Origin of the sequence: Marinobacter bohaiensis, assembly GCF_003258515.1 — a bacterium.
Lineage (GTDB): Bacteria > Pseudomonadota > Gammaproteobacteria > Pseudomonadales > Oleiphilaceae > Marinobacter_A > Marinobacter_A bohaiensis.
Map to the genome: position 1 here is coordinate 2,167,201 of NZ_QGEH01000001.1, position 115,343 is coordinate 2,282,543.

The 115,343-nt window shown below is 60.8% G+C and carries 95 protein-coding genes and 1 tRNA gene (1 of these 96 running past the window's edge); 39 read left to right on the top strand and 57 right to left on the bottom strand.

The window, feature by feature from the left end; all coding sequences use genetic code 11:
• The 5 genes in view from DKK67_RS09755 to DKK67_RS09775 are tightly spaced (at most 6 nt apart) and all read left to right on the top strand, a layout consistent with a single transcriptional unit that may run on beyond the window.
• A protein-coding gene (locus DKK67_RS09755; protein ID WP_111496163.1) for a type I restriction-modification system subunit M crosses the window boundary here: on the top strand, window positions 1–97 show its end. Its footprint begins 2,327 nt before the window's first position; the window shows 97 of its 2,424 coding nt (coding positions 2,328–2,424); the start codon falls outside the window, past its left edge; the stop codon is at window positions 95–97.
• A gap of 6 nt (window positions 98–103) precedes the next feature.
• On the top strand, window positions 104–1,414 hold the full coding sequence (locus DKK67_RS09760; RefSeq protein ID WP_204355761.1) for a restriction endonuclease subunit S: 1,311 nt from the start codon (window positions 104–106) through the stop codon (window positions 1,412–1,414).
• A 6-nt stretch (window positions 1,415–1,420) separates the two neighbouring features.
• Window positions 1,421–2,824 (top strand): DUF262 domain-containing protein, encoded by a 1,404-nt coding sequence (locus DKK67_RS09765; RefSeq protein WP_111496165.1) that lies wholly within the window; start codon window positions 1,421–1,423, stop codon window positions 2,822–2,824.
• Window positions 2,821–4,827 (top strand): DUF262 domain-containing protein, encoded by a 2,007-nt coding sequence (locus DKK67_RS09770; protein WP_111496166.1) that lies wholly within the window; start codon window positions 2,821–2,823, stop codon window positions 4,825–4,827. Before DKK67_RS09765 ends, DKK67_RS09770 begins: the two co-directional genes overlap by 4 nt.
• Window positions 4,808–7,831: a type I restriction endonuclease subunit R gene (locus DKK67_RS09775; RefSeq protein WP_111496167.1), complete on the top strand. Its 3,024-nt coding sequence runs from the start codon at window positions 4,808–4,810 to the stop codon at window positions 7,829–7,831. Before DKK67_RS09770 ends, DKK67_RS09775 begins: the two co-directional genes overlap by 20 nt.
• Window positions 7,832–8,050: 219 nt before the next feature.
• Here the strand turns inward: DKK67_RS09775 and DKK67_RS09780 are convergent, their stop codons facing one another.
• The gene (locus DKK67_RS09780) at window positions 8,051–8,227 is read right to left on the bottom strand and encodes a DUF1328 domain-containing protein (protein WP_111496168.1); all 177 of its coding nucleotides are present in this window, start codon (window positions 8,225–8,227) and stop codon (window positions 8,051–8,053) included.
• A 267-nt stretch (window positions 8,228–8,494) separates the two neighbouring features.
• On the opposite strand from DKK67_RS09780, the gene recC reads away from it, so the two are divergent.
• From recC to recD, 3 genes are read left to right on the top strand one after another with little or no spacing between them, the layout of a single operon-like run.
• Window positions 8,495–12,007 (top strand): exodeoxyribonuclease V subunit gamma, encoded by a 3,513-nt coding sequence (recC, locus tag DKK67_RS09785; protein WP_204355762.1) that lies wholly within the window; start codon window positions 8,495–8,497, stop codon window positions 12,005–12,007.
• Window positions 12,004–15,720: an exodeoxyribonuclease V subunit beta gene (gene recB / locus DKK67_RS09790; protein WP_111496170.1), complete on the top strand. Its 3,717-nt coding sequence runs from the start codon at window positions 12,004–12,006 to the stop codon at window positions 15,718–15,720. Before recC ends, recB begins: the two co-directional genes overlap by 4 nt.
• Complete coding sequence (gene recD, locus DKK67_RS09795; protein ID WP_111496171.1) at window positions 15,717–17,879, top strand: exodeoxyribonuclease V subunit alpha; 2,163 nt, start codon at window positions 15,717–15,719, stop codon at window positions 17,877–17,879. The genes recB and recD overlap by 4 nt, the downstream gene beginning before the upstream one ends.
• Before the next feature lie 8 nt (window positions 17,880–17,887).
• On the opposite strand, the gene DKK67_RS09800 is transcribed toward recD, so the two are convergent.
• From DKK67_RS09800 to DKK67_RS09820, 5 genes are all read right to left on the bottom strand, one after another.
• Window positions 17,888–18,361, bottom strand: a complete 474-nt coding sequence (locus tag DKK67_RS09800) for an RES family NAD+ phosphorylase (protein WP_111496172.1) — start codon at window positions 18,359–18,361, stop codon at window positions 17,888–17,890.
• Entirely contained in the window at window positions 18,358–18,882 is a 525-nt protein-coding gene (gene parS / locus DKK67_RS09805) for a type II RES/Xre toxin-antitoxin system antitoxin (RefSeq protein ID WP_162628805.1), read from the bottom strand. The genes DKK67_RS09800 and parS overlap by 4 nt, the downstream gene beginning before the upstream one ends.
• 98 nt (window positions 18,883–18,980) lie before the next feature.
• Window positions 18,981–19,838 carry an ion transporter gene (locus tag DKK67_RS09810; protein ID WP_111496174.1) on the bottom strand — a complete coding sequence of 286 codons (858 nt, stop codon included), beginning with the start codon at window positions 19,836–19,838 and terminating at the stop codon, window positions 18,981–18,983.
• Window positions 19,839–19,908: 70 nt separating this feature from the next.
• Window positions 19,909–20,355 (bottom strand): hypothetical protein, encoded by a 447-nt coding sequence (locus DKK67_RS09815; protein WP_111496175.1) that lies wholly within the window; start codon window positions 20,353–20,355, stop codon window positions 19,909–19,911.
• A 16-nt stretch (window positions 20,356–20,371) separates the two neighbouring features.
• On the bottom strand, window positions 20,372–20,716 hold the full coding sequence (locus DKK67_RS09820; RefSeq protein WP_162628806.1) for a hypothetical protein: 345 nt from the start codon (window positions 20,714–20,716) through the stop codon (window positions 20,372–20,374).
• 183 nt (window positions 20,717–20,899) lie between these two features.
• Between DKK67_RS09820 and DKK67_RS09825 the strand changes: the two genes are divergently transcribed.
• The 3 genes from DKK67_RS09825 to DKK67_RS09835 all read left to right on the top strand — a co-directional run bounded on the left by DKK67_RS09825 (window position 20,900) and on the right by DKK67_RS09835 (window position 23,511).
• Window positions 20,900–21,679 carry an SDR family NAD(P)-dependent oxidoreductase gene (locus DKK67_RS09825; protein WP_111496177.1) on the top strand — a complete coding sequence of 260 codons (780 nt, stop codon included), beginning with the start codon at window positions 20,900–20,902 and terminating at the stop codon, window positions 21,677–21,679.
• 104 nt (window positions 21,680–21,783) lie between these two features.
• A complete protein-coding gene (locus DKK67_RS09830; protein WP_111496178.1) occupies window positions 21,784–22,191 on the top strand; it encodes a hypothetical protein in 408 nt (135 codons plus the stop codon).
• A 78-nt stretch (window positions 22,192–22,269) separates the two neighbouring features.
• Window positions 22,270–23,511 (top strand): saccharopine dehydrogenase family protein, encoded by a 1,242-nt coding sequence (locus tag DKK67_RS09835; RefSeq protein WP_111496179.1) that lies wholly within the window; start codon window positions 22,270–22,272, stop codon window positions 23,509–23,511.
• A gap of 15 nt (window positions 23,512–23,526) precedes the next feature.
• On the opposite strand, the gene cydC is transcribed toward DKK67_RS09835, so the two are convergent.
• The 4 genes from cydC to DKK67_RS09855 are packed head-to-tail and all read right to left on the bottom strand — an operon-like array spanning window position 23,527 to window position 29,398.
• Entirely contained in the window at window positions 23,527–25,188 is a 1,662-nt protein-coding gene (gene cydC / locus DKK67_RS09840; protein ID WP_111496180.1) for a thiol reductant ABC exporter subunit CydC, read from the bottom strand.
• The gene (gene cydD / locus DKK67_RS09845; protein WP_228160562.1) at window positions 25,181–26,935 is read right to left on the bottom strand and encodes a thiol reductant ABC exporter subunit CydD; all 1,755 of its coding nucleotides are present in this window, start codon (window positions 26,933–26,935) and stop codon (window positions 25,181–25,183) included. The genes cydC and cydD overlap by 8 nt, the downstream gene beginning before the upstream one ends.
• Window positions 26,919–27,920 (bottom strand): cytochrome d ubiquinol oxidase subunit II, encoded by a 1,002-nt coding sequence (cydB, locus tag DKK67_RS09850; protein WP_111496181.1) that lies wholly within the window; start codon window positions 27,918–27,920, stop codon window positions 26,919–26,921. Before cydB ends, cydD begins: the two co-directional genes overlap by 17 nt.
• 2 nt (window positions 27,921–27,922) lie before the next feature.
• Window positions 27,923–29,398 carry a cytochrome ubiquinol oxidase subunit I gene (locus DKK67_RS09855; RefSeq protein ID WP_111496182.1) on the bottom strand — a complete coding sequence of 492 codons (1,476 nt, stop codon included), beginning with the start codon at window positions 29,396–29,398 and terminating at the stop codon, window positions 27,923–27,925.
• Between the two features lie 258 nt (window positions 29,399–29,656).
• Between DKK67_RS09855 and DKK67_RS09860 the strand changes: the two genes are divergently transcribed.
• Window positions 29,657–30,277, top strand: coding sequence for a class I SAM-dependent methyltransferase (locus tag DKK67_RS09860; RefSeq protein ID WP_111496183.1), 621 nt, complete (start codon window positions 29,657–29,659; stop codon window positions 30,275–30,277).
• A 131-nt stretch (window positions 30,278–30,408) separates the two neighbouring features.
• Window positions 30,409–30,495: transfer RNA gene (locus DKK67_RS09865), tRNA-Leu, on the top strand.
• 90 nt (window positions 30,496–30,585) lie between these two features.
• Here DKK67_RS09865 and DKK67_RS09870 read toward each other — a convergent pair.
• From DKK67_RS09870 to DKK67_RS09880, 3 genes are read right to left on the bottom strand one after another with little or no spacing between them, the layout of a single operon-like run.
• Window positions 30,586–31,107 (bottom strand): DUF192 domain-containing protein, encoded by a 522-nt coding sequence (locus tag DKK67_RS09870; protein WP_111496184.1) that lies wholly within the window; start codon window positions 31,105–31,107, stop codon window positions 30,586–30,588.
• Window positions 31,108–31,109: 2 nt separating this feature from the next.
• A complete protein-coding gene (locus DKK67_RS09875) occupies window positions 31,110–31,871 on the bottom strand; it encodes an ABC transporter permease (protein WP_111496185.1) in 762 nt (253 codons plus the stop codon).
• Complete coding sequence (locus DKK67_RS09880) at window positions 31,868–32,794, bottom strand: ABC transporter ATP-binding protein (protein WP_111496186.1); 927 nt, start codon at window positions 32,792–32,794, stop codon at window positions 31,868–31,870. Before DKK67_RS09880 ends, DKK67_RS09875 begins: the two co-directional genes overlap by 4 nt.
• 403 nt (window positions 32,795–33,197) lie before the next feature.
• Here DKK67_RS09880 and DKK67_RS09885 point away from each other — a divergent pair, with 403 nt between their 5' ends.
• Together DKK67_RS09885 and DKK67_RS09890 are read left to right on the top strand one after the other, a co-directional pair.
• A complete protein-coding gene (locus DKK67_RS09885; protein WP_162628807.1) occupies window positions 33,198–33,575 on the top strand; it encodes a PilZ domain-containing protein in 378 nt (125 codons plus the stop codon).
• A gap of 131 nt (window positions 33,576–33,706) precedes the next feature.
• Window positions 33,707–34,177 carry a hypothetical protein gene (locus tag DKK67_RS09890; protein ID WP_162628808.1) on the top strand — a complete coding sequence of 157 codons (471 nt, stop codon included), beginning with the start codon at window positions 33,707–33,709 and terminating at the stop codon, window positions 34,175–34,177.
• Between the two features lie 21 nt (window positions 34,178–34,198).
• On the opposite strand, the gene DKK67_RS09895 is transcribed toward DKK67_RS09890, so the two are convergent.
• From DKK67_RS09895 to DKK67_RS09925, 7 genes are all read right to left on the bottom strand, one after another.
• Window positions 34,199–35,674 (bottom strand): PhnE/PtxC family ABC transporter permease, encoded by a 1,476-nt coding sequence (locus DKK67_RS09895; RefSeq protein WP_111496189.1) that lies wholly within the window; start codon window positions 35,672–35,674, stop codon window positions 34,199–34,201.
• Between the two features lie 13 nt (window positions 35,675–35,687).
• Window positions 35,688–36,338: a phosphonate ABC transporter ATP-binding protein gene (locus DKK67_RS09900; RefSeq protein WP_111496190.1), complete on the bottom strand. Its 651-nt coding sequence runs from the start codon at window positions 36,336–36,338 to the stop codon at window positions 35,688–35,690.
• On the bottom strand, window positions 36,338–37,195 hold the full coding sequence (locus tag DKK67_RS09905; RefSeq protein WP_111496840.1) for a putative selenate ABC transporter substrate-binding protein: 858 nt from the start codon (window positions 37,193–37,195) through the stop codon (window positions 36,338–36,340). Before DKK67_RS09905 ends, DKK67_RS09900 begins: the two co-directional genes overlap by 1 nt.
• A 135-nt stretch (window positions 37,196–37,330) precedes the next feature.
• Window positions 37,331–39,607, bottom strand: a complete 2,277-nt coding sequence (gene selD, locus DKK67_RS09910; protein ID WP_111496191.1) for a selenide, water dikinase SelD — start codon at window positions 39,605–39,607, stop codon at window positions 37,331–37,333.
• Window positions 39,608–39,765: 158 nt separating this feature from the next.
• Entirely contained in the window at window positions 39,766–40,476 is a 711-nt protein-coding gene (locus DKK67_RS09915) for a helix-hairpin-helix domain-containing protein (RefSeq protein WP_111496192.1), read from the bottom strand.
• Window positions 40,477–40,690: 214 nt separating this feature from the next.
• On the bottom strand, window positions 40,691–41,200 hold the full coding sequence (locus DKK67_RS09920; protein WP_322873907.1) for a hypothetical protein: 510 nt from the start codon (window positions 41,198–41,200) through the stop codon (window positions 40,691–40,693).
• A 221-nt stretch (window positions 41,201–41,421) separates the two neighbouring features.
• Window positions 41,422–42,948 (bottom strand): bifunctional GNAT family N-acetyltransferase/carbon-nitrogen hydrolase family protein, encoded by a 1,527-nt coding sequence (locus DKK67_RS09925; protein ID WP_111496194.1) that lies wholly within the window; start codon window positions 42,946–42,948, stop codon window positions 41,422–41,424.
• A 235-nt stretch (window positions 42,949–43,183) separates the two neighbouring features.
• On the opposite strand from DKK67_RS09925, the gene DKK67_RS09930 reads away from it, so the two are divergent.
• On the top strand, window positions 43,184–45,073 hold the full coding sequence (locus DKK67_RS09930; RefSeq protein ID WP_204355763.1) for a methyl-accepting chemotaxis protein: 1,890 nt from the start codon (window positions 43,184–43,186) through the stop codon (window positions 45,071–45,073).
• A 99-nt stretch (window positions 45,074–45,172) separates the two neighbouring features.
• Here the strand turns inward: DKK67_RS09930 and DKK67_RS09935 are convergent, their stop codons facing one another.
• The 3 genes from DKK67_RS09935 to DKK67_RS09945 form a co-directional block, all read right to left on the bottom strand.
• Entirely contained in the window at window positions 45,173–46,060 is an 888-nt protein-coding gene (locus DKK67_RS09935) for an arginase family protein (protein WP_111496195.1), read from the bottom strand.
• Window positions 46,061–46,071: 11 nt separating this feature from the next.
• Window positions 46,072–47,043, bottom strand: coding sequence for a quinone oxidoreductase family protein (locus tag DKK67_RS09940; RefSeq protein ID WP_111496196.1), 972 nt, complete (start codon window positions 47,041–47,043; stop codon window positions 46,072–46,074).
• A gap of 125 nt (window positions 47,044–47,168) precedes the next feature.
• The gene (locus DKK67_RS09945) at window positions 47,169–48,083 is read right to left on the bottom strand and encodes a helix-turn-helix domain-containing protein (RefSeq protein ID WP_162628809.1); all 915 of its coding nucleotides are present in this window, start codon (window positions 48,081–48,083) and stop codon (window positions 47,169–47,171) included.
• A gap of 281 nt (window positions 48,084–48,364) precedes the next feature.
• Here DKK67_RS09945 and DKK67_RS09950 point away from each other — a divergent pair, with 281 nt between their 5' ends.
• The gene (locus DKK67_RS09950) at window positions 48,365–50,257 is read left to right on the top strand and encodes a methyl-accepting chemotaxis protein (protein WP_204355764.1); all 1,893 of its coding nucleotides are present in this window, start codon (window positions 48,365–48,367) and stop codon (window positions 50,255–50,257) included.
• A 229-nt stretch (window positions 50,258–50,486) separates the two neighbouring features.
• Window positions 50,487–52,376: a methyl-accepting chemotaxis protein gene (locus DKK67_RS09955; RefSeq protein ID WP_204355765.1), complete on the top strand. Its 1,890-nt coding sequence runs from the start codon at window positions 50,487–50,489 to the stop codon at window positions 52,374–52,376.
• A gap of 37 nt (window positions 52,377–52,413) precedes the next feature.
• Here the strand turns inward: DKK67_RS09955 and DKK67_RS09960 are convergent, their stop codons facing one another.
• Window positions 52,414–53,181, bottom strand: coding sequence for a hypothetical protein (locus DKK67_RS09960; protein WP_228160563.1), 768 nt, complete (start codon window positions 53,179–53,181; stop codon window positions 52,414–52,416).
• 355 nt (window positions 53,182–53,536) lie between these two features.
• On the opposite strand from DKK67_RS09960, the gene DKK67_RS09965 reads away from it, so the two are divergent.
• Window positions 53,537–54,094, top strand: coding sequence for a DUF4442 domain-containing protein (locus DKK67_RS09965; RefSeq protein ID WP_111496198.1), 558 nt, complete (start codon window positions 53,537–53,539; stop codon window positions 54,092–54,094).
• Window positions 54,095–54,225: 131 nt separating this feature from the next.
• On the opposite strand, the gene recQ is transcribed toward DKK67_RS09965, so the two are convergent.
• Window positions 54,226–56,067 carry a DNA helicase RecQ gene (recQ, locus tag DKK67_RS09970; RefSeq protein ID WP_111496199.1) on the bottom strand — a complete coding sequence of 614 codons (1,842 nt, stop codon included), beginning with the start codon at window positions 56,065–56,067 and terminating at the stop codon, window positions 54,226–54,228.
• A 181-nt stretch (window positions 56,068–56,248) separates the two neighbouring features.
• Between recQ and DKK67_RS09975 the strand changes: the two genes are divergently transcribed.
• From DKK67_RS09975 to DKK67_RS09985, 3 genes are read left to right on the top strand one after another with little or no spacing between them, the layout of a single operon-like run.
• Window positions 56,249–57,439, top strand: coding sequence for a 1-acyl-sn-glycerol-3-phosphate acyltransferase (locus DKK67_RS09975; RefSeq protein ID WP_111496200.1), 1,191 nt, complete (start codon window positions 56,249–56,251; stop codon window positions 57,437–57,439).
• A gap of 6 nt (window positions 57,440–57,445) precedes the next feature.
• The gene (locus DKK67_RS09980; protein WP_111496201.1) at window positions 57,446–58,087 is read left to right on the top strand and encodes an acyl carrier protein phosphodiesterase; all 642 of its coding nucleotides are present in this window, start codon (window positions 57,446–57,448) and stop codon (window positions 58,085–58,087) included.
• Between the two features lie 60 nt (window positions 58,088–58,147).
• Complete coding sequence (locus DKK67_RS09985; RefSeq protein ID WP_407657816.1) at window positions 58,148–58,819, top strand: alpha/beta hydrolase; 672 nt, start codon at window positions 58,148–58,150, stop codon at window positions 58,817–58,819.
• 173 nt (window positions 58,820–58,992) lie between these two features.
• On the opposite strand, the gene DKK67_RS09995 is transcribed toward DKK67_RS09985, so the two are convergent.
• A complete protein-coding gene (locus tag DKK67_RS09995; RefSeq protein ID WP_228160564.1) occupies window positions 58,993–60,441 on the bottom strand; it encodes a TrkH family potassium uptake protein in 1,449 nt (482 codons plus the stop codon).
• A gap of 199 nt (window positions 60,442–60,640) precedes the next feature.
• On the opposite strand from DKK67_RS09995, the gene DKK67_RS10000 reads away from it, so the two are divergent.
• Window positions 60,641–61,366, top strand: coding sequence for a DUF1223 domain-containing protein (locus DKK67_RS10000; RefSeq protein WP_111496204.1), 726 nt, complete (start codon window positions 60,641–60,643; stop codon window positions 61,364–61,366).
• A 2-nt stretch (window positions 61,367–61,368) separates the two neighbouring features.
• On the opposite strand, the gene DKK67_RS10005 is transcribed toward DKK67_RS10000, so the two are convergent.
• The 3 genes from DKK67_RS10005 to DKK67_RS10015 form a co-directional block, all read right to left on the bottom strand.
• Entirely contained in the window at window positions 61,369–61,902 is a 534-nt protein-coding gene (locus tag DKK67_RS10005; RefSeq protein WP_162628810.1) for a hypothetical protein, read from the bottom strand.
• 165 nt (window positions 61,903–62,067) lie between these two features.
• The gene (locus DKK67_RS10010) at window positions 62,068–62,940 is read right to left on the bottom strand and encodes a diacylglycerol/lipid kinase family protein (RefSeq protein ID WP_111496206.1); all 873 of its coding nucleotides are present in this window, start codon (window positions 62,938–62,940) and stop codon (window positions 62,068–62,070) included.
• Window positions 62,941–62,993: 53 nt separating this feature from the next.
• Window positions 62,994–64,007, bottom strand: coding sequence for an adenosine deaminase (locus DKK67_RS10015; protein WP_111496207.1), 1,014 nt, complete (start codon window positions 64,005–64,007; stop codon window positions 62,994–62,996).
• Between the two features lie 237 nt (window positions 64,008–64,244).
• Here DKK67_RS10015 and DKK67_RS10020 point away from each other — a divergent pair, with 237 nt between their 5' ends.
• Together DKK67_RS10020 and DKK67_RS10025 are read left to right on the top strand one after the other, a co-directional pair.
• Entirely contained in the window at window positions 64,245–65,870 is a 1,626-nt protein-coding gene (locus DKK67_RS10020) for a M28 family metallopeptidase (protein ID WP_111496208.1), read from the top strand.
• A gap of 196 nt (window positions 65,871–66,066) precedes the next feature.
• On the top strand, window positions 66,067–66,942 hold the full coding sequence (locus DKK67_RS10025; RefSeq protein ID WP_162628811.1) for a hypothetical protein: 876 nt from the start codon (window positions 66,067–66,069) through the stop codon (window positions 66,940–66,942).
• A 303-nt stretch (window positions 66,943–67,245) separates the two neighbouring features.
• Here DKK67_RS10025 and DKK67_RS10030 read toward each other — a convergent pair whose 3' ends face one another.
• From DKK67_RS10030 to DKK67_RS10055, 8 genes are all read right to left on the bottom strand, one after another.
• Window positions 67,246–68,292, bottom strand: a complete 1,047-nt coding sequence (locus DKK67_RS10030) for an RHS repeat protein (protein ID WP_111496210.1) — start codon at window positions 68,290–68,292, stop codon at window positions 67,246–67,248.
• A 511-nt stretch (window positions 68,293–68,803) separates the two neighbouring features.
• Window positions 68,804–70,003, bottom strand: a complete 1,200-nt coding sequence (locus DKK67_RS10035) for an RHS repeat domain-containing protein (RefSeq protein ID WP_111496211.1) — start codon at window positions 70,001–70,003, stop codon at window positions 68,804–68,806.
• Between the two features lie 420 nt (window positions 70,004–70,423).
• The gene (locus tag DKK67_RS21595; RefSeq protein WP_162628812.1) at window positions 70,424–70,867 is read right to left on the bottom strand and encodes a hypothetical protein; all 444 of its coding nucleotides are present in this window, start codon (window positions 70,865–70,867) and stop codon (window positions 70,424–70,426) included.
• A 9-nt stretch (window positions 70,868–70,876) separates the two neighbouring features.
• A complete protein-coding gene (locus DKK67_RS21910) occupies window positions 70,877–71,731 on the bottom strand; it encodes an RHS repeat domain-containing protein (protein WP_322873908.1) in 855 nt (284 codons plus the stop codon).
• A 594-nt stretch (window positions 71,732–72,325) separates the two neighbouring features.
• Window positions 72,326–72,673 (bottom strand): hypothetical protein, encoded by a 348-nt coding sequence (locus DKK67_RS21600; RefSeq protein ID WP_162628813.1) that lies wholly within the window; start codon window positions 72,671–72,673, stop codon window positions 72,326–72,328.
• A gap of 5 nt (window positions 72,674–72,678) precedes the next feature.
• Entirely contained in the window at window positions 72,679–73,494 is an 816-nt protein-coding gene (locus tag DKK67_RS22025) for an RHS repeat domain-containing protein (protein ID WP_204355766.1), read from the bottom strand.
• A gap of 25 nt (window positions 73,495–73,519) precedes the next feature.
• A complete protein-coding gene (locus DKK67_RS10050) occupies window positions 73,520–75,985 on the bottom strand; it encodes a golvesin C-terminal-like domain-containing protein (RefSeq protein ID WP_111496214.1) in 2,466 nt (821 codons plus the stop codon).
• Window positions 75,986–76,034: 49 nt separating this feature from the next.
• Window positions 76,035–77,234, bottom strand: coding sequence for an RHS repeat domain-containing protein (locus DKK67_RS10055; protein ID WP_111496215.1), 1,200 nt, complete (start codon window positions 77,232–77,234; stop codon window positions 76,035–76,037).
• 1,051 nt (window positions 77,235–78,285) lie between these two features.
• Between DKK67_RS10055 and DKK67_RS10060 the strand changes: the two genes are divergently transcribed.
• Window positions 78,286–79,863 (top strand): DUF6531 domain-containing protein, encoded by a 1,578-nt coding sequence (locus DKK67_RS10060; RefSeq protein ID WP_162628814.1) that lies wholly within the window; start codon window positions 78,286–78,288, stop codon window positions 79,861–79,863.
• An 848-nt stretch (window positions 79,864–80,711) separates the two neighbouring features.
• Here DKK67_RS10060 and DKK67_RS10070 read toward each other — a convergent pair.
• Window positions 80,712–81,098: a potassium channel family protein gene (locus DKK67_RS10070; RefSeq protein WP_162628815.1), complete on the bottom strand. Its 387-nt coding sequence runs from the start codon at window positions 81,096–81,098 to the stop codon at window positions 80,712–80,714.
• Window positions 81,099–82,031: 933 nt separating this feature from the next.
• Window positions 82,032–83,492, bottom strand: a complete 1,461-nt coding sequence (locus DKK67_RS10075) for a malate:quinone oxidoreductase (protein ID WP_111496219.1) — start codon at window positions 83,490–83,492, stop codon at window positions 82,032–82,034.
• 256 nt (window positions 83,493–83,748) lie between these two features.
• Between DKK67_RS10075 and DKK67_RS10080 the strand changes: the two genes are divergently transcribed.
• On the top strand, window positions 83,749–85,131 hold the full coding sequence (locus tag DKK67_RS10080) for an L-serine ammonia-lyase (protein WP_111496220.1): 1,383 nt from the start codon (window positions 83,749–83,751) through the stop codon (window positions 85,129–85,131).
• A gap of 36 nt (window positions 85,132–85,167) precedes the next feature.
• Here DKK67_RS10080 and DKK67_RS10085 read toward each other — a convergent pair whose 3' ends face one another.
• The 6 genes from DKK67_RS10085 to DKK67_RS10110 form a co-directional block, all read right to left on the bottom strand.
• Window positions 85,168–85,608: an ion channel gene (locus tag DKK67_RS10085; RefSeq protein ID WP_111496221.1), complete on the bottom strand. Its 441-nt coding sequence runs from the start codon at window positions 85,606–85,608 to the stop codon at window positions 85,168–85,170.
• On the bottom strand, window positions 85,602–86,645 hold the full coding sequence (locus tag DKK67_RS10090; protein WP_111496222.1) for a DUF2955 domain-containing protein: 1,044 nt from the start codon (window positions 86,643–86,645) through the stop codon (window positions 85,602–85,604). The genes DKK67_RS10085 and DKK67_RS10090 overlap by 7 nt, the downstream gene beginning before the upstream one ends.
• A gap of 35 nt (window positions 86,646–86,680) precedes the next feature.
• Window positions 86,681–87,877 carry an HlyD family secretion protein gene (locus DKK67_RS10095; protein WP_111496223.1) on the bottom strand — a complete coding sequence of 399 codons (1,197 nt, stop codon included), beginning with the start codon at window positions 87,875–87,877 and terminating at the stop codon, window positions 86,681–86,683.
• A gap of 17 nt (window positions 87,878–87,894) precedes the next feature.
• Window positions 87,895–89,463, bottom strand: coding sequence for an efflux transporter outer membrane subunit (locus DKK67_RS10100; RefSeq protein WP_111496224.1), 1,569 nt, complete (start codon window positions 89,461–89,463; stop codon window positions 87,895–87,897).
• Window positions 89,464–89,517: 54 nt separating this feature from the next.
• Window positions 89,518–90,627, bottom strand: a complete 1,110-nt coding sequence (locus DKK67_RS10105; protein WP_111496225.1) for an AI-2E family transporter — start codon at window positions 90,625–90,627, stop codon at window positions 89,518–89,520.
• A gap of 523 nt (window positions 90,628–91,150) precedes the next feature.
• Window positions 91,151–92,041, bottom strand: a complete 891-nt coding sequence (locus tag DKK67_RS10110; protein WP_111496226.1) for a LysR family transcriptional regulator — start codon at window positions 92,039–92,041, stop codon at window positions 91,151–91,153.
• A gap of 121 nt (window positions 92,042–92,162) precedes the next feature.
• On the opposite strand from DKK67_RS10110, the gene DKK67_RS10115 reads away from it, so the two are divergent.
• Entirely contained in the window at window positions 92,163–92,606 is a 444-nt protein-coding gene (locus DKK67_RS10115) for a (R)-mandelonitrile lyase (protein ID WP_111496227.1), read from the top strand.
• Between the two features lie 148 nt (window positions 92,607–92,754).
• On the opposite strand, the gene DKK67_RS10120 is transcribed toward DKK67_RS10115, so the two are convergent.
• From DKK67_RS10120 to DKK67_RS10145, 6 genes are all read right to left on the bottom strand, one after another.
• Complete coding sequence (locus DKK67_RS10120; RefSeq protein WP_111496846.1) at window positions 92,755–93,105, bottom strand: cyclophilin-like fold protein; 351 nt, start codon at window positions 93,103–93,105, stop codon at window positions 92,755–92,757.
• A 98-nt stretch (window positions 93,106–93,203) separates the two neighbouring features.
• Window positions 93,204–94,247: an XdhC family protein gene (locus tag DKK67_RS10125; protein ID WP_111496228.1), complete on the bottom strand. Its 1,044-nt coding sequence runs from the start codon at window positions 94,245–94,247 to the stop codon at window positions 93,204–93,206.
• 2 nt (window positions 94,248–94,249) lie between these two features.
• On the bottom strand, window positions 94,250–96,571 hold the full coding sequence (locus tag DKK67_RS10130; RefSeq protein ID WP_111496229.1) for a xanthine dehydrogenase family protein molybdopterin-binding subunit: 2,322 nt from the start codon (window positions 96,569–96,571) through the stop codon (window positions 94,250–94,252).
• The gene (locus DKK67_RS10135) at window positions 96,568–97,035 is read right to left on the bottom strand and encodes a (2Fe-2S)-binding protein (RefSeq protein WP_111496230.1); all 468 of its coding nucleotides are present in this window, start codon (window positions 97,033–97,035) and stop codon (window positions 96,568–96,570) included. The genes DKK67_RS10130 and DKK67_RS10135 overlap by 4 nt, the downstream gene beginning before the upstream one ends.
• A 63-nt stretch (window positions 97,036–97,098) precedes the next feature.
• Window positions 97,099–97,890: a carboxymuconolactone decarboxylase family protein gene (locus DKK67_RS10140; RefSeq protein WP_111496231.1), complete on the bottom strand. Its 792-nt coding sequence runs from the start codon at window positions 97,888–97,890 to the stop codon at window positions 97,099–97,101.
• 109 nt (window positions 97,891–97,999) lie between these two features.
• Window positions 98,000–98,476: a (R)-mandelonitrile lyase gene (locus DKK67_RS10145; RefSeq protein WP_111496232.1), complete on the bottom strand. Its 477-nt coding sequence runs from the start codon at window positions 98,474–98,476 to the stop codon at window positions 98,000–98,002.
• Between the two features lie 235 nt (window positions 98,477–98,711).
• On the opposite strand from DKK67_RS10145, the gene DKK67_RS10150 reads away from it, so the two are divergent.
• Entirely contained in the window at window positions 98,712–99,605 is an 894-nt protein-coding gene (locus DKK67_RS10150) for a LysR family transcriptional regulator (protein WP_111496233.1), read from the top strand.
• 90 nt (window positions 99,606–99,695) lie between these two features.
• On the opposite strand, the gene DKK67_RS10155 is transcribed toward DKK67_RS10150, so the two are convergent.
• Both DKK67_RS10155 and DKK67_RS10160 read right to left on the bottom strand, forming a co-directional pair.
• The gene (locus DKK67_RS10155) at window positions 99,696–100,442 is read right to left on the bottom strand and encodes an SDR family oxidoreductase (RefSeq protein ID WP_111496234.1); all 747 of its coding nucleotides are present in this window, start codon (window positions 100,440–100,442) and stop codon (window positions 99,696–99,698) included.
• A gap of 131 nt (window positions 100,443–100,573) precedes the next feature.
• Window positions 100,574–101,464, bottom strand: a complete 891-nt coding sequence (locus tag DKK67_RS10160; protein WP_204355768.1) for a LysR family transcriptional regulator — start codon at window positions 101,462–101,464, stop codon at window positions 100,574–100,576.
• A 173-nt stretch (window positions 101,465–101,637) separates the two neighbouring features.
• On the opposite strand from DKK67_RS10160, the gene DKK67_RS10165 reads away from it, so the two are divergent.
• Window positions 101,638–102,825 carry an MFS transporter gene (locus tag DKK67_RS10165; protein ID WP_111496235.1) on the top strand — a complete coding sequence of 396 codons (1,188 nt, stop codon included), beginning with the start codon at window positions 101,638–101,640 and terminating at the stop codon, window positions 102,823–102,825.
• 40 nt (window positions 102,826–102,865) lie between these two features.
• Here DKK67_RS10165 and DKK67_RS10170 read toward each other — a convergent pair whose 3' ends face one another.
• The gene (locus DKK67_RS10170) at window positions 102,866–104,008 is read right to left on the bottom strand and encodes a zinc-binding dehydrogenase (protein WP_111496848.1); all 1,143 of its coding nucleotides are present in this window, start codon (window positions 104,006–104,008) and stop codon (window positions 102,866–102,868) included.
• 285 nt (window positions 104,009–104,293) lie between these two features.
• Here DKK67_RS10170 and DKK67_RS10175 point away from each other — a divergent pair, with 285 nt between their 5' ends.
• Complete coding sequence (locus tag DKK67_RS10175; protein ID WP_111496236.1) at window positions 104,294–105,205, top strand: LysR family transcriptional regulator; 912 nt, start codon at window positions 104,294–104,296, stop codon at window positions 105,203–105,205.
• Here the strand turns inward: DKK67_RS10175 and DKK67_RS10180 are convergent.
• Together DKK67_RS10180 and DKK67_RS10185 are read right to left on the bottom strand one after the other, a co-directional pair.
• Window positions 105,202–105,717 (bottom strand): SRPBCC family protein, encoded by a 516-nt coding sequence (locus tag DKK67_RS10180; protein WP_111496237.1) that lies wholly within the window; start codon window positions 105,715–105,717, stop codon window positions 105,202–105,204. The two genes, DKK67_RS10175 and DKK67_RS10180, sit on opposite strands and share 4 nt — an antisense overlap.
• Before the next feature lie 168 nt (window positions 105,718–105,885).
• Window positions 105,886–106,773 carry a LysR family transcriptional regulator gene (locus tag DKK67_RS10185; protein ID WP_111496238.1) on the bottom strand — a complete coding sequence of 296 codons (888 nt, stop codon included), beginning with the start codon at window positions 106,771–106,773 and terminating at the stop codon, window positions 105,886–105,888.
• A gap of 94 nt (window positions 106,774–106,867) precedes the next feature.
• Here DKK67_RS10185 and DKK67_RS10190 point away from each other — a divergent pair, with 94 nt between their 5' ends.
• Window positions 106,868–107,368, top strand: coding sequence for a lactoylglutathione lyase family protein (locus DKK67_RS10190; RefSeq protein WP_111496239.1), 501 nt, complete (start codon window positions 106,868–106,870; stop codon window positions 107,366–107,368).
• Window positions 107,369–107,428: 60 nt separating this feature from the next.
• Complete coding sequence (locus DKK67_RS10195; protein ID WP_204355769.1) at window positions 107,429–108,427, top strand: zinc-binding dehydrogenase; 999 nt, start codon at window positions 107,429–107,431, stop codon at window positions 108,425–108,427.
• Window positions 108,428–108,518: 91 nt separating this feature from the next.
• Here the strand turns inward: DKK67_RS10195 and DKK67_RS10200 are convergent, their stop codons facing one another.
• Window positions 108,519–109,208 carry a GntR family transcriptional regulator gene (locus tag DKK67_RS10200; RefSeq protein WP_111496241.1) on the bottom strand — a complete coding sequence of 230 codons (690 nt, stop codon included), beginning with the start codon at window positions 109,206–109,208 and terminating at the stop codon, window positions 108,519–108,521.
• Between the two features lie 212 nt (window positions 109,209–109,420).
• Between DKK67_RS10200 and DKK67_RS10205 the strand changes: the two genes are divergently transcribed.
• The 6 genes from DKK67_RS10205 (at window position 109,421) to DKK67_RS10230 (ending at window position 115,295) form a co-directional block, all read left to right on the top strand.
• Window positions 109,421–109,951, top strand: a complete 531-nt coding sequence (locus DKK67_RS10205) for a TRAP transporter small permease (protein ID WP_162628816.1) — start codon at window positions 109,421–109,423, stop codon at window positions 109,949–109,951.
• A gap of 6 nt (window positions 109,952–109,957) precedes the next feature.
• Window positions 109,958–111,244 (top strand): TRAP transporter large permease, encoded by a 1,287-nt coding sequence (locus tag DKK67_RS10210; RefSeq protein ID WP_111496243.1) that lies wholly within the window; start codon window positions 109,958–109,960, stop codon window positions 111,242–111,244.
• Between the two features lie 35 nt (window positions 111,245–111,279).
• Window positions 111,280–112,305, top strand: a complete 1,026-nt coding sequence (gene dctP, locus DKK67_RS10215; RefSeq protein ID WP_111496244.1) for a TRAP transporter substrate-binding protein DctP — start codon at window positions 111,280–111,282, stop codon at window positions 112,303–112,305.
• Between the two features lie 53 nt (window positions 112,306–112,358).
• Window positions 112,359–113,309, top strand: coding sequence for a C-terminal binding protein (locus DKK67_RS10220; RefSeq protein WP_111496849.1), 951 nt, complete (start codon window positions 112,359–112,361; stop codon window positions 113,307–113,309).
• Between the two features lie 88 nt (window positions 113,310–113,397).
• Entirely contained in the window at window positions 113,398–114,048 is a 651-nt protein-coding gene (locus DKK67_RS10225) for an RraA family protein (RefSeq protein ID WP_111496245.1), read from the top strand.
• 29 nt (window positions 114,049–114,077) lie between these two features.
• The gene (locus DKK67_RS10230) at window positions 114,078–115,295 is read left to right on the top strand and encodes an L-dopachrome tautomerase-related protein (protein WP_204355770.1); all 1,218 of its coding nucleotides are present in this window, start codon (window positions 114,078–114,080) and stop codon (window positions 115,293–115,295) included.
• The last annotated feature ends 48 nt before the right edge of the window (window positions 115,296–115,343 follow it).

The following is a 115,343-nucleotide window of genomic DNA, read 5'->3' on the forward strand; positions in this document are numbered from 1 at the left end:
GGAAGAGGTCGCCCAGGACATTATCAGTCTGGAGCAGAAATCGGAGGGACTGATTGCACAGATTTTGGGTGTGGATGTTCAGCAGGTGCAGGGGTAAGTGGTGATGTTGAGTATTGCTGAATTTCCAAAGTATGAGGCGTACAAAGACTCCAAGATGACATGGGTGTCAGAATTTCCAGAGTCTTGGAGGATCGAAAAAGGGAAGTGGCTATTCAGTCGAGCTGAGCGACCTGTTCGAAGTGAGGATGAAATTGTCACATGCTTTCGCGACGGAGTGGTAACGCTGAGGAAGAATCGCCGTACTGAAGGTTTCACCAACGCGATGAAAGAACATGGCTACCAGGGAATCAGGAAAGGTGATCTCGTCATACATGCCATGGACGCCTTTGCGGGTGCTATTGGAGTATCTGATTCCGATGGAAAATCAACTCCGGTCTATGCTGCTTGTGTTCCAAGAAATAAAGGAGAGGTGCTCCCCGAGTTTTATGCCTACTTTTTGCGGGATATGGCTCTTTCAGGGTTTGTGGCTTCTTTGGCCAAAGGAATAAGAGAAAGGTCTACTGACTTCAGATTTAATGACTTCGCCAATCTTGATCTTCCAGTTCCGTTGTTTGAAGAGCAAAGGATAATCGCTAAATTCCTCGACAAAAAAACCACCCAAATCGACGAAGCCATTGCCATCAAAGAGCAGCAGATCGCCCTGCTGAAAGAGCGCAAGCAAATCATTATCCAAAAAACCGTCACCCAGGGCCTTGATCCCAATGTGCCCATGAAAGATTCCGGCGTCGACTGGGTTGGGGAGATTCCGGCTCATTGGGAGGTTCGTAGAGGGAAATATATATTCAAGAAGGAGTCTAGGCCGGTGAGAGGGTGCGATGAAGTGGTTACATGTTTCAGGGATGGCCAAGTTACATTGCGATCGAATAGGAGGTCAGATGGCTTCACTTTTGCTATCAAGGAGCACGGCTATCAGGGGGTGAGAAAGGGGGACTTGGTTATCCATGCGATGGATGCGTTCGCGGGCGCTATCGGTGTTTCTGACTCTGATGGGAAGTCGAGTCCAGTTTATGCCGTATGTAGGCCCTTCGATAGGGCCCAAGTTAATTCAAAATATTATGCTTTATATCTAAGAAATTTAGCGTTGAATGGGTTTATAGAATCTTTAGCGAAAGGGATTAGAGAGCGATCTACAGATTTTAGGTTCAAGGACTTTTCAGAGTTGTTTCTTCCTGTTCCAGATTTATTAACTCAGGACCAGGTGGTCGAGGAAATCGAAAAAAACCATGCAGTTATTGATGCTGCGATTAGTGAACTTCTGAAGCAAATAATCAAAGTTGTGGAGTATAGAAGTACTTTAATCAACAGCGCCGTCACCGGAAAAATCCGAATCACACCCGATATGGTGGAGGCCTGATCCAGCATGACTGTACAGGTCGCCACGTGCAGCGCTGCCCAGCTCTTCTCTGAACGTTTGCATCCAGAGTCATCGTCCAGCGCCAATACCATTATCACCAGCGATAACGAGACGGTGGCAGGAGCGCTGACCATCCCTGAATACCAGCGCCCCTATTGCTGGCGGGACAAGCAACTGGCGGGTTTGCTTCAGGATATCTCGTCGCACACCCAGCGAAAGGCCGAACTGCCTTATTATTTGGGCAGCCTGATCCTGCATCAGGAAGGCGATAAGCTGAATATCATCGATGGCCAGCAGCGCATTACCACCCTGGCGCTGATGGGCTGCCTACTGGATTCCGACCCGTTGAGCATCGGCGGCCTGGTCTACGAACACCCCATCAGCCAACAGCAGATCAAGCATAACCTCCAGTGGCTCCGCGACCGTCTGGATCGGGTGCGGAACTGGATCGACTTCAACAAGCTGCAATTCACCCTGGTAATTACCCAGTCCGAAGACGATGCCTACCGCTTCTTTGAAACCCAGAACACCGGCGGCGTGCGGCTGGGCGGGCCGGATATCATCAAGGCGCATCACCTGCGGGCGATTGATAACAAATCGCTCCAGCCACAGTTTGCCCGGCAGTGGGAGGCCATGGGCAAACTGGACAGCACCGTCAGCGCCTTGTTGAAAGGCCGCTTCTGGCAAAGTGTGAAGCCTCGAGAGCTGCCGTCCCACAACCAGAAGAAGCTGATCCGTGACTGTATTGTGGACGAATTGGCGCAGGCTACCGGTGATGGCGACGACGTCGCCTATGGCCGCATCCGTCGTCAGGTCGGCCTGGCGGGCGAGATCAGCCAGCAGACGGACCAGCAGGGCTACGAGGTGCGCCAGCCGCTGAATGCCGGCATCAACAGCATCCGCTACCTGGCCTATTTTAAGGAGTTGCACCAACGCTACTGGCAGCAGCCAGACCTGCCGCATCTGCCTGGCTATCAGCAGTTTGTGCAATGGCTGAAAGATCTGGGTGGGTGTGGTTACCTGGAAAAACTCTACGAAGCCTGCCTGCTGCTCTATATTAGCCAGTTCGGCGAAAACCAACTGGAGCAGGCCGCCAAAAAGCTGTTCCGGGTGGTGTATTCCCGCCGGGTCAGTAATCAGAAATCCGTGCGGGAAAATTCCATCCCTTCCTTCATTGGCAAGTATCCCGTACTGGACTGGATTGCCGCCAGTTATACCCCGGCACAGTGCTTTGCCTTTCTCGACGCTTTTGAGTTGAAGGTGGACCCCAGCAATCTGGACAAGAACAGCGTGAAGCAGCGGTTTGTGAAAGCTGTCTGCGAGCAATTCGAGCTTGGGCTGGAGGTCAGTGAGTATGCAAAGGGATTTGCCCCAGCCTTGAACCAGAAAGTAGCCGGAGTGCAGCGATGACGGCAGCAGTTGAGCATCAGGTAAGGACAGAAGTGCTGACGCTGGAAAAAGTCAGCAACGCTGCCATGGGCTTTGTGATACCGAGCTACCAGCGTCCCTATGTGTGGAGTGATGAGGATGTGATCAAGCTCTTTGGTGACATTCGGGATGCCTTTGGCGCCAAAGAGCCGCATTACTTTATCGGCAGCGTACTGTCAGCGCAGCATGATGTGAATGGCTCGAAGGTGTACGAGCTTATTGATGGTCAGCAGCGCACCACCACCCTGATGTTGCTGTCACTGGCCTTCAAAGCGGCCGATGTGCAATCGCAACTGGCCGACGCCTCCGTACTGGGTGACCAGCCGAGGCTCCGCTTCGAGATCCGTAATGCGGTGGGCAATCTGCTGGGCAGCTACGCGGGCCTGGAGCGCATGGCCCGCCCCGGCCCGGATGCCATCAAGAATGATCCTTACCTTACCCATCTGGATGCGAACCTGCGCGTGCTCAAACAGCAGGTAGAGAAGTTGTCCGAAAGCGATAAGTTCAGCCGTGAAGGGTTTGCCGATTACATCTTTAGGAAGGTGAGCTGGATCAACAATATTGTCCCGGAGAGCATGGACCTCAATCGCCTGTTCGCGAGCATGAACACGGCAGGTATTCAGCTGGAGCCGGTGGACCTGTTGAAAGCCAAGCTGTTCCGCAAGATCACTACTGAGACGCCCCTGTACAGCGCCATCTGGCAGGCCTGCGAGCACATGGAGAACTACTTCGAACGCAATCTCCGCCAGTTGTTCCCCAATGCGAACTGGAATGCGATTGAGTACAAAGACTTGAGTGCCTATGAGCGCAGGTTCTTTGAGTCCAATGTAGGTGGAAGCGTTGAAGGTGAGAGTAAAGCGTCTGGAATGACACTGCTACACCTGCTCGATGAGGTCAAGGCGGGCAGGACAGCCGACAACGTTAAACCGAAAGAAGAAAACGACACCGAGGAAAGCATTGAAGACGAAACCGTCTACTGTCGTTCAATCGTGGGTTTTGATCTGCTGTTGATTCATGCATTTCGAGTGTTCTGCGTCAGAAAAGGTTGGCCGGATATTGAAGCCCGTATCAAGGCCACCAACCTGATGGCGTGTTTTGAGCGCCTCCTCAGCAAAGACGAAGCGGATATCAAGGCGTTTATCCAGACGCTGTGGCAGGTGCGTTATCAATTCGATACCCAGGTGGTGAAGTGGGTAGAGCACGATGACAGCGAAGACCCGCAGTTGCGACTGACCAACATCAGCCGCTCGCCCTCCAGTGGGAAGTATTACATCAACCGCAGTGCTCGGGAGCTGGGAGCGCAGGCCCAGTTGCAGGCAGTGCGTAACTTCACCGGCGACCGTTCCGCCCATTACTGGCTAACGGCGCTGCTCGCTCGGCTGGTGGAACAACCCGGCATGAGCGATGAAGACGTATTGTATGTAATGGAAAAGCTGGATAACCAGCTCTCGCTGACCACCGAAACCCAGAAAGAAGCCAGCTTCAGAATTGCCAAAGGCGAAGTGCCCGCAACAGAGAGTTGGGCTTCCATCCAAACTTATCTCAACAGTGCCCAGGGCACCGGCTTTGAGCATTACTGGTTCCAGAAACTGGAGTATTTGCTCTGGAAGCAGGGCGACAAGAGCGATGAAAAGCTCAGGCGATACCGAATTACCTCCAAGAACTCCGTGGAGCATGTGCATCCTCAGCATGAGGAATACAGAAAAGCCATATCCGAAACGGCGCTGGATGCTTTTGGCAACCTGGTACTGTTAAGTCCGGGCGAAAACTCCTCTTACAGTAACCAGACGGTTGGCAAGAAACGGGAAGATTTCCGAGGCAAGCTCCGCTATGACTCTTTGAAGCTCAAAGCCATCTTTGAGTTTTACGATCAGGCTGACGGGGTATGGGGTGAGGAGCAGATCGCCGAACATCAGGAACGCATGATTGCACTGCTGGAAAAACATTACAGGCAAGGAGGGGAGTATGGTCAGCCAAACCAATGAGCGGGCGTTGGAAGCTGCCATCGAGCAGGGATTAACGGGCATGACCACAGAGGCCATCATGCAGGCTGGCAAGGTAAAAGAGACCCCGGCGGATGATCTGGTAGCCAGTAATGGTTTTCGGCTTGGGCTGCCGATGGACTTCAATGCCCACTACGCCATCGATGAAAAGCAGTTCTGGCAGTTTCTCGAGCAGACTCAGCAAAAAGAGCTGGGCAAACTCAAAAAACACAATCCCACCGACTGGGATCGCAAGCTTCTTGAGCGTTATGACCGACTCATCAAGAAACATGGCATTCTGCATCTGCTCAAAAAGGGGCTGGCGGTGGATGATGCCCATTTCCATCTAATGTACCCCGCTCCGCTCGCTAGCAGCAGTGAGAAGGTGAAACAGAACTTTTTGAGCAATATCTTCAGTTGTACCCGGCAGGTCCGCTATTCCTTAGCCAATCCGCTGCACGAAATTGACATGGTGCTGTTCGTGAATGGTATACCACTGGTGACGATGGAGCTGAAGAACGCCTGGACCGGGCAGACCGCCCGTTACCATGGCCAGAAGCAGTATCGTGAAAGCCGGGATATCCATCAGCCGCTGCTGCATTTCGCACGCTGTCTGGTCCACATGGCCGTGGATACGGACGAGGTCTACATGACCACCAAGCTGGACGGGAAAGCGACCTATTTCCTGCCGTTCAACAAGGGCCATAACCACGGAAAGGGCAACCCGCCCAACCCCAACGGGCACAAAAGTGCGTACCTGTGGCAGGAAGTATTTACCAAAGACAGCCTGGCCAACATTATCCAGCATTTCGTGCGTCTGGATGGCAGCAGCAAGGACCCACTGCGAAAGCGGACGCTGTTCTTCCCGCGCTATCACCAGATGGATGTAGTGCGCAGGCTGGTTGCCCATGCAGAAGCGCATGGTGTGGGCCACACCTATCTGATTCAACATTCTGCCGGTTCGGGGAAATCCAACTCGATTACCTGGGCCGCCTATCAGCTGATCGAGACTTACCCGGACACTGCTGAGGCTGCTGGCGGCAAAGCGATGGATCAGCCGCTGTTCGATTCCGTGATTGTAGTGACCGATCGGCGACTTCTGGACAGGCAGATACGGGACAACATCAAGGAGTTTTCCGAGGTAAAGAACATTGTCGCGCCGGCTTTTAAATCGTCAGAGCTGAAAAGCGCGCTTGAAAGCGGTAAGAAAATCATCATTACCACCATCCAGAAATTCCCGTTCATTGTGGACGGAATCGAGGATCTGGGTGACAAGCGCTTTGCCGTGATCATTGATGAGGCACATAGCTCCCAGTCAGGTACCGCGCACGACAACATGAACCGGGCTATGGGACAGGACGATGACGAGGACGATCAGGACAAGATCCTGAAAGCCATGCGCTCGCGCAAAATGCGAGGGAATGCCTCCTATTTGGCGTTCACCGCGACGCCCAAGAACACCACCCTGGAAAAGTTCGGCGAGAAGCAGGCGGATGGTAGCTACAAAGAGTTCCACCTGTATTCCATGAAACAGGCCATTGAGGAAGGCTTTATTCTTGATGTGTTGGCCAATTACACCACCTATAAGGGCTACTATGAGATTGAAAAATCCATAGCCGAAAACCCCTTATTCGATACCAAGAAGGCCCAGAAGAAGCTGCGTGCCTATGTGGAACGTAGCCAGCAGACCATTGATACCAAAGCGGAGATTATGCTTGAGCACTTCATTCCACAGGTGGTGAATGCAAAGAAGCTCAAGGCCAAGGGCATGGTGGTGACTCAGAATATCGAGACCGCGATTCGCTATCACAAGGCCATCAGTCGGCTGTTAGAAAAGAATGGCAACCCGTTCAAGGCTCTTGTGGCTTTCTCGGGCACGAAGGAAGTGGATGGTATCGAGTATACCGAAGCCGAGATCAACGGCTTCTCAGATAACGATACTAAAGACAAGTTTGATACGGACGAATATCGCCTGCTGGTGGTAGCCAACAAGTACCTCACCGGTTTTGATCAGCCAAAGCTCTGTGCCATGTATGTGGACAAGAAGCTGGCCTCAGTGATGTGTGTGCAGACCCTGTCACGCCTTAATCGTTCCGCGCCCAAGTTGGGTAAGAAAACGGAAGATCTGTTCATTCTTGATTTCTTCAATTCCACGGACGATATCAAAACCGCTTTTGATCCGTTTTATACCGCCACATCCCTGTCTGGCGCCACGGATGTGAATGTACTCCATGAGCTCAAGGATGCGATGGATGAGGCGGGCGTCTATGAATGGTACGAAGTCGAGGATTTCGTAAAGCGCTATTTCAATGGTGAGGACGCCCAGACCCTGAGCCCAATTATTGATGTGGCGGCATCGCGGTTCGAGCATGAGCTGGATCTGGACGATGATGAGAAAGTTGATTTCAAGATCAAGGCTAAGCAGTACGTGAAGATATACGGGCAGATGGCATCAATCCTGCCGTACGAGATTGTGGCTTGGGAAAAGCTATTCTGGTTTCTGAAATTCCTCGTACCTAAGCTGAAGGTGAAAGACCCGGATTCCGATTCAATTGATGAGCTTCTGGAGTCAGTAGACCTTAGTTCCTACGGTCTGCAGAGGGTCAAACTGAATCAGGCGATTAACTTGGATCAGGAAGATACAGAGTTGGATCCTCAGAATCCCAATCCGCGAGGCGCGTATGACGGGGAGAAACAGCTGGACCCTCTGGACGATATTGTCCGCTCGTTTAATGAGCGCTGGTTTCAAGGTTGGAGCGCCACACCTGAAGAGCAGAAGGTCAAATTCATAAACATTGCCGAAAGTATCAAACAACATCCTGATTTTGAGAGCAAATATCAAAACAATCCTGACCCCCATAATAGGGAGTTGGCATTCGAGAAAATTCTAAAAGAAGTCATGCTACGTAGAAGGAAGGACGAGCTGGAATTGTATAAATTGTTTGCCGGGGATGGGGCTTTCAAAGCTGCGTGGATGCAGAGTATGCAGCGAATGATAGATAAGTAGATTGGTATGCGATTCCGAATTTAAGAAGTGCACGGAGTCGGTCTGTTTCGTCAAAAATGCGAACCAAACTGCAACTCCGTGTACGCCGGTTCGATTCCGACCCGCGCCTCCAATTTTTCCTGAAGATCCCGAAGACATCGCTCCCGACTGTTGATCCTTGTCGATCTCCCGGTTGCTGCCGTCATTGAGGCGAGGCGCAGGCCGTTCGCTTCTCGCAATTTATGGCCTTGGCCCGCGACCCCGAAACAGGTTCGCCAACACCGAAATCACCAGCAGCACCAGGAAAATAAAGAACAGGATCTTGGCGAAGCCAGCCGCGGTTCCGGCAATCCCGCCAAATCCCAGCACGCCGGCGATGATCGCGATCACCAAACAAACCAGTGCCCAATACAACATAACGGTTCCTCCTTGCTGTCCGATGCGATATCCGGACGGCGCTGAACGTCATTAACGTTCTTTCAACGTTGCACAGGAATTCAGTAACCACAAACCGTGAGTGCCGTTGCCACGTGAACTATGATGGCCAAGCAGTTGATTTGCAGGCGCATGACGGCTTTATTATGGTTTCTTCAGTTTGTGCTGGCGCGACAGATTTCCGACAATGGGCGACGCTTTCAGAAACCACTCCGCCCGGCTGATTCGGTAGCGCGCGGATTCCAGGGAATGACGATGCAGGCAGTTAACCGTTCAGCGTTGCCCACCGGCTTTCAGGTGATTCACGCCAATAAGCTCGAAGACTTGCGGGCGGTCACCGTGGAGCTGATTCGGAAGTTCCCCCTGGCGCCCCTGGAAAACGAAGTGTTCCTGGTTCACTCCAACGGCATCGCCCAGTGGCTCAAGCTGGCCCTGGCGCGGGATGCGGACGACCCGGAACTGCCGGGCAACGGCATCGCCGCCGCCATGGAGTTTTCCCTGCCGTCGCGCTTCCTCTGGAACGTCTACCGGACGGTGCTGGGCGAAGACCAGGTGCCCGAGCAGTCGCCGTTCGACAAGGATCGGATGACCTGGCGCCTGCTGCGCCTGATCCCCGAGCTGGCCGACGAGCCGGTGTTCGAGCCCCTGCAGCGATTCCTGCAGGGCAGTGAGGCGGAGCGGCGCCAGTACCAGCTCGCCGAGCGAGTGGCCGACCTGCTCGACCAGTACCAGGTGTATCGGGCCGACTGGCTGGACGACTGGGCGAGCGGCGAGGACCTGATTCGCGTGCCCGGTAACGACACCAAGCCGGTGCCCGACGAACAGCGCTGGCAACCGGCGCTCTGGCGGCATCTGATCGACGACATCGAGGCCAGCGTCGCCAACACCAGTCGCGCCGAAGTCCACACCCGGTTCCTGGAAACCGCTCGCACCCTGAATGACAGCAACCGGCCCCGGGGCCTGCCGCGCCGGGTGATCGTGTTCGGGCTGTCCTCGCTGCCGCAACAGACCCTGGACGTGCTCAGCGCCCTGGGGCAGTGCTGTCAGGTGATCCTCTGTGTCCATAACCCGTGCCAGTACCACTGGGCGGACATCATCGAGGACAAGGACCTGCTGCGCGCCGAGCGCCGCCGTCGGGACCGCAAACCCGGGACGCCGTCCACCCTCGACGACCACAACCTGCACCTCCACGCCCAGCCGCTGTTGGCCGCCTGGGGCAAGCAGGGGCGCGACTACATCCGCCTGCTGGACGGCTACGACGCGCCCGAGCATTACGCCCACTGGCTGGACCGGGTGGACCTGTTCCGCCCCAGCGACGGCGATAGCCTGCTCAACCAGCTGCAGAACGACATTCTCGACCTGAACCCGGTTCACGAGGCAACGCGCAGCGCTGAGAGCAACAGCAACGACACCTCCATCGTGTTCCACAGCACCCACAGCCCGTTGCGCGAAGTGGAAGTGCTGCACGATCAGCTGCTCGCCGCGTTCAGCGCCGACGACAGCCTCAAGCCCCAGGACATCATCGTCATGGTGCCGGACATCAACGCCTACGCGCCGCACATCGAGGCGGTGTTCGGCCAGTTGGATCCGGACGACGACCGCTACATCCCATACACGATTTCCGACCAGGGCCAGCGTCACCAGAGCCCGGTCCTGGTGGCGCTGGAGGCGCTCATGTCGCTGCCGGAGTCCCGGCTGGGTGTCAGCGACGTGCTGGACCTGCTCGACGTCGCGCCCCTGCGCCACCGCTTCGGCCTGACCGAGGACGACCTGCCGCAGTTGCACGACTGGATCCGCGGCGCCAACATTCGCTGGGGTCTGGACGATGCGCACCGGGCGTCGCTGGATCTCCCCGAGGGCCTGTTCCGCAACAGCTGGCTGTTCGGCCTGCAGCGCATGTTGCTGGGATACGCCACCGGTGACGGCGGCGCCTGGCAGGGCATTGAACCGTTCAGCGAAGTGGGCGGTCTGGAAAGCCGCCTGGCCGGCCAGCTCAACCTGTTCCTCGAGCAGTTGCAGCAATACTGGGCGCGCCTGCGGGAAGCGCGCACGCCGGACGAGTGGGCGGGCATCCTCAACCAGCTGCTGCGGGATTTCTTCGAGGAGCCGGAAGGCGACGACGTACTGCTGTTCACCCAACTGGAAACCGCCGTCGAACAATGGCTCGACGCCTGCCACGAGGCGCAACTGGATACGCCGCTGCCGCTGCACGTGGTGCGCGACGTGCTGCTGGAACAGCTCGACCAGGGCGGCCTGAGCCAGCGCTTCCTGGCGGGCAAGGTCAATTTCGCCACGCTGCTGCCGATGCGGGCCATCCCGTTTCGGCGCGTGTGCCTGCTGGGCATGAACGACGGCGACTACCCGCGCACCCAGCCGCCCATGGATTTCGACCTGATGGCCCGGGATTACCGCCCCGGCGACCGGTCCCGGCGCGAGGACGACCGCTTCCTGTTCCTGGAGGCATTCCTGTCGGCGCGGGACCAGTTCTACATCAGTTGGATCGGCCGCAGCATCCACGATAATTCCGAACGCCCGCCATCCGTGCTGGTCGCGCAGCTCCGCGACCACATCGACACGATCCGGCCGGTGCCTGAAGGCGGGCCGGCTCTGACCCACGCCCTGACCACCGAGCACCCGCTGCAACCGTTCAGCACTCATTACTTCCGGGACGACGCATCGTTGTTCACCTTCGCCCGGGAATGGCGCGCGGCGCTGGACCGGGACGCACCGATCGAACAGGCCTCGCTGCCCAGTCTCGACAGTCTGCCGGCCAGCGTGTTCGAGCAGCCTTTAAGCCTGGTGCAGCTGAGCCAGTGTCTGCGCCAGCCCGTCGCGGTGTTCTTCCAGCAGCGCCTGGGGGTCTATTTCGAGCGCAGTGAACTGGAGAGCGAGGACGAGGAGCCCATCGTGCTGGACGGCCTGGCCCGCTGGAAACTGACCGATACCCTGATCCAGGGCGTGCTGCGCCAGACCGACGACCGCGAGAACCTGCCGGCCCGGTTGCTGGAGACGGCCCAGCGGGCCATCGGTCGCGGCGAGCTGGCGCTGTCGGAGAGTCTGGCGGATCTGCAGGTGCGCCAGGCCATCGCGCCGCTGCCGGAACTGTTCGACCGCTACCAGGCGAAGCTCGCAGCCTTCCCGGAGGTCGAAGCGCTGACGCCGCTGCGCCTGTCCCTCGAGGTGAGCGACGACACGCTCTGGCTGGAAGACTGGGTCCGTGACCTGCGGGTGGACGGGCAGGGCGAGCGCATCCAGGTGCACCTGAGCAGCAGCAACCTGACCAGCCCGGATCGACGCTACCGCTGGCACCAGCTGTTGCGCCCCTGGGTGACCCATCTGGCAGCCAACGCGGTGCGCGGACCGGTGACGACCCACGTACTGAGCCAGGCCGGCGACGTGGCCTTTACCGGTTTGGATGCCTCGGCCGCCGAGGCCCGCCTGCAGAGTCTGATGCAGCTGTGGCTCGACGCCCATCGCACGCCGCTGCCGGTCGCGCCGAAGACGGCCTTTGCCTGGCTGGGCGCGGAAAACAAGGGCGAGGACGCCATGCAGCGGGCCGCGCGGGGCGCCTACGAATCCCAGTTCAAGTCCACCGGCGAGGCGGACGAAAGCGCCTACCTGCAACGCCTGTATCCCGATTTTGACGGCCTCTCGCAGAGCGGCGAATTCGCACGACTGGTAGACCGCCTGTATCGCCCCATCCGCGACAACGTCCACGGCGCCTCCAGTGCGAGTGCGCGCGCGGCCAAGGACACGCCATGACCGACAACCGCCTGGACCCGTTAACCTTTCCGCTGCACGGCAGCCGCCTGATCGAGGCCAGCGCCGGCACCGGCAAGACCTTCACCATCGCGCTGCTGTACGTGCGCGCGGTGCTCGGCCATGGGCCCATCGCCGAGGTGGGGCACAGCCTGACGCCCCGCGACATCCTGGTGGTGACTTTCACCGAAGCCGCCACCAAGGAACTGCGGGACCGGATCCGCGCCCGGCTGGCCGAAGCGGCGCAGTTGTTCCGCGTGGACCCGGTTGGCATCGATGCGACGACGCGGGCCAATGAGACCGACCCACTCAAGCGCCTGCGTAACGCCTGCGACGACGCCCTGTGGGCCTCTAACGCGCGCTTGTTGGAACTCGCTGCGGAATCCATGGACGAAGCCGCCGTGCACACCATCCACAGCTGGTGCTACCGGATGCTGCGCGAACACGCCTTCGACAGCGGCGGCCTGTTCCACCAGAGCCTGGAGACCGACCACTCGGAGCTCCAGGCCGATGTAGTTCGCGACTACTGGCGCACCTTCGTCAATCCGCTGTCTGTGGCGGGCGTGGAGACCTATCTGCAACAGCTGCGCACGCCGGACGACCTGCACGACGCCGTGCGCCCGTTGCTGTCGGCGCCGGACGACGGGGAGGCCATCTACGCCTCGCCGGAAGCCCTGATCGAGCCGGCCATGGCGGAACGGGCGAGCCTGTTCCAGCGGCTGCGCGGCGAGCTGAGCGAGGCGATCGAGGATTTTCGCGAGCGATTCCAGCAGGCCAAGACCGCCGGGCATATCAACGGTCGCCAGCTGCGTGCCGACTGGCTGGAAGGCTGGCTGGCCGGGCTCGCGGAATGGGCCCAGGCCGACGGCATGGCGTTGCCCAGCGTCAGCGACAAGGTCTGGGAAAAGCTGACCCCGGCCGGCGTCGAAGCCTGCTGGAAGAAAGGCGCGCCGCCGGTGGAGGCGCCGCTGGTGGCCATCGTTGAGGCCCTGGCGGCCGAACGCGAAAAGGAGATCCCCCGGGAAGCGCTGATCCGCCACGCTGCCCAGTGGAGCCGTCAGCGCCTGGAGCGTGAGAAACAGCGCCGCGCCGAGATGGGCTTCGACGATCTGCTCAGCCGCCTGGACGCGGCATTGCAGGGGCAGGGCGGTGAGCGCCTGGCGCGGGCGATCCGGCAGCAGTTCCCGCTGGCGCTGATCGACGAATTCCAGGACACCGACCCGGTGCAGTACCGCATCTTCGACGCCGTCTACACCGTAGCCGACAACGTCGCGGAAACCGGTTTCTTCATGATCGGCGACCCCAAGCAGGCCATCTACGCGTTCCGGGGCGCCGACATCCACACCTACCTGAAGGCGCGCCTGGCCACCGCCGGCCGCCACTACACGTTAGCGCGCAACTTCCGTTCGGCCCGGGCGATGGTCGAGGCGAGCAACCGCGTGTTCGAGCACGCCGACGCCACGTCCCCGCGCGGCGCCTTCCTGTTCCGCTCGGCGGACGGCAACAACCCGCTGCCGTTCAACCCGGTGGAGGCCCAGGGGCGCAAGGAGGATTTCGTGGTCGACGGTGAGGCGCCGCCGGCCCTGACGGTCTGGCACAGCGATCCCGAAGGCAACAAGGCCGATGCCACCGCCCGATCCGCCCAGGCCTGCGCCAGCGAGATCGTGCGCCTGCTCAATCTGGGTCGCGACGGCCTGGCGGGGTTCCGCGACGCCTCGGGCGACATCCAGCCGCTCGCGGCCGGTGATATCGCGGTGCTGGTCAACACCGGTCGCGAGGCGGATGCGGTGCGAACGGCGCTGGGCGAGCGTCAGGTGAAGAGCGTTTACCTGTCGGATCGTGCCTCAGTGCTGGACACCGTCCAGGCTCAGGACGTATTGCTCTGGCTGGAGGCTTGCGCCGAGCCCGAACGAGAGCGCCCGGTGCGGGCGGCGCTGGCCAGCTCAACCCTGGATCTGGACTGGGCCGAGCTGGATCGCCTGCGTCAGGACGAACTGGCCTGGGAGGCCGAGATCGAACGTTTCCGCACGTTTGGCCGCATCTGGCAGCAGAAGGGCGTGCTGGCCATGATCCGGCGCATGCTGAGCGCGTTCGAGGTGCCGGCCCGGCTGCTCCGCGAACCCAACGGCGAGCGCGCGCTGACCGACGTGCTGCACATCGCCGAGCTGCTGCAGCAGGCCAGCCAGCAGGTGGACGGCGAACAGGCGCTGATCCGGCATTTTGCCGAAATGATCGCTGACCCGTCCGCCGATGCCGACACCCGCCAGGTGCGGCTGGAGAGCGACGCCGACCTGGTGCAGGTGGTCACCGTCCATAAATCCAAGGGCCTGGAATACCCGCTGGTGTTCCTGCCGTTCGCCTCCGCCGCCCGGCCGGTCAATCCGTCGCGGCTGCCGATCCGCTGGCACGACGAGCATGGCCACATCCGGCTCACCTTCAAGCCTGACGCGGAGGTCATTGCCGCCGCCGACGAGGAGCGCCTGGGCGAGGACATCCGTAAGCTCTACGTGGCCCTGACCCGCGCGCGCTACGCCACCTGGATGGGCGCGCCGCTGCTGGGCAAGGAAACGCCCCAGAGCGCGCTGGCCGTGCTGAGCGGCTACGATGGCGACGCCGGCGACTGGGGCAGTGCCCTGCAGGTCCTGGCCGGCGACCACGCGGCCATCCGTGTGGAAGCAGAACCCGAGCCGGTTGATACCCGCTATACGCCACCGACCGCGCCCATACCGGGCCCGGCGCGGGTGCCGGCACGCCAGCCGGGCGAGCACTGGTGGATCGCCAGTTACTCCGCCATCCGCTACCAGCAGCCCAGCACGGTTGAGCCGGAGGCAGACATCAGCGCGCCCGGCCCCGAACCGGAAACCGCCGACGCCGAGCGTCTGGCCGAGGAGCGCGACCTGGCCCTGGCAGGGTGGCGCCCGCTGCGTCAGCCCAGTGCCAGCGAGCGGCGGCTGCATCGCTTCTACCGCGGGGCGGGGCCCGGTACTTTCCTGCACGGCCTGCTGGAGTGGGCGGCCGACAGTGGTTTCAGTAGCGTAGTGAACGCGCCCGAAGCGCTGCAGGAGATGCTGGTACGGCGCTGCGACATCCGCGGCTGGGGCCCCTGGGCGCAACCGCTGGGCCATTGGCTGACCGACCTGGTCCAGGCGGATCTGCCGCTGCCGGCGCAGCCCGATGGCAGCCAGGGCACGCTGACGCTGACCGACGAGCCCCTGATGGTGCCGGAGATGGAGTTCTGGATGGCCAGCCGCGATCTGGATATCCCGCGACTGGACGCGCTGGTGCGCCAGCACACCCTGGACGGACGCTCGCGTCCGCAAGCCTCGCCCATGACCGTCAACGGCATGCTCAAGGGCTTTATCGACCTGGTGTTCGAGCACGACGGTCGCTACTACGTGGCCGACTACAAGTCCAACTTCATCGGCACCCGGGACGAGGACTACCACGAGGCGGCCCTGGCGGAGGTGATCGCCGAGCACCGCTACGACCTGCAGTTCTGCCTCTACCTGCTGGCCCTGCATCGTCTGTTGCGCTCCCGGCTGCCGGATTACGACTACGACGCCCACATCGGCGGTGCTGTCTACCTGTTCCTGCGTGGTAATGGCGCCGAGTCCCGGGGCGTCTACAGCGAGCGCCCACCCAAAGCATTGATTGAGGCGCTGGATCGACTGTTCCGGGGCGAGACCCTCAACACGGAGACGGCGGACAGCCTATGACCGACGAACGCCCGCAACAGACCTTCGCCTTCGACGCGTCGCCGCTGGCCGATGCTGACACGGTGCTGGGGATTCTGCAGCAATGGGTCGACATGGAGTGGCTGCGACCGCTCGATCTGTCGCTGGTCCAGCTGCTGGCCCGCGAGGCGCAACAGGCCGGGCAACCGGCGGATCCGCTGCTGCTGATGGCGGTGGCGCTGGCCTCGCACCAGCTGGGCCGGGGGCATGTGTGCCTGGATCTGGCGACGCTGAACCGCCAGGGCTACGACGCCTTGCTGTCGCTGCCACCGGAAAACGAAGAGGCGCCGGAGAACCGGCTGCTGCCATCGGAAGTCCTGCTGGGCGTGGCCGAGGCGGAATGGGATCGGGCACTTGAACACCCGCTGCTCGTGGCCAAAGGGGAAGCGGCGGACGAGGACGACAGCCGACCGCTGGTGCGGGACGGCCTGCGCCTGTACCTGCGGCGCTACTGGCAGTACGAACGGACCATCGCTCGCCATATCGCGGCCCGCCTGCAGCGGCAAACGGCCCTGCAAGCGGCGGATTCCCCGCAAGCCGGCCACCTGAGCGACGCGCTGACGCGGCTGTTCGGCCCGGCCAACTCGGGGGAGACGACCGACTGGCAGCGCGTGGCCTGCGCCAACGCCGCCCGGCGCGGCTTCAGCGTGATTACCGGTGGGCCCGGGACCGGCAAGACCACCACCGTGGTGCGCATGCTGGCCGCGTTGCAACACGTGGCGCTGCGCCAGGGCGAGGGTGCCCGGGAGCGGATCATCCGCCTGGCGGCACCCACCGGCAAGGCCGCGGCCCGGCTCAACGAATCCATCGCCGGCGCGGTGGACAGCCTCGACCTGGAGGCCTTCGGCGACGCCGAACGCCTGCGCCGCGCGATCCTCACCGAAGTCACCACCTTGCACCGGCTGATGGGCAGCACTCCCGGCTCGCGGCATTTCCGGCACAACCGCCAGAACCCACTGCTGTTGGATGTACTGGTGATCGACGAGGCGTCCATGGTGGACGTGGAGATGATGGCCCAGGTGCTGGATGCGCTGCCCGAGGACGCCCAGTTGATCCTGCTGGGGGATAAAGACCAGCTCGCTTCGGTGGATGCCGGCGCGGTGCTGGGCGATCTGTGCCAGCGCGCGGGCGAGGGCGGCTACTGGCCGCAAACCGCGGACTGGCTCAACCGTGTGGCCGGCGAGCGCATCGACGCACAATATGTGGATGCCGCCGGCGGCGATCTGGAGCAGGGCATTACGCTGCTGCGCCACAGCTACCGCTTCGATGCCCACAGTGGTATTGGCCAACTGGCGACGGCGGTCAACCGGGCCGGGCAGAGCACCGCGCCGGCGGACGTGTCGCGGCTGTTCGACGCGGGCTACCCGGACATCGCGCGGGTACCGGTACCCCGGGACCCGGCCGCGACCATTCGCCGCCAGGGCGTGACCGGCAGCCCCGAGGCGTTTCCCAACGCCGGCGAAGGTCGACAGGACCGTGGCCAGGACATGCCACCACCGGTCGGGTACGCCCATTACCTGACGCGGATGCGGGAAACGCGCCCGGCGTTCGGGGCCGAGCAGGCCGCGCTCGACGCCTGGGCCCGCGAGGTGCTGCGAGCCCACAATCAATTCCAGATGCTGTGCGCCCTCCGGCGCGGTACCTATGGCGTGGAAGGGTTGAACGAACAGGTGGCCGGCGCCCTGCACGAGGCGGGACTGATTCCCGCGACGGAGGGCTGGTATGCCGGCCGACCGGTGCTGGTCACGCGCAACGACTACAGCGTGGGCCTGATGAATGGCGATATCGGCATTACCCTGGCACTGCCCACCGCGCCCGGTGAACGGCCGCTGCTACGGGTGGCTTTCCCCGCCAACGACGGCAGCGGTCGCATCAAGTGGGTGCTGCCCAGCCGCCTGCACGCCTTGGAGACGGTCTACGCCATGACCGTGCACAAATCCCAGGGCTCCGAGTTCGTGCACACCTGCCTGGTCCTGCCCGAGCGCAGCAACCCGGTACTGACCCGCGAGCTGGTCTATACCGGCATCACCCGGGCGCGGCACTGGTTCAGCCTGCTGGTGCCGGACGACGGTGTCTTCCGGGAAGCGATCGGTCGGGGCGTGACGCGGACATCGGGATTGCGGGCGGCACTGGAGAAATAGCCGGCGGATCAGTCGCTGTCGCGTGGGACCAGGCGCGGATCAAAATCCATCGGTATGGCCCGGGCGGCGGCGCTGACGGCTTTTGCCTCAGGGTGCTCGGGATTGAACAGGGCGTTGAACTGCTGCGGCACGACGCTGGAGCGAATGACCAGGGCTACAGCCGACTGCTGCTCAAGAAACGCGGTGCCGATGTCCTTCGTCGACGCCTGGGGTTCCAGGTCATTCCAGTCCTGCGGGTAGTCCTCGTCGTCGAGGTACGCGATGAGCGTGTCCGGCACATCCACTTCGAGCAGGACGTAGTCCTTGAGCGAATCCTCGGACTTGAGGTGGACCAGGATTTCAAGCTGGGCGAGGGCGATGCTGTCCGCCAGATAGACGGCGGGATGCCCCTTGTCGTTCCACCGGCCCCCATAGAGCCGCGCACCTTCGCCGGAAAAGGCGGTGTCCCGGTGCCGGCTCTTGGTGATCCGGACGAACTTCATGAAAAGATGCCGTGCTCCAGGCGGCCGATCAGGTCCTTGACGACGTTGCGGCCGGCCTCCAGTTCGATCAGCTCCATCGGCATTTTATTACCCAGCGCCCGCTCCGGGGACTTGAGCCAGCGCCGGGCGGCGGCCTCGTTGCCTTCAAACAGCTTTAACGTGGCCGAGAAGATGTCCAGCAGCGCCACCGTGTGATCGGACAGGTCGGTGTCGAGCTTGCGCTCCTGCCGGCGGCGGTCCAGGGTCCGCTCGGACACCCGCAGCAGCCGCGCCAGCTCCCGGTCGGAAATCGCCAGTTTGGCTTTCAGGCGCTCCAGGGTGGCGACGCCGACGCCCTTGCGAACCCGCGCGATGGAAGCCACGCCGCCCTTGGCCGCACTCTTGCCGGAGCACGTCGACGGCTTGATCACGAACTTGCCGGCGTTGGGGGCAAATTCCTCGGGCGAGACCCCGGCGGTCCCGCTTGCCTGTTTGCCGCCCGATGCGACGTTGCTTTCTTCCAGTTGCGCTTTACCCGTCATGTCAGCCTCCGCCATATGGCGAACTTGATATCGTCATTTGTCATTGTACGCCGCTGCCGAGCGGTTAACAATTGAGCGGCTGCGCAAAAGCGCAGGCGTCAGCCCCGATGGCGTTGTTCGCCGCCAGGATCGGCGGGCAGTCGGTTGTTCAGCATCTCCGTGAGACCATTCAACTGCTGCTGCACGTCGTCCAGCTTGCGGGCCATGTCGTCCCGTTCGCGGTGCGCCTGCTCGGCCTCGCGGCTGTTGTGCTCGGCGCTCATCACTTCCAGGATCACGCCGATCATCATGTTCAGGAACACGAACGCGGTCAGGAAGATGAACGTCAGGTAGAACAGCCAGCTCAGCGGGTAGGCCGACATGGTTTCGTACATGACGTCGGTCCAGTCCTCGAACGTCGCTACCCGGAACAGCGTCAGCATGGCTACCGCCACATCGCCCCAGAGTTCCTCGTTGATCCTGGCGAAGAACAGCGAACCCATCGCGGCGTAGATGTAGAAGATGATGAACATCAGCAGGGCGATGTAGCCCATGCGCGGGATGGCCTTGAGCAGGGAATTGATCAGGAAACGCAGCTCCGGCACTACCGACACCAAACGCAACACGCGGAACACCCGCAGCAGCCGGCCCAGCAATACGGCGTCGGAATTGTCCAGCGGCACCAGGCTGCCGACGACGACGATGGTGTCGAACAGGTTCCAGCCGTCCAGCAGGAAGCGCTTCTTGTCCGGGTAGACGATGAACCGAAACACGATCTCCAGCAGGAAGAACACGGTGATCGCGCTGTCCAGGAACAGCAGCGACTGTTCGACCAGTTCCGGCAGATCATAGGTCTTGGCGCCGATGGTCAGTGCCGAGAGGATGATGATGGCAATGACCGACGTCTGGAACACTTTACTGGATTCGATGCGGCGCAGGCTTCCCAGCACCGATCGCAACTCCGTCGGGTACGGCATGGCGGACTGTCTCCGAAAAAACACGATGGTGCGGAATTCTAGGCAGTTCGTCGCCGAAGGAGAAGCCCGATCAGCGTTTGTCGCGGGGACGGCGCGGGCGGCCGCGGTTCATGCCGATGATGACGTTGGCCAGGGCGTGGACGTGGCGGTTGGCCACGCGGATGGAGCGGTAGACGGTGCGGGAGGTGCCGTCGTGGATTTCCCGGGCGCGCTGGCTGCGCTGGCGGACCACGTCGTTGGGGGCAAGCCGGTCGATGGCTTCGAACGTGGTGGTGGTGACCAGACGGTGCACGACCTCCACGGCGCTGGCGCCTTCTTCCACCGACTGTCGCAGCAGCCGGCGGCGGTTATCGGCCTCGATCCAGTCGAAGCGCCGGCGTTTGACGGGGGATTCGGCGGCCACCAGCGAGCGGCTGAGTCTGCCCAGCGCGCGTTCCTGCCGGTGCGCCTCACGCACGGCCAGGGCCAGTATCAGGGCCGTGGTCAGAACCAGGATCATCGTCGCCAGAGTCATCATCGATCGCGGGCTCCTGTCACCGGTATTCCACGTTCATTTCCGCCTCGATGCCCCGGGAGGTCAGCTCGGCACCCACTTCGCGCATGACTTCCTGATAGACCCGGCGGCTGATCATGTTGGGCATGTGGTCGGCCATGATGCGCGCCGAACGGGATTCCCGCCGGGCCACACCCAGCGGGTCCAGCACCCGTACGGTCAGCACCAGGTAGGGCTCTTCCAGGCTCTCGTCCAGCGGCTGCCCCAGGGCGGCGATGCGCTCCCGGGCGTCTTCGAGCAGGCGCGCCTGTTGGCGCAGCCGGAAAAACAGCAGGGCTGCGACGACTGTGAGCGCCAGGACACACAGGAAGAGAAAGACCGTCAAACCGTGATCCTCCATGCTGTTATTCCCCCCACATTCATGGCTTGCTGTGTTCACTCCGCCCCCGTTACATGACAGGGTACGCAGGCACAGTGTGAGTTACCGGGGCGGCCTTGCGATTGGCCGAACTGCCGTTTCACCCCTGCATTCCCGGAAATCCAACAGGCCGTTGAGAAGGAACCCGACATGGCCCGAACCGCTCTCGTCACCGGCGCCTCCGCCGGAATCGGCGAACGCTTTGCCCACCGCCTCGCGGAGGCCGGATACGACCTGATTCTCACCGCCCGCCGGGAAGACCGGCTCAACGCGCTGGCGCAAACGCTCAGCGAGCGGTTTGCGGCCCGGTGCACGGTCATTCCGACAGACCTGGCCGAGCCCGCCCAGGTGCAGTCGCTGCTGGACAGGCTGGATCGGGACGACTTGCAGGTCGATTTCCTAGTCAACAACGCTGGCTTCGCCGCCCGCACCAGTCTGGTGGCCAGTGATTGGGCGACGCTGCAGCGGGAAATCCAGGTCATGGTGTCCGCGCCGACAGAGCTTATGATACGCCTGGGCCAACGCATGGTGGAACGTGGTTATGGAAACATTGTCAATGTAGCGTCACTGGCCGCGTTTGCACCGCCACCGTCGGGCATGCTTTATACCGGGATCAAACGCTACCTGCTGGACGTCTCGCAAAGCGCCGACATGGAATTCCGGCGTTCGGGCGTCCGCGTCACGGCGTTGTGCCCGGGCTTCACATACACTGAGTTCCACGATGTCCAGGGAACCCGGGAGCAGGTGAGCCGCCTGCCGGGTATTTTCTGGCAGGATGCGGACGCCGTGGCCCGGATCGGATTGCAGGCCGCGCTGGCGGGTAAGGCCGTGTGTGTGCCGGGGCGCTTCAATCGTGTGCTGGCCGCCGTATGCGATGCGTTGCCGGCCTTTGCCCGGTATCAGTTGGGCCGGCGCGGCCGGATATACTGAGCCACTTGTGCTGCTCAAGCGTACGTGCAGCCGTGAGTGCTCTGAGAACACACTGAATGGATAACGCACCGAAAACCGGGAACCATCAACAGAGGAAAGCAGGCATGGAATGGATCAAGGCCTTTATCGCGGGCGTACTGGCAACGCTGATCTTTCACCAGGGGTTGTTCAGCGTCTTTTACCTCGCGGGTGTGGTGCCGGCAGAACCCTATAACCTGGCGCCGGTGCCGCCGCTGGGCGTGCCGTCGGTCCTGTCGCTGGCCTTCTTCGGCGGGCTGTGGGCGATTCCGATCTGGGCGCTGATCCGTCACCTCAAGCCCTGGCCGCACTGGAGCCTCGCCGTGCTGCTTGGCGCCATCGGCCCGACGGCGGTCGCCATGCTGGTCGTCTTCCCCCTCAAAGGCATTCCCGTGACGCCCCAGACCTGGGTCGGCGGCCTCATCCTGAACGGTTTCTGGGGGCTGGGCGTGGCGCTGTTCATGAAGATCATGGTGGTCCGCAAGATTTGGTGAGGAAGGTCTGAAAAAATGGTTAAAACAGCAAGATAAAAGAATAACTTCAAGTCATAGATGACAGGAGATGAACGCATTATGAGCGAGAAAGCTTTCGACATCGTGGTCTTCGGGGCCACCAGTTTCGTCGGCCAGATCCTGAGCCGTTACCTGATGCAGCAGTACGGCGTGGACGGCGAACTGAAATGGGCCATTGCCGGTCGTTCCGAACCCAAGCTGGTGACGCTGAAATCGAGCCTGGGCGACGCCGCCAAGGAGCTGCCGGTGGTCGTGGCCGACGCCTCGGACGAAGCCTCCCTGGCCAACATGTGCGCCCGCACCCGGGTGGTGATTTCCACCGTCGGTCCGTACGCGCTATACGGCGAGCCCCTGGTACGGGCGTGCGTCGAGGCCGGCGTGGACTATTGCGACCTGACCGGCGAAGTGCAGTGGATCCGCCGTATGGTGCAGACGTACGAAGCCCGGGCCAAGGAAACCGGTGCCCGCATCGTGCATTGCTGCGGTTTTGATTCGATTCCCTCGGACCTGGGCGTGTATTTCCTGCAGCAACAGGCGCAGCAGCGGTTCGGTACGCCGTGCAACACCGTGAAGATGCGGGTCAAGGTGGCCAAGGGCGGGATGTCCGGCGGCACCGTGGCCAGCCTGGTCAACGTCACCAAGGAAGCGCTGGCCGATCCAGCACTGCGCAAGGAACTGGCCAACCCGTATTCGATCTGCCCGCCCGAGTTTCGCCCGAAGCGTCGTCAGCACAACGTCAAGGCCGCGGAATACGACGAGGATTACGGCGCCTGGACCGCGCCGTTCATCATGAGCGCCATCAATACACGGGTGGTGCATCGCAGCAACGCGCTGACCGGCGCCGCCTACGGTCGCGAATTCGGCTACGACGAAGCCATGCTGACCGGGCGCGGCCTGAAAGGGCGGGCAACGGCGCTGGGCATCGCCGCCGGCCTGGGCGGCTTCATGGCGGCCACGGCGATCAAGCCGGCCCGCTGGGCCCTGGAGAAGTTCGTGTTGCCCAAACCGGGCGAAGGACCCAGCCCCAAGGCCCAGGAAGAAGGGTTCTACGATCTGCGCTTCGTTGGTATTTCCGAGAAAGGCGAGCTGATCCGCACCAAGGTGACTGGCGATCGCGACCCCGGCTACGGCTCCACCGGTAAGATGCTGGGTGAGGCGGCCATGTGCCTGGCTTTCGACATTGACGCCAGCGAGCGCCAGGCGGGCGGTTTCTGGACACCGGCATCGCTGCTCGGCCAACCGCTGCTCGATCGCCTGACCGCCAAGGCCGGGCTGACGTTCGAGGTCATCGACGGCAAATAGTCCACGGCCGGGCGTTCACGCGCCCGGCGGATTCACCGGGATCGTCCGGTGCATGGGCGGCAGGGCGTTGGCATCGTGGGCGAGTCCGACCACGGTCCTGCCGCTCAGCTCAATGGCCAGGGCGGCGGAGACTTTCTCCGCGGTGCCGCGATCCAGCCCGGTGAAGGGCTCATCCAGAATCACGATTGGCGCCTCCAACAGCAAGGTGCGCGCCAGGGCCACTCGGCGGGCCTCGCCGCCGGAGAGTTGCCGCCCGGCTTCACCCACCCAGGTCATCAGCCCCAACGGCCAGCTGTCCACCGCTTCAGCCAGATGCACCACTTCCAGCACATGCCAGATCTCGCCCGCGGTAACGTCCGGGCGAGCCATCTTCAGGTTATCCAGTAAGGTCCCGTTGAACAGGTGGGTTTTCTGGGTCAGGTAGGCCACGCCACGCCGGGATCCCAGTCCGTCCATAGGCCAGCAGACCTGGCCGTTCACCAGGATCTCGCCGTCGTCCGGCGTCAGCAGGCCCGCCGCCAGATCCGCCAGGGTGGACTTGCCGCTGCCAGAGGTGCCGATCAGCCCCACGTGATCGCCGGGTTCGAGCGCCAGATCGAACTGGCGGAAAAGCGGCCGGCTTTCGCCGTGGGCGTAGGACACCTGGCGCCAGGCCAGCTCGCCGGGGTGCTCGAACAGCAGCGAACGCGACGTTTCCGGTGTTTCATTCTTCACTTCATTGTTGAGGCGCCGGGCCGACGCCACCGTGCCCCCAAAGTCCGCGTACGCCGGCGGCAGGGCGGTGAAGACTTCTCCCAGCCCGAGCACGGCCAGCGCCATCAGAACCGCCACGGGCCCGGTGACCGTTTGCGCCTCGAAGGCAATCAAACCCATCACCAGTGCGAGCAATGAGGCACCCTGCAGCACCCAGGTCACCAGGCCCTGGGCGCGCGCCACTGAGCGCTCGGACGCGTACTGCGGCCCCATCATGCGATCGTCGTCGGCCATCAGTCGACTGTGCTGCACGCCCAGCAGGCCGGCGGCCCGCAGCTCGGCCTGGCCTTCGACGGTGTCGATCAGGTGGCCGCGCAGGGCTTCCAGGTCGTCGACACGTCGCGCGCTGCGCCGTCGGTTGGACAGCGCCAGGAAGGCCGTCACGGTCACGCCCAGCGCGAGCAGGATCAGCGCCAGATACAGCGCCAGGGCCTGGCTGACCAGCAATGCCAGCGCCGCGACGCCGGCTATCGCCACGACGCCCACGCCCACCGGTGCCAGCAGCCGGAGGTAGAGGTTGTCGAGGGCGTCGATGTCCTGAACCATCCGGCTGAGCCGGTCCGAGGCGCGGCTGAACCGGTGTTCGTGGGGCAACTGCCGGGACAGGGTGGCGAACAGTCGCACGCGCAGATCGGCCAGCAGCCGCAGCACCGTATCGTGGTTGAACACCCGCTCCACGTAGCGGGCGACCGTGCGGGTGATCGCGAAGGCGCGAATACCGCCGCCGGGCGCGTAAATGTCCAGCGTTGCCTTGATACCCAGCGCCAGCAGGCCGCCGGTAATGGCCGACGCCGTCAGGAACCAGCCCGACAGGGCCAGCAGGCCGATGGCGGACAGCACCGTCAGCAGGATCAGCAGACCGCCCACCAACAGTCGCCCGCGCCGTTTCAGGACCAGCTTGAGCCAGGGCCAGAGATCACGCATCGGCCACGCCTCCCTTCTCGACGCGGATCACCCGATCCGCCATCGCCAGCAGGGCCGGGTGGTGGCTGGCCATGACCAGGGTGCGGCCATCCTGCGCCAGTGTTTTGAGGGCATCGATCACTTCGGCTTCACTCTCCTCGTCGAGGCCGGCGGTGGGTTCGTCCAGGATCACCAGCGGGTAATCCGCCAGGAAAATACGCGCCAATGCCAGACGCCGCCGCTGACCGCCGGACAGACCCGCGCCGCCTTCGGAGACCGGGGCGTTCAGTCCCTGCGGGTGGTCGTCCACCAGGGGCCGCAGGCCGGCCCGGTTCAGGGCGTCCAACAGCGCGCTGTCGTCGGCCTTGGGGGCCACGATGCGCAGGTTGTCTGCCCAGCTCCCGGTCATCAGGAAGGGCGACTGCCCAAGCCAGCCGAACGGCCGGGCCCCGGGCGCTTCGTCAAAAACCCGCACATCGCCCGCGTCCGGTTCGACGAAACCGGCGATCAGGTGGAGCAGGGTGGACTTGCCGCTGCCGGAAGGGCCTTCCAGCCCGATCACCGAACCGGCGTCCAGCGTCAGCGACAGGTTGCGGAACAGCGGCGGGCGATCCGGGAAGGCCAGGGACACGTGGTCCAGCCTGATGCCCGCCGCCGCGACCGGCTGGCTCTGGCTGGGCCGCACGGGCTTCGGAGCGACGCCTTCCTGCGCGTTCAGGCGTTGCAGCAGGCTGTCCGCCGCGCCCAGGGCCGAGGCGCGATCGTGATAATGCTGGGACAGCTGGCGCAACGGCTGAAAGAACTCGGGCGCCAGCAGCAGAATGAACAGTCCGGTGAACAGGGTCAGCTCGGCGGCGCCGCCGAAGTCGATGTAACCCAGCAGGCCGAAGCCGATGTACATGGCGATCACCGCGATGGCGACCGAGGAAAAGAACTCGAGCACTGCGGAGGACAGGAAGGCGATCCGCAGGGTCTTCATGTTCACGCGGCGATACCGGTCGCTGACCTCGGCCACCTCGTGGGTGGCGTTCTCGGTCTGGCCGAACAGCTGCAGCGTGGTGAGCCCGCGCAGGCGATCCAGGAAATGCGCAGACAGCCGGCCCAGTGTCTCGAAATGCTGGCGGTTCAGGTGTTCCGCGCCCATGCCCACGAGTGCCATGAACAGCGGAATCAGCGGTGCGGACAGCAACAGGAAGCTGGCGGCAATGCCATCCATCGACACCACCACCAGCAGGATCAGCAGTGGCACCAGCACCGAAAGCACCATCTGCGGCAGGAACCGGGCGAAATAGCCGTGCAGCGCTTCCACTTGCTCCAGCCACTCGCTGGCCAGGGTGGCGGCGCTGGTCCGGGACAGGCTGACCGGCCCCAGCGACTGCCAGCGGCGTAGCAGATCCTGCCGCACGCGCTGACGGATGATGCGGCTGGAGGCCGCCGCGGCGTTGTCCCGCAGAATCTGGAAGCCGCCGCGCAGGGCTATGGCCAGCAGGATGCCGCCGACAATGGGGAAAGCGGTTTCCAGGGGAACGTGGTCGGTGATGACCTGGGCCGCGAGCCAGGCGGTCAGGCCCAACTGCACGACCATGGAGATGGCCGAGGCCATCCCGCCAATCACTGCCAAACGTACCTGGGGTCGGGCGTCGGCGGCCAGCTCGTTCAACCAGCGCCGGGCCGCACGCTGCCGTTCCCGAGGTATCGAAGCATCACCCCCGGCGCGGGCGCCGGAGGTGGTCTGAGTGTCCGCCGTTGCCTCAGTGGTAGCCGACACCGGCCTTCACCTTGCCGCGGAATACCCAGTAGGACCATGCCGTGTACATCAGCACGATGGGAATGACGAACAGCACACCCAGTAGCAGGAAGAGCTGGGATTCCGGCGCGGAGGCGGCGTCCCACAGGGTGTACTCGGGCGGCACCACGTAGGGCCAGCGGCTGGCCAGCAGGCCCAGGTAGGTGAAGCCGAACATTCCCATGGTGGCGACGAACGGCATGCCTTCGCTGCGTTTGCCCACGTGGCGGAAGATCTGGAAAGCGCAGAACAGGGCCAGCGCCGGGAAGATCCAGATCACCTCGATGGTGGAGAACCAGCGATCACGCACCAGCTCGTCGACGAACGGAGTCCACACGCTGACGATCGCGAACACCACCAGCACCGCCAACAGCAGCGGGCGGGTGATCTTGTAGGCCCATTCCTGGATATAGCCCTCGGACTTGAGGATCAGCCAGGTGCTGCCCAGCAGCGCGTAGCCGGCCATCAGCCCCAGGCCGGTGAGCACGGTGAACGGCGTGAGCCAGTCCAGCGCGCCGCCCACGTAGACGCCGTTCTGGGTCTCAAACCCCTGGATGTAGGCGCCCACGACGCAGCCCTGGGCGAACGACGCGACCATGGAACCGCCGGCGAACGCCCAGTTCCAAAGGTAGCGGGACGTGCGCGCCTTGAATCGGAACTCGAACGCCACACCCCGGAAGATCAGCCCCGCCAACAGCAGGAACACGCCGATGTAGAGCGCCGGCAGGAAGATCGAGTAGACCAGCGGGAAGGCGGCCAGTAGGCCGGCACCGCCGAGCACCAGCCAGGTCTCGTTGCCGTCCCACACCGGGGCAACCGAGTTCATCATCACGTCCCGTGCCTGCTCGTCCGGCGCGAACGGGAAGAGGATGCCGAGGCCCAGGTCGAAGCCGTCCATGAGCACGTACATGATCACACCAAAGCCGATAATCACGGCCCAGATCAGGGGCAGGTCCAACATTGCCATGATTAGTGGCCTCCTTTGTTCAGGGGAGTGGCGTCAAAATCGCTGTCTTTGCCGGGGTTATCCTTGCCCGGCCCGTCTTTGCCAGGATAGTCACCGGACTCGAAGGTAACGTGCGCGGCGGACAACGGACGCATGGGCCGGTCGTGTTCCTCGTCGACCTGATCCTCGTCCTCCAGCCCCATCTGCAGCACCCGGAACAGGTAATAGACGCCCGCAGTGAACACCATCGCGTAGACCACGATGTAGCCGATCAGCGTGAACAGGGCCATGCCGCCGGTCAGCGACGGGGTGACCGCTTCGGCCTGGGTCATCATGCCGTAGACCAGCCAGGGCGCGCGGCCCACTTCGGTTACGAACCAGCCGGATAGCACCGCCAGAAAGGGCGCCACACTCATGAACCGCAGCCCCTGCAGGTACCAGCGGGTGCTGTAGAGCTTGCCGGTGATCCGCAGCGCCAGACCGCCGAGACCGAACAGGATCATCAGCATGCCCATGGCCACCATGACCCGGAAGCTCCAGAACACGATCCACACCGGCGGCTGCTCGTCAGGGGGCGATTCCTTGAGGCCGGGCACCACGCCGTTCCAGTCGTGGGTCAGGATCAGGCTCGCCATATGGGGGATGCCGATTTCCACCAGGTTGCTCTGGGTGTCGTTATCCGGCCAGGCGAACAGCAGCAGGGGCACGTCGGCTTGGGTTTCCCAGTTGGCTTCCATGGCCGCCACCTTGGTGGGCTGGTGCTCCAGCGTGTTGAGGCCGTGGAAGTCGCCCACGACGGCCTGAGCCGGCGCCAGGAACAGGATCAGCCACAGACACATGGACAGCGCCTTGCGGTTGGCTTCCACCTCGCGCTTGAGCAGCAGGTACCAGGCGCTGACGCCGGCGACCACGAAGCTGCCGGTGAGGAACGACGCCATCACCATGTGAGTAAAGCGGTACGGGAAAGACGGATTAAAGATTGCCTCGGACCAGGACAGCACGTGGAACATGCCATCGCGGAACTCCACGCCCTGCGGCGTCTGCATCCAGCTGTTGGCCACCAGGATCCAGAAGGCCGAGATGAAGGTCCCCAGCGCCACCATCAGGGCCGAAAACAGGTGCACGCCGGGCGGCACCTTGTCGCGCCCGAACAGCAGCACCCCAAGGAAGCCCGCCTCCAGGAAGAAGGCCGTGACCACCTCATAACTCAGCAGCGGCCCGATGAAGTTGGCCGACGCCTGGGAGAAGTTGCTCCAGTTGGTACCGAACTGGAACGACATCACGATGCCGGAGACCACCCCCATGCCGAACACCACGGCGAAGACTTTCGTCCAGAACGCGGAAAGCTTTTCCCAGGCGGGATTCTGGGTGCGGTAGAACAGTCCTTCCAGGACCGCTATGTACGACGCCAGACCGATCGTGAAAACCGGGAATATGGCGTGAAACGAGACGACGAATGCAAACTGGATTCTCGACAGGAGTATCGGATCAAGATCCACGGGGACCTCCGGCACAATGGGTAGTTATGGCAAACCAGGACGGGCTGGAACTGCCGCTCAAACGAATACAAAATGCCATCTGAGGAGTTGTTGTAACCGGCATTGGATAGGATCGAAGCAGGGCACATTCCCCCGGCTTCTGAAGAGCTCGTTCAGCCTACCTGTCGTGTTGTCTTACGCATTGATACAAATCAAGAACATGAACTTCAATGAGGTCAAAGACATCCTCAATATTAGTGTGCAATTTGGAGGCGTCCAATGTCGCTCTACGAATCTCATGTCCTGCCTCATCTGATCAACTGTGCCTGCAGCATCGGGCCCATCATGAAACTGCGTCAGCAGGTGGTGCCCCAGTGCCGCGGCACGGTGCTCGAAGTGGGCATGGGATCGGGGGTAAATCTCCCGTACTACCATCCCGACAGGGTGGACCGAGTATGGGGCCTGGAGCCGTCCGAAGGGATGCGACGGATTGCCGCAGAGAACGTCGCGCGGGCGCCGGTCGACGTGCAATGGCTGGATCTGCCGGGCGAACGGATTCCGTTGGCGGACAACAGCGTCGACACCGTGCTGCTGACCTTCACCCTGTGCACCATTCCCGACTGGCACCGTGCGCTGCACCAGATGGCCCGCGTCCTCAAACCTGACGGCCAGCTCCTGTTCTGCGAACACGGCCGCGCCCCGGACCCCGGCGTACGCCGCTGGCAGGACCGCATCAACCCAATCTGGATGCCCGTCGCCGGCGGCTGCCACCTGAACCGGCCCATTAACCGCCTGATCGAGCAGGCCGGCTTCCGGATCGAGCGTATGAACACCCAATACCTCAAGAAGGCGCCGCGCATTGCGGGCTATGTCTATGACGGCGTGGCAGTGACGCGCTAGGGTAGGGAATAAGGCAGAAGAAGAGGCGAAAACCGAGGGGGAAGCGTGCAGAAAATGCTCAATTTTGACGGTAAGATTGCGATCCCAGACAGCTACTTATACAATCCCCGCCTCCTTCCAGCACTCCCTCTGCCCGGGTGGTGAAATTGGTAGACACTGGAGACTTAAAATCTCTTGACCGCTAGGTCGTGCCGGTTCGAGTCCGGCCCCGGGCACCACTTTTAAATCAAGTCTTTACGCACAACTAAGGCAAGCCCGTTGTTGGGACGTGGTCGCAAAATGGTCGCAGTGTATCCGTGACGCGTCGATCATGCAGCCTCAGGCAACTGAACCGGGCAAATCTCATCACTGGCGATCTGGATCACTCGATCCCCAACCAAAACCTGCTTCTCCCGGAAGAATCCCTGGTTCATTTCCAGCGCCCAGACGTGTTCCGCGCCGGCCGGGTAGGTTGGGCAGCGGCTGGGGTTGTCGGCGGTGCAGGGGAGCATTTTGCGGATGGCTTTGATTTCGCCGGTCTGGTCGATGTAGGCGATGTCCAGCGGGATGAAGGTGCGGTACATCCAGAAGGTGGCGTCGGCGGCGCGCGGCTGTTTGTAGACGAACAGCATGCCGTGGTCGGCGGGGAGGGACTCGCGGCCCATCAGGCCGCGTTCGCGTTGGGACGGGGTAACCGCCAATTCCACCGTAATGGGCACCACGCCCTTGCGGGATTCGAGGCACAGGCGTGCGGTTTCCAACGCCTGCTCGGTTTCGGCGGTGGCGCGGCAGCCGACGAGGGCGATTTGGGTGGCCACCAGAAAACCCGTCCAGACAAACAGTCGCTTCATCGTCAGCTTCTCAGGCGGTAGCCGGTCTTGAAGATGTAGGCGATGATGCCGATGCAGATGATCAGGAACAGGAAGGTCATGCCCGCGCTGACCACCACGTTCACGTCGGATATGCCATAGAACGCCCAGCGGAATCCGCTGATCAGGTACACCACCGGGTTGAACAGGGTGATGGTCTGCCAGATCGACGGCAGCATGCTGATGGAGTAGAAGGTGCCGCCCAGGAACACCAGCGGCGTGACGATCATCAGCGGGACGATCTGCAGCTTCTCGAAGCTGTCCGCCCAGATGCCGATGATGAACCCGAGCAGGCTGAAGGTGATGGCCGTCAAAACCAGGAACAGGAACATCCAGACCGGGTGGTCGATGTTGTAATCCACGAACAGGCGGGCGGTGGCGAGGATGATCAGCCCCAGTATCACGGACTTGGTGGCCGCCGCGCCCACGTAGCCGACTACCACCTCCACGTACGACACCGGTGCTGACAGCACCTCGTAGATGGTGCCGGAGAATTTGGGCATGTAGATGCCGAAGGAAGCGTTGGAGATGCTCTGCATCAGCAGCGACAGCATGATCAGGCCGGGGATGATGAAGGCGCCGTAACTGACGCCGTCGATGTCGCCCATGCGGGAGCCGATGGCGGAGCCGAACACCACAAAGTAGAGCGAGGTGGAGATGACCGGCGACAGCACGCTCTGCATGAGGGTGCGCCACATGCGGGCCATTTCGAATTTGTAGATTGCGCGTATGCCGTGGGTGTTCATGAGTTCGCCTTCACCAGGTTGACGAAAATATCTTCCAGGGAGCTTTCCCGGGTGCGCAGGTCCTTGAAGTCCATGCCCTGTTCGGCGAGCCGGCGGAGCAGGGTGGCGATGCCGGTGCGTTCTTCGGCGGTATCGAAGGTGTAGACCAGCTCGCTGCCGTCGTCGGACAGTTCCAGGTCCAGATCCGACAGCCCCTCGGGCACGGCCTCCAGCGGTGCCTGCAGATGCAGCCGCAGCTCCTTCTTGCCGAGCTGGCGCATCAGGGCGTTCTTTTCTTCCACCAGGATCAGCTGGCCCTGGCTGATGACGCCGATGCGATCGGCCATTTCCTCGGCTTCTTCGATGTAGTGCGTGGTCAGGATGATGGTCACGCCGTTCTCACGCAGGCCGCGCACCATTTCCCACATTTCCCGGCGCAGTTCCACGTCGACCCCGGCGGTGGGCTCGTCCAGGAACAGTATCTGCGGCTCGTGGGACAGGGCCTTGGCGATCATCACCCGGCGTTTCATGCCGCCGGACAGCGCCATGATGCGGGAGTCGCGCTTGTCCCACAGGGACAGGTCCTTGAGCACCTTCTCGATGTGCGCGTCGTTGGGCGCCTTGCCGAACAGGCCGCGGCTGAAGCAGACGGTGTCCCACACGGTCTCGAAGGCGTCTGTGTTGAGTTCCTGGGGCACCAGGCCGATTTTGGAACGGGCCGCGCGGTAGTCGCGCACGATGTCGTGGCCGTCGGCCAGCACGGTGCCGCTGGTGTGGTTGACCAGGCCGCAGATGATGCTGATCAGCGTGGTTTTGCCCGCGCCATTGGGGCCCAGCAGGGCAAAGATCTCACCCCGGTTGATGTCCAGGTTGATGTCCTTCAGGGCCTGATGGCCCGAGGCGTAGGTCTTGTAGACGTTCCTGACGGAAATATCCGGATGCACGCGCGCTCCTGTCTCGGCTGGGGCAACCGTCAACGCTCGTTGCCTGACTGGAATGGAAAGGGTGACCGGCCCTTGGCGGGCAGTCGGCCATTCTAAACGATTCGTAAGCCATCGCGCACGGTTCCTGATCCCAACAGAGTACAGCGACAAGGCGTGCCGGGATGATACAAATCATGGATCTACGGGAAACCACGTACCCGGAGAGCGTAGTTCAGGACGCCGGTTCCAGTTATTGGCGATTTTTGAGGAGCTTTGGCGTCGAACGTTTGGCGTTTTTGTGCAAAGAATTGTGAAAAATACGCTTTTTCGGAAAAATTCCACGTTCGTGCAAGGATTGGCTTGATAAGGTCCGCTAAAAATGACGATGTCCGGGAAACGGAACGGCACAACCAGGCAGGACGGCATGACCGAACGACGACGGCGAGAACGGCTTCCTTTTATCCGGATGGGTGCGCGCATCCGGGTGCGTCGACACCTGTTTACCAACCGTTGGCTGGACGTCGCCGTGCGTGATTTCAGTCGCATGGGGATGGCCATCATTGCGGAACAGGAATTCGAGGAAGGAGACATCATCCAGTTCAGCCTGCGGCTGGATACGGAAGTGGGCGACATCACCGTGAAGCAGGCGTTGGGTGTGGTGCGCAACGCCCGGGTGGACGACGAAGGCACGATCTACGGCATCGAGTTTGCCGGCGACCAGCGCCCCTCGGTCACGGAGTCCCTGTCCCGCATCGAAAGCGTGTTGTCTCGGTTCCGCGCCGTCTCCGAACGCATGCGCTGATCCGCGCTGCCGCAGCGGAAGCTTTGACCGCCGTAGCCAGGCCCCGTTTTTTCGGCGAAAATGCCCGCCCAATGGGTCGATGCCGATCATCGCGTCGCCGTGAATCTGTCGAGATGGGGAGTCTCATTGCCGTGCTGCGGGCTTTACTGGTTATTATCATTATTGTTGGGGCGGTGAGCCTGATGGTGTTCGGGCCGCAGTATCTGCGGACGCTGCAATCCGAGCCCGCCGCATCGGCACAAGACACGGCGGCCGATGTCTGCGACCTGTCGGGCGGGCCGTGCCAGTGGTCCGGCTCCGGTGACGGCTGGCAGGTCAGCCTCGAACGCCGCAATCCGGATGCCCCCGAACAGCTGGCGCTGCGCGTGAAGGCTCCGGCTGACGCCTTGCCCGAGGGAGCGCTGGTCGCGGTGTTGTCCGGTCACAGCATGTACATGGGGGAATACCCGGTGCCGCTGCAAGCCAATGGCGGTGCCTACGTCGCTGAGTTCGAAGCGCCCCTGTGCAGCCAGGACCCGGACATGGCCTGGACGCTCGCGCTCCAGTCCGGCCAGCAAGCTCTGCCCCTGCCAATGAATCCCGTCTTCCGGACCCGCCACTGACACCGTCGCGATTCGGCTCCCTCAATGGCCTTCGCAGGTGAGTGACACCCTCAGCTTGAGATAACGCCGCACCCGGCGGGAAATGCCGTCGATGCCGATGTTGAGGGCCGCCGTCACCAGAATCAGGAGCAGGGCCTTGTCGAACTGGATGTTCTGGATGGCGCTGTCCACATAGAATCCGAGGGTGTAGATCCCCAGGATGCCGAGAATGGCGGTCTCGCGCATGATGATTTCCCAGCGATAGAACAGGAACGCCAGAAACGGGCTGTACAGCCGCGGCAGCAATTCGTAGCCGTAACGCTCGAGGCCTTGGGGCGCGTCCGGGCGCAGGGTCAGTTCATTGCTGCGCCGGCCGATCAGGTGGCCGATGATGCCGCCGTTGTGGATCGCCAGCGCCACGATCGCCGGTAGCATGGACGGTCCCCACAGCTGCAGCAGGATGTACGCCAGCATGTATTCCGGCGTGGAACGGGCGATCACCAGCAACACGTGGCCGAAGCCGCGCCGGATGGGCCCGCCGAAGTGATTCGAGATCAGCGGGAAGGCGAGCAGCGTGACAATCCCGGTCAGCGCCAGCGCCACCTGGGTCAGTATCAGCGTGTGCCAGATCCCGGGCAGCGCCTGGTCGATGGCCAGATCCGATAGCCACTGGCCGAATGCGGCCATTCCGTCACCGTCACGCAACGGGGACGGCACGATGTCCTGGGTGAAGAAGCGCACCACGTTGCCCCAGACGATGGGCAGTCCGTCGCCCAGGAAGAACGGGGCGGCGATCACGTAGAGCGGAATCAGTCGCGGCCGCGCCCAGAGCCGCAGCGAGGCAATCAGCACGTAGAACAGCAGGAGCAGGGCGCCAACTTCGGAGTAGTACCCCTGGGAGAACGAGGATTCCAGGTAGTAGCCCAGCGTGGGCAGCCCGACGAAGCCCAGCACCGCACTGGAACGCAGGCCGCACTCCAGCCGGTAGGAGGTGTAGCTGATCAGGTGCGGCAGGGCGTCGGGAATCCGTGCATAGACAAAGGCGGACAGGGCGTTCACGCCGCGTGGCAGAACCTTGTGCGGGGTTGGGTCCGTCTCGTCCAGGATCTCTGAGTAGACCTTGGCGAAGATGCCGGCGTAGGGAATGGCGATGGCCAGCACGCCGGTGAGCGGGTGGAACCCGAAGAACTGCAGAAAAATCAGTGCCCAGAAAAGTTCGTGAATCGCGCGGATGAAGGCGCAGAAGACGCGCACGGTGCGAAAGCGGAAGGCCAGCGCCAGCGCGAAACCCGCCACACTGCCCAGGGCTACGCCGGTAAAGGCAAAGGCCAGGGTGCGCAGCAAGGCGGTGCCAATGGCCTCAAGGGAGAAGAAATCCGGCGTGACGATGCCGAAGAACAAGTGCGCCAGATCTTCCCATGGATTGACCGTGGTGATTGCCAGGTCGGCAGCAAACAGGCACAGGATCGCGACGGCGAGGAACGCGAGGGTGATTCTGACGGAAGGCGCCCGCAACATATCCGTTGAACGATCAGTAAAGCGGGAGGATGTCGCCGGCGCTGAGCCGGTCGCTGGCGTCGTCCAGCACGATCTGGCCGCCTTGCAGGCCGACGATGCGATTACAGTAGCGCAGCGCCAGGTCGATGTCGTGCAGGGCGATGACGCTGGTGGGGTAATGCTCGGTCATGCAGCCCATGACCACGTGCGCCAGCGGGCCATCGAGGGCGGATACCGGCTCGTCGGCCAACAGGATGTCCGACTGCTGGTACAGCGCCCGGGCCACCGCGGTGCGCTGCTTCTGGCCACCGGAGAGGGCTTCGACCGGTGATTTGAGCTTGTCGGCCATACCCAGCTTGTCCAGCAGCGGCTCGATCTGCGCCACTTCGGCCGAGCGCGGCCAGACCAGGTTCATCAGGTTGTACCAGCGCGAGTGGCGGTTCAGCCGCCCCATGTAGACGTTATGGAAAACGGACAGGGACTGCACCAGCCCCTGTTCCTGCGGCACCAGCGCGGCGCGGTCGCGGACCTGCTCGTACAGCAGATTGAGCAGGGTCGACTTGCCCACCCCGCTGCCACCGACCAGGGCGACGTGTTCGCCCGGCCGGAGGTCCAGCGAGATGGGGCCGAGAACCTGGCGTCCGCCATAGGCGGCGCTCAGGTTGCGCAGGTGCACGGCATCCATTAGTCGATGATGCCGATCTTCTCGGCGGTGGCGCGGATGGAGTCGTAATCCGCGTTGCTGGCCGGGATGAACGCCGAGCGCGGGAACTTGTTGAGCAGCTCCGGATCGTCCATGTTGACCAGCGCTTCCTGAACCCGCGCCTGGAAGCCATCACCGAAGCGCTCGTTGACGTCGCCGCGGATGGTCCACTGGTAATCCTGGTAGTGCGGGGTTTCCCAGATCACGTGGACGGCGTCGGTATCGATCTTGCCCGCTTCCAGCTCGCTTTCCCACACGGAGTAGTTCACCGCGCCCACCTGGTAGGTCCCGGACTCGACCAGGCGAATGGTGCGTGAATGATTGCCGCTGAAGCCGACGCGGCTGAACACATCTTCCGGCGCTTCGCCGAAGGCCTCACGAATGTAGTATTCCGGCATCAGGCGGCCGGACGTGGAGCCCTTGGAACCGAAGGTGAAGGTCTTGTCCTCGATGGCGGACGGGAAGTCATCGGACTTCTCCAGGCCGGTGCTCTCGTGGGCAATGAAGTAGGTGACGAACTGGGTGTCTTCCTGACCCTGGGCGATGGCTTCGGAGCCGGGCACCAGCGCGCGTGCCTGGACGCCGGACAGACCGCCGAACCACGCCAGCTGCACCTGGTTGTTGCGGAACGCGGATACCGCCGCGGCGTAGCTCTTGACCGGCACGTAGCGCACGTCCACGTCCAGCTGCTCCGACAGGTAGTCCGCCACGCTCTGGAAGCGTTCGCGCAGCTTGGTTTCGTCGTTGTCCGGAATCGCCGTAAAGACAAACGTGTCGGCCATCACCGGCGCCACCAGGGCCGCCGACAGCAGCAGGGCGCGTCGAATCTGTTTCAGCATCAGCAAGTCTCCGTTGTTTTCATTGAGCCGTTCCACGGCGCTGGAATCGTCGGGCGGTTCCCCGGCCAGAGATTGGCGCAAGAATACCGCCTATAGGTTGCTAAATGAAGCCGGGCGGGCAGGCGACTCCGCGCCTCAAGCGCTGGCCACGAGCCCCACCGGCGCCAGGTCGTCGCCGGATTCGGTCACCGTGCCGATGATCGCGGCCTGCGGGTAGCCCCGTTCGCGCAGGGCTTCGACGCAGGCCTCCGCCTGGTCAGCCGGTACGCCAGCCAGCAGCCCGCCGGCTGTCTGGGGGTCGAACAGGATCGGGTAGCGCGGGTGTGCGGCCATTGCCTGCTGGTTCCGGAGCGCGCGCCGCAGTCGCACGTTGGCCGGTTGCAGGGAGCTGAGGATGCCCTCGGCGAGCGTCTCTTCCGCACCGTCCAGTAGCGGCAGGGCGGACAGGTCCAGTGTGACGTCCACGCCCGACGGCCGGGTCATCTCCACCAGGTGGCCCAGCAGGCCGAAACCGGTCACGTCGGTGCAGGCGTGGGCGCCGTGTTCGATGAGGCATCGCGCGCCGCGCTGGTTGGACAGCTGCATCTGCTCAAGGGCGTTATCGATCCACCGGCCCCGGGTCTTCAGGCGCGGGTAAGCCGCAAACAGCGTTCCGGTACCGAGCGGTTTGGTGAGGATCAGCGCGTCGCCCGGGCGCAGCCCGTCCTTGCGCAGCGCCTGTGCCGGATCCACCAGGCCGTTCACGGCAAAACCCAGCGCCAGCTCACGCCCTTCGCCGGTGTGGCCGCCGACCAGGGCGCAGCCCGCCGCGTTCAGCACATCCACCGCACCGCTCATCATCTGGTAAACCAGCTCTTCCACCTTGGACTCCACGCCGCTGGGCACGGTGGCGACGGCCGTGGCGGTCTGCGCATCGGCGCCCATGGCGAAAATATCGCCGAGGCTGTGGTTGGCGGCGATGCGGCCAAACACATAGGGGTCGTCGACGAACGCCCGGAAGAAATCGATGGTCTGGACGCTGGCCTTGCCGGGCGGTACCGCGACGATGGCGGCGTCGTCCGGCGAGTGTAGGCCGACCAGGACATCGTCGCGATCCACCGGCCGAATCCTGTCCAGCGCGCGGGACAGGACGGTGCTGCCCACCTTGGCGCCGCAGCCGCCGCAGCGCATGGCCACCGCCGAGATGGCCTGGGCCGCGTCTTCCTCGCTGGCCGCCGCCCGGGTGTCCGCCGCACCGGATTCTTCCGCCATCGCCGGCAGGTCGTTGAATCGGGCCATGAACGTGCGGTCGATACGATCCTTCCAACGCCAGACCCAGCGCCCCGCCAGGCTGACGTTGCCGCGGGAGGCGATCGCGTACTGATCGCCGGTGCTGATCAACGCCAGCCAGCGTGCCTGCGGCCGGAAGGGTCGCAACGGCTCGCCGAGGGCGGCGCGGGCCAGGTTGCGCGCCAACGGCATGCCCTGGCGCACCGCGAAGACGCCGGCTTTTTCCCGGGGGTAGTGGGTCATGTCGGCGATGTCGCCGGCGGCGAAGATGCGATCGTCGGATTCGGTCTGGAGCGTGTCGCGGGTCCGAATGAAGCCGTCATTGTTCAAAGCCAGCCCGGTGCTAGCCAGCCATGCGGGACCGCCGGCCTGGGTGACCCAGAGGGTTTCGTCCACCGCCTGGGACGAACCGCCGGCGGTGTGCAACTGACTGGCGGAGACGCGCACAACCGGGTCGCCGAAGTGGCACTGGATCTGGCGATCGTCCAGCACGTCAGCCATGCGCTGGCGCACTCGACGGTTGTGGGTCGGCAGCAGGGTGGATTCGGCGTCGAACAGATGGAACTGGAGCTGCCGCGGGTCCTTGCCCTGGGCCCGTAACTCGTTGCGCAGCCGGTACTGCAGCGCCAGCATCAGCTCGACGCCGCCGGCGCCCGCTCCGACGACGGCGATACTCATCGGCCCGCGGTGCTGCCGGACGCGTTCAAGCAGAGCCAGCCAGCGAGCGTTGAAATCCCGGATCGGCTTGACCGGCAGCGCGTGCTGGTCGGCGCCCTCCACATCCGCCAGACGGGGCGCGGAACCGATGTTGATTGACAGTAGGTCGTAGGCCACCGGTGGGCGGTTGCGGCACAGGACCCGCTGTGAATCCCGATCGATGCCGACGGCTTCGTCGTGGAAAAAGCGCGCCCCGGCAAACTCGGCCAGACGCCGCAGGTCGATGTGGACCTCATCGTAGCTGTAGTGGCCCGCCACATAGCCGGGCAGCATGCCGGAATAGGGCGTGTGGGTGTCGCGCGCAATCAGCGTGAGGCGCACGCCCGGCACCGGTTTCATCGCGAAGCGTTTGAGCACGCCAACATGGCTGTGGCCGCCGCCGACCAGGACGATATCGCGCAGGACGGGTTGTTCGGGCGTTTGCATCCGTGTTCCTTAACAGCTCGGGAGGCGACGTATGATACGCGTTGCAGCGCCGGACGGCAGCCGCCTGGCATGCCGGGCATAACACCGCACGTTCATGGACGCTGGAATAACCGGATCGAACAGGGGCGGCCCGGGCGGGCCGCCACCAGGGAAGGGGATCAGGCGAGCAGTTTCTTGGCCTCGGCCGACCAGCTGTCGTAGCCGCGCATGCTGGAGAACTGCTTCATCTTCTCCTTCTCGTCGGCGGAGGGCTCCGCGATCTGACGGATCGTGGTGATCCCCATCGCCTGCATCTTCTTTGCCGTGGCCGGCCCGATGCCCTTGACCTTGGTGAGGTCGGTTTGACTCACCGCGTTGGTCTTGGCTGCCGCTGGCTTCTTCGCAGCCGGCGCTTTGGCTGAGGATTTGGCGGGGGCCTTGGAGGAAGGCTTGGCTGAAGACTTGGCGGGCGCCTTCTTGCTCGCGCTCTTCGCGGTCTTCCCGGAGCCGTTACTGGCCTTCTTGGCGGTCTTGGCCTTGGCCGGAGTCGCTTGCTCGACCTTCTCGGATGCGGACTCGATGGCCTTGGTGGCACTCTTCTCGACTTCCTTGCTGGCCAGCCCGACCCGCTCAAGCAGGTGGTGCTGCAGATCGTGGAAGTCCTGCAGGCGACGGTCGAGTTCGTCGTTGAAGCGCTTCATCTCGCGCTCACGCAGTTTCTCGATTTCATCGAGTAGTTTCTTGATGGGTTCCTGGACCTGATTCTGCAGGGCGTCGAACTGCTTGAAAGCGTCGTTGATCAGTTTCTCGATCTGGTTGGAGGTCTTGTCGAATTCCTTGTTGACCTTCTTGACCAGCTTGTCCACACCGGCCTTTTCTTTCTTTGCCATGGCTTGGTTCCCCGTTTGCTATGGTTTTCAGACTGCGGCATTACACGGTTCTGGACGGCCGCCGACGCGTGGGTCGGTGCCTGCACAATCGATAGCGTCATTACCGACGGTCAACGAATCACCCGCGGTAACAACATCTGGGGAAGGGGATTCCGGCCCCGTCCCTGTGACCATTCAACAACCGGCCGAGCCTGGCTCGACGGGCGCAGGCGACTCAGGCGGTCTGGGTGGCGCCTGTCGTGCCCGGCTGCTCCCGGCGGGACTTCAGGGTCTGCTTGCGCGCCAGTACTTCCTGGATACGCTCGAGCTTCCCCCGCACGTCCGCGTCGGTTTTTTCGGCTGTATTAAGAAAATCAAGCGAGTAGAAGAAGTTGCTACAGTGTTTTCGCACTTCTACAACGAGCCCTTCGAGGCCTTCGGCGCGGATGTTTTCGAACGGCATCTTCATCACCAGATCGAACTGGATGGTGTCTCCAGGCTCGAAAACCTTGTCCGTCTTGAGAATGCATCCGTACTGGTCCAGCCCGAACAGGCGGGTCTCGACCATTTCTTTTCTGAACAGGCTCTTCTTGTAGCGGAAGCGCGCTGTCAGGTCGGGCAGGGGCTGTCTATCTGTAAGATCCATTGGATTAAGACCGTCGTCACGGCTCGCTTGGTTCTTGGTTCGGGACAGGGTGCTTCCGCTAAAGTCAGGTGGCGAAGTCGTTCGCCGGGCGGTCAGCACGTCTTCAGTCCGAAAGGCGTTGATCTGTCAATATTGCTCAAACTCTAGTCAGGCTTGCCCAATACCGCAATCCAGTCCCTTCGGAACAATAAGCGTTTTGAATCACCGTTCAAGTCTAACGGGTGTCGATCCAGGCCAAAAGTAGACCCAGAGTAACCATTTGTGACGTTTTGTGCCACGCCAGGCGAATGATCCTTCGCCCTAGCGTGGCAACGGTGCTGCTAATCGTCGTTCATACCCACGCTGTACATGTCGGTACGGCGGTCTTTCAGGTTGGTGACGGAGCCTTCGTTGCGGACCAGTTTGAGCTTCTCCAGGTCCATGTCCGAGAACATGATCATCTCGGTGTTGGGCGTGGTCTCCGCCATCACCGCATCGTGCGGGAAGGCAAAGTCCGACGGCGAGAACACGGACGACTGGGCGTACTGGACGTCCAGGTTCTCGACCTTGGGCAGGTTGCCGACGCTGCCGGTGATCACCACGTAGCACTCGTTCTCGATCGCACGGGCCTGGCCACAGTGGCGGACGCGCAGGTAGCCGTTCTTGGTGTCGGTCCAGAAGGGCACGCAGATGATGTCCACGTCCTGACTGGCGGCGATCCGCCCCAGCTCCGGGAACTCGATGTCGTAGCAGATCATGATGGCCACGCGCCCAGCGTCGGTATCGAACACCTGGAACTGGTTGCCGCCTTCGATGACCCAGTCGCGACGCTCGTGGGGCGTGATGTGGATCTTGCGCTGCTCGTCGACGCGCCCGTCCCGGTGACACAGGTAGGACACGTTATAGAGACGGTCGTTATCGAGCAGCGGCATGGAGCCGGTGATGATGTTGATGTTGTAGCTGACCGCCATCTCCGACATCTGGTCACGGAACTGTTCGGTGAATCCGGCCAGGAAACGAATCGCGCGGGTCTGGTCCAACTGGTCTGTCAGGCCCATCAGCGGCGCGTTGAAGAATTCCGGGAACAGGGCGAAGTCACTCTTGTAGTCGGACAGCGCGTCGACAAAGTACTCCACCTGCTTGAGCACTTCCTCCACGGAGGTGAACTCCCGCATCTGCCATTGCACGGCACCCATCCGCACCTGGGTCTTGCGCGTCTGCAGCACCGGCTGCGGCGGCGTGAACAGGATGTTGTTCCACTCGAGGAGCGTTGCGTAACCCATTGATTTTTCGTCCTCCGGCAGATACTTGTGCATCAACCGGGTGACCTGGAAATCGTTTGACAGCTGGAAGGTGAGGATCGGATCGTAGATCTCCTTGCGGTCCACGCGCTCGATGTATTCGGCCGGCGTGAACTGGTCGGAGAACTTGTGGTAATTGGGGATGCGCCCGCCAGCGAGGATCGCGCGGAAGTTGCGCGACCGGCACAGTTCCTTGCGCGCTTCGTAGAGCCGGCGACCGAGCCGGTAGCCGCGATAGTCCGGGTGGATAAACACGTCGAGACCGTAGAGCGCATCGCCCTTGGCGTTATGGCGGATGCGTTCGTTCTTGAGGATCAGGTCGTCGTAGGTATGCGGGTTACTGAAGCGCTCGTAGTTGACGCACACGGTCAGGGCCACGGCGATCAACTCGCCACTGTCCTCGATGCAGATCTGGCCGTCCGGGAACTGTTCCACCAGCCCCTGGATCGTGTCCTCCGGCCAGGCCCCGCCGATGTCGTCGTAGATCAGATCCATCAGCCCCTTGAGCTGCGGATAGTCGTCTGGAGTCAGATTGCGAAGATTGAGGTGCAGTTCTTCGTGGGCCATTCAGGCGTCTCCCGGGCAGGTTGGAGGCTGTTGCAGAGCGTTACAAAAAAGGCTGTTCAATAAGGGTTTAGCATAACAGATCCCAAGATGACCTTGCGGTAACATTCGCGCATCCATCACAGGGATGCTCGTCGTTCCCGGCTTGTCGCCGGAGTTGCCGCGGTCACCGCCGGCGGTTTCACGCCAGCATCCAACCCCCTTGATGCCAACCCCTGATGCTTGAGGAACGCTCCCCATGAGCAGTATGTCATTCGGCCAGAAGTTGCTGACCGCCGTGGCCATTCTTCTGATTATCGTTGTCAGCCTGTACGCGTTGACCGGCGACCGTCGTCTGGTCACCACAACCGAAACCTACGTAGAAGCCATGGTTGAGGATTCCGTCAACCAGAGCACCGCCAGCATTGCCGAATGGCTCAATGCCAAGATGGATATGACCGAGTCCACCGCCGCGGCCCTGGCGAAAGTGGACTCCAGGGCCCAGGCCCGCGTGCTGCTGCAGGCGGCCACGCGCGGTGGCGGCTTCAACGATGTCTACATCGGCCGCGCCGACGGCTTCATGATGATGCCCACCGAAGCCCGGGACGCCACACTGCCGGCTGACTTCGACCCACGCACGCGCCCCTGGTACAAGCTGGCCCGCCAGAAGGGCAGCGGCACCTTCACCGAGCCGTTCGTCAACGTCACCGACGGCGGCATCATCCTGTCCGCCGCGGCGCCGGTGAAATCCGGCACCTTCGAAGGCGTGGTCGGGGCCGACATCACCCTGAAGACGATCGACCAACTGCTGTCGTCCGTGACTCTGGCGGACACCGGCTACACCACGCTGATCAACCGTCAGGGCACCATTCTCTACCACCCGGACGCTGAGCTGGTGGGCAAGAACATCAAGAGCCTGCTGGGCAAAGCGCCGGAGCTGGATGGTGAGTCCCGGAGCTACACCATCGACGGAGAAGACTGGCGGGTAAGCTTCAACCACATCGACGATGCGCGCGCGGTCGACTGGTACCTGGGTACTGTCGCCAACGAAAACCTGATCATGGCACCGGTTCACGATGCGCGGGTCACCGGTTCGATCATTGCCGTTGTGGGCATTCTGCTGACCCTGGTGGTGCTGCACTTCATGCTGCGCAGCCTGATGGCGCCGGTACGCAACCTGCAGGGTGCCATGCAGGATATCGCCAGCGGCGAAGCGGACCTGACCAAGCGCCTGGAAATCAGTAGTCGCGACGAGTTCGGCCAGACCGCCGAGAACTTCAACGCGTTTGTCAGCAACGTACAGGCGGTCGTGCGGGACGTGCAGCGTGGCGCTATCGAACTGCGCGACGCCGTCGGCTCCCTGAAGCAGACCGCCAGCGCCAGCCGTGGCAGCGTCGAGAATCAGCAGGGCGAAATCGACATGGTGGCCACGGCCATCAACGAGATGTCCGCCGCCGCCAACGAGATCGCCCAGTCGGCCCAGCAGACGGCGGATGCCGCCAACACCGCCGACACCGATGCCCAGGAAACCCGCCAGACAGTGACCGCGTCCCGCGATGCCGTCGAGCGCCTGGCGTCCGAGATCGGTTCCGCGTCTGAAGTCATCGAGCGCCTGGGCCAGGACGTCACCCAGATCAACACCATCCTGGAGGTCATCCAGGATGTGGCGGAACAGACCAACCTGCTGGCCCTGAATGCCGCCATCGAGGCGGCCCGGGCGGGCGAAGCCGGTCGTGGCTTCGCGGTGGTGGCCGATGAAGTCCGCAGCCTGGCCCGTCGCACCCACGACAGCACCGAAGAGATCAACAGCATGATCGAACGGCTGCAAAAGGGCGCCGACGATGCCGTCAAGGTGATGCAGGATTCCCGCGCCATCTCCAATGTGTCCATGGAAAAAGCCCAGGACGCCATGGACGCCCTGAACCGTATTGCCGAGGCGATCACCTCGATCAGCAACATGACCACCCAGATCGCCACGGCGTCGGAAGAGCAGACGTCCGTCACCGAGGAACTCAACGCGTCCATCACGCGCATTTCCGAGCAAGGTCAGGAGGCCGCCCGCGCCGCCAGCGACAACGACCACTACAGCGGCAAGATCGACGAAATCGGCAGCCACCTGCACGACAACGTCGACCGCTTTATCGTCTGAGGTTTCCCTTCCAACTCCCTGTCCGGCCGATATTTTCTTTCGGCCGGACAGGGAATGGGCGAAGGCCGGAGTGTTCCCGCCAACGCTTCTTGCACGGCACTAGCTTTCGCGCTGTCCAATCAAGGGCAGTGCGTCCAGCATCGTCTTGAGCGCCTGCGCGTCCCATGGCAGGTGTTCGGCGATTCCAAGTCCGACGACATCCGCTTCCTTCGCCACATCGCATAGCACCTTGACGGTTTCAGCCATGCCAAGCTTGCCCTGGGCAATGCCCTCAAAGGTCTCAGCCGTGGCGTCCGGTTTGGCAAAGAGCAGGGCGCGGAACAAGGTCGGATCCAGGGCATCCAGATCGAAGTGAATCGCCAGATGTTTCGCGCCGGTCGAGCGGAACCATTCCAGGACCGGCTCGGCACCCCGCTCGGCGACGGTTTCGGGGGCAACGTTGTTCAGCCCGTGACGCGCCATTTCCTGCTGTTCCCACGGCGAGGCGTCATTGACGCCGAGATAGCAGACGTTTGCAGGCCTGACGGGCTTGCGAACGTGATCGCGAAATTCATCGTCGCCGTGCCCCAGCAGGTTGCCGAGTACCATCGCATGCCCGTTCTCGAACTGCTCCGGCGTCATGATGTCCGGGTGCGCATCTACCCAGAGTACCGCCAGGTCATCCTCGTAGCGCTCGTTCAGGTAGGCAAAGGGGGCGAGGTCCACCAGACAATCGCCGCCGATCACCACGACGCGGTCCGGGCTGTGTTTGTCGATCTTCCGGCGCGCGTCCCGCAGCTGTTCCAGCAGCGTGGTTCGCGCGAGGATACCTTGCTCATTCCGCAGCTCACGGCCATCCGGCAACCCCACGTCCACCTCTTCGGTCGGCCCGTCGTGAACGGGAGCCAGCCAGTTCAGAAGCCGGGCACCGAGGTGGTAGAGGCCGTTGTTGCCGCCCTGCCATTGCGGGAAGATCAAGCGCAAGGTGTTGTCAGTGTGCTGAGTCATTGGGTCACTCCTCAAAGATGCAAAAGAATGGTGCCGGTTGCCTGGCGCGATTCGAGCCATTGATAAGCGTCGTTCGCCCGTTCCAGCGAAAAGCAGCGATCGACGGACGGATTCACCAGGCCCTCGGCCACAAGTTGCGAAAGAGCGCTCATGGCGGCATCGACGTCGGCGTTAGTTTCCAGGTGGGCGTCGTAGCCCAGCAGGCGTTTCTCGTAGACAACTAGGTCAACCACATCGACGCTGGCCAGCTCGCCCCCGGCGAAGCCGATCGACACAACGGCTCCGCGGGTTCGTAGGGTTGACAGCAATGGGCCGAGGAGGTCGCCGCCGATCGTGTCGAAGGCGATGTCCGCACCCTGGCCATAGGTCAGTTCGCGGACGCGCTGAGGCAGATCGTCTTTTGAAAGGTCGATGACGGTCTCGGCCCCGGCATTTCGCGCCGTTTCCACCTTTTGCGTTGACGACACAATCGCGATGGGTCGGATGCCTTTAGTGATCATCAATTGGATAAGCGCCTGCCCCACAGCGCCCGAAGCACCGGATACCAGCGCAACCTGACCGCTCTCTGCCTCTCCCACGCGATCGAGGGCCTGCCAGGCGGTCACGAAATTGATCGGCAAGGCAGCGGCCGCATCCAGCGAAAAATCATCGGGAACTGGCATGAGCCGATTGTCCTTCACGGCCACCCATTGCTGTTGCAGGCCATCCTCGGTGATACCAAGGCTGGCGCCTCCGTAGATGGCGACGCGGGTTCCCGGCTTGAAACGCGCACTCTGTTCGACAATGCCAGAGCCGTCGTTGCTCAGCACGAGGGGAGCGGGGCCCGCTGGTACCTTGCCGCTGCGAATGTAGTTGGACAACGGGTTCACCGTCGCCGCATGCATCCGTACCAGTGAATAACCTTCGCGGGGTTCGGGTATGGGACGTTCTTCGACCGCCAAAGGCGCCGCTTCGCCAAATTCTGCAACGACAATTGCTTTCATGAGTTCTCCTTCGCGTTCCCGTGGAAACAGGACTTTGGTCGGCCCTGTTGAATTCACGCGAAGATGATGCGACGGATGGGTGCCGGCTGCTGTGCTGACGGCGCCAACCGCTTTGCTCGGACCGCCTAGTTGCGGGAAATAAGGGTTTGCGGAGAGAAACCGTAGGCTTTTTTGAACGCCCGGCTGAAATGGGAAAGATTGATAAAGCCACAGCTCATGGCGGCTTCGCTGACACTGGAGAACTGATTCCGTTGCAGACCACGGTAGCTGGCTTCAAGTCGTCGTTCCAGTAGCCAGCGCATCACGGTCGTGCCCTGACGGGCAAAGAGCCGGTTCAGGGAGCGGGGCGATAGGTGGGTTTCCCTGGCGATTGTGGCGATCGTCAGCGTGCTATCTTCGAGGCTACCTTGCAGGAAGTGCTGAACGCGCTCAAGCGGGACCCTGTCCCGGCGCAGCGTATCACCGCTACTGGCGCCATCAAGCGCGGTAGAAAGCACGTCCAGAACCGAGGGCAGGAGGCGTCCGCCGGACCGCTGCAAGGCGTCCTCAAGGTTCCAGGCCTCAGCCAGCATGCTTCCGGACAGGCGCCCCAGCGGCGTCTGTCCACTGAGTGGCTGCCCCAGCAGATCCTCGATATGCGGAATGTGGTGCCTCATCACGCCCCGGGGAACCGTGAGCACCACCTGATCATCACCGGCTGGAAACTGATAGTGGTAGGGCTGGGCGCTGTCCAGAACCACGAGATCGCCGGCGTTCTGGATGGCGTCGAGGCCGCGCTGGCTGACCAGAGCCTTATCGCAGAACGACAGGGAAACGAAGTACTGTCCATCACCGGCATCATCCAGGTGATTGGAGTAGTCAACGGGCCGGGACTGGATTCGTGTGATTGAGCCCGGGCCGAAATCTCGCGCCTCGAGATAGCCATCAAACGGACCGTGACTTAACTGCTGATTGATGGTTTGCCGATACGTGCGACCAACCGCATCCTGCCAGTAGTCGAAGCGTTCATGCTCTCGAACGGCCTGTGTGGAATAACGCATTCTATGTCCCATGCCGGATGGCTTGCCTGGACTCTATTTTAGGGGCTGGGACGCTGCCTCTCCAGTCTCCCGACTCTCTGGCTGGGAGGCATCCGACAGCCTGCGGTCTGCAGCCCGTTACATTCTGTCACTACTGTGATCGCTAAAGTTCTCATCCATTCGGCCGATCTTAACGGGTAACACCTATAACACCTGTTGCAGGCTGGGCCGTCCTATAACTCCCGATAAAGAACAAACGACGGCGTGCGACCCACTCGATAGTCCATGGGAGAACCCCGTTCATGCGCAGTATGTCATTCGGGCAAAAGCTGTTAGCCGCCGTCGCGGTCCTTTTCATCCTGGTGATCAGTGTTTACGCCGTCATGGGCGACCGGCGTCTGATCGGTACCACGGAAACCTACGTTGATGCCCTGGTCGACGACTCGGTGGCCCAGAGCACGGCCAGTATCGCGGAATGGCTGAACAGCCGTCTGGATATCACCGAGGGTGCGGCCCGCGGCCTGGCTCCCATGAGTCAGGAAAACCAGGCGCGTGCGGTCTTGCAGGCGGCCACGCAGGGCGGCGGGTTCGAGAACGTCTACGTGGGCCGGGCCGACGGTTACATGCTGATGCCCACCGCCAAGGCGCAGGCGACGCTGCCCGACGACTACGATCCCCGTGTCCGCCCCTGGTACAAGCTGGCCAATTCCACCGGCGGGCGGGCCACGTTCACCGAGCCGTACCAGGACGCCAGCAGCGGTAACCTCATCATTTCCACTGTGGCGCCGGTGACATCGGGCACCTATCAGGGCGTGGTCGGCGGTGACATCACCCTGGCCACCATCGACCGCCTGCTGTCCACGCTAACCCTGGCCGATACCGGCTATGCCACCCTGATCACGCGGGAAGGCAAGATTCTCTACCATCCGGATCGCGAGCTGGTCGGCAAGAACATCGAGGAACTGATCGGCGATCGGCCCCAACTCGACGGGTCCACCCATCACTACGAATTCAATGACGCGGAATGGCGCACCAGTTTCCACGCCATCGACGACGCCCGCGGCGTGGAGTGGTACCTGGGCACCCTGGCCAACGAAGACAAGATCATGGCGCCGGTGCAGGAAGCGCGCATCGCCGGCTCCATCGTCGCGGTGATCGGCATCATCGTGACGCTGATCCTGCTTAATGTGGCGGTGCGCCTGCTGATGAAGCCGGTGCGCAACCTGCGCGATGCCATGCAGGACATCGCCAGCGGCGACGCGGACCTGACCCGTCGGCTGGAGGTGAGCAGCCAGGACGAGTTCGGCCAGACCGCCGAGAACTTCAACGCCTTTATCAGCAACGTGCAGGACGTTGTCCGGGACGTGCAACGTGGCGCGATCGAACTGCGCGATGCCGTGGGGTCGCTGAAGCAGACCGCCGGCGCCAGTCGCTCGAGCGTGGAAGGTCAGCAGACGGAAATCGACATGGTGGCCACGGCCATCAACGAGATGTCCGCCGCCGCCAACGAAATCGCTCAGAACGCGCAACAGACCGCCGACGCCTCGACCACCGCCGACCAGGACGCCCAGGCGACCCAGGAAACCGTCAAGGCCTCCCGCGATGCGGTGGAACGCCTGGCCACGGAGATCGCCTCGGCAGCCGAAGCCGTGGAAACCCTCGGTAAGGACGTCACCCAGATCAACACCATTCTGGAGGTAATCCAGGACGTCGCCGAGCAAACCAACCTGCTGGCGCTCAACGCGGCCATCGAAGCGGCCCGGGCGGGCGACGCCGGCCGCGGTTTCGCGGTGGTGGCCGACGAAGTGCGCAACCTGGCGCGCCGGACCCACGACAGCACCGAAGAGATCAACAGCATGATCGAGCGGCTGCAGAAGGGCGCGGATAACGCCGTCAACGTGATGCAGGAATCCCGCGCGGTGTCCAACGTGTCCATGGAGAAGGCCCAGGACGCCATGGATTCCCTCAACCGCATCGCCGAGGCCATCACCGCGATCAGCAACATGACCACCCAGATCGCCACCGCTTCGGAAGAGCAGACATCGGTCACCGAGGAGCTGAACGCCTCGATCAACCGCATCGCGGACCAGGGCCAGGAGGCCGCGGCGGCAGCCTCCGAGAACGACGTCTACAGCGGCAAGATCGATGACATCGGCCAGCACTTGCACGGCAACGTCGAGCGCTTCAACGTCTAGAGCAATGCGCAGGGCATCGGACGACCGGCGCGAGGTTCATGCCTCCTGCCGGTCGTCGCTTTGACAGGCCGGGAAACAATCCAACCAGACTGGGCTTAAGTCCCGGGCCCTCAGGCCGATAAGTACCACAGGGCCTGCCGAGCCCACCGACAACCACAATGATTCCGGAAAGCCCCTCCGCGCGACCGTTCGGTGCGGGCCGGTTACTTCGACCAGGAGAGTTCAATCGATGCGCAGTATGTCATTCGGGCAAAAGCTGCTGACGGCTGTCGCCGTTCTGTTCATCCTCGTTATCAGCGTGTACGCCATTCTCGGCGATCGACGCCTGAGTTCGACGACGGAAACCTATGTCGACGCCCTGGTGGATGACTCCATCGCCCAGACCCAGGCCAGCATTTCCGAATGGCTCAACAGCCGCCTCGCGATGGTCGAAGGGGCCGCGCGTAACCTGTCCGGCGCGGACACCGAGGAACAGGCCCGGGCAATCCTGCACACCGCGTCCCTCGGCGGTGGCTTCAAGGACATCTCCATTGGCCGTGCGGACGGCTACAGCCTGCAGGCCACCAGGGAATTGTCCGCCATGCTGCCGGACGGCTACGATCCGCGTACGCGCCCCTGGTACAAGGCCGGCATGAGCGCCAGCGGCCCGACGTTCACCGAAGTCTTCCTGGACGCCGGTACCGGCAAGGGCATCATCTCCCCGGTGGCGCCCATCAAATCCGGCCCCTACAAAGGCGTCGCCGCCGGCATCATCACCCTGGAAACGGTGGATGAGCTGCTGTCCGCCGTGACCCTGGCGGACACCGGTTACGCCGTTCTGATCAATGCCGACGGCAAGGTGCTCTACCACCCGAACCGCGAGCGGGTCGGCAAGAACGTCCAGGCATTGATCGGCGAAAAACCGCGCCTGGACGGATCCACGCATCTTTACCACTTCAACGACGCCGACTGGCGAGTGAGTTTCCATTCCATCGCCGACGCCAAGGGCGTCGACTGGTACCTGGGCACGGTGGCCAATGAGGACAAGATCATGGCGCCGGTACACAGCGCACGGATCACCGGGATTATCGTCGCCGTGGTCGGGATCGTGGTGACCCTGATCCTGCTCAACGTGGCGGTACGCCTGCTGATGAAGCCGGTGCGCAATCTGCGCGATGCCATGCAGGATATCGCCAGCGGGGAGGCGGACCTGACCCGTCGGCTGGAGGTAAGCAGCCAGGACGAGTTCGGGCAGACCGCCGAGAATTTCAACGCCTTTATCAGCAACGTGCAGGACGTCGTCCGGGATGTGCAACGTGGCGCCGTCGAACTCCGGGACGCGGTGGGCTCGCTGAAGCAGACCGCCGGCGCCAGCCGCTCGAGCGTGGAAGGGCAGCAGACGGAAATCGACATGGTGGCCACGGCCATCAACGAGATGTCTGCCGCCGCCAACGAGATCGCCCAGAACGCCCAGCAAACGGCGGATGCGTCCGGCAATGCCGACCGGGACGCGCAGGAAACCCAGGAAACCGTCAAGGCGTCCCGCGACGCGGTGGAGCGCCTGGCCACGGAAATCGGTTCCGCGGCCGAAGCGGTGGAGACCCTGGGCCAGGACGTTACCCAGATCAACACGATCCTGGAAGTGATTCAGGACGTGGCGGAACAGACCAACCTGCTGGCGCTCAACGCCGCCATTGAGGCGGCCAGGGCGGGCGAGGCCGGTCGTGGCTTCGCGGTGGTGGCCGACGAGGTACGCAATCTGGCGCGCCGGACCCACGACAGCACCGAAGAGATCAATAGTATGATCGAGCGGCTGCAGAGGGGCGCCAGCAACGCGGTCAACGTGATGCAGGAATCCCGTGCGGTTTCCAACGTGTCCATGGAGAAGGCCCAGGACGCCATGGATTCCCTCAACCGCATCGCCGAGGCGATTACCGCCATCAGCAACATGACGACCCAGATCGCCACCGCTTCGGAAGAGCAGACATCGGTCACTGAGGAACTGAACGCCTCGATCAACCGCATCGCCGATCAGGGCCAGGAGGCCGCCGCCGCAGCCTCGGAGAACGATGTCTACAGCGGCAAGATCGACGACATCGGCGGCAAGCTCCACGACAACGTGGCGCGTTTCGTCGTGTGAACGTGAACCTGCCCGGGTGGTCGCGCAACGGCGGCCATCAGGGCTCCAGATCCGGCGACCGGGTGTCACCCAGCTGGATCTGGACCTTCATTTTCTGCAGCACGTCCTTGCTGATGCCGTAGGTGCCACCTGGCAGCCAGGGATTCCCCAGGTGAAAGACCCGCCGCCCGGTCAGGTTGAGGGCCTCCAGGGGTTCGGTGAAGTAGCGGTTGAGGTATTCCACGAAGCTGCCGTCGGCAATGGAGCGTTCCAGGCCGAGCTGAATGCGCACCGCCAGGGGATAATCGCCGCTGCCGACAAAGAAATAGGACGGCATGGTGTAGGTGAACATCAGGGTCGGCTCTACGACGAAGCGCGGGTCTTTCTGGAGCTTCAGGTCGTAGACCACTTCGCTGACACCCCGCGCGAAGCACTCAAACCGACCGCTGTCGAGCATCTCGAACAGGGTCTCGAAGCGGGTGTGGGTGACCACGTCGAGGCCGTTCGCTTCCAGCACACGGATATCCGGCCAATGACGCCCCTGGCCGAAGCGGATGTGGCGCTCGCGGACATCCGCCAGCCGTTCCACGCCCTCGAAGCGATCCAGCATCTGCGGTGTGGTGACGCAGACGCGGTATCCCAACAGGCCGCCATCAATAGGGATCTGAACCGCGAGCATGTTGTCCTCGCGGTCCGGCGTCGTGGCGACATTGGCCACCTGGACGGCCTTCCGGTTGTCGCGCGCCATCTCTCTCAGGGCGCGCCCCTGGTTCATTTCCTGGCTGCGGACAAGGTAATAGGGGCCGTACTCCGGCGTTTTGTTCAACGCCAGTTCCAGCAGGCCTCGAATCGCCGGGCTGTCGTAATTGCGGTACCAGAGGAGAACGTCCTGAGCGTCTTCGTCTGCGGTGGGAGAGGGCGATCCGGAGGCGTATAGGGCACCGCTTACCCAACACAGGACAACAAACGCCCCCGCCTGCTTCAGAGCGTGTCTGACGACGTCGGTTCGACCGGCGACTGATCCGAATCGCAACACACGGCACATCCTATGCTGTACGACATGTCCCAGTGTAGACCCTGACGCGCCCGGGAAGGGGCGGGAAACATAAAATCCTGACAAATCTTGCCGAGCAACCAACAATCTGTGACGCTTTCCCCGGATACGCTGAAAGGATACCGACATGAGTCTGAAAGACCGCCTGATTGGCCTGACCGGAGACTGGTTGGCCGGACTGGACCCCGAAGCAGGCTGGGACCAGCCTTTGACGCGGCTGCAACGGGAGGGCGGCTTCCGGCTCGTGAACCGGCTGGTCGGCATGGCCATTCCGTTCGCCCCACGCAATCGATTCCGGGTGGAAGAGGTGCGCCCCGGTTATGTGCGCGCTTCCATTGCCATCAAGGGCAACCGCAACCACTTCGGTTCCCTCTATGCGGGTGCCTATTTCCTGGTGGCGGAAATTCCCGGCGGTGTGCTGACCCTGTTCGACCTGGGGCCGGACTACGTTCCCATCCTCAAGGAGATGACGCTGGAATTCCTGGAGCCGGCCAATTCGGACGTGACCATCGAATTGCACATGGACGGGAAAACCCGCGAGCGGATTCGGCAGGAAGCCGACGAAACGGGCAGGGCGGCGTTTACCCTGGAAGGCATCATGCGTGACCGTACCGGCAGCGACGTGGCGCGTTCGCTGGCGCAGTACCGGTTGCGGAAGAAGGGATTCGAGGCTCCGGCCTCATAGGTGTAAGGGCCAAATGAGCGCCAGGCCGCCCTCTGGGCGGCTCGGAAGCGAAAGCGTCCGCTACATGACTGAAACCACCTTCACATCCGCCGCCACCTTCGCCACCTTCACACTCCGGGCGCGCAGCGCGCTTAGTCCAGCGTTCTGATCACTTCCAGGAACGCCTGCCCGTACTTCTCCAGCTTGGCGGCGCCGACGCCGTTGATCTCGCCCATGGCTTCAATGTCCCTGGGCTTGTGCTCCAGCATGGCCAGCAGCGTGGCGTCGTGGAAGATCACGTAGGGCGGCACGCCCTGCTGGTCCGCCAGCTCCTTGCGGCGGGCGCGCAGTGCGTCCCAGCCGGCCGGGTCACTGACCGCGACTTCACGCCGGCTGCCACCGCCGCTCTTGCTGCGGCGCTTGCGCTCGGGGTCCTTGCGCAGCCAGACGGTCTCTTCGCCACGCAGCAGGGGGCGGGCGGACTCGGTGAGGCTGAGCGCGCCGTAGCCTTCCGGGTCCGCCTGCAGCGAACCGTTGGCGACCAGCTGCCGGAAGACGCTCTTCCATTGCTGCGCGGACAGATCTTCGCCGATGCCGAAGGTGCTGACCCTGTCATGGCCCTGGCTGCGGATGCGCTCGTTGTCCGCGCCGCGCAGCACGTCGATCAGGTAGTTGACTCCGTACCGCTGGCCAGTGCGGAAGACACAGGACAGGGCCTTCTGGACGGCGACCGTGCCATCCCAGGTCTGGGGCGGCTCCAGGCAGGTATCGCAATTGCCGCAGGGCTGCTCCAGCTCGTCGCCAAAGTAACGCAACAGCGATTGACGCCGGCAACTGGTGACTTCGCACAGGCCGAGCATCGCGTCGAGCTTCTGGCGTTCGACGCGCTTGAACTGGTCGCTGCCGGGGGAGCCCTCCAGCATCTGGCGCAACTTGATCACGTCCTGCAGGCCGTACACCATCCAGGCATTGGACGGCGCGCCGTCGCGACCGGCCCGACCGGTTTCCTGATAGTAGGCCTCGATGCTCTTGGGCAAATCCAGGTGGGCGACGAATCGCACGTCCGGCTTGTCGATCCCCATCCCGAAAGCGATGGTGGCCACCACGATCACGCCGTCCTCACGCAGGAAGCGTTCCTGATGCGAGGCGCGCGTATCCGCGGGCAAACCGGCGTGGTAGGGCAGAGCCATGTAGCCCTTGTCGCTCAGCATCTTCGCCGTCGCTTCCACTTTATTGCGCGACAGGCAGTAGACGATGCCGGAGTCGCCTTTATGCTCCTCCTCAATAAACGCCAGCAACTGTTTGTTGGCGTTATCTTTCTGCGCGATTCGGTATTGGATGTTGGGACGATCGAAACTGCTGATGAAGCGCTGTGCACCGGTCAGGTGAAGGCGTTCGGCAATCTCACGACGGGTGCGCTCGTCGGCCGTGGCCGTCAGCGCGATGCGGGGAATGGAGGGGTATTCCCGCTCCAGCATGTCCAGGCTGAGGTAATCTTCCCGGAAATCATGCCCCCATTGCGACACGCAGTGGGCTTCATCGATGGCGAACAGTGAGATCGGCGCCTCGTGCAGCAGCTGTTGCATACGCGGCTGCATCAGGCGCTCGGGCGCGCAATAGAGCAGATCCAGTTCACCGCGCACCAACGCATTCTCGATGTCGCGGGCCTCGTCCGGCCATTGTGTGGAGTTGAGAAACGCCGCGCGCACGCCCAGCTGGTTGAGCGCCGCCACTTGGTCCTGCATGAGGGCAATCAGCGGCGAGATCACCACGCCGACGCCAGGCCGGACAATCGCCGGCACCTGATAGCACAGGGATTTGCCGCCGCCGGTCGGCATCAGGACCAGTGCGTCTTCGCCACCTACGAGCGCTTCCACCACGTCGCCCTGCAGCGGACGGAACGTTTCGAAGCCGAAGATGTCATGCAACACCTCACGGGCTCGATCCATCAGGTTGTGGGTGTCGGTGGTGGGCGGCGTGTCCGTGAGGGTCATAGAGGCGCTTCGGGGCGGATGAATTCAGCGGGCAAGGATACCAGAGTCGTGACCTTTTTCTTAGCCGCGAGCAAGGTACAATGCGCCCCGCGTCATGACGCGCTACAATGCCGCGTTAAACGCCAATAACATTCGGCAGCGCCGACACCCGCCCAGTAAAGGCTTCCAAGTTAAGGACACCATGCAGGATTTTGATTCAATTCGGCCCTACCGGGATGAAGAGACCCGGAGCGCTCTGGACCGTTTGGTCAATGACCGGGAATTCCTGGAACTGATCGGCCGCCTCAAGGCGCCCACATTCAACCGGATCGCACCGGGCCTGATGCGCCAATGGATCCGCCGCTGGCTGCTGCGTCACTTCGGCGATGCCGACACCATCGATGGCGTGCAGAACCGGCTTTATCCGTTCGCCGAGCAACTGGTGGAGAAAACCACCACCCACGTCACCCAGACCGGCCTGGACAAACTGGAGTGGGACAAGGCGTACCTGTTTATCTCCAATCACCGGGACATCGTGTTCGACCCGATGATCGTCAACTACCTGCTGCACGGAAACGGCATGCGCACCACGCGCATCGCCATCGGCGACAACCTGCTGCAAAACCGCCTGTTCGCCGAGATGATGCGGTTGAACAAGAGTTTCGTGGTCAAGCGCAACATGTCGAGCCCGAGGGAGATGCGTGATACCTACCAGACGCTGTCGGCGTTCATCCATCACTCGATCGAGGACAACCAGAGCATCTGGATCGCCCAGCGCGAGGGGCGCGCCAAGGATGGACTGGACCTGACCGACCCGGCGATCGTCAAAATGTTCTACATGAGCCAGAAGAAAACCGGCAAGAGCTTCGCCGAGTGCATGAACGAGCTACGCATCGTGCCGGTGTCCATCGCCTACGAATACGACCCCTGCGACGTGCCCAAGGCCCACGAGCTGGAGGAACGCGCCCGCACCGGCGCCTACCAGAAGCACGCGAACGAGGACACCGACCAGATCATGCTGGGGCTGACCGGATTCAAGGGGCACGTCCACGTGCACTTCGGCACCCCGATTACCGACGCCGCAGACACGCCCAAGGAGCTGGCCGAGCGCATCGATGCCGAAATGCACCGGCACTATCACCTGCACGCGTCTAACCTCATCGCATACGAGATGAGCCAGACCCATCGTCTGAGCCATCAGACGGAACCGGCGATGCCGGAAACGATCGAAACCGCAGAAGCCTATTCACCGGCCGACATCGAAGCCGCCCGTGCCGAGCTGGAGCGCCGGCTGGAGAGCGCCGATGCGGCCCTGCATCCGTTCCTGCTGGCAATGTACGCGAACCCGGTCACGAGTATGCTCAAAGCCACCACCGAATCCGAGCGGTCGTAACGCACCATGAATCATCTGTCGCACCTGTTCCTGGCCCAGCCCACCGTGCCGTCACGCGTTGGCAACCTCCTGGGGGACTTCGCCCGCGGGGTTTCCTTCGATGCGTTGCCGGAGCCCGTGCACCAGGGGCTGCGGAACCACTGGAGCGTCGATCGCTTCACCGACCAGCATCCGGAAGTGCGCGCTTCCAAGGCGCTGTTCTCCGCCAAACGGCGGCGCTTTGCGGGGATTGCCCTCGATGTGCTCTATGATCATTTCCTGATCCGCCACTGGTCGGCGTTCGCGGCCATCCCGTTCGATCAGTTTGTCGATGACGCCTACGATGACCTTGAGGACGGCCTGGAGATGATGCCCGAGCCCATGGCGGATGTGGTTGAGCGCATCGTCGATCAGGACTGGTTCGGCGCCTACGCGGATCTGGAGCAGGTCGGTTTTGCCCTGGACCGGATTGCCCAGCGGGTGCGCTTCAAGAACGAATTCGCCGGCGTCATCGAGGAAATCCGGGCGCATCATGATGCCCTGGAAATCCACTTCCTGATGTTCCTGCCGGCCCTGATCCGCCACGTCCGGGAAAGTCGACTGGAACACCCGGTTCCCAACGAGGCGGATGAGACCTGGCACTGGATCCGTTACAATCCCGGCCATTGAACGGCATCCGGATGCCGTTGCGCATCGGGGATGTGCGCTTGCTGACCCAACAACGCTGAGGTGCCTGTGACCACACTGAAGACCATCGAACTCGAAACCCAATCCAATCCCGATGCGGCCGTCATCTGGCTGCATGGCCTGGGCGCCAGCGGTCACGATTTCGAGCCGGTGGTGCCGGAGCTGCGTTTGCCCGAAAACGCCCGGATCCGCTTCATTTTCCCCCACGCGCCCAACCTGCCGGTCACCATCAACGGCGGCATGAGCATGCCCGCGTGGTACGACATCATGGCCATGGACATCGAGCGGACCGTGGACGAGAAGCAGCTGCGCCAGTCCGCCGAGGCGATTGTGGAGCTGATCGAGCAGGAAAAAGACCGGGGCATCGACAGCCAGCGCATCATCGTGGCCGGCTTCTCCCAGGGTGGCGCGGTGGCCTACGAAGTGGGGCTGACTTACGCGGAGCGCCTGGGCGGCATCCTGGCGCTGTCCACCTACTTCGCGACCGCCTCATCGATCCAGCCATCCGAGGCCAATCGCGCCACCCCGATCCGCATTTACCACGGCACCCACGACCCGATGGTACCGGAGAGCCTGGGGCGCAAGAGCTACGAGACCTTGCAGGCGATGGGGTACGGCGCCAGCTATGAGACCTATCCGATGGACCACAGCGTCTGCCTGGAGGAAATCCTCGATATCGGCCAGTTCATCACCCGACAACTGCAACTGGGCTGATGTTCTTCGGTCGCCGCAGGCGGGGGCGGCGCATCACGACACAGACGTTGATCGTCCGCGTCACCATTGCCGCCCTGGCCATCATGGCCGTCTCCGCCCTGATGCGGGTGGGCGACGGGGCCTCTCCCGAATCCTCCCCGCCCAGCGCAACCAGCCCGGCCGCGTCGTCGGGCTCAGGTGCGCCAGAAGGCGGGTGAGAACAGGATAATCACGCTCAGCAGTTCCAGCCGCCCCAGAATCATCCCCGCACTGAGAATCCACTTGGCCGCATCCGGCAGACTGGCAAAATTACCCGCCGGGCCGATCAGCGTGCCCAGCCCCGGACCGACGTTGGTTAACGCGGTAATCGACGCCGTCAGACTGGTGGTCAGATCAATGTTCATCAGTGACAGGCTCAGCGTCATGATCGCCATGCACACCAGGAACACGAACACGTAGGCGATCATCGAGGCGATGATCTCGTCGCTGACCGCCCGGCCGTTGAAGTTGCGGGTCAGCACCGCACGCGGATGCAACAACCGGCGAAACTGTTCACGCAGCACCATGAACGACAACTGGAAGCGGAAGATCTTCATCCCGCCACTGGTGGAACCGGAACAGCCCCCGACGAACGTCAGGAAGAAAAACGCCACGCTGGTGAACGGCCCCCACAGCAGGTAGTCCTCCGAGGCGTAGCCGGTGGTGGTGACGATGGACGTCACGTTGAACAGCGCCGAGACGAACAGGTCCAGCGGATGATCTTCGTGCAGCCACAGCCGGTAGAGCGTCATGATCAGGGCGGCCGCCACCAGCAACCCCACGAACGCGCGAACCTGCTGGTCTTTCAGCAACACCCCGTGCTGACCGTGCAGCTCGCGCACGAACAGGAAAAAGGGCATGGCGCCCAGGGCCATGAACAGCGACGATTCCAGCAGGATGAGGTTGGAATCAAACTGTCCCATGGAGCTGTCCGACGTGGAGTAACCGCCGGTGGAGATGGTGGTGAAGGCGTGGTTGATGGCGTTGAACAGATCCATGCCCGACGACCAGTAAACCAGTGCGCAGACAACCGTCAGCGCGCAGTAAACGAACAGCAGGCCGCGACTCAGGCTCTTCATGCGCGGCAGGGCTTTCTCGGTCCACTCCGACGACTCGGTGGCAAACAGCCGCATCCCGCCGATCCCCAGGAACGGCAGGACCGCGACGAACATGCCGATGATGCCGATGCCGCCAATCCACTGGATGATCGACCGCCACAGCAGAATGTCCGGCGCCATAGCGTCGAGGCCGCTGAGAACGGTCGAGCCGGTGGTGGTGATCCCGGAGAAGCTCTCGAATACCGCGTCGGTCATGGAAAGACGCAGATCGCTCAGGTACAGGGGCAGGGCGCACAGCAGGGAAATGATCAGCCAGCTGCTGACCGTCAGCAGGAACATATAGCGCGGCTGCAGACGATGGGACTGGCGTCGGGTGGCAAGCAGGCCGAGCAGGGCGGCCGCGAAGATACCAGCCGCGGGATAGCTGAAGGCTTCGGCGTTGGAAGAGGCGCTATTTCCAAAGGCGATCGCCGGAATGCTCATGAAGATGCTCAGAAGCACCAGCATGATGCTGACAATGAACGTAACGGGCGCTAGGTTTTTCATTCAGGACAACGTCATTCCTGTGACATCGGGCGTGCTGCGCGCAAGGGTACCCGGGTCTCCGTAAAAAGGCGAATACAGCGATAATCCTAAGCAAGGAATGCCGGACTTGCCTGCAGAATTTGCTCACCGGACCGATGGCCTGCGGAACCCAGCGGCTCCGAGGCGTTCCAACGCTCAAAAAGCAGCGGGAGAATCGAGCATGTTCCGACAATCCCTGTACGGGTTGCTTCTCGTCGCCATGGCCGGGGACGCCTTTGCCGAGGCGACCCGATCCTGGCAGAGCCGGGCCACCGCCACCGATACGGTGGAGCTGTTCACGTCGGAAGGCTGCAGCAGCTGTCCGCCGGCCGACCTTTGGCTGCGATCTCTCGCAGAGCGCCCGGGCCTGTTTTCCGATTTCATTCCGCTGGCTTTCCACGTCGACTACTGGGATCAGCTCGGATGGAAAGACCGACTGGCGGATGCCGCCTTCTCCGAACGTCAACGCACTTATGTGCGCAGCGGCGCCGTCAGCCAGGTCTATACCCCGGGCATCGTGATCAACAGCCGCGAGTGGCGCGCCTGGTTCCGCGGCGCCGAGAACTGGAGCTCTGAGCCCGGGCGCGTGGGCATCCTCCAGGCGTCACTCGACGCGGACCGGCGACTGACGGCGTCTTTCGACGGCAACGGTAAGGCGCTGACCCTGCATGCGGCGTATCTGGGAATGGGTATCGAAACCCCGGTGAAGGCGGGAGAGAACGAAGGTCGCACACTGACCCACGACTTCGTTGTGCTGGAGCTGTTGACGGCCGACGGAATGGCTCCCTGGACACTGCGCCTGCCGGAAGTTCCTGACGCGGGACAGACCCGGACGGCGTTGGCCGTCTGGGTCTCTGAAGCCGGAAGTCCGGCTATTATTCAGTCGGTCGGTGGCTTCCTTGATTGAAACTAAATCGGCAGCTGATCGGTTTCCTTGAGAAACGCCTGGGCCTCCCGCGGATTGACTTCCAGCGTCAGGGTGTCGTCGATCCGGGATGAACGCATCACCAGCTTGACCGGCTCGGACTGGCCGGCAATGTAGCGCAGGGTCGGTTCATCGATACCGGCCACGCCGAGTTCGGCATAGGCACAGCCGTAGTCGTTGCAGGTCATGTCCTGATTTTGCCAGTTCACAGGCAGCGTGACGGTCTGGCCGTCGCGACTGAACTGCACCTCATCCCAGCGGCGCCAATTCTCGGCATTCACCGCCAGTTGCAGGACGTAGAGCTTGTCACCGGACTGCTTGTCGATGGCCGCCTGGAAATAGTAATCCGTCGGTGACGGGAAGCCGGTATACGGCTCGTCGTAGAGTTGCGAGGTCACCAGCACCCGGTCTTCCAGGTCATCGGTGGCCCCTTTGACGGTAATGCCGTCTGTGCTTGCACAGCCTGCCAGCAGCAGTGAAACGGCCGCGCCAATCAGCAGACGGTCCCTGTTTTTCATCATCCGTTCCTCCATCCAGCAGGGGTTCAAATTCATTATACGGCGGTCAAACTTTAACCGACGACTCGTAAAGCCGCCTGAGTCTAGCAAATTTGAGACTGGAAGGCCTTTCGTTTCAATTTGTTGCGCTCTGCGTGGGCGATCGGCCTGCTCACACCGGGGCGCTCAGGTGTGAACCACCTGATGACAGCAGACCCGCAGACAGGACGGCCGGCAGCGGATCGACAGCGGCGTCTTGCCCACGACTTCCCCGTCTGCGGTGACGGTCTTGGGCTTGCGCGTGCGCAGCTCGCACCAGGGGCTCTTGAGGTGGACGATGGTTTCGGTCTGGTTGGGAGAGCGTCTTAACAGGCGCACGCAGAGGAAGGCCAGGAACAGTTTCCAGAGCGAGCGGGGTTTGACCGCGACGATATCCAGTTGGCCATCGTCCGCCGACGCATCCGGAATACTCGAACCTCCGCCGAAGAACGCGCCGGTGGCGATGGCGACGGACAACCAGCGCCCCATGACCTTGCCGCTCTCGCACTCGATCACGGCGCGAAAACCGCGCTTGTCCATGGCTCGTCCCAGCAACGTGGCGGCGTAGCTGAAACGACCCAGGAAACGTTTGGCCTGCTTTGAGGAATCCCGCACCGGCCAGGTTCCCAGCCCGACGTGGGCCACGTTCAGAAAGATTCCCGAGCGCGCCATTTCGGCCGCGTCCACCAGCCGGGTTTCGCCGCTGGCGATCAATTCGCACTGGGCCTCCGGCGATTCCGGCAGTTGCAGGTTGCGGGCGAAGTCGTTGGCCGTGCCGGACGGCAGGATGCCCAGACTCGCACCGGTGCGGAGACAGATCTGCGCGGCGGCGTTCACCGAGCCATCGCCGCCGGCGGCCAGGACGCGGTCATCGGCGCTGACCCGTTCGACCCACGCCTGGTTATCCAGGTCACATACCTCGGGCTGTTCAATGCCGACCCGTGCCAGGTGCTCGCACCAGAAATCGGCGCCGCGCTGGCCATCGCCAGCCGCGGGGTTCGCAATCAGCCAGTCCGTCATGTGCGTCCGTTCCCTGGTATGGCGCCGGAATCACCGGCGCACTGTCGTGGGCGTCAGGCTTCGGCGCAGACGCTATCGATACGGGTGAGGGCGGCCCGTTTGTCAGCGTCGTCCAGCCAACTGCCTTCGATGCTGTTGCGCGCCAGGGTAATGACCTGGTCGCGGGTCAGGCCCGCCTGCTCGATCATCGCCCGGAAATTGGCGTTGACGTAGCCACCAAAGTAAGCGGGATCATCTGAATTCAAGGTGACGTGGAGGCCTTTTTCAAACATGGTCGGCAGCGGATGGTCGGCCAGGTCGTCCACCACACACAGGCGCAGGTTGGAGAGCGGACACACGGTCAGCGTCAGGCCTTTCTCCGCGATCAGCTGCGTCAGCGCCTCGTCTTCCAGGGCCCGGTTGCCGTGGTCGATGCGCTGGATTTCCAGCTGTCGGATCGCCTGCCACACGTAATCCGGCGGGCCTTCCTCGCCCGCGTGGGCGGTGATGCGCAGGCCCAGCTCACGGCACTTGCGGAAAACCCGTTCGAATTTCTCCGGCGGGTGGCCCATTTCCGAGGAATCCAGCCCCACGCCGTCGATCCGGTCCAGGTAGGGCGTGGCGAGTTCCAGGGTCTCGAACGCGCTGTCTTCGCTCAAATGGCGCAGGAACGACAGAATCAACCGGAACGTGATGCCCAGTTTGTCGCGGCCATCGCACAAGGCCCGGTAGATGCCGTTGAACTGGGTGTCGAAATCGACGCCACGCTCCAGGTGAGCCTGGGGATCGAAGAAGATTTCGGTGTGGATCACGTTGTCCTGGTGACAGTGTTCCAGGTAGGCCCAGGTCAGGTCGTAGAAATCCTGCTCCTTGAGCAGTACGGACATGCCCGCGTAGTAAAGGTCCAGGAACTCCTGCAGGTTATTGAACTGGTAGGCCTGTCGCACGGCCTCGACGTCGGCGTAGGGGAGCGTCACGCCATTGCGTTCGGCCAGGGCAAACATCATTTCCGGTTCCAGGCTGCCCTCGATGTGCAGATGGAGTTCCGCCTTGGGCAATTTCTCGGCAAGTTCGATCGTCGACTGCATGTTCCTTTCCTTCAAAGACTATGGCGGAGACAGTACCACAGCCGTCAAACCGCGTCCCCGCGCGATGGCCCTGGCATCGCCCTGAGACACGATGCTCATCAATTCCTGAACATTTTTTACGCATTTCGAATCCCGGTCTACGCTTTTATCGACACCGAAGGACGCAGTGGTGTTGGCACGGCAGGGCGGCCGTGTGCTGTCCCGCCAGACAAAACTCCCAGGATTGGAGGCATAACAATGACTTCGGCATTATCAAAGCTGGCCCCTGGCATTGGGGCTCTGGCCATATCCTTATCCGTTTCCGCTGCACCGACGACACAGACATCGACCGACGATCTCCTTGACCGCTTCTGGAGTCCCGACCACCTGAGCCCCTTTGAATGCCGTGCGGGCATCCTGAACAGCACGCCTTTGGGGCTGCCGCGCTGCATGCGGGTTGAGAACATGATGCACCACCAGGACATGTTCTACGCCATCGCCCAGGCCAACGACGGCAATCGGGCCGCCGGCCTGCCAGGCTACGACGCGACGGTGGACTACGTGCGGACGACCCTGGAAAGCGCCGGCTATGACGTCACGGTACAGACCTTCCCGTTCACCGCCTTTTATCCGGTTGCCGAAGGCGAACTGGCCGCGCTGGCTCCAGCGCCACAGACTTACGTCTGGAACGAGGACTTCACCTATCTATCCCAGACCGAGCCCGGTGACGTCAGCGGAACCGTCGTCCCCGTGGACCTGATGCTCGTGGACGGGAATGCGTCGACCAGCGGCTGCGAGGCGGAAGACTTCGCAGGCTTCCCGGCCGGATCCATCGCCCTGGTGCAACGGGGCGCCTGCAACTTCGGCCTCAAGGCCGAAAACGCTGCGGCCGCCGGTGCCACCGGCGTCATCATCTTCAACCAGGGCAACACGGAGGACCGGACTGGTCTGATCAACGCCACTTTGGGCGAAGCGTATTCCGGCAACGTCCCGGTGTTCTTCGCCACCTATGACAACGGGGTTAGCTGGTCCCAGACCGCCGACCTGCAGCTCAATATGGTGTCGAACGTTGTGCGCGAGCAGACCGAGACCTACAACGTCATCACCGAAACCCGGCGCGGTGACGGGGATAACGTCGTGATGGTCGGCGCGCACCTGGACTCCGTGTTCGAGGGCGCCGGCATCAACGACAACGGCTCGGGCAGCGCTGCGCTGCTGGAGATGGCCCTGCAGATGAAGCGGGCGTATCCACGCAACAAGGTGCGGTTCGCCTGGTGGGGCGCGGAAGAGGCCGGTCTGGTCGGCTCGACCTGGTACGTCAATCAGCTGTCGGATGAGGCCAAGGAACAAATCAAGGTCTACCTCAATTTCGACATGATCGCCTCGCCGAACTTCGGCTACTTCATCTACGACGGGGACGGCTCGGATTTCGGCCTCGAAGGCCCTCCAGGATCCGCCGCCACCGAGGCGCTGTTCGAGAAATACTTTGAGCTGCGCGGCCTGCCATCCGAAGGTACGGAGATCAGCTTCCGTTCGGACTATGCCCAGTTCTTCACCGACGGCATCCCGTTTGGCGGCCTGTTCACCGGCGCCGAAGTCCTGAAAACGGAAGAGCAGGCCGCGAAGTTCGGCGGCGACGTGGACGTCGCGTTCGACCCCTGTTATCACGCCGAATGCGACGACATCACCAACCTGGACGAACGCGCCTTCGAAGTGAACGCCGATGCGACCGCTTTCGTGACCAGTTGGCTGTCCCTGTCCACGCGCCTGATCGACGACGAAATCGCGGCCGCCGAGGAAGCGGAACCCACCGCCGGCGCCCGCGCATTGAGTCTTGAGCAGGGCTACGACATCACTCACTGGGGCAAACACTGGATCAAGTAAACACGAGGATCACGCAGAACTCCAAGAAAGCCGCTCGGTGTTGTGCCGGGCGGCTTTTTTGTCGATCCCGCGTTATGGGCCGGCCAGACCCACAGGAACGACTGTAAAACACTGAAAAATATGCATCTGAAAACTATCCATCCGGATACATCCTGTTACATTGATCGGTAATTGAACAGCGGAACGCAGAGCGACCATGGGTGATCGCGCCTTCGCCCGCCGATACGTAGGGATCATTCAGATGAACCGGCTATGGCAAGTTTTCGGCGTCAGTCTCGTCCTGACTCAGGTTGGGTGTGGCGGTAGCAGCGGCAGCGATTACCGCTCGTCATTGCAGGATTCGGCGTTATCCAGCGCGGGCGGGCAGGGCGATTCGGAAGATGGAGCGGTATGCCTTTCCCCCGGCGACCTGTCGCCAGGCGTTGCCCGGGCGGCGGGCATCTACGCCGGTTCCCTGGACGATGGCAGCGAGACGTCCGGCACACTGTTCCTGATCGGCACGGACGGGCGTGTCCGAGCGCTGCTCGATAGCGGCCCGGATTACATCGCGGGTGATCTGGCCGCAAGCGGTTCGACCGTGACAGGCGGCGCCACGCTTTACTCCGCAACGGACCCCGCCGAGTCGCTTGACCTGGCCGGCAGCTTCACGCCGGAAAGCGGCATGAACCTGACAGTCACAGGGCCTTTCAACGGCACCCTTGAGCTCAATTACAGCGATACCGACGACGATGCCGTTTTGCGGCCTTACTGCATGGAAACGTCCGACTTTGCAGGCACATACGACAATGCCGACCAGGGCACAGAAACCACGTCCTTCACCATCACGGAAGCGGGCGATGTCACGGGGTCAGACACCGACGGCTGCACCTACAACGGCCAGATCGAAAGCTTCAATCTCGAGTACGGGCTGTTTGGCGTCACGCTGAATGCCGCGAACTGCCCGGCGGGGCGCACCAACGGCGATTTCGAAGGTCTGGGATTCTTCCTGTTCGACGACACCGGCGTGGCCACGGAGATCGTGCTGATCACCAATAATGACGACGCGGCGATCGTGGCGGATCTGCGGCGCTAGGTAATTGAAGATGCGTTCTCTGGTAAGGGACTTGGTGGTGCCTGTTGATAGGCGGGGCGGGCAGGATCTTGGGAAAACCTGGCGCGGGGATTTGAATGCCGCGCCTGAGGGGTGAGTTACCCATTTAACTTATGCGCACTGCTGTTGGTTTGTGAATTTCCAGATGATAAAAATATCTTTTAAAAACAGAATCCTATAATTATTTTGGGCTCAGCAGATTCATGAATTTGCTTCATGTCACCTGAATTCAGTTGGTCTCATGAACCGTTATTCGAACGTGTTTAGATTCGCCGGTCGAATGAACTAGTCTCGCGATCGAACCGTTTTGCTGATGATATGGCCTAAACTGTCATAGCTGAATTCAACTGTTTTGTTGCCTGTTGTGATTTGCTTGGGCAGTCGGGCAGAGTCAATCCATGTGGTTTCAGTTCTCCGTTCGTCAGGCTGCCCTAAAGCCTCAACGCGAGTTGTTTCCAGCCCCCGGTCGTTGTATTCGAACTGGGTAACGGCGCCGGCGTTGCCCTTCATCGTTTCCACCAACCCCGTTTCATAGTAGGTGTACTCTGACTGGGTGGCTTTGCAGTTCAGAGAAGGGGTACCTTCAATCGACGAGATTTTCTTCGCGTTATCGTGTGTGCTGAAATGGAAAACGGTTTCCTTTCCGAGGCTGTTGGTTACGGTGATTCTGTCGGTGCCGTACGTCAGTGAGCTTGTTGCCCTTTCTCCGCGTGTCGCATTGGTTACACGCCCCTTCTCATCATACGTCCAGGTGTGATCGACCTGACCGTTTGCCTCACTTTGGGTGAGACGTGTTTCCTCTTCTCCGCCGTATCGGTAGGAGGTGGTCCCGCCGTCAGGGCGGGTGACGCCTGAAATCAGGCCGTTATCGCCATAGTGATAGGACACTGATACATCGCCGTTCGAAACGGAGGTGACCTGACTATCGGAGTCTTTACCGAAAACCAGTTCTGAGCGCGCGTCACGCATGGTCACGGACGCCGGTTGATAGTCGAAATGGACCGTACGTCGGTCCTGATACGTATGCACCGACATCATATGGCCGGTCTCGAGATCGAAGTGTTTCTCCGACCGGCCGTCGGTCATCACCGCTAGGCCATCCGCTTCCCGGATATCAATGCAACCCTGGCCGCTGGTCTTCCAGCAACCGGCAGAGGCTTGATGATAGAAATAGGTGTTGCCCAGACGTTTATAGACGTACTGCGTTTGGCCATTGTAGTTGGAGCGGTGCATTGTCTGGTCAAACGGAAAATACCAATCGGACTGTGACTCCGTCTGAAAATACGTCCGTTCGGCTTGAAGGGCCCCTGCTTGCAGGTCCGTTTCCTTCACGTAAGCACTCCCGGTGCTTAAAGCGACCGAGTCGAGGAGCAACGGCGAGGGGCCGTTGCGACTGGCGCATTGTTGCGGAGGCTCAGGGGGTACGCAACTGCCGGTGTCCTCATTGTAGGTCGCTCCTTCGGGACAGCCTTCTCCCCTCCTATTCACTTGACCCATACGGTCTGGGAAATCTACTCCATCACCTCTATGGTAATCGTAATAACAATGGAACCTCGGATCATTTCTGTACTGAATTACTCGGAAGTTATCGACATAGCCTTTTTTAATTTCCTTGAGCCAATCAAAATAACCCTGACAGGACTCGTAGGGTGTCGGACTTGGATAAGTATAAGTACCTTGGAACTCCCACCAATATGGTTCAGCATGACCGTGCGAAGAAAAGAATGACAAATATAAGGCGCACGCGGCGAAGCAGCATTTTTTCATCGATCGTCTCTATTCATAATCGGTCTGGCCCTAACGCGGACGAATCCAGGAGCAATAAGCTAAAGCAGTTTCAATGTTACGGGGCACAGGTCAGCGGCGAGCCGGTCACATCGCGAGTCGCCTGGTGGGTCTGGTTACCTTCGTCGTCGTAGCAGAACTCCTGGACCCGATCGCCTTGCTCAATACGGATCGGTACGTTGAAGGATGGGTGCCAGGTGGTCTGAATCGTCTGTTCCTCCACGGTGCCCTCGGCCCGGGTTTCCAACGTGACCAGGCCCCGGTCGTTGTACGCGTAGCGGGTGATGAGGCCGTCCCAGTCCGTGGCGGTTTCCACCCGGCCGGCGGCCGTGTAGGTGAACGCCTGACTGGCCGCGGCGCAGTTCTGCGAGGCCTGACCATCGACGCTGGCCACCTTGGTGGAGCCGTTGACGGTGGTGAAGTTGTAGACGCTGTCCTTGCCCAGGGCGTTGGTGACGGTGGTGGTCCCATCGCTGTTGAACTGCAGGTTTGTAGCGTCGGTGCCGTCGCCCAGGGTGTTGCGATGGGTGCGGCCCTGACCGTCGTACTCCCAGGTGGCCAGGGCGTTGCCGTTGTCGAGAATCCCGGTCAAGGCTTCGGGGTAGCGGGTGTCTTCGTAGGCGTAGGTGCGGGCGGTGTCATCGGGGTAGGTGACCTGGTCGAGCATGCCGTTGGCGTCGTAGCTATAACGGAAGGTCAGGGCAGTGCCGTTGTGCGCCAGGACGGCGGACTCGATCGCCTGGGTCGCGGTGTTGTACGTGTAGGTCAGGGTCGCCTGCCGGGTCTGGCTGCTGATCTGGCGCTCGATCGGGTTACCGTCGCTGTCCAGCGTGGTCTCGATCGAAAGCACTTCGCCGTGGAGCTGATCGATCTCGGTGAGCTGACCGGCACTGTCGAAGGTGTACGCCACGCCCGACTTGGCCTGCAGGCGCCAGCCGGACAGCGCACCGGCACTGTCAAAGAGGGCGTCGACAGAGGTAAACGGCGGCTGCTGCCAGGACGTGAACGCGTAGCCGGCGCCGTCCGTGCCCCTGAAGACATAGCGCACCCCGCCGGTCCAGTTGACGGCGTAGCTGATCTGGCCGTCGTCACCGTACTCCCTGGTGCGCTTCTCGATCGTCTGGGTGTAGGGGAAAAACCACTGGCCCTGACCGAGGGCTTCGGGATCCGGGCCCACCGTGTAGAGGTAGCGCCGCTCCAGGGTCAGGCCGCCGGCGGAGGCATCGGTCTCGGTCTGGTAGTTGTTGCCGTTGCGCACGTCGATGGGGTCGCCGACCGTGGACGCACAGGATGGCTTTTCGTCCGTGACGCACTCGCCGAGATCCGGGTCAAACTGACCCCCGCTGGGGCACCGGTTTCCGTCACAAATCGCACGTCGAATGACAGCGGTATCACGGTAGCAATAGTAAGAGGTTATCCCGCTGGTATAAGCTCTGTAGAACTCTGGAGTGTAAGGACTGCATGCACTCACAGCATCTGGAAAAAAACCGCGATCATTGCACGCAGCATACCCACATGATCTTTTCTTACAGATATTCTCGGCTTGCGCGCACGAACTAATGAGCAGAAATGCTATCCCGGTTACTGCAATTCGCATTACAAACGCTGAAATCGAGGTCGTTCTCGTGCGCATATACACTTCATCCTTGAAACTTCAGTTGCCTTTGCTCGTCAAATTTTATTCACATTCTTTACAATAGTGATTAACGGCCTTGAAAATCAATTTCCCCGTTTTTCTTGGCAAAAAAATCCGACCACAATCAATGCCATGAACAGTTATCTCCACCCAGCTTGAACCAAGCAAAAACCTTTTCCTACACGCACCAATGTGCCTAACGTTGACTCCCACATCCTTAATGAAGAGATTAAAAGGAAAAAGATAGCTGATGATCAACTTATTCTGGACAATGCCAACGCGAGTCACCCCTATGAATAGCGTAGAAGGTTTTTCTTTTTGTTTTACTACAACAGGGCACCAAGAAGTTGATGCTTTGTCTTGACCGCTTAGCTCAAAGGAAAATTTTTGAACCAGGACGCGCCAAAACCCTTTTGATAAAACTCTGTGTATCGCAAACAAAACCAAAGACACAATGAATGCAACAAAGACAAAATCAATTAGCATGCAAGACCTCTAATTGAGCAGATCAAACGTGGCTTTGCCTAACCAGCGTCCGATATCACCTAAAATGCTATTGCTATACAAAGTATCCGTATAGGTTCCAGTAATTCCAACTTCAGGAGAACCAACAGAAAGAGCTAGCCCACCCTCAAGAACACCACTTTGTATAGAGGCAGAGAAATACTCGAGTTGTTCGCAACTATCCTCTTCGTATTCAGTAGAGATAGGTCCGTTGACAGCCCCTCCAACAAACCAAGCGGAACCAGAAGCAGAAATCCCGTAGTTCTCTAAGTCGTAGATGTCATTCGGAAACCCATAGACCAAGTTGGCAAATGCCCCGCCTGCCGCTCCGAGCCCCGCTCCAATCTCCCTTGTCCTTTGCACCCCGAAATTACCTCGCGTATCTAGCAAAATCTGAATGCTGTACGAGCCTTTTACTCCATAAACACCACTCAAGCCGACGTTAATGCCGTAGACGTCTAAACCAAAAAGGTCTTTAAGGCGCAGAGGGTTGCTCAAAGCGTAAACGTAAGTATTATCGCCTCCGGCTAATCCAATTGGATCACTTTCAATGTATCTCCCAGTGTTGGGGTCATAATCCCGGTGGTAGTTGTAGCGATAACCTGTTTCTCTGTCGAGATACTGCCCAGGAAACCCAAGTCGTGCGGCGCTCGCTGAAACCTCAGGCTCAACGGAACTGCCAAACGGGAGCCGCTCCTGCTTCCAAATAACCGCCTGGTTCTCGTCGGTCGTGGCGACAGGAGAGCCCAACTGATCACTGTGGATAAAGTACATCTGCGCGGATTGACCAAACGAAGGCAGCATCAAAGCCGCAAGCATCACCAGTTGAATTCTTAACGTTTTCATACCCATTCCGCTGTGGAGGTGTGTGATGAAGCTCCATGCTTTCTACTTTCCAGTGGTTGGATCAATTCTCTGAGACGCAAGGCCCCTGCGCATTCGCCCTAGACTGGATGTGCTATAAGTCTCGCGATTATTCAAGGCTTCATTGCTTTTAATGATAATAAGACGCCCCTCACCAACATATATTTTATTCTAATTTAAAACGGAATCTCGCCTACTAAAAGAGCATACGCACTAGCCGCGGCGAGCACGGCAGAAAACAAAAATCGAACCATGAAAGCAGGAAAGTTATTGCGAGCCGAGAAAGTATGCCCCCAGAAAGATATCTCTCCTGTTAGTACTGCGCGACAAACATCAACCAAATACATTATTAGGAGCCCCCCCTCCACCTGCTCGGACGGCAAACTGCAGCGAAATCACACCACTTTGATAAGCAAACAAAGATAAAATACCCACTATGATTGCTACAAAGTAAGAGGCGACTAATATGCTGTTGATCATTTCAAGCTTCTCTGAATCAGAACTATTTATAAAAAATTAATCTCGGATTATATCAATCACCGTTGCTGCAGCATACCTAAGCAAAAAAATATATAGTTAATTGTTTTTCAGCACCAACAAAGACACCAAGCATAGAGCACTTAGCAGCGCGGTATAATGGAAAACACTTTTTGATAAGACAATTATTTTGCCGAGTTTCTCGATTTCCTGGGAACCACTTTTTTTATGAGCTCCAATTTTTAAAAAATCATCATAGAGAGGAGTGTTTCTCATTAGAATCGTTGCAACCCCATAAGGATTTCCCAGTTTCTTCATAACGGTTGGCGCGTAAATTTTCATTTTACTTGCCAACAATATCCCACAAACCACATAAGAAAATAATGCAACTCCAGATACCACTACCACCAAAGCGAAAATCACGTCTACAAAATCATAAAGGCTCATCTTAATTACCATATTCTATAATCTGGAAGTATTTTGATTTTATAAGTCTCTTGAGATTCTAGCTGTCCTGTAAAACCTCCTATACCAGGCCCTCTCCGGCCCGTAGCTCCCGAAATCTCACCGCCTGATGTCGACAAGCCACCCGCAAATCCGAACGCACCTTTAACTTTGATTGGGCTAGTCAAGCCTCCCGCCACTCCTCTCACATAGTCCCGAGAAGCAGTTGATTCCAGCAGCTTAGTGTCGTCAGGCATCAACTCACCACTTCCTATGGCAGCTTCACCACCCACCGCATAAAAATAGCCGGTGCCTGAAAGTTCCTGATGTGTCAAAACACAATACAAACCGTCTCCATCTGAAGCGAGAGCGAAGCTCGTACTGGTTCCTTCCCCTTCGGTAATGAAAGTCAAATTGACACCAATGCTGTCCCACCAAAGACCATAAATATCGAAGCTTAAAATCGGGTTACTTGTAACGTAGGCATATGTGTTTTGGCCTGCATGCAGGCCTACAGGATCGCTTTCGATATAGCGCCCTATTGCTGGATCGTAATCTCGGTAATAGTTGTAATGGTAATTTGTTTCTCTATCGAGATACTGCCCAGGAAACCCAATTCGTGGGGCGCTCGCTGAAACCTCAGGCTCAACGGAACTGCCAAACGGGAGCCGCTCCTGCTTCCAAATAACCGCCTGGTTCTGGTCGGTCGTGGCGACAGGAGAGCCCAACTGATCACTGTGGATGAAGTACATCTGCGCGGATTGACCAAACGAAGGCAGCATCAAAGCCGCAAGCATCACCAGTAGAATTCTTAACGTTTTCATACCCATTCCCTTTGCGCGTTTCGAATTACGAGCCGGTCTTTTCAACTTTGATCGCGTCAGCGATCACGGTGTCGTCCGCATCATTGGTCAGTTGGATATCAACGCCCGGCCCCAGCGAGTAGGATCCCAGCGCTTGCCATTGCCCACCGTTCGACCGCTGATCAACCACGGCCTGGTGCTGGGTGCCGTCATAGCTGATTGTGTAGGTGGCATCGGAGGCCCGGTTAGCGTGGGAGGTCCAACGCGCATACACGGTGTAGGTCGCTTCCTCGGACAGGCTGGGCTGCCAGTGGAATACGTTGGATCCGTCGCCATCGAGGCTGTATAGATAGCCGTCCCCGTAGTACCCGGGCTGGGTACTCGATGGAGTCCAGGTGCCGGTACTGGAGGTCGCGCTATCGGCGTTGTCGATAATCAGGTCTTCAGACGAGCCACCGGCATCCGCTTCAATGAGCGCAACCGGGGTGTCATTCAGGTAGATGTACTCCCGGAGCAATTGGCCGTCGGCGGCGCTCTCAGCCAGCAAGTGCCCGGCTTGATCGTAGTTGAAGTGCAGGTTCGCGGCCGGATCGGTGGCCACTTTCACGACCCGTTGCCCCAGGGCGTTGTGCAGGTACAGGGCGGTGGTTTCGCCGCCGCTTTGCACTTCGTTCAGGCGGTTTTGCTGGTTGTACACAAGATCCAGCGTTTGGTCGGGCCGCGCATCCTGAACGGTGTTGCCGGCGGCATCGTAGCTGAAACCGCGTTCCGAGACGCTGCCGTTGTCGTCGGTCGTGACGTTGAGCAACCGATGACTGTCGGTGGCGTAGGTGTAGGTTTCGTCGATGAGGCTGCTGCCATCGGTGATGTTCCGTGTCAGGCGGTTGCCATTGGCGTCATAGCTGTAGTCGATTTGTCCGTAGTCGCCGATCGCCTGGGTGAGCCGGGACATGGGGTCGTAGCTGAAGGTCTGGCTTTGGTCCGGATCCAACGCATCGGTGATGCCCACGATGTTACCAATGCCGTCGTACGCGTACGTGCGGGACAGTACGGCACTGTCCTGACCGGTCAGCTCGTAGTCCTGGTTGTAGGTCAACTGGCGTGAGATGCCGTTGCCGTAGGTATAGCCTTTGACAGGCCCGAAAGGCAGATGGTTAATCTCCGACAAGACGGTCTGGGCAGTGCCTTCGCCGGCGGCCACGGTGGTGATCTGTTCAAGCCGGTCCTCGCTGTCGTAGAGGTAGTTCACCACCCGTCCGCTGGGGTAGGTGAGGGCAGCCAGGTTCCCGGAAGCCGTGTAGGCGTACTGGACCGTGTAGGTCTGGTCCTCGATGATCCGCTGTTCCTGAACCACGCGGCCGAGGGCATCGTAACGGAAGAGGGTTTGTCCGGTCTGATCGACGATACCGGTCAGACGGCCCACGCCGAAGTTGCCGTTTGTCGTGTCGTCGTATTGATAGGCGATGTTCTCACCAGGATTGTCTGGGTATTGAACCGAGGTGACGCGGTTAAGGGCATCATATTCGTACAGCGTCTCGACACCGCGGGCATCAACCCGACGGGTCACGTTGCCGGCGTTGTCGTATTCGAACGAGGTGGTCCCGGTATCGGGGCTGGTGAGTGCCGTCACATCGCCGGCAAAGTTGTACTCGTACTGCGTGGTGAGGCCTTTGGCATCGGTCACCGACGTCAGGTTGTCCTCGGCGTCGTAGGTGAAGGTAATTTGACCCTGCAGCGGATCGGTCACGCGACTGAGCCGGTCCAGGGCGTCATAGGCCCGCTGGGTCTCCTGGGAGTTGGCGTCGATCACTGAGGTCAGATTGGAGTTCACGTCGTAGCTGTAGCGCGTGGTGTCGCCATCGGCCTGGATGCTGCGGATCAGTCGCCCGAGCTCATCGAACGCCTGGGTGTGCGCCTTGGCTACAACCCCGGACGCGTCCTCGATGGTCTGGGCGGTCACGTTGCCCATGGCGTCGTATTCCATCTCGACCGAACCGACCGAGGCAATGGTGATGGACGTGAGGCGCCGCGCGGCGTCGTAGGTGTAGCTGAGCACCTGCCCCCCGGGATCGGTTACTGCGATCAGTTGGCCGACAGGGTCGTATTCGTAGGTCCATTCGAGGGTCCCCGACCCTGTCGCGATCGTGCGGGACGTGATGTTGCCGCGCCAATCGTAGGTGAGGTCGGTAACGACGCCATTGGCATCCGTGATTTGCCGAGGCAAACCCAATGCCGAATAATCCGCATACCGGGTCATATGGCCCAGGGCGTCCTCTCGGGAGATCAGGTTGTTGCTGCTGTCGTAGCCGTAGGTGGTGACGTCATTGACGCCCACGCGGGGCCCGTCAACGGTCTCCAACTGGCCACTGTCGGTGTAGGTATAGTTCCAGGTCCGTTCAGCCAGGGCTTGGTGACTGGCTAGCGCTAGCATGGGGGCAACGGCTAACGTCAGGGCCCGTATTCCGGCCTTGCAGTCGATGGATCCGGTCATTCTTATGGCGCGCACGGTCATCCTTTTCTCCTTTTTGAATCCTTTCGCGTCCGATCCCAGGCGTCATTGATTACAACGCGCAGCTGAGGGCTGGGGCGGTGGCGTCGCGAGTCGCCTGGTGGGTCTGGTTACCTTCGTCGTCGTAGCAGAACTCCTGGACCCGATCGCCTTGCTCAATACGGATCGGTACGTTGAAGGATGGGTGCCAGGTGGTCTGAATCGTCTGTTCCTCCACGGTGCCCTCGGCCCGGGTTTCCAACGTGACCAGGCCCCGGTCGTTGTACGCGTAGCGGGTGATGAGGCCGTCCCAGTCCGTGGCGGTTTCCACCCGGCCGGCGGCCGTGTAGGTGAACGCCTGACTGGCCGCGGCGCAGTTCTGCGAGGCCTGACCATCGACGCTGGCCACCTTGGTGGAGCCGTTGACGGTGGTGAAGTTGTAGACGCTGTCCTTGCCCAGGGCGTTGGTGACGGTGGTGGTCCCATCGCTGTTGAACTGCAGGTTTGTAGCGTCGGTGCCGTCGCCCAGGGTGTTGCGATGGGTGCGGCCCTGACCGTCGTACTCCCAGGTGGCCAGGGCGTTGCCGTTGTCGAGAATCCCGGTCAAGGCTTCGGGGTAGCGGGTGTCTTCGTAGGCGTAGGTGCGGGCGGTGTCATCGGGGTAGGTGACCTGGTCGAGCATGCCGTTGGCGTCGTAGCTATAACGGAAGGTCAGGGCAGTGCCGTTGTGCGCCAGGACGGCGGACTCGATCGCCTGGGTCGCGGTGTTGTACGTGTAGGTCAGGGTCGCCTGCCGGGTCTGGCTGCTGATCTGGCGCTCGATCGGGTTACCGTCGCTGTCCAGCGTGGTCTCGATCGAAAGCACTTCGCCGTGGAGCTGATCGATCTCGGTGAGCTGACCGGCACTGTCGAAGGTGTACGCCACGCCCGACTTGGCCTGCAGGCGCCAGCCGGACAGCGCACCGGCACTGTCAAAGAGGGCGTCGACAGAGGTAAACGGCGGCTGCTGCCAGGACGTGAACGCGTAGCCGGCGCCGTCCGTGCCCCTGAAGACATAGCGCACCCCGCCGGTCCAGTTGACGGCGTAGCTGATCTGGCCGTCGTCACCGTACTCCCTGGTGCGCTTCTCGATCGTCTGGGTGTAGGGGAAAAACCACTGGCCCTGACCGAGGGCTTCGGGATCCGGGCCCACCGTGTAGAGGTAGCGCCGCTCCAGGGTCAGGCCGCCGGCGGAGGCATCGGTCTCGGTCTGGTAGTTGTTGCCGTTGCGCACGTCGATGGGGTCGCCGACCGTGGACGCACAGGATGGCTTTTCGTCCGTGACGCACTCGCCGAGATCCGGGTCAAACTGACCCCCGCTGGGGCACCGGTTTCCGTCACAGTAAGCCTCACGAATAGCGACACTATTTCGAAAGCAAGTATATTGAACTGTGCCGTCAGATGTCGTTTGATAATACTGTGGAGTATTGGGGCTGCAAGCGGCGACTGCAGTCGAGAAGAATCCACCGCTGGAGCAAGAGTACCCACAATACCGCTTCTCACAAACGTTTACTGCCTGGGCGGCTGAACTCATCAGCAGAAATACAATCCCGGCCAGCCGGGTCCCGGCTACTGCAATTCGCCTTACAAACGCTGAAATCGAGGGCGCTCTCTTACGCATACATACTTCTTCCCTGAATCTTCAGTTACCTTTGCTCGTCACATCCCGACTGAGCACTCTTCCTTAAAGTGTAGTAACAGGAGTTAACGTTCCAATAGGCTTGATATTTTGACCACCACGCACTGATGGCTATCGCGATCGACGGGGCCCCAGAAACGCTATACGGGTAGCCGGTAGGCACCGAATAGGGAGCTCCGTATTCGGGAGGCACTTCTTTTACTCGTGCACTCGCGCAATTGAATAGGACTAGGAGAGTCCCGGCGAGGAGGGCTTTGCCAAGGTTACACGAACCAAGGCGATGGTGCTTTGATGGCATGTCGCATCATCCCTGAATGAAGGTCGCAATTCCGTTGCGACTACTGCATGGATCGAAAGCTGTTCATGCTTCCGAAGAAGACGCTACACGAATGTTAAATTTTTGCAAGTTATCGCAAAGAATGCGTACAGCGGATTCGATACACAGTGCAGCGGTAGAGCAAAGTTGTGCGAAAGCAAACTGATCGGCAGGATCATTACCATGAACGTAGATGCTCATTTCAGCAACAATCTCAATGGGCGCATGCGTTAACAAGCTGATGGACAAGGGAGAGACTTAACCTTTAATTTTATAAGGCCAAACGACTAACTCGTCGCACCACATCTACTTCAGCGTCAAGGAATGACAATGTTATTTTGTAACGCAAGCCGAATATTTCTAGCCCTTTCTTTCTCACTTATGCTCTTCGAACCTGTGCACGCAGATACGTATGCAACAGGCATTGATTACGAGCATCAAAACTGCAAAGGAGACAGCTATCCCTACGGATATTATGGCCCTGAGAAATTTCCCGATTACCCTGTAAAAATTGTTCAAAAGGGTCAGGCTATGGGCGCCTATACGGGTGCTTCAAATTGCATGGAGTTTAAGTATCGTGCATGTCCTGCAGGAACAAAACTAGATTATCTTAACAGGTATGGAACGCCTTACTGCATTAAAGAGGATTGCTGGGGTGACTCCTGTGTAGAAAACCCTGACAGGAACCTTGGGAAACCTGATTACTGCACTTCGAGCGCGAGCATTAACCCATCAAATGGCAATGTATTCAAGCGTGTTACTGATTTTTCATCCCCTGAACTCAAAGAGTTTAATTTTGAGTGGACCTATAACAGCAAATCTCCGCAAGGAGCTGGGGCATATGTGACTAAACAGACCATGGGATCTCATAGACTTCATTCTTTTGATCGGTCAGCCTGGGTGAACCGAGCAATTGGTCAAGCAGTTGTTCTGAGACCTGACGGTAAAACGCTGATTTTCAAAAAAACCGGAGTAGACGGCTGGCAGCCGCCAAAAGGTGTAACTAGCACGCTGCGCCCCGCTTCCGATATTACGGGCGATGATGACGGGTATGAATACATAGATCAAAATGGAAACCGTGAATATTATTACTTTAATGGATCTTTAGCCAAAATTGTACGCCGAGACGGCACTTCAATTAATATGATTTATCGCCGAAGCAATCATGTTTATCTCGAGAGAGCAGAGAAGAGCACGGGCGAATTTTTGGAGTTCGAATACGAAGCCCGAAGCGGCTCTTCCAGCCGCTTAAGATCGGTGACCACATCTTCAGGTCAAGTGTTTACGTATAGCTATGATGGAAACGACAACCTTTCATCGGTATCGACCTCTCCAGCTGAGGCGAGCGAGACTTTTACGGTTCAATATCTATATGAGAATGAAAAACTCCCCCATGCAATAACGGGAGTAAAAGATGAAAATGGCAACACAATCAGGACGTGGAGTTATGATGAACAGGGTCGCGCTATAGGCACAGAAAATGCAGATGGAACAGGTCAAACAACAGTCCAATATAATCAAGAAAGCTCTACTACCGTTACTAATGCATTAGGTCTCCCCACTATTTACTCTTTTGAAGAATTTGACGGAAAGCTATTGCCGTCGAAAATTGTGGGAGAGTCAACATCTACCTGTCCATCATCCAGCTTTTCATCGTCCTACAATGACAGTGGTTTTCTCGTTAGTTCGGTTGATCGAGAAGGTAATGTCACAGAATACGAGCGTGACTCGCGCGGGAGAGAAACATCTCGAAAAGAGGGGGTAGGTTCTAATATTGAGCGAATCACTAAAACTGAGTGGAATGATCAGTTCAATAAGCCGGCGAGGATTTTGAAGAAAGATGCCATTGTTCAGTTCGAGTATGATAAAAACGGAAATATAGTAAAAAGAAGCGAGATGGCCCGTTAGGGCCTCGTAGTCGTTGCGAGAGAATAGAAAAGCACATCGATCTCTATGACACGGAAGCCAATGCGCAAACCTAACTTTACATCAGTTCAGCTCGCTTTTCCGCTGTTTTTCGGGGGGATTACCGGACGTCTTCGATAGCGGGTCAGCAAAATTAGCGAAGTTAGCAACCGGTGATGGAAAGATTGTGTATTTTAATCAGGACACTAAGGGATGGACTCGTCCGGCGAATGCGAGCTTGTCTCTGGACTCGTTAGCGGATAATGCTGGCTATATTGTGAGTTCGCCCAACGGTACTCGGACGACATACTCGGCCCTAGGCCTGCCGGTATCAAAAGAAATGAGCTACGGACGTACGCTCACATACTCATACAAGGATGATCAGCTGACTCAGATTTCGGATCAGAGCGGCCGAAAAATATCGATTGAGCATAATGGGCGTGGCTTCATCTCATCCATCACCGTGGGTGGGGGACTCCAGTGGGTTTACGATTATGATGAGTTAAATAGGCTTATCCAGGTAACAAATCCGGATAACACAGCCGTGCAGTATGCCTATGACGATGATCGCCATCCTTATGCCCTCACGCGAGTGATAGATGAGCGTGGAATAGAACTAGAATCCAATACATATGACAGCCAGGGTCGCATCGGAGATAGTCATTCTGGATTAGGGAACCAGCGAGGTCTAGAAACCAAGAGAACCGAGGGGCACGGATCAGACTCAGTCCGAGTCATCTCGACAATCTGGAAAGATGACATAGAACAACCCTCGTTGCAGGTAAAGCCCAAAAGCATCGAACGCTTCGAGTACGATTCAGACGGCCGGTTGCTAAGGCGCACTGAGATGCCTAGCGATTAGAATCATGCCGACTATCAGGACCGCAAACGTAAAAAAGCCTTCCGGCCACAGTGATCGGGTAGAAGTCACCGTAACTGACCGTCGTTAGTGTGGCGACAGCCCACCAAAAGCAGTCAAAAATGGACCCGAAGGCTCGAAGCTGAGCAGGATGCTCGAAGTAGTAAATGCCACCGGCGACCAGATACAGGAGTATGACGCTCGCCAGGGTAAACAAGACCTGCTTCTTTTTAGCCCTCAACACGGCTCCAGTGAAACGACGCAACGCCTGGCTGTAGCGGGTGAGCTTTAGCAACCGCAGCTCAGCGGGTGAGGAGGCCAGGATGGCGGTCTTGCCAGGGGCTACGCCCGTCGCCTGATACGGGAGCTGGCGCTTCAACCGAGGTTCATGATTGTTCCGACGCTGCGCTGTGAGCATAGAGGCAATATGGCGGGTAGCGCCGTCTCGCTATCACTAACATTTTCACACTCTCTGAGTGGTTGAGCCAACTTTAAAACCGCGTGTAAGAAAGGGCACCGAATGTTGGCCGTTTTGAGGCAAATGGCCAGAACGAAGGGCTGGACACGAAACGCAGAAATTTGGTGAACCAAAATGAACACCGCACATCATTTAACATAATATACATTATGCGCAGTTAATGTGGGCAGCCACAGTTCGATAGGAAACTAATAACGCACATCCCACCGCGCCCTGGATATCGCCAACCCGCCCGACGTGATTCTCGTTAGTCCTGCGTCATTCGCTTTTCGTTTTTCACTTTGCTGATCGCTTGTCGCATTTCCTTCGTGCTCGCGACGACGATTGCCCGACCAACTGGGTTGGCATCCTGACCGCGAGGTTTTGATCGCTGCGTCTGAACTCACGCCGAGCGTCCACACTCCGTTTTTCCACTGGTAGCATTCAGCCCTTCGAATGGTGTCCCGCTGTTTTGTTCGTGACGCCGGCCTGGTGGCCAGAGTTTGCGCAAGCTGAGCGTTACGGCCGCTCACTGGTCACGACGTGCCTTTAAATAAAGCGCGACGCACCGACCTCACGGTTCACCAGCTGTGCTGTTTAGTTCAGGCCGTCGTTCGGCACGTTTTCGAACACAGTCGCGTGCTGTCGCGCCATTGGGCGGTATCTCATTCGGTACGCCGAAAGACTTGCGATTCCTTGATCAAAACGGCAGGCGATCAAACAAATCGACACCACAGAAATAATCTATAAAGTCTTAATATACAGACTACTATAGAGCATTCTTTATAAAATACGTTAAAATGTCATTTGTACGGATTTTATACTTCCTTTCGTGTCGACAACGTTTTATACCGCTTAATCTGCGGTTCTCTTTATACCTAGCGTCCCGTTGACCGAATCCCGGATTTCCCGATAGCGATCGGGCTCATTGATGAGCGTTTCCAGGTTATCTTCGGGGAAGATCTCCTTCAGTGTCGCCTGCGCGCTCTCTTTCGACACAACCCCGGGCAGCAACTGCTCCAGGCAACGCAGCATCACCTCGGGTGATACCGAAGCACCGGGCGAGGCGCCGAGCAATGTGCCATAGGTCTTGTCGCTGGAGACGAGAATTTCGGTCCCCATCTGCAGGTCGCCGTCCCGGATGATCTGCACGCGCTGCCCTGCCTCGACCGGCTTCCAGTTGAATTTCCGGCTCAGACCGGGAGCGAAACTCTCCAGCTCTTCGAACATGCTCTTTTTGCCTTTGAAGGTTTCAGAGACCAGGTACTTCACCAGTGGGAAATGCTCGATGGCGACGCTGAGCAAGCCCGGGATGTCGTGGATGCGCATCGACCGGAGGTAATCGCCAAAACCGCGGCCTTTTTCCAGAACCGGTTTGAAGGACGCGAACGGGCCGAACAGCAGGTAATGCCGGCCCTCCGACACCCGCAGGTCCAGATGCGGTACCGACATGGGTGGCGCCCCCACCTTGGCCTTACCGTAGGTCTTGGCGCGGTACTGGTCGGCCTGCTCTTCGGTGATCTCGGCCTGCAGGAAGCGGCCGCCCACCGGAAATCCCGCGAAACGATTCCGGAACGGGAGGTGGCTTCTCTTCAACAGCGGGAAAGCGCCGCCACCGGCGCCAACAAACAGCACGTCGGCCTTGTGCCGAACGGCATCGCCGCCCTTCTCTGTCTCAATCAGCCAGCTTCCCGATGGGCTTCGATGGACCCGCTTCACGTGGGTGCCGTACTCGATCTTTACCCTAAGCTCATTCACGGCATAAGCCGCCATCTGCTCCGTGAGCGAGCCGAAATTGACGTCGGTGCCGGTTTCTATGACGGTCGCCGCCATTTTCTCCTCGCGGGAGCGTCCTTCCATCAGGTAGGGAATCCAGCTTTTAATCTGGTCGAAGTCTTCGGAAAACTGCATCTGTTCAAAGAAATGATGAGCGGACATCTCGTTGAAACGGAGCCTGAGTTCTTCGATGGCCGGTTCAGGCACAATGGTGCAATGCTTGGTCTGGTTGATGAAGGACTTCGGATCCTGGATTGCGCCCTTCCTGATCAGGTATGCCCAGAACTGTTTGGCCACGTTGAACTGGGCGTGGATCTTGAGCGCTTTCTCAACCGAGATCACCTCTTCATCCACGGGGGTATAGTTGAGCTCGCAGTTGGCCTCGTGTCCGGTGCCGGCGTTGTTGAACACCCAGGAGTTTCCGGCCCCAGGGCCGTCCAGCCTTTCCAGAATTGTGATATCCAGCTCGGGTGCCAGCGATTTCGCCAAAGTGGCAAACGTGGTTCCCATAATCCCTGCACCAATGATGATCACATTCATAACTGTCTACCCGTCCGTTTCACGATGTCTGAGTTCTGCACGCAAAGTGTTGAAAAGAACCTATCATGGTTCAGGCCGGGACGGAAAACCCGCCCATCGAATTCAGACAGTTGGCGGCCCCTCGCGGCATTCATGTCGCAAATCCATGCTTCCAGGTCGTGCCGGAGCGGATCGAACGAGGGATTTCGACCTATCATCCCTGTAACACCAAAGATTTCGATCGTTCCGGTTCCAGCACAACGTACGGAGGACCGCCATGGCCATCAGCCTTTTCGATATGCTGAAAATCGGTATCGGCCCGTCCAGCTCCCACACCGTGGGGCCCATGGCGGCGGCGCGACGCTTTGCGCGTGGGCTGGAGAAAGACGGGCTACTCCCGGATGTGGCCCGCGTGCACATTCAACTGTTTGGCTCCCTGGGGGCAACCGGCAAAGGGCACGGCACCGGGCCAGCGGTGCTGATGGGTTTGGAGGGGCACCAGCCGGACCGGATCGACCCGGCCATGTTGGCCCCAAGGGTGGCTGACATCCGGGATGAAGAGCGACTCAACCTCTGCGGCAAGCACGTCATCGAATTCATCGAAGCCCGCGATCTGGTCTACCACCGCAAGGCATCCCTTCCGTATCACCCCAACGGCATGCGGTTCTCGGCCAGCGATGGCAGCGGTAACCTCATGATCGAGCGCACCTACTATTCCGTGGGCGGCGGTTTTGTCGTCGATGACAGCGCCGCGGGAGCCGATCGCATTGTCGAGGACCAAACCCCCTTGCCCTACCCGTTCAAAACGGCGGCGGCGTTGATCGAACAATGCGACACCCACGGCCTGTCCATCGCGGACATCATGTTGGCCAACGAACAGGTTTGGCGGTCCGAGTCGGCGATCCGCGAAGGCATACTCACGATCTGGGCCGTCATGCAGGAGTGCGTGCAGAACGGCATTCGTCATGAAGGCACGCTGCCCGGGGGCCTGAAAGTCAAACGACGGGCTGCATCGCTCTATGCACTGCTCATGTCGGCTGACCGGAAGGACCTGATTTCTCCATCGCTGAGCGCCATGGACTGGGTCAACCTCTACGCCCTCGCCGTCAACGAGGAGAACGCCGCCGGAGGACGCATGGTGACTGCTCCCACCAACGGCGCTGCCGGGATCATTCCCGCTGTGTTGCACTACTACTGGCACTGGTGCCCGGAAGCGGACGAGGACGGCATCGTGCGCTTCCTGCTGACGGCGGCGGCCATCGGCATTCTGTTCAAGGAGAATGCGTCCATATCAGGCGCCGAGGTAGGCTGCCAGGGGGAAGTGGGCTCGGCCTGCGCCATGGCGGCCGCCGGTCTGGCTGCGTCGACCGGTGGGACGACCCGGCAGATCGAGAACGCCGCCGAGATCGGCATGGAGCACCACCTCGGCCTGACCTGCGACCCGGTCGGCGGGCTGGTCCAGGTTCCGTGCATCGAACGCAACGCCGTGGGCGCCGTGCAGGCGATCAATGCTGCGGTGATGGCATTACGCGGTAACGGAGAACACTGCGTCTCCCTCGATAAAGTCATCCGGACCATGCGCGAGACCGGCCGCGACATGCTCGACAAGTACAAGGAAACCTCTCGCGGCGGCCTGGCCGTCAACGTCATAGAATGCTGACGCGCACCGCGCGTTCTATCCGAGGGCAAGGGACCTTCAGGGCGCCCCAACCCGCCGGCTGCGCATGACCTTGAAGGTGTCCTGGAAAGTCCACAGCAGCGCTGAGGTGGACACCCCGACCATGACAATGCCATTCAGTGACTCCAGTGGGCCGAGCAGCCGCCACCGTTCGGACATGACCATATCGCCGTAGCCCAGGGTCGCGAAGTTGACGCCGGAGTGATAGAACGCGGTGGCGTAATCGTCGAATTCGCCCAGGTCGTAGAACAGCCAGCCCCAGACACCGATCTGGGCGAGGTTACCCAGCACCAGCAACACCATCACTGCCATCAGCAACAGCAGCCGCGCCCCGATCCGGGGACTTTCCAGCCAGGCGTGATGGCCGATATAGAAACGCAGGGCGGCGATCAGCAGCGCACACTGGAACAGCAGGCACAGCAGCATCACCGTCATACCCACCATCAGATTGATCAGCATAAGGGCTCCTGGTTCGAGGTTGGTAAACGCCGCCGCATGCGCTCGATCAGGCGCGCGGCGAACCAGGCGTAGACCGAAAGCGCAATGAACAGGCTCATGCGCACGGCAAAGGCCCTGTACGGGTCCTTACCATTGAGGGTGTCCTGCACGGCGGGCCCCACCAGGATAAACAGGGTCACCATAGCGTTCTGCCAGAAGCCGGGGCTGAACCGGGTCGTGCCCGGAACCAGCATCCGCCGGCACACGAACAGACTCACCAAAAGCGTCGCCAGGAAGAAAACCCAGAGATTGGGCCGAATCTGCAGCACCCCCCAAACCAGCACCGCGAGCCCCCCGCCGGCAAGGGTGCTGCCCAGCAGTTCGTTGCCCGCTTTGTGCAAATCGGTCTCCGAGGTCTGTTGGCCCAGGGACACCGATTTCATGATCATAGGCACGTACATCGCAGGGTTGGTCAAGGCCAGCAGGTAAACGGGGAATACCAAGACGGTGGTCCGCAGGGCCACGTTCCGTCCCGTCTCGCGCCCCTGCGATTGCGGCTCAGGCGCCGCGGACGTTGCTGCCGGCCTGGAAGGCAGCGGAAGCCAGGGAAACACCAGCCACTGGCAAACGATGGCGATGAATACGCCGCTCAGTATGGCATCCACCATCGTCAGGGCGGCGGTGAAGCTGAGGGTTCCCACGCAGGAAATCAGCGTCATCCCGGCCATAAAGAAAATGCCCGGCAACGCTTTGCCCAGGTTCACCAGCAAATGGGCGCTCAGGTAGATGCCCAGCACCACCAGCAGTAGGCCGGTCAGTGGGTAGTATTCCAGCAGCGGGATCAGCAGCAGGCCACAGCCCAGGGTGATCCCGATCAGCAACATCAACCCCACCAGCCCTTTCAGGCCGATGGGCCGGTCGGATGCGAGCGCCAGCAGGAAGGCGAACAGTGGCGCGATAAAGGGCAGCTCCAGTTGCGCGCCATAGGCAATCGCCAGCGCCAGGGCCGTCACCAGACTCACGCGCCAGCTGCGTCTCGAAGCTGGGGAAACGGGCATGGCCAAGCCTCCTCTGTTAACAGACGTGGAAAAAGTTAATAGACGTAGGAAAAAACGCTCATCATGCGGATATACAGCCGGCCCAGCGGGTTCAGCAGACTGTTGTCGTCGGTGTAGGTCACCACCGTGGCCTGCCCGCCAACCCGCACCAGCGTCGGCAATTCGGGATGCTGGGATTCGTCGAACCGGATCACCACCGGGAAGCGCTGTGCCTGGCGCAACCAGTCGCGGTCGTTCTCAATGCTGGGCAGGGCTCCGGGCGGCGGCGGCCGGCCGGCACTCACGCCGAGGCCAACGCTCTCCACCTCGCCATCGAACACGGCCCCGGGCATGGCGTCGAACAGGATCTCCACCGCCTGCCCGGCACGGACGTAGCGCAGGTTGTTCTCGGTGTACTCGGCGTTGATCCAGACGTTGTGGCTGGCCAGCAAGGTGGCCACCGGCGTACCCATCCCCGCGAAGTTGCCCACGTCGGTGCGCAGGTCGGTGATGCGACCGGCGATGGGCGCGGTCATCTCGGTGTTTTTCAGGTCCAGTTCAGCTTTGTCCACGGCGCTCTGGGCCGCGCGCAACAGCGCGTTGTCCTGGTCGTCATCACCGCCTTTTTGCAGAATCGCGCCCTCGATATCCGCCCTGGCCTTATCCACCCTCGCCTCGGCCGATTCCAGCGACGCCTGGGAGATTTCCAGGCGCCGGACAGAGATGGTGCCGGGATCGTCCTGGTACATGCGCCGCAGTCGGGAATAATCTTTTTCGGCCTTCACCCGATCCGCCAAAGCCGCCTCCAGAGCCGCCCGGGCCGACTGCACCGTGGCGTCACCCGCCGCCACCTGGTTCAGGGTGGAATCCAACTGGGACTGGGCCGCCTGCAGCGCAATCCGGTACTGGCTGCTGTCGATCCGGAACAGGGGCTGACCTGCGGACACCGCCTGGTTGTTGTCCACCAGCACCGCCTCGACAATGCCGGAAACCTGCGGCGCAATGCCTACCACGTAGCTCTCGATACGAGCCTGGGTGGTGTACGGGGTATAGCGGTCGGCCAGCAGATACCACAGGAACGACAGCGCCAGCAGGAACAGGACAATCAACTCCCCGGTGTGGCTACCGCCCTGCTCCTGTACCGGCGCCGCTTGCGCTTCCCTGTCTCTGGTGGGCTCGGTTTCCGGCGATTCGGGTGGCTGTGTCGACTGCGCGGACACGGTATCCCGGTCATCGTTTGGTGAGCTACTCATGACGCGTTGCGCTCCTGTTAGGGGTTATCCGATGCCGTGGCGCCCGCTCCGGCCGCATTGCCTTCGGCTAGCCAGTCGGATTCCACCGGGATTGGCGCGATCAGCAGGTTGCTCCAGTCACTCCGCTGTTCCATCTCGTCGCGGATGGATTGCGGCAGGTAGTCCGCGACGGGCATGTCCGTCCAGCCGCCACCGAGGGCCCGGTAAAGAGCGATCACCGCGCTGATCTGCTGGCCGCGGTCGATGATGTTACGTTCCGACTGGGTCTCCAGGGCCCGCTGGGCGTCGAGCACTCGCTGGAAATCGGCGTAGCCTTCCTGATAGCGGGAAGTCGCCAGTTTCAGCGAACGCTCGGCCGCGGCCAGGGCCTGGCGGGTGAATTGCAGCTTCGCGTGATTCTTGACGATGGCGGTCACCGCGTCGTCCACCTCGCCGGCGGCCCGCAAGAGGCTCAGGTGATAGTTCTCGATCAGCTGTTGCAGGCGCGCGTCCTGTACCCTGACGTTGTTGGTGAAGCGGTTGTAGTTAAGCAGGTTCCAACTGAGAGACGGACCGGCGCTGATGGTGCGAATGGTTTCGCTGGCAGGCAGACCGGCATCCTGCCAGCCGAGCGTGCCGAACAGTGAAATGGACGGGTACTTGTCCGCCTCGGCGACGCCGATCTGCGAGGTCTGGGCGGCGATCTGGTAGGCCGCGACACGGATATCGGGGCGGCGAATCAGCAGCCCGGCCGGGATGTCGGCGATGGTCTCGGGCTTGATCTCCGGCAGTGCTGGCAACTCGCCGGTCATTTCCTCTATTGCCCCCGGCGGACGGGCCAGCAGCAGCCCCAGGCTGTTACGGATGCGGACCAGCAGCAGCTCCAGGTCCGGAATCGTGGACAGGGTGCGCATGTACTGGGCCTTGGCCTGCTGCAGATCCAGCTCGGAACTCTCCCCGCTTTCGAACATCTGCGACGTGATCTCGAAACTGCGACGCTGTAATCGGGCGTTCTGCCCGGCGATGGCGATGCGTTCCTGAGTGATGCGGTACTGGTAGTAGAAATCCGCCAACTGCGCGACCAGCAGTACTTGCGCATCCTGCTGATTGGCCACGGAGGCGAAGAAGGCGGCGTCCGCGGTTTCGATGCTACGACGAAACCGGCCCCAGAAATCGATTTCCCAACCTATGAACACGCTCGCCTGGTAGCTGGTGAAGGTGTCGCTGTCGCCGCTGCTGGTCTGGCTGGGGCGACGCTCGGTGTAAGCGCCGCTGGCGTCGAGCGTTTGCGCTTGCGGATAACGCAGGCTGCCGGCAATGGCCAGTTGCGCCCGGCTTTCCATTACCCGTAGGCCGGCCACGTGAAGGGAAATGTTGTCCCGCCGCAGGATGCCGATCAGGCGCTCCAGCACCGGATCTTCAAACAGGCGCCACCAGAAGGCCAGTTCAGCTTCCGACAGGCTCGCCTCTTGCAACGAGTCGCCGTAGCCGGGCTGCCACTGTTCCAGCCACGCTGACGGCGGTCGCCGGTAATCCGGCCCCAGCGTGGTGCAGGCGCCGAGCAGCACCAGCGCGCAAACGGGCAGGATTCGCGGCACCCGCGTCATGACATTGGCGTCTGGCGGACGGTGCAGTTCGGATTCATCACGAGTATCCCGAACTCAGGGCGCCGGCGGCGTCTTTTCCAGGTCCCGTCTGGCCAGTCCGCGATCCACCCAGGCCATGAAAAGCTGGTAGCCGACCGCCAGACCGACAGCGCCGATAAACAGGCCGATGAAACCCGCGGTGAACATGCCGCCCAGGGCCCCCATCAGGATCACCGGCATGGGGGCATCCACACCGCGCCCCAGCAGCAGGGGTTTGAGGACGTTATCGGACAGCCCGGCGATGAAAAGGTAGACGGTGAACACCACATTGACCACCACGCTGTTGTCGCTGCCCATCCACATCCAGGCCACCACCGGCAGGAAAACCACCGCGGCCGGGATCTGCAGAATACCCAGCATCAGTGTGATGATGGCCAGCAGGCCGGCGGCGGGCACGCCCGCGAACATGAACCCCACGCCCAGCAGCACGGACTGGATAAACGCGACGCCCAGCACCCCGACGGCGACCGAGCGTACCGTGGCAATGCAGAGCGTGAGTATCCCGGGGCCGTTGTCGCCGGCCAATCGGAGGAATATCCGCTCCATGGCGTTATGCCCCGATTTACCGTAGCCCATCATGATGCCGGCGATGATCAGCGCCCCCAGAAACAGGAACGCCGCCCCCACCGCCGATCGGGCGCCGGCAACGACCTTTCGGGCCACTTCCCCGAAATGCGGCTGCAGGCTTTCGATAAACCCGGCGGTGTCGGTGGCCGCAAACTGCCAGCTGGCGTAGACCCGCTCACCCACCACCGGCCAATCGGCTACGCTTTCCTCCGGCGGCGGAATGGCCAGCGCGTCATTTTCAACCCGGTCCCTGACCTCGAATACGCCGTTGACGAAGGACGTGGTCAGTCCCGCCGCCGGAATGCCGAGAATCAGCACCAGCCCGAGAACCAACACCGTAGCCGCCCGGCCGTCCCTGCCACCCATCCTGCGGGCCAGTCTCTGGTGCAACGGATAGAGCGCGATGGCCAGGATCAGGGCCCAGATCAGAATGCTCCAGAAAGGCCCCATGATACGGTCGCACAGCACGACCAGGACGACGATCAGACCGAACCGGATCAGCAGGTCCAGGCCGTCGTGCGATAGGATTTTTCTTATAACGCCTGTATCGGTAGACATAGCTTTGTCCCGTTGAGAAAACGCTTGGGTCCACTGCGGCGGCGAAAACCGTCGTCGACCAGCCGTTACCAGTGGAAACGGACACCCAGTGACGGGCCCACTTCGATGCCTGCACGGTCGTGCCGTAGGCCGGTGGCGCGGAAATCAGGGTAAGCGGATCGTGCAACGACTGGTCGAGCTGGTGATGCAGGCGGCAGCGCTCCATGAGCCCATCCGCCTTGTTCGGACAGAACAGCTTCGTCCTGAGGATTGGCGAGTATCGCAGCATGGGCCGTCCCTTTTAGCTCATTTCCCATGGGGGCGAGCAACCGCGCCCCTCACGCGCAGACAGCGACCACACTTGCGTTATTTATAGTTGCAAAAAGCAAGCGACTTTAAAAGTAAAACACGCCGCTTTGAGTGCCGCTCACAGAACGATTGCTGCTATGGGCTGCCCGACCCATACCGAGTTGGTATTCAGTGGCACGAGAGGTCGGCGTGGCTCGGGTGTCAGCGGTTAATCGGCGATCCGGCCGGTCCGGCTTCAGCGCAGACGCAAAGCGTCCAGTACCACGCTGAATGCCGCCGTGTGTTGTCGGCGACTGGGGTAATAGAGGTGATAACCCTCGAATGGCTCGGACCACTCCTGCAGTACTTCCTGCAACTCTCCGCGGTCGAGGTGCTTCTGGACCAGGCCCTGCGGCAACTGGGCCAGCCCCACACCCTCAAGGCTGGCCTGGAGGATCTGCAGCACGCTGTTCATGATCAACGGCCCACTGACCCTGACCCGGAACTCCCTCTCACCGCTACCGAACTCCCATGGATAGAGGCCGCCCTGTGTCGGCAGGCGCAGATTGATGCAACGATGCGCCGTCAATGCCTCAGGGTTTGCAGGGGCGGAATACCGCTTCAGGTAGCCGGGTGACGCCACGGTGACCAGCCGCATGGGTGGCGCAATCGGTATCGCGATCATATCCGCGGCGATCACACCTCCCACCCGGACCCCGGCATCAAAACGCTCAGAGACGATGTCCGTCAGACCGTAATCCGTCACCAGTTCGATGGTGAGTTCGGGGTAAGTGTCGAGCAGCGGCCGGAGTTTTGGCCAGAGGACATAGCGCGCGGCGACTTCATCCGCCGTGATGCGAACCGTACCGGCCGGGCGCTCCCGGTAATCGGTGACGGCGGTGACGTGCTCATCGATTTCTGCCAGCAGCGGCGCGACCGAGCGCCATAGCCTATCCCCGGCCTCGGTACGGGTCACGCTCCGGGTGGTTCGAGTCAGCAAACGGACCCCAAGCCGCTCCTCAAGCCCACGCACCGTCTGACTCACCGCCGATGGCGAGACGCCTAGATGGGCCGCTGCACGCGTGAAATTGCCCTCACGTCCCACGGTGACAAAAACCGCGAGATCATCCAGATGATGGGTCGCCATTATTAAGCTCCGCTTAACGCTTCATTCAGCATTAGATATCTAATCGATTTAATCGGGGCTTGCTACCTTTCTATTGTCGTATCGATCCGATCTCACACCGTCCGCTCAAGGAGCGTTTATCATGAGCACGTCCGACAACACTTCAGAAGACATGCAAATCCATCGCGCCGGCTCAACCGCGGCCATCAAGGGCCCAGCAGACTGGTTTACCGGCAATGTCCGTATCGACAAGGTTTTCAACGCGCCGGAACCGGCACGCGTCGGTATGGCCGTGGTCAACTTCGAGCCGGGCGCGCGCACCAACTGGCACACTCACCCACTCGGGCAGATTCTTCTGGTCACCGACGGCGTAGGCTGGACACAATGTGAAGGCGGCCCCAAAACCGAAATCCGTCCGGGCGACCTGATCTGGTGTAACTGTGGTCGTCGCCACTGGCATGGCGCCACGGACAAAACGGCCATGCAGCACGTGGCCGTCCAGGAAGCACTCGATGGCAAGCCGGTGGACTGGTTTGAGCCGGTCACGGACGACATCTACCTCGCCGGCCCGGTGAAGAAGGATTAGTTGCGGCCCGACGGTCAAAAAGCGGCCCTTTATGGGCTGCTTTGCGGCGTGTCCGGCGAAACCCGGAGCGCAAGCCAAAGAGAATGAGCGGCGATGGCGCCCAATCCCTCCCGCTCGATTTTTAGTTATCTACTTTTTCCTTTCGCCCCTATTCGACTCTCTCAATCCGCGCAGCCAGCGGGCCGGGTTGCTGCAGCGCATCAATGCTGCCCTCGATCCGGCCCAGAGACACCAGGCCTCTTGCATAGCCGGAATCCCGGTAGAAAATCGCGAGGTTGCCCCAGGGCGCATAGTAAGTGATGTCACCGATGCCTGGATCGTAGCCGTCCGGCGCCTCGTCCGTCGACAGTCGGTCAGGCAGATCGGTCACCTTCTCGATGGCGTGAAAGTCCTCCAGGGACAGATCCAGCGGCAACATCCCGGCGAACTGGCGAGCCGCAGGCGTGTCCTCCAGTAAAGCCGACATCTCCTGGTTTTCGACGATGATGCGTATCTTCATGGCGTTCCCCTTGGGTTCGGAGTCTGCAGCCCAGACGCAGTCCGCCCCCAGTGCCAACACGGCAAGCGCGGTCGCCGTGATCTGCCGAAGCCGGTGGATCATACTGTTGCGGTTCCCGGTGCTTCTCGCCCGCTCACCGGATCGATGCCGGGCCTTTCCCGCTCTCGGCGCGCCGCCCCACCCTGGCGGACGCGCACGATATCTGCCATCACGGCAAGCGCAATTTCCGCCGGGGTCTTGCTGCCAAGCGCCATGCCAATAGGCATGTGGATGCGGTCAATCTGCGCCGGGCTCAATCCGCCTGAGCGCGCCAGGCGTGCTGCCCGGGCCTGGGACGTGCGTTGCGAGCCCATGACGCCGATATAGAACGCCGATGTCTCAACGGCGGCCATCATGGCCAGATCGTCAATCCGGGGATCGTGGGTCAACGCCACGACGGCGGTGGCGTCGTGGCATGCGCCTTCGGATGCAATAAAGAGAGACGGCAAAACCGCCTGGAATTCAACGCCGGAGCCCTCGAAAACGGCGCCCACACCATCGCGCGGGTCGCAGACGATTACCTCGAAACCGAGCGTTTGAGCGAAGCCGGCACAGACCTCCGAGACCGGCGAGACGCCGGCAATAATCAGCCGTGCGACCGGCCCGATACGAATGCGTACACTGTCGCCATCCCGGGTTCGCTCGACCCTTCCTTCCAGGCGCCCTGCCGATTCCAGTGAAACGTTGCCGCTGGACAATTCCACCTGGCGCTCCAGGTCCTGCTGTCCGGCCATGGACGCCAGGATGGCCTGGAGGTGTTCCCGCGTCGACGCTCGGGGTTCCAGGCGCTCAACCAGAACCTCCAGGATACCGCCGCAGGGCAGCCGGACACGTGGCCGGTTGCCCTCGGTCTCATCGCCGTATCGAAGCACGCTGATCGGTTGGTCGAGTTCGCCCTGGCCCAGCCGCTCGAGAAAGTCTTCCTCGACACATCCGCCGGAGAGCGAGCCAACGTGCCGGCCGTCGCTTCGGGCCACCATCATCGAGCCAGGCTCGCGTGGCGATGACCCAAACGTCGCTAGCACGGTGCAGAGCCATAGAGACCCGCCTTCCTCGAGCCATTGCACGCCCTGCTCGATCACCTGGCGATCCAGTGGCTTCATGCTCACGCCGTGAGTTGACTGCCCACCGGCAGTTCCCGGATGCGTTTGCCCGACGCCGCGTAAATGGCATTACACAACGCAGGCGCTATGGGCGGTAGCCCTGGCTCACCCACGCCGCCGGGCGCGATATCGGGATTGTCGTTGATCAGGTGCGTCCGGATATTGCGCGGCGCATGCCGCATGCGGGCGAAATGGTACTGGTGGAAGTTGTCCTGCTGCACCTGGCCGTCCTGCAGGGTGATTTCACTCTGCAGGGCGATGCCGATGCCCATGATGCAGGCCCCTTCCAGCTGGGAGCGAATCCGCTCCGGGTTCACCTGCGGGCCGCAGTCGAACGCCATGTCCACGTTATGGATGACGAGGTCGCCGGAGTCCGCCACTTCCACGTCGAATACCACTGCCGTGTAAGAGGCAAAACTCTGGTGGACGGCCAGCCCCAGTCCGCGGTTGGCGGGCATGTCCCGCCCCCAGCCGGCCTCGGCCGTGGCCTTCTCGACCACCGCGCGCATGCGCCCGATATCAATGGGGTAAAGGTCCGGGTTCTCGCCGTAGTTCCACTGCTCGCCGATGGACTCGGGGTCGATCTGGCGGTCCGGCCCCAGAAGTTCAAGCAGATAATCCCGATGATCGCGGCCCGCGGCTTCCGCCACTTCGGCGGCGAAGCTCTGGATCGCGAAGGCATGCGGCAGGTTGTAGACCGACCGGAACCAGCCTATGCGCACATGAGCCGCAGCCGGCGGATTCTCCAGCTGGAGCGCCGGGATGTCGAAGGGCATGGTGTTAAAGCCCATCCCCAGCTCGAAGCCGCCCTTGTGTTCGGGGTCCGGCCCGAACAGCGAAGTGATGCTCGGTGACAGCGTGCGATGGCGCCAGCCTACCGTCTTGCCGTTTGCATCCAGCCCCGCTTCCAGTCGATCCACGGACAGGGCGTGGAAATAGGAATGGTGCAGATCATCCTCCCGAGTCCACTGCACGCGAACCGGCCGGCCTTCGAAGGCTTTCGCCAGGGACGCCGCTTCGAAGATGAAGTCCGGCTTGGATTTGCGACCGAAGCCCCCGCCCAGCAGCGTCACGTTGATGGTGACCGACTCGGGTTCCAGGCCCAGTTGCTTGGCCACGCCATCCCGGGCCGCCTGGGGGTTCTGGACCGGGGCCCAGATTTCGGCCTTGCCGTCACGAAGCCGTGCCGTTGCAACCGGCGGCTCCATCGGAGCCTGCGCCAGGTGTGGCATGAAATAGGTCGCCTGGATGCTGTCGGAGGCGTTTTTCAGCGCGGTCCCGATGTCGCCTTGCGTTCGGATCACCTTGCCCGGCGACTGGGCGCGCTGCTCCAGTTCCTGTCGAAACGAGGCCGTGTCGTAGCGGGCGTTGTCGCCTGCGGATGTATTGTCCCACTCAATGCTGAGCGCATTGCGCCCCTGGATAGCCGCCCAGGTATTGCCGGCAATCACAGCAACCCCGCCCAGCGGCTGGAAACCACCGGGCTGGGTGGTGCCGTCGAGCTGTTGAATCCCAACGACGCCAGTCACCTGCTTAGCAGCGTCAGCATCGACCTTGGCGACCTTGCCGCCGTAAACGGGCGGCCGGGCGATCACGGCGTAGAGCATGTCATCAAAATCCACGTCGGCCCCGAAGATCGCCTGCCCCGAGACGATGTCCTCCCCGTCGATCGCCAGCGGGCGGTTCTGGCTCATGGCTGACCCACCTTTGCCGATGTAGCGCCAGGCCTCGCGAGGCTTGAGTTCAAGCGTCTCCCGCTCCGGGACCGGCAACTCACGCGCCGCAACGGCCAGTTCACCGAAGCCCAGCTCACGGCCGGACGGCGTATGCCGGACCACCTGCACATCGGCACTGCATTCGGCCACCGGCACCTGCCAGCGGTCCGCGGCCGCCTGTTCCAGCATCATGCGGGCTGCGGCAGCCGCACGGCGCATCGGGTCGAACCAGTGCCGCATGCTGCGCGAACCGTCGGTGTTCTGGTTGCCGTATTTGGCCTCGTCGCCGGGCGCCTGTTCGACGCGCACGCGGTCCCAGTCGGCGCCGAGCTCGTCGGCCGCCACCATCACCAGACTTGTGCGGATGCCCTGGCCCATTTCCGCGCGGTGATTGACGATGGTCACCGTGCCGTCGTCATCGATGCGGATAAAGACGTTGGGATCATCCACCCAGCCGTGAGGCATGGCGTCCGCGCCATACTGCGCTTCCTGCGCCGAGGCGACGCCCCACTTGGCGGCCAGCACAAAGGCGCTGCTTGCCGCCAGTCCCTTGAGAAAGCTGCGACGGCTGACGTTCGCGACGATCAGGTTATCGGAGGATGAGCTCATGCCTTTTCCTCCCCTGCGTCTGCGGCCAGGTGAATGGCCTCCCGAATCCGGGTGTAGGTGCCGCAGCGGCACAGGTTGCCGCTCATGGCATCGTCAATTTCGGCGTCGGTCGGGTTGGCGTTCTGTTTCAGCAGGCCCGTGGCGCTCATGATCTGGCCACCCTGGCAATAGCCGCACTGGGCCACCCCGAGATCCAACCACGCCTCCTGTACACGGCGTCCCACCGGATCCTCGCCAATGGCGTCGATCGTCGTGATGGCCTTGCCCTGGGCAAAGGACACCGGCGTGACGCACGAACGCATGGCCTGTCCGTCGATGTGGATGGTGCAGGCCCCACAAAGCGCCATGCCGCACCCGAATTTGGTGCCCCGCAAACGCACCACGTCCCGAAGCGCCCAAAGCAATGGCATGTCGTCGGGCACATCCAGCTCGTGGGATTGCCCGTTCACGGTCAACGTCTTCATTGGCTCTCTCCGTCTTTATATTCTTTTGCCCGCTTTAACGTTCTTCTTAAAGTAGGAACGGACTCAGCGTTCAGCAAAGACTTTCTTGAACACCGGCAAGGCGGAAAACACGTTCGGCCAGCCCGCGTAGTAAGCCAGTTGCGTGAGCACCTCGGACGCCTCGTCCTGCGTCAGGCCGTTGTCCATCGCCCGGTTAAGGTGAAACGGCACCTGCTCGACCTTGCCCGCCGCCACCAGTGCGCTGAGGGTGACCAGGCTTCGATTCCTCGGGGACAGCCCCGGCCGGAGCCAAAGATCCAGAAACAGGGCTTCGGTCGTGTAATGGACCACGCCCGGCGATGTATCGCCGTAGAGGTTATCAACGTATTCCCGGCGCTTGGCTTCGGCCTCTTTATCCAGCGGAAGCAGCTCCGGAGACGCGGACGGCAACTGGTCGGCGGTCACACCCCGGTCCTGGAAGATCTTATAGGCGACCCCAACGGCGGTATTGGCATTAGGCCAGCCCGAGTAGAACGCCAGGTGCGTGATGGTTTCCGAGACCTCGGCGGGCTTCACTCCGTTATCCAGCGCCCGATTGATGTGGTAAGGCAGCTCGATCACCTGATTTCGGGCGATCAGCGCGGCGATCGTCACCAGGCTCCGATCGCGCTGGGACAGCCCTTCCCGCTCCCAGACCTCATCCAGAAGCAGGTTCCTGGTGTAGGCTGCCAGAGCCGGTGAGACGGCACTGACTTCGTCAGGCGTTGGTACCCGTTGCGGCAGTTCCATGAACGGACCCGCCTCGGGCTCTTCCGCCCAGGATGGCCCGGCCAGAAGAAGTAGCGATATCGGCAGTACGGCAAGCATGTTTTTCATTGGGCATCTCTTATTTGCGATCCGCTTATCGGAGGAGAAGACTGGCTGGCGGCGCAATGGGGCATGGCCAGAGAGCCGCCACCGGAGAGTAAATGCAGTCAGGCTGGCGTCAGTCCAGGTACTGCTCGTCGCTTACCTGCTCCATCCATTCCACGTTGCTGCCCTCCTTCGCCTCCTGGATGGCGATATGCTGCATCGCGTTTTCGGAAGACGCGCCATGCCAATGCTTTACGCCCGGCGGTGTCCAGACCACATCACCGGGTTTGATCTCAATCTTTTCGCCGCCTTCCTGCTGAACCCAGCCCACACCCTGGGTAACCACCAGTGTTTGCCCCAGCGGGTGGGTGTGCCAGGCGGAGCGCGCGCCGGGATCAAAGGAGACGTACGCGGCAGATACCCGCGACGGGGCTTCGGGGTTCTGCAGTCGGTCCACTCGGGCGTGGCCGGTGAAGTACTGATCCGGTCCAATGAACGTCTCCTGCGAGCCATTCGGCTTAACCACCATCGTGGCAGCGGAGTCCTCCGCAAAGGCGCCGGCAGATGTCATGGAACAGGCAATGGCCGTTGCTGCTGCCAGTTTTTTCATAAGAACTCTCCCCAGGGTATTGTCGGGACACATTGGTTGATCGCTCCGGCCACGCGCACGGGCGCTGCCCGGAACCGTTTCAAAAGACAGCTGATAGTTTTATCAAAGAGGAGGACGCCGATTAACGAGGGTATATCGAATGCACCAATGCAACAGATTCATTAATCAAGCACGCTATAACAGCTATGATGAATAATCGGCCGCCCGCACCGACCCGAAACAGACTGAGGATTCGATGGCACAGGAAGGTTATAGCGACCTATTGGCGTTCATTGCTGTGGCGCGGCAAAGAAGCTTTACCCGCGCCGCGGCACAGCTCGGGCTGTCACAATCGGCCTTGAGCCATCGAGTGCGGGGGCTTGAGGAACGGCTGGGCCTTCGCTTGCTCACACGGACGACGCGCAGTGTTTCGCCAACCGATGCCGGCGAGCGACTGCTGCAGAAAGTGGCGCCGAAATTCGAGGAAATCGAAGAAGATCTGGCCAACCTGGAGGAGTTTCGGGATACACCGGCTGGCAAAGTCCGGATTACGGCGACGGACCACGCGGCACGTAACGTGCTCTGGCCCAAACTCTCGAAAGTGCTTCACGAATACCCTGACCTGGAGGTCGAGATCACCATTGATTACGGCCTGGCCGACATTGTGGCGGAACGCTACGACATGGGCGTTCGCCTTGGCGGACAGGTTGCCAAGGATATGATTGCGGTCCGGATCGCGCCCGACCTGAGGATGGCCATTGTTGGCGCGCCGGAATACCTCGACGGAAAACCTCCGCTCCGCACGCCGGAGGATCTGACCAGCCATAACTGTATTAATCTGCGACTGCCCACCAAAGGCGGCCTGATGGCCTGGAAGCTCCGCCAGGGAGACCGGGAACTGAGTGTACGCGTTAGCGGCCAGCTGACGTTCAATAACTCCTACCAGATGCTCGATGCCGCGCTGGAGGGCTACGGCCTGGCGTACCTGCCCGACGATGTCGTGGGCCCGTATGTCACCGAGGGACGGTTGCAATACGTGCTGGAGGACTGGTTCCCGACCCATCCCGGACTGCACGTCTTCTACCCTCACCGCAAACAGTCTTCGCCGGCGCTGGCCGTCCTCGTGGATGCGTTGAGATACGACGCCTGATGCCCGGACCGGGTGGCGTCAACCCCACAAAAACATGGCTCCGACATCAGGCCGGTTCACCGATCGGTGAACCGGCCTGCCCCGGGCGCATTAGATCGGCTGTGCCGTCGGACGGAACAGGATCTCGTTAACGTCCACGTCGTCCGGCTCGCTCATGGCAAAGCCCACCATGCGGGCGAAGCTTTCCGGCGGGATCGCAATCTGGCTGACAAAATCCTGGGTCTGCTCCCGGATTGTCTGGTCACTGATGTGGTCCAGCAGCTCGGTGGCAACGGCACCCGGTGACAGAACGGTCGTGCGGATATTGTACGGCTTCACTTCCTGACGCAGCCCTTCGGACAGCGCACGAACGCCGAATTTAGTGGCGCAGTAGACGGACGCGTCAGGTCCGAGTTTGTGCCCGTATACGGAAGACACGTTAAAGATGTGGCCGGATTTCTGCGCCTTCATGTGAGGCAAAGCGGCGCCAATGCCGTAGAGGGTGCCCTTCAGGTTGACGTCAATCATCTGCTCCCACTCGTCAAATTTCAGGTCCTCGAGCGGAGCCAGCGGCATCAGCCCGGCGATGTTCAGCATCGCATCAACGCGGCCGAAGGTCTCAACCGCTACATCAACCAGATTCTGGACCTGTGCACGATCGGCCACGTCAGTCTGGACCGCCTTGGCCTGGAAGCCCGCCTCGGTCAGTTCCGCGGCGAGCGCCTCGATACGCTCCAGGCGGCGGGCGCCCAGCACGACCGATGCGCCACGTTCCGCCAGCAAACGTGCGGTGGCTTCCCCGCAACCGCTGCTGGCTCCGGTGATGACGGCCACTTTCCCCTGAATATTGTCGCTCATGATGTCCTCCTGTTCAGGCTCACTGTTTATCAACAGGATTAATCGTAGAGTCGACAAATCCCGGGATATAGGGGGTTAAAGTGGTCGCAGCTATGCATCGTATTCATCAATGGTGCTTTTGATGGTCGCGCCTACTCGCGATAGTGCAGGCGATCAATCACCAGCCGGAACGCGGAACTGATCTGGCGACGTCCCGAATAACACAGGTGATAGCCCTCAAAGGGCGGGCACCAATCCGCCAGAACCCGGCGCAGGGTTCCGTCCCGGATATCGTCGACGACCTCCGGCTCCGTAACGAACGCAATGCCATGCCCCTCCTTGGCGGCGTCGATGCAGATGTCGCTCTCACTGAAGACAAACGGGCCGGACACCTTCTTCACGATCTCTTCGCCGTCTTTCTCGAACTCCCAGTCGTAGGGCGACGCATGGGAGTGAAACCGCAGCTGCAGACAGGCGTGATCGTCAAGGTCGGTGGGATGCTCGGGGACGCCGCGTTCACGGAAGTACTCCGGCGACGCTACCGCCACCATTCGAATGGGCGGACCAACCCGAACGGCAATCATGTCGGGGCTGACGAACTCCCTGAGCCGGATGCCGGCATCGAAACGGTTTTCGGCCAGATCGGTCAGTCGGCTTTCCAGGTTCAGTTCGATCTGAACCTCGGGGTAATCGCGGACAATCTTCGACAGCTTCGGCCAGAGCACCCGCGCGCCCGCCTTGCTGGCGGACAACCGCACCAGGCCCCGTGGCGCATCGCCCAGCATGCGGATTTCCTCAATGCGGGCGTTAATCTCGCCGAAACTGGGCCGCAGGGTCGCCAACAGCTTCTCGCCCGCGTCCGTCGTCGACACCCGCCGGGACGTACGATTGAGCAGTTTAACCCCGACTGAGGCTTCCAGCCGGCGCACGGAATGACTGACGGCGGACTGCGATAGCCCCAGGCGTACCGATGCCCGGGTAAAGCTGCTTTCCTCGGCCACGGTCATGAACACGGAGAGATCGCCCAGTTCTTCACGCATCATTTATCACTCATTTGGCATGATTGCCTACCTTAAACGATCTCCAACGGCTTAAGAACGCCAAATTGATGCACTGAATTCATAGGCCCCATCGTCTGGCGGCGGTTGTTGGCAACGGGCGACAAGACTAGTGTCCGTCCGGCTAATTCGATGACCGACGACTACCCGGGAGCGCAATGACGAGTTCAAATCAAACGATGGCCACGGGCGGCTCAACGAGCGCGTGGAGTGCCGTCTTTTCCATGTCGCTCTGTGTGGCGCTCCTGATCGCTTCGGAGTTTATGCCTGTCAGCCTCCTGACACCGATCGCCGAAGGCCTGGGGGCCAGCGAAGGCCAAACGGGCCAGGCAATCTCGGTCAGCGGCTTTTTCGCGGTGATGGCCAGCCTACTGATGACAACGGTGGCCGGCCGTCTCAATCGCAAGGTGATATTGCTGTCGATGACGGCACTGATGCTCTTCTCGCTGGTCCTGATCGCCAGCGCACCGAACTTCGCCGCACTGATGCTGGCACGGGCTCTGCTCGGAATCAGCATCGGCGGATTCTGGGCCCTCGGCACGGCGGTCATCATGCGGCTGGTGCCGCCGGAGTTCGTGTCTCGCGCGCTCTCCGTGATGTTCACCGGGCAGGCGGTGGCGGCCGCCTTCGCCGCACCGCTGGGCAGCTACCTCGGAGGTTTTATGGGCTGGCGCGGCGTTTTCTGGCTTCTGGTGCCGCTGGTTGCCATCAACCTGGTCTGGCAGTGGGTATCACTGCCCTCGCTGCCGGCTAATCAGCGACAGACCATCGGCACGCTGATTCACGTTCTCAAACGCCCCTATTTCGCCCGGGGCATGGCCGCCACGATGTTCACGTTCGCCGGCGCCTTCGCCATGTTTACGTATCTCAGACCCTTTCTTGAAACCGTCACCCAAGTGAACGTGACGGTTCTGTCCATTCTGTTATTGGTACTTGGCTTTATGGGGTTTGCGGGCACGTGGTTGGGCGGAAAGTTCTCGACCCGTCACGCCATACGGCTGCTCCAGCTGATGCCGTTGACGATGGGACTCGTCACTCTGGGGCTGATCGAATTCGGGGAGCTGGTGTTGGTCACCGGGCTACTATTGGCGGTCTGGGGTGCCTTGAACAATGCCATCCCCATCAGCTGGATGACCTGGCTTTCGCAGAACGTCGATGACGCACCGGAGGCTGCCGGCAGCCTGATCGTTGCCACCATCCAGGCCTCGATTCTTTTGGGCGCAGCGTTTGGCGGGTTTCTGCTGGACCACGTGGGTATCGCAGCCACGTTCGTTGGCAGCGCGGCGCTCTCCGGTATCGCGGTGCTCCTGGTCGGTTCCGGTCGAGGGCTTCTCAAGGCGTCCTGACCCTGAGTTTCAACGCTGGAGTCTGCACTGCGGGGCTGCCTCAGGAAGACAACCCAAACCGCTCCCCATGTTTGCCCCACTCCGAATCCGGGACAATCACGATCTTGCCCAGGTAACCGCTGCCCCGGTTGACGAAGTAACGCTCCGCCTCATACAGGTCGGAGAGTTTGAACGCCGCGTGCAGCACCGGCTTGAGTTGGCCCTCGCGGATCCAGGCGACCAGTTGCTCCGCTTCCTCACGGGTGCCATGGGATACGCCGAAGATCTGGACCTGGTACAGGTAAATCCGTGTCCACATGATTTCGGACAGATTGCCGGCGCTGGCCCCGGCGATGCTGAGCCTGGGGTAGTCGCCGCGGGCGTTCATGTCGAAGATCATGGTGTCGATGAAGCGGTCAGTCATCTCGCCGCCGGCCAGGTCCATCACCGCATCAATGGGCGCGCCTCCGGTGACCGCTTTCACCCGCTCCTCGAACGCGTCCATATCGGATCGGTCCAGCACCGCTTCGGCCCCCAGGGCCTTTAGCGCCTTGGCCTTGCTCTGCTGGCTGAGCGCGTATGGAATGGCGCCGACGATCCGGCACAGTTGGATGAGCGCCGTCCCCACGCCGCCACTGGCGCCGGTAACCAGCACACGCTCGCCCTGCTTGATGCGGGCCGAGGTCATCATGTGGTAGGCGGTCTGGTAAGAACACATGCCCATGGACGCCAGCTCGGCATCGGCCAGCTCGGGGTTAGGCACATGGTGAAACTGGTCGGAAGGCAGGGCCACGTATTCGGCGAAGCCACCGTCAGCGCCGTGGCCGTAATAATCCGGCGTCAGATTGATGTCGCGCCGGTCGTCGGCGTAGATGTTGAAATCCAGCAGGCCCCGCTCGCCCATGCGGGAGGCATCAACGCCCTCACCCACGGCAACCACCTGGCCGACGATGTCGGCGCCCTGGATACGTGGAAAGGTCAGCGTCGGTTCGCCCCCCATGGCGAAAGACGTCACGTCGCCCTTGTCCTTGGTCGGGTAAAGGCCCTCACGCGCCTTTCGGTCCGTGTTGTTCTTGGCGGTCGCCGTCACTTTCACCAGCACCTGGCCCGGCTTGGGTTTGGGCGTCGGCGTATCCTGGTAAACCAGCTTGTCCACGTCACCGTGGCCTGTCAGCACCATGGCTTTCATGGTTTCCGGAATCACGGGGTTGCTCATCGTGAAGCACCTTTTATCGCTGTCGTCGCTGTCGTCGCTGTCGTCGCTGTCGTCGCTGTCGTCGCTGTCGTCGCTGTCGTCGCTGTCGAGAGACATGAGAGGGTCCTTTTCAGACCTTAGCAAACCCGTGATTGGGTGCCTACGCCCATGAACGTTCGCGGTGTCGATCATCCTGCCCGTCAGCGTTTACCCTGCTTTACTATCGCCCGGGAACGTTGCATTCCGATAGCATGTAACCCATATCTGCCGTACATCCACGCCGGAACCCGACGAATGGCCGACCTTCGCAAACTCGACTTCAACCTGCTCAAAACCTTTGATGTCCTGATCGATGAACTCAGTGTTACCCGAGCCGCAGAAAGGCTGGCGCTCACGCAGCCGGCCGTCAGCGGCATGCTGACTCGTCTGCGCCAGAGTTTCGATGATCCGCTTTTCGTTCGAGCTCAGCACGGCGTTGTCCCCACCACGCGGGCACTGGAGCTGGCCCAGCCCATTAAAGCGGTGCTGTCCGATATCGAAAAATTGCTCCAGCCGGTAGCCTTCGACCCTAAAAGCGTTCAGATGCCCCTCACCATTGCGGCAACGGATTACGCGTTACGCGCGGTTGTCGTTCCGTTTCTGGAGCGGCTGCGGTCGCTCGCTCCCGGCATACGCGTGGCCGCACGGGCCCTCGACCATTCAAAGATTCAGGGGCAGTTCGAACGCGGTGAAGTGGATCTGGCTCTGATGACGCCAGAAAGCGCACCGGCAGACTTGCGCGCCAGGCACCTGTTTGATGAGAGGTATGTCTGTATCTTGCGCGAAGACCACGAGATGGCCCGTGAAACTCTGTCGCTGGACGATTTCTGTTCGCTCGATCACGCGCTGGTTTCGTTTGAAGGCGGATTCAGCGGAATAACCGACACGATGCTGCAGGAATTGGGACGCGAGCGGCGGATCGCCTTTTCCGTACCCAGCTTTCTGGTCCTGCTCGAAGCCCTGCGTGTCAGCGACCTGGTTGCCGTGGTGCCCTATCGGCTGGTCAAGGAGGAGCCTGGCCTGTCATTGCTTGAGCCCCCAATCCCCATCCCCGGTTTCTCCAAGGTATTGGCCTGGCATGAACGCACCCACCGGGATCCTGTCCACCAATGGGTGCGCAACTTGCTGGCCGAGCTCTTCGAGGAGCGTCAGCAGGCGACCGATTAGATCGTGGCTTGTTCCTTCGCGACACGAATCAGGCCATCCAGCCATTCCTGGTGGGCGTTAAGCATTGGGTTGGGACTGGTCGCAGCCAGCTCCTGCGCTGGCTGCCCAACCTGGGTTTCCTGAGTCAAAACCCGTACCCGGCCGCCCGGCAAATCTTCTAGCAGCCAGGCGTGATGGACATCAAGGCGCTCGGCCTCGTTTCCGTCGACCCAGCCATGCCAGGCGACACGCGCCGGCTGATCGCCGCGTGGGGCAACGTACTCAACAACCTCGGATTCGACTGGGAAGCCGAACGTGGTGAAACGGAAACGCGCACCGTCGCTCAATTCCGGCCCGCTGGCATCATGAAAACGGATCTCGAAGGCATTGCTGTAGTAGGTCGGCCAGGCGTTGGTATTCACCAGATAGGGCCAGACATCGGCCACACTCAGCCCGGCGACGATGACTTCGTTGGATACAAAATTATCGGTGGTTCCCGGCAGGTAATTTTCCGGCCAGACAATATCAGCCATGGCTCATCTCCTCAGTCGTTTGGATCGCAAATCATCGATCGGGCTTAATCAACCCGACAGCTGGGGAGTATTCTGGCCAGGCGCCTGATATCAGTCCAAATGCATTGCTTGATATAGCCCATCATCTTGCCTGATATCTGGGGGCCCATAACCCGCTCAGGACGCCAGTCACGCCGGTGGCGAACTCTCCGCCAGGCGCTGTTTGAGGTATTCGGACGCATATCGCGCTCGCGCCGACAGCGGCCACTCCGCACGGGAAATCAGCCAGAGGGAATCCACCACATCCCGTTCAAAGGTCACCACCTCAATCGCGTCGTTCCTCGCAAAAGCCTGTCGCGCGTATCGGGGAAGGATTGTGAAACCGATTCCCCGCGCGACCGGCTCCAGGATCAGCCCAACCTGGTTGATAAAGCCCCGCACCGGGATATTGCGAATGCCGGGCTCGCCGGGGAAACAGCGGCTCAACAGGCGCGTTGCCATCGCGCGTCCGTCCGGATGATCGATGAACCCCAGCTGCACCAGATCGGACCATTCCCGGATGGCTTTGCCGGCCGGCACCACCAGTTCCAGTGGTTCCTCGGCAAAATGGCAGGAAGCCAGATGCGGATCGTCGGGTTTCACGGTGACCAACCCCATTTCAAAGCGGTTTTCGAGCACGGCTTCCAGCACTTCCGAGTCCGGCGCAAAACGATGACGAATCACCAGACCCGGGTGCTCCTGCTGCAGGTCGAGCAACAGAGGATAGAGGGACAACCCACTGCTGCCCGGCGTAACCAGGCTTACTTCGCCATGGGTTTTGTCGCCTTCGGACAACCGCAGCTGAAGGCGCTTGTCGGCCCGCTCCAGTTCTTCGCAGTAAGCCAGCAGCGCGTGTCCCGCCGGGGTCAGGTCCATTTGCCGCGCCTGCCGGATCAACAGAGGCCCCAACCGATCCTCCAGATGCCGGATATGCTGACTGACAGCCGCCTGGGTCAGGCCCAACTGATCCGCGGTGCGGGTGAAGTTACCCAGCTCCGCCAGTACCGCGAACGAACGCAACCATTGTGGACTTAGCATAAGAAACTGTTATCAACTATATAAGTGGTCGTCTGTTTATATTATACATCGCGAAACCTACTCTGGTCAGACACGTTCCAGAGGAGTTTTAACGATGAGTACGACCTATCCGCGCAGCTTTTCCCATATCGGCCTGTCGGTCACGGATCTCGAAGCCGCCGTCAAGTTCTATACCGAGGTTCTGGGCTGGTACCTGATCATGCCGCCGACCACCATCGAGGAAGATGACAGCGCCATTGGCGTGATGTGCACGGATGTCTTCGGTGCCGGTTGGAGCTCGTTCCGCATCGCGCACCTGTCCACCGGCGATCGCATCGGCGTGGAGATCTTCGAGTTCAACAACGCCGAGAAGCCGGAGAACAATTTCGAGTACTGGAAAACCGGCGTCTTCCATTTCTGCGTTCAGGACCCCGACGTGGAAGGCCTGGCGGAAAAAATCGTTGCCGCCGGCGGCAAGCAGCGCATGCCGGTGCGCGAGTACTTCCCGGGCGAGAAGCCGTATCGCATGGTCTACATGGAAGACCCGTTCGGCAACATCCTGGAAATCTACAGCCACAGCTATGAACTGACCTATTCGGCGGGCGCCTACGAGTAAATCAAGAATGCCGGGTCGACACCGGGCCCGGCGACAGCCGATCTAACCACCGAGGTTCGCATGTCTCAAATCAATGACATTCCCGACCATTACCCGGCCTGGACATGGCAGATGCAGGATGAGCCAAAGGACCTGGCGTTGAAGAACACGGTCACCGTACCGCTGGCAAAGGGCGACGTCCTGGTCCGCAACGCCGTGATCGGTCTCAACCCGGTAGACTGGAAAGTGCTCACCGGCGCCCTGGTGAACTGGGAGGCGGGCAAAGTGCCCGGGGTCGACGGCGCAGGCACGGTGGTTGCCGTGGGCGACGGCGTCTCCGGGAACTGGGTCGGGCGCCGCGTGGCGTACCACCAGAGCCTTGCCCTACCCGGCAGCTTCGCCGCCTATACGCCGGTGCCGGCCCGCGCGCTGATGCCGATACCCGACGCCCTCGACTTTCACACGGCAGCGAGCTTTCCATGCCCGGGGCTGACAGCCTGGCAGGCGCTTGGCAAGATCCCCGCCTCTTCCGGTGCACGGATCCTGATCAGTGGCGCCGGCGGTGCCGTGGGCCACTTTCTGGTCCAGTTGGCGGTTGCGCGCGGCTTCGATGTCTCGGTCCTGTGCAATGCCCGTCACTGGGAGCGCTTGCGTTCACTCGGCGCGAGCAACGCACGGCACGGTCCGCTTGCCGACGACAACGAGCTGCCAGAAGCGCTCCAGGGTCGCTTCCACGCCGTGATCGACGCGGTCAACAGCCAACACGCGGAGCGGCTCGTCCCGGCTCTCCAGGCAAACGGACATCTCGTCTGTATCGAAGGAAGACTGGAGAACTGGCCCAACCCGCCCTTTGGCCAAGCCCTGTCCCTGCATGAAGTCGCCCTGGGCGCCCTTCACAACCATGGCAATGACGAGGCATGGCACCAGTTGACCCAAGCCGGCGAAGAGCTGCTCCAGGCGATGGCCGACAAGCAACTGCAGCCGGAAACCCACCACATCTGTCCGTTCAGCGAATTGCCAGCCTGGCTCGATGCCCTCAAGCATCGGCAGTTCAGTGGCAAAGCATTGGTTGAGATGTAGAACCCGGGTTTCATCCGTCGTTACTGTCTCTCAGGCTGCAGTAGCGACGGCCTCTTCGTCTTCGAATCGAAGTACCACGAAGCCCCTATTATCAACGAAGCGGCGGGTTCTTTTGGGCGTCCTCTTCGGCAATATCGGGTGCATTCTCTGAATAGTAGCTCGCAACGCTGTTGATGTGGCGGTCTAGGATCCCGATGGCACCGTCAGCGTCGGCCCGCTCTACAGCCTCCGCAATCGCCTGATGATCATCCAGAGTTCGGTCGGTCAGATCGTGCAGGTAAGCCAAATGGGTGCGCATGGCGCATATCTTCCCCTCCACCATACGATAAGCTTCTTCCAGGTAGTGGTTACCGCTATAACTGAACGCCAGCTTGTGGAATTGCGCATCCAGATTCAGGTACTCCTTCATCTGGGTTTCTCCGCGATGGCGTTTCATAGATTCAATAAGGCCCGCCATCGCCTCGGCGTATTGATCCCGGCGACGCCCCACCGCAGCCTTGATGGCCAGCGACTCCAGACCAAACCGAAATTCACACAATTCCTTCAGCTCCACCGCGCTGAGAGAAAAGACGCAGCTACCCCTGGGCGTGACTCTGACAAGCCCTTCCAGTCTTAATTGGGACAACGCTTCCCTAACGGGCGTCCGGCTGATGCCCAGCGTGCCGGCCAGTGCATTCTCGGACAACAACTGGCCAAGCTGTAACGTACCATCGACGATCGCCCCCCGAAGCTCTTCCGTGGCTATTTCGGTCAACGACCTGGAGCGTGTGATCTGTTTCATTCGTTCTCTGTTTTCCTTAAACAACGTCGAAACGACGTATCCCCGCTGCGTGTTGCCAATACCTTACCGTATTCTCCTGACTTTCGCATTCAGTATACAGAATACAGCCCCTAAAAATATGGGTTGCATGCTGTATACAATCCGGGTAAAACTTTGGGTACAGCATGCTGTATACAGAACACAAGAACAACATAATGAAAGGTAGAACCGTTATGGCTCGACTCGAGCGACTAGAAATATGGTTCGTTAGAGCGAATCAGGCCTTAATTGCGGCCGCGATGGCGGGCATGGCCATCCTCGTTATGGCCAACGTGCTATGCCGCTACGGGTTTGGCGTGTCTCTTCCCTGGACAGAAGAGCTGTCGCGATTCCTCATGATTGCAGTTACCTACCTCGGAGCTGGACTCGCCCTGCGTGAGGGACGCCTGGTTGCAGTGGAGTTTCTCCAGGATTTATTCCCCCGCTTTTTAATGCCGCTTCGCCTGCTGGTTGCGCTGATCATTATGGTCTTTCTAGTGGTGCTGGCCTGGGTTGGTGTTGGATTCGCCCAGTTCGCCGCAGGCCAGGAAACACCGGTATTGGGTATCTCCGCGAGTATCCCGTACATGATCATTCCTGTCGGCGCTTCGATGCTGGCTCTACACCTGGTCCTTATCCTCCGGGATTTCCTGGCGCGCAACTGGCACACAGATGGGCCGGAAGGCTCCACCGCATCGCATCATCTTGAGTACGGGCAGGAGTAAACCAACATGATAGCCGTCCTGCTCATTTCGTTTCTCGTCGCGCTACTCATAGGCCTCCCGGTTGCTTTCATTATGGGGGTATCCGGACTGCTAACGCTGACTGTCGATGGGGGTTTCCCGCTGGAGGTCCTTCCTCAGCGACTGTTCAATGGCATCAACTCGTTCCCGCTGATGGCGGTTCCGTTTTTCATACTGGCATCGGAGCTGATGACCGCCTCACGAATCAGCAACGCACTGTTGGGTTTCTGTAATGCCCTTGTCGGGCATATTCGCGGCGGGCTCGGGCAGGTCAATGTACTGGTTAGCATGTTCTTCGCAGGCATAAGTGGCTCCGCTCTGGCCGACGCGGCCGGCCCTAGCGCCATCGTGATGAGGATGATGCGTAAGAGCGGCTATACCCCCCAGTACGCAGCCGGGCTAAGCGCCGCGACCTCCACCATCGGCCCCATCATTCCCCCCAGCATCATTATGGTTATCTATGCGGTGACAGATGGCAACGTGACCATAGCGGGACTCTTTCTGGCGGGCATCATTCCCGGTGTTTTACTGGGTCTGGCCCTGGCATTAATGAATTACATCCTCAGTGCCCGAAGCGATAACGGCCATCGCACGGCGTTTTCATTCCGCCGAATGTGGACGTCATTCTATAAGGCCGTTCCCGCATTAATGATGCCGGCGCTGATCCTAGGCGGTATTCTCAGCGGGGCATTTACCGCTACCGAAGCCGGGGCTATTGCGGTTTTCTATGCCCTGGCTGTGGGGCTGTTCCTGACTCGCAGTCTCAGCGTCTCTGACTTGCCAAACATTCTTTTACGCAGCGGCGTGATCACATCAGCTGTGCTTATCGTGGTCTCCATGGCGGCAATCTTCGCCTGGCTCCTGACAGTTCTCCAGGTGCCCAGTGCCCTCGCAAGCCTGCTAGAAGGTATGGATCTGGGGCCGACCGCGGCCCTGCTGGTAATGGCTTTGATCATCCTGTTTTGCGGGCTGTTCATCGATACCCTGCCAGCCGTCATCATCCTGGTGCCCGTACTCGGCCCCATCGCCGCTCATTACGGCATCGACCCTCTCCATTTCGCCATGATGCTGATTCTGAACCTTACCGTCGGGATGGTGACACCTCCGGTTGGCCCCGTGCTGTTCGTGATCAGTGCGGTAGGTCGCATCCGCATCGAATCTGTATCCAGAGCGGTACTGCCTTTCTTGCTGGCAGAGCTGCTCGTCCTGCTACTCATCATCTTCATCCCCGAAATCTCAACCTGGGTACCCAACCTCTTCGGGTACCAGAGATAGGTCCAGGCAACGCCAACAAAAACAAGGAGTCCCATATGTTCAGAACAACCCTTAAACACGCTCTCGCTGCCGTCGGCCTGGCGGCCCTGATGTCAATCTCAGGCGCCGCGCTTGCCGCGACGACCATCAAGTACGCCCACTTCCAGGCCGCCAATGACAATGCTCCCGCTCAGGCCGCGGCGCTCACCTTCAAAAAGTACGTCGAATCGAAAACAGGCGGTGACGTGGAGGTTCAGATTTATCCTGCCAGTCAGTTGGGCAACGGCGTGGAAGTCATGGAAGGCTTGCGCCTTGGAACCATCCAGCTTGCGGTGGTTCACGATGGCGCCATCGCCCCCGTCTACAAACCATTCCAGGTGTTTAGCATTCCGTATATTTTCGACGACCAGAAAATGGCCTGGAACGTCCTCGACGGCCCCTTCGGACAGAAGATGGCGGACGACATGCTCGCCAAGACAGGTATTCGCCTGTTTGGCATGGCGGACAATGGTATTCGCCACTTCACCAACAGCAAGCGCCCTATCCGCTCCCCTGACGACATGAAGGGACTGAAAATTCGGGTCCAGCCCGGACCAATCTTCCAGAAACTGGTGGAATCCCTCGGTGCCAGCCCTTCCGTGGTGCCTTGGCCGGAACTTCCCGGCGCATTGCAGCAGGGGGTTGTTGATGGTCAGGAAAACGGGGTTACGAACATCATTAACGCCAGCCTCTACCAATACCAGGACTACGTCACCCTCGACGGGCATATCTATAGCCTTCACGCCTACATGATGAACAACCGCTTCTACGAGCGCCTGTCGAGCGACGAGCAAAAAGTCGTGGCGGAGGGCATCAAACGAGCCATGAAAGTCCATCGTGAAATGACCTCGGATCAGGACCGCAACGCGAAGGAACTGCTCACCGAGAAAGGCATGCAGGTCACCGAACTGACCGACGACCAAGAAGCTGCGTTCCGAGAGCGGGCTCAGCCAACCGTTAAAGCCTGGGCCGAGGACGAGATTGGCAAGGAATGGGTCGACGGGCTGTTCAACGCGATTCAGGTATACAAGGAGGGCCAGTGAGCGTGACTGCAGAACGGGAAGTTCATACCGGTACGCCAGAGTTGGACGTGGTCATGATCGATACCGGGTACGAAACCTACGATATTGAACAGGCGATTCTCAATACCGTCGGTGCGCGTATCCGCGAGATTCCTTGCCACGGGGACCTGGAACGGATCCTGGAGACGGTGAGAGAGGCCGATGCCGTCATGGTTCGGGAGTCGCCCCTTCCGCGCGACATCATCGAGCAAATGAACCGGTGCCAGGTGATCGTCCGGTACGGTGCAGGGATCGATAACATCGATCTCGAAGCCGCCGCCGAGCGGGGAATCTTTGTCGCTAACGTTCCGGACTACGGTTTCGAGGAAGTCAGCGACCAGGCCCTGGCATTGCTGATGACGGTGGCTCGTCGCACGGCGAGCCGGGATCAACAGGTGCGCGCCGGTGCCTGGAACATAGCCAGACAGGAACCCATGCACCGGATTACCGGCGGCGTCCTGGGTCTGGTCGGATACGGGCGAATCGCTCGGGCTTTTCATCGCAAAGCGATGGGCCTGGGCTTCTCTCGCACTCTAGTCGTCGATCACCACTTAAAGGATTCAACCGGTGATGTGGAGACGGTTGATCTGGACACGCTCTGCCGTGAAGCGGACGTCATCTCGCTGCACGTTCCATTGACGGATCAGACACGCCACCTGATTGATAGGCGACGACTCGCCCTGATGAAGCCAAATGCCGTGCTGATCAACACCGCTCGCGGCGGGTTGATCGACGAACCGGCCCTGGCCGCCACACTGAAAAACGGGCGTCTGTTCGGCGCCGGCCTGGACGTTTTCGAGCAGGAGCCGCCTCAGTCCGACAGCCCTCTAATGGACTGTCCAGGAGTGGTCATTAGCGACCATACCGGCTGGTACTCCGAAGAGTCCATCGCCGAACTCCAGCGCAAAGCCGCCGAGGAAGTCTGCCGGGTTTTCAATAAGGAGCCTCCCATCAACTGGGTCAATCGCTGGGATCATGCCTCGTAATCCATCCACCAGAGTTCAATAACCCATAAAGGGGTGGTTCTACCTTCCCTGCCAGCCCAAGAGTAAAGCTGAAACGGAGAGATAAAGTATGTATTCCAAAGAGATTATCGAAGGATTCAAGAACGTCGAAGTCGCATCGGTCGCTGACGCCGTGGATCAGGTTGTTGGTAAGCGCGGCTACATGCATCACAGCATCAAGCCCCGCATCAATGACAAGAAAATCGTCGGCCCGGCCGTCACCGTTCTGGAAGGGCCGGCCGACGAGAACCTGCCACCTCAGCACGCCCTTGACCTGATCGACGAGGCAGACGAAGGCAGCGTCGTCGTTATCAGCACCGGCGGTGAAGCGGAAATGGCCGTCTGGGGTGGCCTGATGGCGGCAGGCGCCTCCGCCAACAAGCACGCGGGAGCCATCCTCGACGGTGGTGTGCGGGATATCGGTGAGATTCGCAGGGATTACGACTTCCCGATCTATGCACGCTCGGTGTCGCCGGGAACGACCCTGGGCCGTTTCAAGACGATCGACTCGAATGTCCCCGTGGTCGTGGGCGATATCATGGTTCACCCGGGCGACCTGATCGTGGCACATATCGATGGGGTTGTGGTTGTACCCAAAGATCATGTCGATGAGGTGCTCAAGCTCGCCCGGGAAATCGATGAGCGTGAGCTTGAACAGGCACGCCTGATCATGGAATCAGGTTCGCTGCGAGAAGGCCTGGCCAAGTATGGCCGAATCTGATCAAGCCTCGATTCGATAGGGAGTCAACGATGCAAACAACAAAAACGCTCTCCTCTGCCGGCTGCCTTGCAGCCGGCCTCTTGATGCTGGCGGCAGGTCCCGCACCGGCACAGGCGCTGACAAAACCTGAAGTGGTTGCCGAGTGGAACCGGCTGTCGTATGACGTCAACGACCAGGATCAACGAGCTCGCTGGGAGAACAGCGATATCTTCGGAAAGGCGCTGATCCAGGGCCTAAAGCTGGACTCGGAAGGGACCATGTACGTATCCACGGCTCGCTGGGCCGGCCCTGAAATGCCTGCCACCCTCTCGCGTCTGGTCAAAGACGGCGACCACTACGTACTCGCTCCCTTTCCGAGCGAAGCCATGAATGACGTTGATAATCCGGACGGCATCAAATCGGTTCTAGGCTTCGAAATTGATCGGAACGATACAATGTGGATTCTTGATCAGGGACATATTGCCGGTCAGCCTTCCAAGCCCGGGGCTGAAAAGCTCGTTCTGTGGGATCTCAAGAAAAACCGGGAGCTACAGCGCTATGAGTTCAGTGATGAGGATACGAACAAAAAATGCTCGTTTCTCAACGACGTTGCCGTCGACAATGACTCGGGCTTCGCCTACATCACCGACTCCGGCATCTTCTGCGACCCACTTGATGGCGGTCTGATTGTCTACAACCGAGATGAAAACAAGGCCCGCCGGGTGCTGGATCGGACACGATTTACAGGGGATGATCCGAACTTTGTCTTCAACATCGGTGATAGACCCGTTCTCAAAGGGCAGCCCATGCGGACGGGCGCCGACGGGATTGCGCTGTCCGGTGACAAGAAAACACTGTACTGGACCAACCTCACCGGCAACCGTCTCTACTCGATCCCGACCGCCCTTCTGCGTGATTTCACCAAGTCGGAAGTTGAGCTTCAGAATGCAGTCCAGGTCGACGCTGTCCTGCCATCCAATACCGACGGCATGACCGCAGACCGCGCCGGCAATGTCTACATGTCCGCCCTCACGCTCAATGGCGTGATGCGACGAGATGCGGACACGGGTGAAATTTCACGCTTCACGTATCATCCCGAAATGGCCTGGCCGGACACCCTGGCCTGGGGCCCTAACGGAAGCCTCTACGTTGTGAGCAATCATCTGCATCTCTGGGTCGACGGCGACATGGACTTCGAGACGCCGGAAGAACCCAACTTCAGGATCTGGAAGCTCCCCATCAAAAGGCAGAGCTATACCGCGCCCTGATGCCACTCATCGCCGGGGGCCCTACCAGGGCGCCCGGCCCCCAAACAA

Bases quoted from the DNA above. Each gene is read 5' to 3' on its own strand.
- DKK67_RS09760 (WP_204355761.1), top strand. From the start codon at position 104: ATGTTGAGTATTGCTGAATTTCCAAAGTATGAGGCGTACAAAGACTCC.
- DKK67_RS09765 (WP_111496165.1), top strand. From the start codon at position 1,421: ATGACTGTACAGGTCGCCACGTGCAGCGCTGCCCAGCTCTTCTCTGAA.
- DKK67_RS09770 (WP_111496166.1), top strand. From the start codon at position 2,821: ATGACGGCAGCAGTTGAGCATCAGGTAAGGACAGAAGTGCTGACGCTG.
- DKK67_RS09775 (WP_111496167.1), top strand. From the start codon at position 4,808: ATGGTCAGCCAAACCAATGAGCGGGCGTTGGAAGCTGCCATCGAGCAG.
- DKK67_RS09780 (WP_111496168.1), bottom strand. From the start codon at position 8,227: ATGTTGTATTGGGCACTGGTTTGTTTGGTGATCGCGATCATCGCCGGC.
- recC (WP_204355762.1), top strand. From the start codon at position 8,495: ATGACGATGCAGGCAGTTAACCGTTCAGCGTTGCCCACCGGCTTTCAG.
- recB (WP_111496170.1), top strand. From the start codon at position 12,004: ATGACCGACAACCGCCTGGACCCGTTAACCTTTCCGCTGCACGGCAGC.
- recD (WP_111496171.1), top strand. From the start codon at position 15,717: ATGACCGACGAACGCCCGCAACAGACCTTCGCCTTCGACGCGTCGCCG.
- DKK67_RS09800 (WP_111496172.1), bottom strand. From the start codon at position 18,361: ATGAAGTTCGTCCGGATCACCAAGAGCCGGCACCGGGACACCGCCTTT.
- parS (WP_162628805.1), bottom strand. From the start codon at position 18,882: ATGACGGGTAAAGCGCAACTGGAAGAAAGCAACGTCGCATCGGGCGGC.
- DKK67_RS09810 (WP_111496174.1), bottom strand. From the start codon at position 19,838: ATGCCGTACCCGACGGAGTTGCGATCGGTGCTGGGAAGCCTGCGCCGC.
- DKK67_RS09815 (WP_111496175.1), bottom strand. From the start codon at position 20,355: ATGATGACTCTGGCGACGATGATCCTGGTTCTGACCACGGCCCTGATA.
- DKK67_RS09825 (WP_111496177.1), top strand. From the start codon at position 20,900: ATGGCCCGAACCGCTCTCGTCACCGGCGCCTCCGCCGGAATCGGCGAA.
- DKK67_RS09830 (WP_111496178.1), top strand. From the start codon at position 21,784: ATGGAATGGATCAAGGCCTTTATCGCGGGCGTACTGGCAACGCTGATC.
- DKK67_RS09835 (WP_111496179.1), top strand. From the start codon at position 22,270: ATGAGCGAGAAAGCTTTCGACATCGTGGTCTTCGGGGCCACCAGTTTC.
- cydC (WP_111496180.1), bottom strand. From the start codon at position 25,188: ATGCGTGATCTCTGGCCCTGGCTCAAGCTGGTCCTGAAACGGCGCGGG.
- cydB (WP_111496181.1), bottom strand. From the start codon at position 27,920: ATGGCAATGTTGGACCTGCCCCTGATCTGGGCCGTGATTATCGGCTTT.
- DKK67_RS09860 (WP_111496183.1), top strand. From the start codon at position 29,657: ATGTCGCTCTACGAATCTCATGTCCTGCCTCATCTGATCAACTGTGCC.
- DKK67_RS09870 (WP_111496184.1), bottom strand. From the start codon at position 31,107: ATGAAGCGACTGTTTGTCTGGACGGGTTTTCTGGTGGCCACCCAAATC.
- DKK67_RS09875 (WP_111496185.1), bottom strand. From the start codon at position 31,871: ATGAACACCCACGGCATACGCGCAATCTACAAATTCGAAATGGCCCGC.
- DKK67_RS09885 (WP_162628807.1), top strand. From the start codon at position 33,198: ATGACCGAACGACGACGGCGAGAACGGCTTCCTTTTATCCGGATGGGT.
- DKK67_RS09895 (WP_111496189.1), bottom strand. From the start codon at position 35,674: ATGTTGCGGGCGCCTTCCGTCAGAATCACCCTCGCGTTCCTCGCCGTC.
- DKK67_RS09900 (WP_111496190.1), bottom strand. From the start codon at position 36,338: ATGGATGCCGTGCACCTGCGCAACCTGAGCGCCGCCTATGGCGGACGC.
- DKK67_RS09905 (WP_111496840.1), bottom strand. From the start codon at position 37,195: ATGCTGAAACAGATTCGACGCGCCCTGCTGCTGTCGGCGGCCCTGGTG.
- selD (WP_111496191.1), bottom strand. From the start codon at position 39,607: ATGCAAACGCCCGAACAACCCGTCCTGCGCGATATCGTCCTGGTCGGC.
- DKK67_RS09915 (WP_111496192.1), bottom strand. From the start codon at position 40,476: ATGGCAAAGAAAGAAAAGGCCGGTGTGGACAAGCTGGTCAAGAAGGTC.
- DKK67_RS09925 (WP_111496194.1), bottom strand. From the start codon at position 42,948: ATGGCCCACGAAGAACTGCACCTCAATCTTCGCAATCTGACTCCAGAC.
- DKK67_RS09930 (WP_204355763.1), top strand. From the start codon at position 43,184: ATGAGCAGTATGTCATTCGGCCAGAAGTTGCTGACCGCCGTGGCCATT.
- DKK67_RS09935 (WP_111496195.1), bottom strand. From the start codon at position 46,060: ATGACTCAGCACACTGACAACACCTTGCGCTTGATCTTCCCGCAATGG.
- DKK67_RS09940 (WP_111496196.1), bottom strand. From the start codon at position 47,043: ATGAAAGCAATTGTCGTTGCAGAATTTGGCGAAGCGGCGCCTTTGGCG.
- DKK67_RS09945 (WP_162628809.1), bottom strand. From the start codon at position 48,083: ATGCGTTATTCCACACAGGCCGTTCGAGAGCATGAACGCTTCGACTAC.
- DKK67_RS09950 (WP_204355764.1), top strand. From the start codon at position 48,365: ATGCGCAGTATGTCATTCGGGCAAAAGCTGTTAGCCGCCGTCGCGGTC.
- DKK67_RS09955 (WP_204355765.1), top strand. From the start codon at position 50,487: ATGCGCAGTATGTCATTCGGGCAAAAGCTGCTGACGGCTGTCGCCGTT.
- DKK67_RS09965 (WP_111496198.1), top strand. From the start codon at position 53,537: ATGAGTCTGAAAGACCGCCTGATTGGCCTGACCGGAGACTGGTTGGCC.
- recQ (WP_111496199.1), bottom strand. From the start codon at position 56,067: ATGACCCTCACGGACACGCCGCCCACCACCGACACCCACAACCTGATG.
- DKK67_RS09975 (WP_111496200.1), top strand. From the start codon at position 56,249: ATGCAGGATTTTGATTCAATTCGGCCCTACCGGGATGAAGAGACCCGG.
- DKK67_RS09980 (WP_111496201.1), top strand. From the start codon at position 57,446: ATGAATCATCTGTCGCACCTGTTCCTGGCCCAGCCCACCGTGCCGTCA.
- DKK67_RS09995 (WP_228160564.1), bottom strand. From the start codon at position 60,441: ATGAAAAACCTAGCGCCCGTTACGTTCATTGTCAGCATCATGCTGGTG.
- DKK67_RS10000 (WP_111496204.1), top strand. From the start codon at position 60,641: ATGTTCCGACAATCCCTGTACGGGTTGCTTCTCGTCGCCATGGCCGGG.
- DKK67_RS10005 (WP_162628810.1), bottom strand. From the start codon at position 61,902: ATGAAAAACAGGGACCGTCTGCTGATTGGCGCGGCCGTTTCACTGCTG.
- DKK67_RS10010 (WP_111496206.1), bottom strand. From the start codon at position 62,940: ATGACGGACTGGCTGATTGCGAACCCCGCGGCTGGCGATGGCCAGCGC.
- DKK67_RS10015 (WP_111496207.1), bottom strand. From the start codon at position 64,007: ATGCAGTCGACGATCGAACTTGCCGAGAAATTGCCCAAGGCGGAACTC.
- DKK67_RS10020 (WP_111496208.1), top strand. From the start codon at position 64,245: ATGACTTCGGCATTATCAAAGCTGGCCCCTGGCATTGGGGCTCTGGCC.
- DKK67_RS10025 (WP_162628811.1), top strand. From the start codon at position 66,067: ATGGGTGATCGCGCCTTCGCCCGCCGATACGTAGGGATCATTCAGATG.
- DKK67_RS21595 (WP_162628812.1), bottom strand. From the start codon at position 70,867: ATGCTAATTGATTTTGTCTTTGTTGCATTCATTGTGTCTTTGGTTTTG.
- DKK67_RS21910 (WP_322873908.1), bottom strand. From the start codon at position 71,731: ATGAAAACGTTAAGAATTCAACTGGTGATGCTTGCGGCTTTGATGCTG.
- DKK67_RS21600 (WP_162628813.1), bottom strand. From the start codon at position 72,673: ATGAGCCTTTATGATTTTGTAGACGTGATTTTCGCTTTGGTGGTAGTG.
- DKK67_RS22025 (WP_204355766.1), bottom strand. From the start codon at position 73,494: ATGAAAACGTTAAGAATTCTACTGGTGATGCTTGCGGCTTTGATGCTG.
- DKK67_RS10050 (WP_111496214.1), bottom strand. From the start codon at position 75,985: ATGACCGTGCGCGCCATAAGAATGACCGGATCCATCGACTGCAAGGCC.
- DKK67_RS10060 (WP_162628814.1), top strand. From the start codon at position 78,286: ATGTTATTTTGTAACGCAAGCCGAATATTTCTAGCCCTTTCTTTCTCA.
- DKK67_RS10075 (WP_111496219.1), bottom strand. From the start codon at position 83,492: ATGAATGTGATCATCATTGGTGCAGGGATTATGGGAACCACGTTTGCC.
- DKK67_RS10080 (WP_111496220.1), top strand. From the start codon at position 83,749: ATGGCCATCAGCCTTTTCGATATGCTGAAAATCGGTATCGGCCCGTCC.
- DKK67_RS10085 (WP_111496221.1), bottom strand. From the start codon at position 85,608: ATGCTGATCAATCTGATGGTGGGTATGACGGTGATGCTGCTGTGCCTG.
- DKK67_RS10090 (WP_111496222.1), bottom strand. From the start codon at position 86,645: ATGCCCGTTTCCCCAGCTTCGAGACGCAGCTGGCGCGTGAGTCTGGTG.
- DKK67_RS10095 (WP_111496223.1), bottom strand. From the start codon at position 87,877: ATGAGTAGCTCACCAAACGATGACCGGGATACCGTGTCCGCGCAGTCG.
- DKK67_RS10100 (WP_111496224.1), bottom strand. From the start codon at position 89,463: ATGACGCGGGTGCCGCGAATCCTGCCCGTTTGCGCGCTGGTGCTGCTC.
- DKK67_RS10105 (WP_111496225.1), bottom strand. From the start codon at position 90,627: ATGTCTACCGATACAGGCGTTATAAGAAAAATCCTATCGCACGACGGC.
- DKK67_RS10110 (WP_111496226.1), bottom strand. From the start codon at position 92,041: ATGGCGACCCATCATCTGGATGATCTCGCGGTTTTTGTCACCGTGGGA.
- DKK67_RS10115 (WP_111496227.1), top strand. From the start codon at position 92,163: ATGAGCACGTCCGACAACACTTCAGAAGACATGCAAATCCATCGCGCC.
- DKK67_RS10120 (WP_111496846.1), bottom strand. From the start codon at position 93,105: ATGAAGATACGCATCATCGTCGAAAACCAGGAGATGTCGGCTTTACTG.
- DKK67_RS10125 (WP_111496228.1), bottom strand. From the start codon at position 94,247: ATGAAGCCACTGGATCGCCAGGTGATCGAGCAGGGCGTGCAATGGCTC.
- DKK67_RS10130 (WP_111496229.1), bottom strand. From the start codon at position 96,571: ATGAGCTCATCCTCCGATAACCTGATCGTCGCGAACGTCAGCCGTCGC.
- DKK67_RS10135 (WP_111496230.1), bottom strand. From the start codon at position 97,035: ATGAAGACGTTGACCGTGAACGGGCAATCCCACGAGCTGGATGTGCCC.
- DKK67_RS10140 (WP_111496231.1), bottom strand. From the start codon at position 97,890: ATGAAAAACATGCTTGCCGTACTGCCGATATCGCTACTTCTTCTGGCC.
- DKK67_RS10145 (WP_111496232.1), bottom strand. From the start codon at position 98,476: ATGAAAAAACTGGCAGCAGCAACGGCCATTGCCTGTTCCATGACATCT.
- DKK67_RS10150 (WP_111496233.1), top strand. From the start codon at position 98,712: ATGGCACAGGAAGGTTATAGCGACCTATTGGCGTTCATTGCTGTGGCG.
- DKK67_RS10155 (WP_111496234.1), bottom strand. From the start codon at position 100,442: ATGAGCGACAATATTCAGGGGAAAGTGGCCGTCATCACCGGAGCCAGC.
- DKK67_RS10160 (WP_204355768.1), bottom strand. From the start codon at position 101,464: ATGATGCGTGAAGAACTGGGCGATCTCTCCGTGTTCATGACCGTGGCC.
- DKK67_RS10165 (WP_111496235.1), top strand. From the start codon at position 101,638: ATGACGAGTTCAAATCAAACGATGGCCACGGGCGGCTCAACGAGCGCG.
- DKK67_RS10175 (WP_111496236.1), top strand. From the start codon at position 104,294: ATGGCCGACCTTCGCAAACTCGACTTCAACCTGCTCAAAACCTTTGAT.
- DKK67_RS10180 (WP_111496237.1), bottom strand. From the start codon at position 105,717: ATGGCTGATATTGTCTGGCCGGAAAATTACCTGCCGGGAACCACCGAT.
- DKK67_RS10185 (WP_111496238.1), bottom strand. From the start codon at position 106,773: ATGCTAAGTCCACAATGGTTGCGTTCGTTCGCGGTACTGGCGGAGCTG.
- DKK67_RS10190 (WP_111496239.1), top strand. From the start codon at position 106,868: ATGAGTACGACCTATCCGCGCAGCTTTTCCCATATCGGCCTGTCGGTC.
- DKK67_RS10195 (WP_204355769.1), top strand. From the start codon at position 107,429: ATGTCTCAAATCAATGACATTCCCGACCATTACCCGGCCTGGACATGG.
- DKK67_RS10200 (WP_111496241.1), bottom strand. From the start codon at position 109,208: ATGAAACAGATCACACGCTCCAGGTCGTTGACCGAAATAGCCACGGAA.
- DKK67_RS10205 (WP_162628816.1), top strand. From the start codon at position 109,421: ATGGCTCGACTCGAGCGACTAGAAATATGGTTCGTTAGAGCGAATCAG.
- DKK67_RS10210 (WP_111496243.1), top strand. From the start codon at position 109,958: ATGATAGCCGTCCTGCTCATTTCGTTTCTCGTCGCGCTACTCATAGGC.
- dctP (WP_111496244.1), top strand. From the start codon at position 111,280: ATGTTCAGAACAACCCTTAAACACGCTCTCGCTGCCGTCGGCCTGGCG.
- DKK67_RS10220 (WP_111496849.1), top strand. From the start codon at position 112,359: ATGATCGATACCGGGTACGAAACCTACGATATTGAACAGGCGATTCTC.
- DKK67_RS10225 (WP_111496245.1), top strand. From the start codon at position 113,398: ATGTATTCCAAAGAGATTATCGAAGGATTCAAGAACGTCGAAGTCGCA.
- DKK67_RS10230 (WP_204355770.1), top strand. From the start codon at position 114,078: ATGCAAACAACAAAAACGCTCTCCTCTGCCGGCTGCCTTGCAGCCGGC.